Annotated in this window: 80 protein-coding genes and 2 pseudogenes (1 of these 82 cut by a window edge); 42 read left to right on the top strand and 40 right to left on the bottom strand. The window is 62.7% G+C overall.

The features are described 5' to 3' along the window. From ABIB36_RS06250 to ABIB36_RS06240, 3 genes and pseudogenes are all read right to left on the bottom strand, one after another. Positions 1 to 148: pseudogene (locus ABIB36_RS06250) on the bottom strand (NAD(P)(+) transhydrogenase (Re/Si-specific) subunit alpha); the annotation flags it as partial. Positions 149 to 608: 460 nt separating this feature from the next. Then, entirely contained in the window at positions 609 to 1,772 is a 1,164-nt protein-coding gene (locus ABIB36_RS06245) for an iron-containing alcohol dehydrogenase (protein WP_354560250.1), read from the bottom strand. Between the two features lie 59 nt (positions 1,773 to 1,831). Continuing rightward, a complete protein-coding gene (locus ABIB36_RS06240) occupies positions 1,832 to 3,325 on the bottom strand; it encodes a CoA-acylating methylmalonate-semialdehyde dehydrogenase (protein ID WP_354560252.1) in 1,494 nt (497 codons plus the stop codon). A 112-nt stretch (positions 3,326 to 3,437) separates the two neighbouring features. Between ABIB36_RS06240 and ABIB36_RS06235 the strand changes: the two genes are divergently transcribed. From ABIB36_RS06235 to ABIB36_RS06225, 3 genes are all read left to right on the top strand, one after another. Beyond that, entirely contained in the window at positions 3,438 to 4,334 is an 897-nt protein-coding gene (locus tag ABIB36_RS06235) for a LysR family transcriptional regulator (protein WP_088945961.1), read from the top strand. A 543-nt stretch (positions 4,335 to 4,877) separates the two neighbouring features. Next, positions 4,878 to 5,741 (top strand): MBL fold metallo-hydrolase, encoded by an 864-nt coding sequence (locus ABIB36_RS06230; protein ID WP_354560255.1) that lies wholly within the window; start codon positions 4,878 to 4,880, stop codon positions 5,739 to 5,741. Between the two features lie 120 nt (positions 5,742 to 5,861). Beyond that, entirely contained in the window at positions 5,862 to 6,026 is a 165-nt protein-coding gene (locus ABIB36_RS06225) for a hypothetical protein (RefSeq protein ID WP_179142195.1), read from the top strand. Positions 6,027 to 6,035: 9 nt separating this feature from the next. Here the strand turns inward: ABIB36_RS06225 and ABIB36_RS06220 are convergent, their stop codons facing one another. After that, positions 6,036 to 6,308 (bottom strand): hypothetical protein, encoded by a 273-nt coding sequence (locus ABIB36_RS06220; RefSeq protein WP_354560257.1) that lies wholly within the window; start codon positions 6,306 to 6,308, stop codon positions 6,036 to 6,038. Positions 6,309 to 6,634: 326 nt separating this feature from the next. On the opposite strand from ABIB36_RS06220, the gene ABIB36_RS06215 reads away from it, so the two are divergent. Together ABIB36_RS06215 and ABIB36_RS06210 are read left to right on the top strand one after the other, a co-directional pair. Continuing rightward, complete coding sequence (locus ABIB36_RS06215) at positions 6,635 to 7,612, top strand: NAD(P)/FAD-dependent oxidoreductase (protein ID WP_084345805.1); 978 nt, start codon at positions 6,635 to 6,637, stop codon at positions 7,610 to 7,612. 187 nt (positions 7,613 to 7,799) lie between these two features. Then, positions 7,800 to 10,076: a putative bifunctional diguanylate cyclase/phosphodiesterase gene (locus tag ABIB36_RS06210; protein ID WP_084345806.1), complete on the top strand. Its 2,277-nt coding sequence runs from the start codon at positions 7,800 to 7,802 to the stop codon at positions 10,074 to 10,076. A gap of 24 nt (positions 10,077 to 10,100) precedes the next feature. Here the strand turns inward: ABIB36_RS06210 and ABIB36_RS06205 are convergent, their stop codons facing one another. After that, positions 10,101 to 10,784, bottom strand: a complete 684-nt coding sequence (locus ABIB36_RS06205) for a response regulator (protein ID WP_354560596.1) — start codon at positions 10,782 to 10,784, stop codon at positions 10,101 to 10,103. A 367-nt stretch (positions 10,785 to 11,151) separates the two neighbouring features. On the opposite strand from ABIB36_RS06205, the gene ABIB36_RS06200 reads away from it, so the two are divergent. The 4 genes from ABIB36_RS06200 (at position 11,152) to ABIB36_RS06185 (ending at position 15,334) form a co-directional block, all read left to right on the top strand. Then, the gene (locus ABIB36_RS06200) at positions 11,152 to 11,844 is read left to right on the top strand and encodes a DUF998 domain-containing protein (protein ID WP_084345944.1); all 693 of its coding nucleotides are present in this window, start codon (positions 11,152 to 11,154) and stop codon (positions 11,842 to 11,844) included. A 105-nt stretch (positions 11,845 to 11,949) separates the two neighbouring features. Further along, a complete protein-coding gene (locus ABIB36_RS06195; protein WP_084345807.1) occupies positions 11,950 to 12,318 on the top strand; it encodes a YciI family protein in 369 nt (122 codons plus the stop codon). After that, positions 12,306 to 13,529 carry an RNA polymerase sigma factor gene (locus ABIB36_RS06190; RefSeq protein WP_373270519.1) on the top strand — a complete coding sequence of 408 codons (1,224 nt, stop codon included), beginning with the start codon at positions 12,306 to 12,308 and terminating at the stop codon, positions 13,527 to 13,529. Before ABIB36_RS06195 ends, ABIB36_RS06190 begins: the two co-directional genes overlap by 13 nt. 74 nt (positions 13,530 to 13,603) lie before the next feature. Next, a complete protein-coding gene (locus tag ABIB36_RS06185; protein WP_354560261.1) occupies positions 13,604 to 15,334 on the top strand; it encodes an L-aspartate oxidase in 1,731 nt (576 codons plus the stop codon). Between the two features lie 17 nt (positions 15,335 to 15,351). On the opposite strand, the gene ABIB36_RS06180 is transcribed toward ABIB36_RS06185, so the two are convergent. Continuing rightward, entirely contained in the window at positions 15,352 to 16,665 is a 1,314-nt protein-coding gene (locus tag ABIB36_RS06180; protein ID WP_084345808.1) for an NAD(P)/FAD-dependent oxidoreductase, read from the bottom strand. 97 nt (positions 16,666 to 16,762) lie between these two features. On the opposite strand from ABIB36_RS06180, the gene ABIB36_RS06175 reads away from it, so the two are divergent. Together ABIB36_RS06175 and ABIB36_RS06170 are read left to right on the top strand one after the other, a co-directional pair. After that, positions 16,763 to 17,668, top strand: coding sequence for a LysR family transcriptional regulator (locus ABIB36_RS06175; protein WP_256895505.1), 906 nt, complete (start codon positions 16,763 to 16,765; stop codon positions 17,666 to 17,668). 292 nt (positions 17,669 to 17,960) lie between these two features. Further along, the gene (locus tag ABIB36_RS06170) at positions 17,961 to 18,197 is read left to right on the top strand and encodes a S1 domain-containing protein (RefSeq protein ID WP_354560263.1); all 237 of its coding nucleotides are present in this window, start codon (positions 17,961 to 17,963) and stop codon (positions 18,195 to 18,197) included. On the opposite strand, the gene mqo is transcribed toward ABIB36_RS06170, so the two are convergent. Then, a complete protein-coding gene (gene mqo / locus ABIB36_RS06165; RefSeq protein WP_354560265.1) occupies positions 18,164 to 19,573 on the bottom strand; it encodes a malate dehydrogenase (quinone) in 1,410 nt (469 codons plus the stop codon). The two genes, ABIB36_RS06170 and mqo, sit on opposite strands and share 34 nt — an antisense overlap. A gap of 92 nt (positions 19,574 to 19,665) precedes the next feature. Here mqo and ABIB36_RS06160 point away from each other — a divergent pair, with 92 nt between their 5' ends. Then, the gene (locus ABIB36_RS06160) at positions 19,666 to 20,574 is read left to right on the top strand and encodes a LysR substrate-binding domain-containing protein (protein WP_354560267.1); all 909 of its coding nucleotides are present in this window, start codon (positions 19,666 to 19,668) and stop codon (positions 20,572 to 20,574) included. On the opposite strand, the gene ABIB36_RS06155 is transcribed toward ABIB36_RS06160, so the two are convergent. From ABIB36_RS06155 to ABIB36_RS06140, 4 genes are all read right to left on the bottom strand, one after another. Continuing rightward, a complete protein-coding gene (locus tag ABIB36_RS06155; RefSeq protein WP_354560269.1) occupies positions 20,522 to 21,151 on the bottom strand; it encodes a DUF6188 family protein in 630 nt (209 codons plus the stop codon). The genes ABIB36_RS06160 and ABIB36_RS06155 overlap by 53 nt on opposite strands. Before the next feature lie 28 nt (positions 21,152 to 21,179). Then, the gene (locus tag ABIB36_RS06150) at positions 21,180 to 21,332 is read right to left on the bottom strand and encodes a hypothetical protein (protein WP_179142172.1); all 153 of its coding nucleotides are present in this window, start codon (positions 21,330 to 21,332) and stop codon (positions 21,180 to 21,182) included. Positions 21,333 to 21,397: 65 nt separating this feature from the next. Beyond that, complete coding sequence (locus ABIB36_RS06145) at positions 21,398 to 22,339, bottom strand: DUF808 domain-containing protein (RefSeq protein ID WP_354560271.1); 942 nt, start codon at positions 22,337 to 22,339, stop codon at positions 21,398 to 21,400. A 175-nt stretch (positions 22,340 to 22,514) separates the two neighbouring features. Next, on the bottom strand, positions 22,515 to 22,952 hold the full coding sequence (locus ABIB36_RS06140) for a pyridoxamine 5'-phosphate oxidase family protein (protein ID WP_084345809.1): 438 nt from the start codon (positions 22,950 to 22,952) through the stop codon (positions 22,515 to 22,517). A gap of 263 nt (positions 22,953 to 23,215) precedes the next feature. Here ABIB36_RS06140 and ABIB36_RS06135 point away from each other — a divergent pair, with 263 nt between their 5' ends. The 3 genes from ABIB36_RS06135 to ABIB36_RS06125 all read left to right on the top strand — a co-directional run bounded on the left by ABIB36_RS06135 (position 23,216) and on the right by ABIB36_RS06125 (position 25,210). Further along, entirely contained in the window at positions 23,216 to 23,788 is a 573-nt protein-coding gene (locus ABIB36_RS06135; protein WP_179142196.1) for a CBS domain-containing protein, read from the top strand. A gap of 248 nt (positions 23,789 to 24,036) precedes the next feature. Continuing rightward, the gene (locus ABIB36_RS06130; protein WP_179142197.1) at positions 24,037 to 24,903 is read left to right on the top strand and encodes a patatin-like phospholipase family protein; all 867 of its coding nucleotides are present in this window, start codon (positions 24,037 to 24,039) and stop codon (positions 24,901 to 24,903) included. A gap of 55 nt (positions 24,904 to 24,958) precedes the next feature. Next, positions 24,959 to 25,210, top strand: a complete 252-nt coding sequence (locus ABIB36_RS06125) for a SulP family inorganic anion transporter (RefSeq protein ID WP_354560273.1) — start codon at positions 24,959 to 24,961, stop codon at positions 25,208 to 25,210. Positions 25,211 to 25,472: 262 nt separating this feature from the next. Here ABIB36_RS06125 and ABIB36_RS06120 read toward each other — a convergent pair whose 3' ends face one another. From ABIB36_RS06120 to rpsF, 12 genes are all read right to left on the bottom strand, one after another. Continuing rightward, positions 25,473 to 27,080, bottom strand: a complete 1,608-nt coding sequence (locus ABIB36_RS06120) for a class I adenylate-forming enzyme family protein (protein ID WP_354560275.1) — start codon at positions 27,078 to 27,080, stop codon at positions 25,473 to 25,475. After that, entirely contained in the window at positions 27,077 to 27,778 is a 702-nt protein-coding gene (locus tag ABIB36_RS06115) for an ABC transporter ATP-binding protein (RefSeq protein WP_084345814.1), read from the bottom strand. Before ABIB36_RS06115 ends, ABIB36_RS06120 begins: the two co-directional genes overlap by 4 nt. Then, the gene (locus tag ABIB36_RS06110) at positions 27,775 to 28,563 is read right to left on the bottom strand and encodes an ABC transporter ATP-binding protein (protein ID WP_084345950.1); all 789 of its coding nucleotides are present in this window, start codon (positions 28,561 to 28,563) and stop codon (positions 27,775 to 27,777) included. Before ABIB36_RS06110 ends, ABIB36_RS06115 begins: the two co-directional genes overlap by 4 nt. A gap of 5 nt (positions 28,564 to 28,568) precedes the next feature. Then, complete coding sequence (locus tag ABIB36_RS06105; protein WP_084345815.1) at positions 28,569 to 29,603, bottom strand: branched-chain amino acid ABC transporter permease; 1,035 nt, start codon at positions 29,601 to 29,603, stop codon at positions 28,569 to 28,571. Then, a complete protein-coding gene (locus ABIB36_RS06100; protein ID WP_084345816.1) occupies positions 29,603 to 30,478 on the bottom strand; it encodes a branched-chain amino acid ABC transporter permease in 876 nt (291 codons plus the stop codon). Before ABIB36_RS06100 ends, ABIB36_RS06105 begins: the two co-directional genes overlap by 1 nt. Continuing rightward, positions 30,471 to 31,679, bottom strand: a complete 1,209-nt coding sequence (locus tag ABIB36_RS06095) for an ABC transporter substrate-binding protein (protein ID WP_084345817.1) — start codon at positions 31,677 to 31,679, stop codon at positions 30,471 to 30,473. Before ABIB36_RS06095 ends, ABIB36_RS06100 begins: the two co-directional genes overlap by 8 nt. A gap of 128 nt (positions 31,680 to 31,807) precedes the next feature. Then, positions 31,808 to 32,461, bottom strand: a complete 654-nt coding sequence (locus ABIB36_RS06090; protein WP_256895519.1) for a TetR/AcrR family transcriptional regulator — start codon at positions 32,459 to 32,461, stop codon at positions 31,808 to 31,810. A gap of 145 nt (positions 32,462 to 32,606) precedes the next feature. Further along, the gene (gene dnaB / locus ABIB36_RS06085; protein WP_354560279.1) at positions 32,607 to 35,006 is read right to left on the bottom strand and encodes a replicative DNA helicase; all 2,400 of its coding nucleotides are present in this window, start codon (positions 35,004 to 35,006) and stop codon (positions 32,607 to 32,609) included. An 813-nt stretch (positions 35,007 to 35,819) separates the two neighbouring features. Next, positions 35,820 to 36,275, bottom strand: coding sequence for a 50S ribosomal protein L9 (rplI, locus tag ABIB36_RS06080; protein WP_084345821.1), 456 nt, complete (start codon positions 36,273 to 36,275; stop codon positions 35,820 to 35,822). Between the two features lie 15 nt (positions 36,276 to 36,290). Further along, a complete protein-coding gene (gene rpsR / locus ABIB36_RS06075; protein WP_084345822.1) occupies positions 36,291 to 36,533 on the bottom strand; it encodes a 30S ribosomal protein S18 in 243 nt (80 codons plus the stop codon). Between the two features lie 44 nt (positions 36,534 to 36,577). Then, on the bottom strand, positions 36,578 to 37,129 hold the full coding sequence (locus ABIB36_RS06070; protein WP_084345823.1) for a single-stranded DNA-binding protein: 552 nt from the start codon (positions 37,127 to 37,129) through the stop codon (positions 36,578 to 36,580). A gap of 58 nt (positions 37,130 to 37,187) precedes the next feature. Next, on the bottom strand, positions 37,188 to 37,475 hold the full coding sequence (rpsF, locus tag ABIB36_RS06065; RefSeq protein ID WP_084345824.1) for a 30S ribosomal protein S6: 288 nt from the start codon (positions 37,473 to 37,475) through the stop codon (positions 37,188 to 37,190). 163 nt (positions 37,476 to 37,638) lie between these two features. Here rpsF and ABIB36_RS06060 point away from each other — a divergent pair, with 163 nt between their 5' ends. The 4 genes from ABIB36_RS06060 to ABIB36_RS06045 all read left to right on the top strand — a co-directional run bounded on the left by ABIB36_RS06060 (position 37,639) and on the right by ABIB36_RS06045 (position 40,807). Further along, positions 37,639 to 39,057 (top strand): glycosyltransferase family 87 protein, encoded by a 1,419-nt coding sequence (locus ABIB36_RS06060; RefSeq protein WP_179142198.1) that lies wholly within the window; start codon positions 37,639 to 37,641, stop codon positions 39,055 to 39,057. Between the two features lie 67 nt (positions 39,058 to 39,124). After that, the gene (locus tag ABIB36_RS06055) at positions 39,125 to 39,817 is read left to right on the top strand and encodes a response regulator transcription factor (RefSeq protein WP_084345825.1); all 693 of its coding nucleotides are present in this window, start codon (positions 39,125 to 39,127) and stop codon (positions 39,815 to 39,817) included. A 138-nt stretch (positions 39,818 to 39,955) separates the two neighbouring features. Continuing rightward, positions 39,956 to 40,324 (top strand): response regulator transcription factor, encoded by a 369-nt coding sequence (locus ABIB36_RS06050; protein ID WP_084345826.1) that lies wholly within the window; start codon positions 39,956 to 39,958, stop codon positions 40,322 to 40,324. A gap of 222 nt (positions 40,325 to 40,546) precedes the next feature. Further along, positions 40,547 to 40,807, top strand: a complete 261-nt coding sequence (locus tag ABIB36_RS06045; RefSeq protein WP_256895520.1) for a helix-turn-helix transcriptional regulator — start codon at positions 40,547 to 40,549, stop codon at positions 40,805 to 40,807. 21 nt (positions 40,808 to 40,828) lie between these two features. Here the strand turns inward: ABIB36_RS06045 and ABIB36_RS06040 are convergent, their stop codons facing one another. Together ABIB36_RS06040 and ABIB36_RS06035 are read right to left on the bottom strand one after the other, a co-directional pair. Continuing rightward, entirely contained in the window at positions 40,829 to 41,926 is a 1,098-nt protein-coding gene (locus tag ABIB36_RS06040; RefSeq protein WP_084345827.1) for a DUF475 domain-containing protein, read from the bottom strand. Between the two features lie 108 nt (positions 41,927 to 42,034). After that, on the bottom strand, positions 42,035 to 42,610 hold the full coding sequence (locus ABIB36_RS06035) for a TerD family protein (RefSeq protein WP_084345828.1): 576 nt from the start codon (positions 42,608 to 42,610) through the stop codon (positions 42,035 to 42,037). A gap of 263 nt (positions 42,611 to 42,873) precedes the next feature. Here ABIB36_RS06035 and ABIB36_RS06030 point away from each other — a divergent pair, with 263 nt between their 5' ends. From ABIB36_RS06030 to ABIB36_RS06000, 7 genes are all read left to right on the top strand, one after another. Next, positions 42,874 to 43,977 (top strand): hypothetical protein, encoded by a 1,104-nt coding sequence (locus ABIB36_RS06030; protein WP_084345952.1) that lies wholly within the window; start codon positions 42,874 to 42,876, stop codon positions 43,975 to 43,977. 47 nt (positions 43,978 to 44,024) lie between these two features. Continuing rightward, positions 44,025 to 45,182, top strand: coding sequence for an HpcH/HpaI aldolase/citrate lyase family protein (locus ABIB36_RS06025; RefSeq protein ID WP_084345829.1), 1,158 nt, complete (start codon positions 44,025 to 44,027; stop codon positions 45,180 to 45,182). Further along, entirely contained in the window at positions 45,179 to 47,506 is a 2,328-nt protein-coding gene (locus tag ABIB36_RS06020) for a phosphoribosyltransferase (RefSeq protein ID WP_354560285.1), read from the top strand. Before ABIB36_RS06025 ends, ABIB36_RS06020 begins: the two co-directional genes overlap by 4 nt. Continuing rightward, positions 47,503 to 48,351, top strand: coding sequence for an HAD family hydrolase (locus ABIB36_RS06015; protein ID WP_354560287.1), 849 nt, complete (start codon positions 47,503 to 47,505; stop codon positions 48,349 to 48,351). The genes ABIB36_RS06020 and ABIB36_RS06015 overlap by 4 nt, the downstream gene beginning before the upstream one ends. Before the next feature lie 128 nt (positions 48,352 to 48,479). Beyond that, positions 48,480 to 49,955, top strand: a complete 1,476-nt coding sequence (locus tag ABIB36_RS06010; RefSeq protein ID WP_354560289.1) for a PPE domain-containing protein — start codon at positions 48,480 to 48,482, stop codon at positions 49,953 to 49,955. Further along, complete coding sequence (locus ABIB36_RS06005; protein WP_084345832.1) at positions 49,952 to 50,728, top strand: ESX secretion-associated protein EspG; 777 nt, start codon at positions 49,952 to 49,954, stop codon at positions 50,726 to 50,728. Before ABIB36_RS06010 ends, ABIB36_RS06005 begins: the two co-directional genes overlap by 4 nt. A 134-nt stretch (positions 50,729 to 50,862) precedes the next feature. Then, on the top strand, positions 50,863 to 52,068 hold the full coding sequence (locus ABIB36_RS06000; protein WP_084345954.1) for a TerD family protein: 1,206 nt from the start codon (positions 50,863 to 50,865) through the stop codon (positions 52,066 to 52,068). On the opposite strand, the gene ABIB36_RS05995 is transcribed toward ABIB36_RS06000, so the two are convergent. The 3 genes from ABIB36_RS05995 to ABIB36_RS05985 all read right to left on the bottom strand — a co-directional run bounded on the left by ABIB36_RS05995 (position 52,065) and on the right by ABIB36_RS05985 (position 56,934). Then, positions 52,065 to 53,663, bottom strand: coding sequence for a glycosyltransferase family 87 protein (locus ABIB36_RS05995; RefSeq protein ID WP_502944900.1), 1,599 nt, complete (start codon positions 53,661 to 53,663; stop codon positions 52,065 to 52,067). The genes ABIB36_RS06000 and ABIB36_RS05995 overlap by 4 nt on opposite strands. A gap of 9 nt (positions 53,664 to 53,672) precedes the next feature. Next, a complete protein-coding gene (locus ABIB36_RS05990) occupies positions 53,673 to 55,772 on the bottom strand; it encodes a transglycosylase domain-containing protein (RefSeq protein ID WP_084345833.1) in 2,100 nt (699 codons plus the stop codon). A 700-nt stretch (positions 55,773 to 56,472) separates the two neighbouring features. Further along, positions 56,473 to 56,934 (bottom strand): DUF5318 domain-containing protein, encoded by a 462-nt coding sequence (locus ABIB36_RS05985; protein WP_084345834.1) that lies wholly within the window; start codon positions 56,932 to 56,934, stop codon positions 56,473 to 56,475. 258 nt (positions 56,935 to 57,192) lie between these two features. Here ABIB36_RS05985 and ABIB36_RS05980 point away from each other — a divergent pair, with 258 nt between their 5' ends. Together ABIB36_RS05980 and ABIB36_RS05975 are read left to right on the top strand one after the other, a co-directional pair. Next, positions 57,193 to 57,780: a PadR family transcriptional regulator gene (locus ABIB36_RS05980; RefSeq protein ID WP_084345956.1), complete on the top strand. Its 588-nt coding sequence runs from the start codon at positions 57,193 to 57,195 to the stop codon at positions 57,778 to 57,780. Further along, on the top strand, positions 57,773 to 58,855 hold the full coding sequence (locus ABIB36_RS05975) for an inositol-3-phosphate synthase (protein ID WP_084345835.1): 1,083 nt from the start codon (positions 57,773 to 57,775) through the stop codon (positions 58,853 to 58,855). Before ABIB36_RS05980 ends, ABIB36_RS05975 begins: the two co-directional genes overlap by 8 nt. Before the next feature lie 124 nt (positions 58,856 to 58,979). On the opposite strand, the gene ABIB36_RS05970 is transcribed toward ABIB36_RS05975, so the two are convergent. Genes ABIB36_RS05970 through ABIB36_RS05955 form a run of 4 tightly spaced genes read right to left on the bottom strand, consistent with a single transcriptional unit; the run spans position 58,980 to position 62,346 of the window. Continuing rightward, positions 58,980 to 59,162 (bottom strand): hypothetical protein, encoded by a 183-nt coding sequence (locus ABIB36_RS05970; protein ID WP_354560292.1) that lies wholly within the window; start codon positions 59,160 to 59,162, stop codon positions 58,980 to 58,982. After that, the gene (locus tag ABIB36_RS05965; protein WP_084345837.1) at positions 59,159 to 59,980 is read right to left on the bottom strand and encodes a carbohydrate ABC transporter permease; all 822 of its coding nucleotides are present in this window, start codon (positions 59,978 to 59,980) and stop codon (positions 59,159 to 59,161) included. Before ABIB36_RS05965 ends, ABIB36_RS05970 begins: the two co-directional genes overlap by 4 nt. Further along, positions 59,977 to 61,026, bottom strand: a complete 1,050-nt coding sequence (locus ABIB36_RS05960; RefSeq protein WP_179142200.1) for a carbohydrate ABC transporter permease — start codon at positions 61,024 to 61,026, stop codon at positions 59,977 to 59,979. The genes ABIB36_RS05965 and ABIB36_RS05960 overlap by 4 nt, the downstream gene beginning before the upstream one ends. 48 nt (positions 61,027 to 61,074) lie before the next feature. Further along, on the bottom strand, positions 61,075 to 62,346 hold the full coding sequence (locus tag ABIB36_RS05955; protein WP_084345838.1) for an ABC transporter substrate-binding protein: 1,272 nt from the start codon (positions 62,344 to 62,346) through the stop codon (positions 61,075 to 61,077). A gap of 235 nt (positions 62,347 to 62,581) precedes the next feature. On the opposite strand from ABIB36_RS05955, the gene ABIB36_RS05950 reads away from it, so the two are divergent. From ABIB36_RS05950 to ABIB36_RS05915, 8 genes and pseudogenes are all read left to right on the top strand, one after another. After that, positions 62,582 to 63,400, top strand: a complete 819-nt coding sequence (locus tag ABIB36_RS05950) for a DUF2786 domain-containing protein (RefSeq protein WP_084345839.1) — start codon at positions 62,582 to 62,584, stop codon at positions 63,398 to 63,400. Positions 63,401 to 63,413: 13 nt separating this feature from the next. Continuing rightward, positions 63,414 to 63,926 carry a TIGR04338 family metallohydrolase gene (locus ABIB36_RS05945; protein WP_373270514.1) on the top strand — a complete coding sequence of 171 codons (513 nt, stop codon included), beginning with the start codon at positions 63,414 to 63,416 and terminating at the stop codon, positions 63,924 to 63,926. A gap of 36 nt (positions 63,927 to 63,962) precedes the next feature. Next, entirely contained in the window at positions 63,963 to 64,727 is a 765-nt protein-coding gene (locus ABIB36_RS05940; RefSeq protein ID WP_084345959.1) for an LLM class F420-dependent oxidoreductase, read from the top strand. Positions 64,728 to 64,854: 127 nt separating this feature from the next. Continuing rightward, positions 64,855 to 66,556, top strand: a pseudogene (locus ABIB36_RS05935) (ABC transporter substrate-binding protein/permease). Between the two features lie 3 nt (positions 66,557 to 66,559). Beyond that, a complete protein-coding gene (locus ABIB36_RS05930; protein WP_084345842.1) occupies positions 66,560 to 67,285 on the top strand; it encodes an amino acid ABC transporter ATP-binding protein in 726 nt (241 codons plus the stop codon). Positions 67,286 to 67,369: 84 nt separating this feature from the next. Further along, a complete protein-coding gene (locus ABIB36_RS05925; protein WP_354560296.1) occupies positions 67,370 to 69,415 on the top strand; it encodes a PhoX family protein in 2,046 nt (681 codons plus the stop codon). A gap of 284 nt (positions 69,416 to 69,699) precedes the next feature. Next, the gene (locus tag ABIB36_RS05920) at positions 69,700 to 84,291 is read left to right on the top strand and encodes a non-ribosomal peptide synthetase (protein ID WP_354560298.1); all 14,592 of its coding nucleotides are present in this window, start codon (positions 69,700 to 69,702) and stop codon (positions 84,289 to 84,291) included. Continuing rightward, positions 84,288 to 85,283, top strand: coding sequence for an alpha/beta hydrolase (locus ABIB36_RS05915; RefSeq protein WP_084345845.1), 996 nt, complete (start codon positions 84,288 to 84,290; stop codon positions 85,281 to 85,283). The genes ABIB36_RS05920 and ABIB36_RS05915 overlap by 4 nt, the downstream gene beginning before the upstream one ends. 14 nt (positions 85,284 to 85,297) lie before the next feature. Here the strand turns inward: ABIB36_RS05915 and ABIB36_RS05910 are convergent, their stop codons facing one another. Continuing rightward, positions 85,298 to 86,122 carry a helix-turn-helix transcriptional regulator gene (locus ABIB36_RS05910; RefSeq protein ID WP_256895507.1) on the bottom strand — a complete coding sequence of 275 codons (825 nt, stop codon included), beginning with the start codon at positions 86,120 to 86,122 and terminating at the stop codon, positions 85,298 to 85,300. Between the two features lie 51 nt (positions 86,123 to 86,173). Here ABIB36_RS05910 and ABIB36_RS05905 point away from each other — a divergent pair, with 51 nt between their 5' ends. After that, positions 86,174 to 86,557, top strand: coding sequence for a VOC family protein (locus tag ABIB36_RS05905; RefSeq protein ID WP_354560301.1), 384 nt, complete (start codon positions 86,174 to 86,176; stop codon positions 86,555 to 86,557). Here ABIB36_RS05905 and ggh read toward each other — a convergent pair. After that, positions 86,554 to 87,891: a glucosylglycerate hydrolase gene (gene ggh / locus ABIB36_RS05900; protein ID WP_084345846.1), complete on the bottom strand. Its 1,338-nt coding sequence runs from the start codon at positions 87,889 to 87,891 to the stop codon at positions 86,554 to 86,556. The two genes, ABIB36_RS05905 and ggh, sit on opposite strands and share 4 nt — an antisense overlap. A gap of 111 nt (positions 87,892 to 88,002) precedes the next feature. On the opposite strand from ggh, the gene ABIB36_RS05895 reads away from it, so the two are divergent. Both ABIB36_RS05895 and ABIB36_RS05890 read left to right on the top strand, forming a co-directional pair. Then, on the top strand, positions 88,003 to 88,527 hold the full coding sequence (locus tag ABIB36_RS05895; RefSeq protein WP_084345962.1) for a DinB family protein: 525 nt from the start codon (positions 88,003 to 88,005) through the stop codon (positions 88,525 to 88,527). A 26-nt stretch (positions 88,528 to 88,553) separates the two neighbouring features. Further along, positions 88,554 to 89,240, top strand: coding sequence for an SDR family oxidoreductase (locus tag ABIB36_RS05890; RefSeq protein WP_354560304.1), 687 nt, complete (start codon positions 88,554 to 88,556; stop codon positions 89,238 to 89,240). An 81-nt stretch (positions 89,241 to 89,321) separates the two neighbouring features. Here the strand turns inward: ABIB36_RS05890 and ABIB36_RS05885 are convergent, their stop codons facing one another. Then, positions 89,322 to 89,975, bottom strand: coding sequence for a Tat pathway signal protein (locus tag ABIB36_RS05885; protein ID WP_143542062.1), 654 nt, complete (start codon positions 89,973 to 89,975; stop codon positions 89,322 to 89,324). A 348-nt stretch (positions 89,976 to 90,323) separates the two neighbouring features. Here ABIB36_RS05885 and ABIB36_RS05880 point away from each other — a divergent pair, with 348 nt between their 5' ends. Further along, positions 90,324 to 91,052 (top strand): thioesterase domain-containing protein, encoded by a 729-nt coding sequence (locus ABIB36_RS05880; protein ID WP_354560306.1) that lies wholly within the window; start codon positions 90,324 to 90,326, stop codon positions 91,050 to 91,052. Between the two features lie 36 nt (positions 91,053 to 91,088). On the opposite strand, the gene ABIB36_RS05875 is transcribed toward ABIB36_RS05880, so the two are convergent. Both ABIB36_RS05875 and ABIB36_RS05870 read right to left on the bottom strand, forming a co-directional pair. Then, positions 91,089 to 92,426, bottom strand: coding sequence for a lipase family protein (locus ABIB36_RS05875; RefSeq protein ID WP_354560308.1), 1,338 nt, complete (start codon positions 92,424 to 92,426; stop codon positions 91,089 to 91,091). Further along, positions 92,423 to 93,631, bottom strand: a complete 1,209-nt coding sequence (locus ABIB36_RS05870) for a hypothetical protein (protein WP_354560603.1) — start codon at positions 93,629 to 93,631, stop codon at positions 92,423 to 92,425. Before ABIB36_RS05870 ends, ABIB36_RS05875 begins: the two co-directional genes overlap by 4 nt. A gap of 250 nt (positions 93,632 to 93,881) precedes the next feature. Between ABIB36_RS05870 and ABIB36_RS05865 the strand changes: the two genes are divergently transcribed. Beyond that, positions 93,882 to 94,850 carry a patatin-like phospholipase family protein gene (locus ABIB36_RS05865; RefSeq protein WP_354560310.1) on the top strand — a complete coding sequence of 323 codons (969 nt, stop codon included), beginning with the start codon at positions 93,882 to 93,884 and terminating at the stop codon, positions 94,848 to 94,850. A gap of 32 nt (positions 94,851 to 94,882) precedes the next feature. On the opposite strand, the gene ABIB36_RS05860 is transcribed toward ABIB36_RS05865, so the two are convergent. From ABIB36_RS05860 to ABIB36_RS05850, 3 genes are all read right to left on the bottom strand, one after another. Continuing rightward, complete coding sequence (locus ABIB36_RS05860; protein ID WP_354560312.1) at positions 94,883 to 96,457, bottom strand: AMP-binding protein; 1,575 nt, start codon at positions 96,455 to 96,457, stop codon at positions 94,883 to 94,885. Between the two features lie 230 nt (positions 96,458 to 96,687). Further along, on the bottom strand, positions 96,688 to 97,098 hold the full coding sequence (locus ABIB36_RS05855; protein ID WP_084345853.1) for an Rv1352/Rv1906c domain-containing protein: 411 nt from the start codon (positions 97,096 to 97,098) through the stop codon (positions 96,688 to 96,690). Positions 97,099 to 97,180: 82 nt separating this feature from the next. Beyond that, the gene (locus tag ABIB36_RS05850; RefSeq protein ID WP_354560313.1) at positions 97,181 to 98,080 is read right to left on the bottom strand and encodes a ribonuclease H family protein; all 900 of its coding nucleotides are present in this window, start codon (positions 98,078 to 98,080) and stop codon (positions 97,181 to 97,183) included. Between the two features lie 146 nt (positions 98,081 to 98,226). Between ABIB36_RS05850 and ABIB36_RS05845 the strand changes: the two genes are divergently transcribed. Continuing rightward, a protein-coding gene (locus ABIB36_RS05845) for a helix-turn-helix transcriptional regulator (protein WP_354560315.1) crosses the window boundary here: on the top strand, positions 98,227 to 100,248 show its 5' portion. The gene runs 69 nt beyond the window's last position; only the first 2,022 of its 2,091 coding nucleotides appear in the window; the start codon lies at positions 98,227 to 98,229; its stop codon lies off the right edge, out of view.

Genomic DNA, 100,248 nt, shown 5'->3' with positions numbered 1-100,248 from the left:
CGACGCCTTTGCCGATCAGCGACGCCACGATTTTCGGAACCAACGCGACGCGACGCTCGCCCTCTCCGGACTCGCGGACTACGCCCACTCGCACCCTCTCACTGTGAGCATCTTTTCGATAGTCACCACCGAATGCACTTACATTCATGCCTAATTCCCTCTTGTAGTAACTCGTGACGTCAATTGGTTTGGATCGACGAGTGCGCTCCCATTTGCGTCGAACATGAAACCCGGATCGCATGTCGATCTTCGGGAATTCTTAGATCTCGACACGGTGTCAACCTAGTGAAGCGCCAGTGGTCTCGAGTCTGTGCCGAGGCAGGCCGCATCTTGGGTAACGGCTCAATGGAAGGTGGCCGAAAAAACGGTGAGCGGGCCTGCAATCATCTGAGCAGGGCAGCGTGCCAAGAAAACACCCCCCGATCTCCACCGAATCGCCCGACAGAAGCTTTTGGATAGCAAGGTTGCTCCCCGACCTCGCCCGCTCAAAGTGATCTCGGTCAGAGCCACCCTGACGAATGGCGGTTGCGATAAAAAAGACGTCATACGAGCTTCAACGCCATGTCGACCATGAGCACGGAAGACCTACGGCCGATCACGGGAAACCTTCAGGCACCGTACACTTTTCGATACAGTTCAGCTAGTTCTTCGACCGACGGTACAACAGGGTTGTTCGAGGGCGACCCTGATGCCAGCGCTTGCTCGGACATGAGTGGTGTGAGCTCTTCCCACCGTTTCTGGTCGATACCGTAGGAGTGTGGCGTGGGAACTCGGACATCGGCGCAGAGCTTGTCGATGAACTCGATGAGCTTCGACGAAGCTGCTTCATCGGAGTCGCGACGATCGGCCGCACCCAGTTGTCGCGCACAGTCTGCATAACGGCCGACCGCCGCGGGGATCGAGAACGCAGTAACGGCAGGTAAAAGCATGGCATTCGACAGTCCATGAGCGACGTGGAAGTGCGCCCCTATGGGCCGACTCATCCCATGCACGAGGCAGACGCTTGCATTGGAAAATGCCATGCCAGCCTGGGTTGACGCATACATCATGGCCTCGCGTGCCTCACGATCGGATCCGTCAAGATATGCACGTGAGAGATATGCACCGATTGTCTTCATGGCGGACAATGCAAGGCCATCTGAAATCGGGTTGGCCTTTTTACTTACGTACGCCTCAATCGCGTGGGTAAGTGCGTCAATCCCGGTGTCAGCGGTTAGCCGAGCGGGCATGGACATTGTGAGCTCAGAATCGACGATCGAGGCAATCGGGAGAAATGACAGGCCTGGACATAGCATCTTCTCGTCTGTCGAGATATCGGTAATAATTGTGAACTGCGTTGCTTCCGAACCGCTTCCCGCCGTAGTTGGGATCGCAATGATCGGTAACGCTGGACCTGCATACACTCGCGGCGCTTTGAAATCACGCATGTTACCGCCCTGCTTGGACAACACCGCTAAAGCCTTCGCGGTATCCATAGGGCTACCACCGCCGAAGCCGATAACGGAATCAGCCTGATGTTCCTTCACCGCATCGATGCCCGCCTGCAAAGAGTCCGTCGTCGGATCCGGCACGGTTTTGGAAAACACCGCTACCGACTTGCCCGCTGCCTTGATTATCGCGGCGAGGCGATCCGCGGATCCGTTCCCAACCATGAACGAGTCGGTTACGAGAAGCGGACGTTCCAAATCCAGGTCGGTAAGAACATCGCCTAGTCCTTCCACTGCACCCGGGCCGAGTTTCACAAATCGAGGAAAAGAGATATTGGAGACCATAGCTACTCCTTTGCAGGGTATTGGTGCGTTCCCCACAGACCGCAGGAGAACGCGGAGAATTAGCTGTTTTCGGGGAACCCGAGGTTGATGCCGCCGTGACTGGGGTCGAGCCAGCGACTGGTGACTGCTTTACCTCGAGTGAAGAAGTTGACCCCCTCCATACCGTGCGCGTGAGTGTCGCCGAAGAGGCTATTCTTCCAACCTCCAAAGCTGTAGTAAGCCATCGGCACGGGGATAGGCACGTTGATGCCGACCATGCCGACTTCGACCTCATTTTGGAATCGCCGCGCCGCACCACCGTCGTTGGTGAAGATGACAGTTCCGTTGCCGTACGGATTAGCATTGATGAGCTCGAGAGCTTCGTCGTAGGTTTCGACCCGAACGACCGAGAGTACTGGTCCGAAGATTTCGTCGGTGTAGATACTCATGTCGGTCGTGACATTGTCGATGAGCGTCGGCCCCAACCAGAAACCATCGTCACCGCCGTCTGCTTTGACCTCACGTCCGTCAACGACGATGGTGGCACCTGCGGCCTCGCCGGCATCGACATAGGAGGCGACCTTGTCGCGGTGCGCCTTGGTGACAAGCGGGCCCATGTCGGCGCCCTTCGTGCCGTCACCGGTCTTGAGTGGTGTAGTTCGCTCGACTATCTTCGCTACAAGGTCGTCGGCGATGCCACCGACCGCGACGAGGGCGGAGATAGCCATGCAGCGCTCACCTGCTGAGCCGAAACCGGCGTTGACCATAGCGTCGGCTGCGAGGTCGAGGTCGGCGTCGGGGAGAACGATCGCGTGATTCTTCGCTCCGCCGAGAGCCTGCACGCGTTTTCCGTGGCTCGCCCCGGTGGAGTACACATACTTCGCGATGGGAGTAGAACCGACGAACGAAATCGACTTGATTGCCTTATTTTCGAGCAGTTCGTCGACGGCGATCTTATCGCCCTGCAGGACGTTGAAGACGCCATCTGGGAGGCCTGCTTCTTTCCACAGTTCGGCGATCCAGATGCTGGCGGTGGGATCCTTCTCACTCGGCTTGAGCACGACAGTATTGCCGGCGGCGATGGCGACGGGAAAGAACCACATCGGAACCATGGCGGGGAAGTTGAAAGGGGAGATGATGCCGACGGGACCAAGAGGTTGGCGGATGGAGTAGACATCTACCTTGGTGGAGGCATTCTCGGTGAAGCCCCCTTTGAGGAGATGCGCTATGCCGCAGGCATATTCGACAACTTCCTGGCCGCGGCTGATTTCGCCGAGGGCGTCGGAGAGAACTTTGCCGTGTTCGGCGGTGATGATCTCGGCGAGTTCCCACTTCTTCGCGTTCAGCAGTTCGCGGAAATTGAAGAGGATCTGGGTGCGCCTTGCCAACGACGTGTCACGCCACTCCGGGAAAGCGGCGGCGGCGGCACCGATGACAGAACGCGCGTCTTCGACGGTGGCTAGGGCGACCTGTCCGGTGACCTCACCGGTCGCGGGGTTGGTAACCAGGGCGGTCGCCTCTGAGATTCCGGCGAACGGCTTTCCGCCCTTCCAATGTGCAATCACAGTGCTCACAGCGCGCTCCTTCTAGTAGGTGTGCGCCCAGTCTCTGGTGCAAATATGGCCCTGTCAAAGACCAATACTGCACCCCACCGTGCAGAATTGCACGTGCTGCTACTGTGACTCGGTGTTCAGTTCAGACCACCTCAGATACTTTCTCGAATTGTCACGACACGGCCGACTCAACGAAGCATCTCGCGCACTTGGCGTCGACCACACCACGGTAGGCCGGAAAGTGACCAGTCTGGAAAGGTTGGCTGGACAGCGTCTCTTCGACCGCACGTCGTCTGGATGGCGGCTGACCGAGGCTGGGCGACGACTGGTCGGGTACGCGGAAACCGTCGAATCAACCCTTATCGCCGCGTTCGAAGATCAAACATCGCGAGTCGGGTCCCTCCGCGGTTCAGTCCGAATCGCCGCGCCAGATGGCTTCGGCGCATTCGTTCTCACACCCAACCTGGCGACATTGCGGCGACTCCACCCCGACCTGAGCGTCGAACTGGTCACAGCGACCGAACACCACACCGCGAGTGCGCGAGAATTCGATATAGCGATCACTTTAGAACAACCGGGGCCTCGCTTGGTGTCCTCTCGAAAGCTGGCAACCTACGCTTTGCGCTTATACGCGACAGCGGAATATCTTGATAACCACCCGGCCATCGCCAAGCGGGATGACTTACGGGAACACACATTGATCTGGTACGTCGGAGCTCTACTCGACGTCGCACCCCTGCGCATCCTCGACTCGATCCTGCCCCCCGAAGGTCGCGCTCAAATCCAGACCAACAACATAACCGGGCACTGGCTTGCCGCGCAGAATGGGCTTGGGATAGCTCCGTTGCCGAGCTATATCGGTGAACCCGACAAGAACCTGATCTGCGTTCTCCCAGAATCGTTTTCCATCGAGGGGACCTATTGGGTCGCGGTACCGAAAGAGCTCACAGGACTGGCGAGGGTGAAAGCGGTCGACGATCTACTGAACGACGTCGTCCACAACGCGGTCCACTTAAGCCCGGCAACCTGATCAGAAGAGTCTGAATAGCGGTTGATCCGGTCTTTGGTCGACACCTCGCGCTCGGCTTAACGCGAAGAACTGCCGATGACCGAAATACCGGCCCCTGGGAGCGGCCGAGCCTCATGACCCAAGGAGCAGGGCACGGAGTTGAACGTCCTAGAGACCGCGCTGGACGCGGAGATGACCAACCGCGCATCTCCCGACGGGGGATAGCATCGGGTGTTTCTGAAAGCCACGGAAACCGGCAGGAGGAGATTTCGCACGGCGGGAAACAGTCGTCCACCTATGAAACGGTTCGACGCCGTAGCCGGGCTCATCTCACACGAACCCCACAGCTTCATCCGCTGCCGCTGGGCCCGAATCACCGGTAGCCTCGACCGGGTTCATCGTCATCTCTACGAGAGGAAAGAACTCACATGATCACGAATTTCATCAATCTCATTCTCGGCGGCGTCAGCTCGGCCTCCGCCGGCAGCAGTGGCTTCGAACTGGCTCCGGGCGTGCTTCCTTTCGGTCTGTAACCGCGAAGACCTGTAGACCGAGAAGACAAGATTGTCTCGTTCTTTCGGTGACGACTACCCGATCTGCGTGACCTGCGGCGTTCAGTACCCGCTGAACGTCGCAGCTCCGGCCGACCCAGCGGCTGCTCACTGCTTCATCTGCGAGGACGAGCGCCAGTACGTGGGGTACGGCGGTCAGCAGTGGACAAGCCTCGGCGAACTGAGACTTCAGGGCCATACCGTCGAGATCAGGGAAGAAAGACCCGGGCTCTGGGGGATCTCGACGTCTCCGCACCTTGCCATCGGTCAACGAGCGCTTCTGGTTCCGGGAGACGACGGCAACGTGCTGTGGGATTCCACTACGTACATCGACGATGCCGCGGTCGAGCGAGTCACGGAACTGGGAGGAATTTCGGTTATCGCACTGTCGCATCCGCATTACTACAGTTCGATGGTCGAGTGGAGCCGAGCATTCGGTGATGCGCCGATCTACGTGCACGAACGCGATGCGCAGTGGATCCCGAGGAACGACAACGTCGTCCTGTGGTCCGGTGACACACTTGAGGTGCTTCCCGGACGCACTCTGATCAATGCCGGAGTTCATTTTGCCGGCGGCACGGTCATGCACTGGCGTGACGGCGTCGATGGCAGTGGCGCCCTGTTCGCCGGAGACATCTTCACCGTGGTGGCGGACCGTCGCTGGGTCGGATTCATGTACAGCTACCCCAACCTCATCCCCGAGCACCCCGACACTATTCGGAAGGCTGTCGATCTTGTTCGACCCTTCCCGTTTGCATCGCTCTACGGTGCTTGGTGGGGTCGGATCATCACCACCGACGCCCATGATGCCGTGATCCGCTCGGCGCGAAGGTACTTCGAACACATCGGAGCATCTTTGGATGGAATGCACCTCTAACTTCTGGTGGTAAGTGATGTTCGATGCCGGGACAGCCACCGCCACCGCGCGTCTGCGGGACATCGTGCAGGGCTGAGCAGCCGAGAGTTTCAACCATCCTGACGCGGGTAAGAAATCGTCATGACTGGAAAACACGCAAAGACGCCACACACCGAGACCACCGACAAGGGTGCCGAAGGCGCTCACACGGACGTGCAGTCGGATCCTGCGGCCGGCCAGGATTCAGGTGACTGGTCGGGTGAAGGCGGTGCAACCACCGACGGTCCCGCCACCGACACCGAATGAATTGACGTATCAGCCCCGGTGACGGTCGGCGCGTTGGACCAGCCGAACGTCGCCGGGCGCGACAACTTTCTCGACCTCGGTGGGTTCGGTGAACCAGCTACCGTCGACGTCGAATACCACGAGAAGGTCGGTGAGCCAGTCGACCTCGACGACCGTGCCGACCGATCCCGCAGGCACTCCGCTGCGCCAGCCTCGTATCCCCAAGTCCTGCAACGCAATAACGGTATCACCTCGCACGAATTCGCCCTGGCTGTCCTCGCTGTGGTCTACCGAACTATCCATGGCCCCCCGACCCGAATGCGCAGCCCCCGTTGACGAAGACCGACTATGCGGGTAAGTCAACAGCAACACCACACACTCTTTCAAGCAGTGAGCGCCCTGCTGAATCGGGCATTTTCTTACGGCAGGCCCAGTTGATAGATGTAAGCAAGTTCCGAGCTGCTTACTAAGGTCTTACCGTGCTTCCGGGTTGAGTTCTGCCGCCCTAACGCGCATTCTCGCTGTTTCGAGGAAGGGGAGTTCGCGACCGCATTACTCACAGCACCCAATTTTTTGCCATTTCAGCAAAGGCGCTTGCCGATCCATGCTGGGCGAGTCAGCATGAATGCATGACAACTCCACTGAAATACGACGCACTCATCATCGGCGGGGGCGCCGCAGGCCTTTCCGCAGCGGTGGCGCTAGGACGGTCACGTAGAACCGTCCTCGTCATCGATGCCGGCAATCCCCGTAATGCACCCGCCGCACACGCGCACAACTACCTCGGCCGCGAGGGCGTTCCACCACTGCAACTCCTCGAGATCGGGCGCACCGAAGCGCGGTCTTACGGCGCAGAAATCGTCTCGAGCACCGCGGTCGCGGCAGCGAAGGTAGAGGGAGGATTTACGGTCACACTCGGCGACGGCACGTCGGTCATCGGCCGCAGCGTGCTGGTGGCGACCGGGCTGACCGATACATTGCCGGACATCCCAGGCATCGCCGAACGTTGGGGCCGCGAGGTCCTGCATTGTCCCTACTGCCACGGCTGGGAAGTCCGCGACCAGGCCCTCGGGATCATCGGCGGCAAGTTCGGTGTCCACCAGGCACTGATGTGGCGTCAGTGGACCGAAGACATCGTGCTGTTCACCCAGGGTTTCGAGCCCTCCGAGGAAGATCAGGTGAAACTGGAAGCGCGCGGCGTCCGCGTGGAGACGGACGAGATCGCCGAGCTCGCCATCGAAAACGACACGCTCATCGGGGTTCGCACGATGTCGGGCAACACTGTGCCCGTTCATGCGGTGGTCGTGAAGCCGAAGTTCGAGGCAAATGCGGACATTCTCCTCCAACTGGGCCTCGAGACAACGGAACTGATGATGGGCGACGTGCCCGTCGGCGCCACATCGGTGGCAACCGACCCCACCGGAGCGACATCCGTGGCGGGAATCTGGGCGGCCGGCAACGTGACTTCGCCGATGGAGATTCTGATCGGTTCGGCCGCAGGCGGTGTGCGTGCAGCGGGCGCCTTGAACGCGTACCTCATCGACGAAGACGTGCGCAGCGCAGTCCGGGCCGCAAACGACAAAGCCGGGGCAGGAACCCAAAGCTGACGCAAAATCGCAGGGGATCCATCGCGCAAATAGGTCCCTGCCGTTTCGGGACCTCGTGACCGATGAAAACTCATCGCAGCAGGAGTGGTTCCCGCGCTGTCGGGCAATCCTGGGCTAACCTCGCAGTCGGCGGATGCCCGATTGCCTCCGCCGCGCCGGCGCTGCACACGAAAGGGGAAGCCTTCGCATGGACTCGAAGGTTCTTCCGATGCACCAACTGCTGGCCGGTATACCCAAATTGGTGGGCATTTCTTCAGCGGTCGTCGCCAGTAGTGTGCTTTTCTTCCGCGGCGACTCCTCGGTTCGTTCGATCGTCATGGCCGCGTTCGCTTTGTCGGCGATCGTCGCCATCAGCGTCGGTATTCGTCGGTACAAGCCTGCCGACGCCACGTCGTGGTGGTGCCTGTTCGGCGCATCTGCACTTTTTCTGGTCGGTGTTGGTCTCCGCGGCGACCCGACGGTCTATCCGGGTGGTGTCACCGCACTGTCCAATGCACTGACGCTGGGGGGCTACTGCCTGATCGGCACGGCGCTGGCGCGATGGGTGCTCGAACGACGGTCCAGAGACGACATCACGCCGCTCATCGATGCCGGGCTCATCTCGGTCGGCACCCTTTTCGTGTCGTGGGTGGTGCTGATATCGCCGTTGCTCGACGGCTCCGTCGGTACGGCTGCCGCGATCAGCAACGGAGTGTATCCCGCAATCGACGCAGGCATGATCACGCTCGTGACGTACCTGCTCGTCTCGTCCACGCATCGCAATCGCGCGCTTCGCCTTCTTCTCGTGGCCTTGCTCGCAATATTGGTCGGCGACCTTGCCTACGCACAGTCCCTCTCACGTACGGTTCCGTTGTCGCCGGGACTACTGGACGGCATCTACCTGTTCGCCTACGCCGCACTTGCCCTTGCGGCTCTCAATCCGCAGATGGCGACGATGTCGCATCGACAGAATTCCCCTCCTCTGCACAGTCGCCGTCGGGTGCTGTTCGTCGTCGCACTCCTGGCGGTGTGCGCAGCCACGTTGGTTCTCGGATCCTCGATCTCGACGGTCGATCTCGTGGTGCGGTCGGCGTTGCTCTCGGTACTGCTGATCGGGACGTTCTTGCGAGGCGAGCGCGCCATGAGCCTCGTCCAACGCAGCGAGGACGACGCGCGATACCGCGCGGCCCACGACGCGCTCACGGGGCTACCGAACCGAACGATGCTCGACGAGCAGTTTGCTCGATTGGCTCTCGCAAGTGGACGTGGGCGAATCTTCGTCCTGTTCGTCGATCTCGACAACTTCAAGACTGTCAACGATTCCTACGGTCACCGTGTGGGTGACGAGATGATCGCTGCAGCTGCCCATCGGATCCGCGCGACGGTGCGATCCTCGGACACCGTGGTGCGGTACGCGGGTGACGAGTTCATCGTCATCGGTCGATGCACTCGTCCCGAGATGGAGGAGGTGGCTCGTTCGGTGATCGAGCGGATCTCCGAGCCGTTCGTTCTCAGCGTTGCCACCACGTACATCACGGCGTCGGTCGGGATCGCCGCCGCCGACAACCGCCCAGGCGATCTGGACGATCTCCTCCGCGAAGCCGATATGGCGATGTATCACGCGAAATCGCTAGGGGCCTCCCGCTTCTCCTTCTTCGACGAGTCGTTGCGCGCGTCTTCGATCGCGGCGATCGAAACGGCAACTGCCCTACGAGGGGCGACCCGACGCGGTGAATTGGTCGTTCATTATCAGCCGATAGTCTCGACGTCCTCACGAAGTACCGTCGTCTACGAGGCGCTGGTGCGATGGAACCGCGACGGTTGTTTACGCTCACCCGTCGAGTTCGTGCCGATCGCGGAATCCACGAATCTGATCGGTGAGATCGGGGCCTTCGTTCTGCGCACCGCCCTGCAGGATCTGAACGCGCTTCGGGCAGCCGGACAGAACGTCACGATGTCGGTCAATATCTCCTCGGTTCAACTCCGCGACGACTCGTTGCCGAAATTGGTCTCCGACATGCTGGAAGAGTATGGCCTGTGCGGTGCGGATCTTGCTCTCGAAGTCACCGAAACTGCACTCATCGACGATGTCTTCGCTGCCAAGAAGATCCTCGATGAACTGGCAGCGATGGAAGTGTTGATCGTTCTCGACGACTTCGGCGTCGGGTACTCCTCGCTCAGCCGACTCCGCGAACTTCCCATCGCCTTGCTCAAGATCGACCGCTCCTTCGTCGCCGAGATCGGCACCAGCGAGTCCGCGGATTCGCTCGTCACGGCCATCGCAGCGATGGCGCGGGCGCTGCCTGTGTCCATCGTGGCGGAGGGCGTCGAAACCGAGGAACAAGCGCGCGCGGTGGAGGCTCTGCATTGTCGGTTCGCCCAGGGATACCTCTACGGCCGACCCGCGCCACTAGAACACTGGATACAGGCCACGCTCAACTCGGCGCACCCGGTCGGTGTCGACTTGTCGAATACCGTCGAATAGTTGACCGCTGCTCACGATGGCCCTTCAGACGAACCGGTAGCCCATCCCGGTCTCGGTCAGCAGGTGGCGCGGATGCGACGGGTCGTCCTCGAGCTTGTGCCGTAACTGACCGAGATAGATTCGGAGATAGTGCGTTTCGCGCCCATGGTGCGGACCCCACACGGTCTGCAGAATCTCCTTCTGGGAGACCAGTTTCCCCTGGTTTCGGACGAGGAGTTCGAGCACACCCCATTCGGTCCGAGTGAGATGAATGTTCACTCCGTGCCGCGTCACCGTCTTGGCGGACAAATCGACGGTGAACGAGTCGGTGACCACGACGGCCGCTTCCGCTGTATGAGGTCCGCGTCGCAGAGCTGCGCGCAGACGCGCGAGCAACTCATCCATACCGAACGGCTTGGTGACGAAATCGTCGGCACCAGCATCGAGTGCCTCGACTGTATCGACGGAATCGGTGCGAGCCGAGAGAACGACGATCGGCACATCGGTCCATCCGCGCAAGCCTCCGATGACGTCGATTCCGTCGATATCCGGCAGACCGAGATCGAGGATCACGATCTCGGGACGGAAGTTCGCGGCCACTCGGAGCGCCTCGGCGCCTGATGCCGCCGTCACTACCTCGTAGCCACGCACGTTCAGATTGATTCGGAGTGCTCGCAGAATCTGCGGTTCGTCGTCGACGATGAGAACTCTGACTCGCGGCGTCGCCATCGAGCCACCGCCGGCAGTGACCTCGACAGACACACCCTTGCGCATCCGTCGATCCCCTCGTCGCTCGTTGGGTCCAGCCGTTACGGATACACCGTACTTCGAGCCGATGCCCAGCTCCACACGCCTATGCCGGACGGCCCGAGAGCGGACGCTCTTCGATCTTCCGACGGTGGTCGATTCTGAGATCGAACTGCGACATTCGGGACACTGCTCTCAGGTTGACGCTCTACAGTCGGACCCAGAAGTCAAGTCTGTATCGACAGAGAGATCCGCCATCAGCAATCCACACCACGCCGACACATCTCACCGAAGCCACAACCTGAGCCACGCCGCTGCAGGAACTGCATGGATTCTCTCGTTCGCATATTTGTTGGCAGAGGTGTTCACGGCTGCTGCGTGGAACACGCCCTACAGCTTTGCCCAGAACTCGATCAGCTCACTCGGTGTGACGACCTGTGACGTCGATTCGTGCTCTCCGATGCACGACGTCATGAACTCGACGTTCGTAGCGCTCGGGGTATTGACCCTCATCGGCGCCCTCTTCTTGCATCGACACATCCGAAATGGCCGGTCGAAAAAGTGGATTCTCTCGCTGGCGGTTGTCATCGCCGTGAGCACTGCAGCCACCGGACTGTTCCCGGCGAACGACGGAGCGCTCATCCATTGGTCGGCGGTGATGCCGGGGTTCGTGGCAAGACATGTCGTGCTCGTCCTGATCGCATGGCATCTGTGGCACGAGAAGCGACTGGTGGCGATCTGGTCGGCACTGTGCGCGTTCGTCGGAGTGCTCGGAGCAGTCCTCATGCTGGCGAAGGCACTGCATTTCGGCCTCGGCGAGCGCCTTGCGCTCTACCCCTTGCCGACGTGGATGGCGGTCACCGGCACCGCAGTCTTGCTGGCGTTGGCACGACGCACAGTCCTGCGGAACGTCGACTTCTCGGTGCGCGCGTTCGACCCGCGGATCTGGCCACGCGTCTGGATCGCCCCCACGGTGGACTGCCGTCGTGACCCGCATCCGGTGAGCGGCAAGCTCACCGTCCTGGCACCACTTAGTCATTGAAACGTGCCTGTCGATTCCACGGCAGCTCGATCGTCATCTCTGTGCAAGACCGCGTGATGCGGTGACAATCGAAACAGACGTTGACCAGACGATCGGGAGCACACCATGAGATACGCACTTCTCCTCAGCAACGAAGAGCCCGGTGAGGGCGTCATTCCAGACGAAGCCAGAACGCAGATGCAGGAGGCGTTCGGCACCTACGGGAAAGCCCTCCAATCAGCTGGAGTTCTCGTCGCGGCCGAAGTTTTGACCAACGCGGCGGCGACAACCACGATCACCCTTCGCAGCGGTTCGCTGCAGATTCAAGACGGACCGTTCGCGGACACCAAGGAGGCACTCGCCGGGGTGTTCGTCCTCGACGTACCCGACCTGGACGCTGCGCTGATGTGGGCCGAGCGTTGTCCGGGCGCACAGTACGGAGTGATCGAAGTACGGGCAGCCGCTACGTCGTTCATCGACGGATCGTGGACCTGAAAGCTCGAAATTCTGCCGAGAACTCCGCTCGCGGTTCGTACGGGCGACTTCTCGCGCTCCTCGCGGCGGCGAGCAGGGACATCGCCGGCGCCGAGGATGCGCTGGCCGACGCCTTCGAGCGAGCGTTGACGACGTGGCCGAGGGACGGTGTCCCGTCGAACCCCGATGGATGGCTGCTGACCGTGGCGCGGAATCGGCAGCGGGACGTCTGGAAGTCCGCACCACACCGAATGAACGACCCACTGACGTCGGCGCCGGAGACCTACGACCATCTCGCCGAACTCGATCCCGACGCGATCGAAGACAAGCGGCTGGAACTGATGCTCGTCTGCGCGCACCCGGCGATCTCCCCGGCGGTACACACCCCGCTGATGCTCGACGTCGTACTCGGCTACACGGCGAAGGACATTGCTCGTGCATTCGCGTTGCCGTCGTCCACACTGGCCGCACGCCTCGGACGGGCCAAACGACGCATCCGCGAAGCCGGAATCTCCTTCGAGCTACCCGACAGATCCATATTGCCCGAGCGGGTCGACGCGGTGCAGGCAGCCGTGTACGGCGCTTTTGCCATCGACTGGCACACCAGTGGGGTCGAGATGCGCGACGGCCTTGCCAGCGAGGCCCTCCATCTCGCGGAGACACTCTGCACACTTCTGCCCGAGGATCCGGAAGCGCATGGACTTGCGGCACTCATCTTGCTGAGCACCTCGCGCCTACCAGCACGCCGGATCGACGGCGTCCTGGTCCCGATTCAGGCCCAGGACGTGCAGAGATGGGACGAGGCAACGATTGCGCGCGGTGAATCGCATCTACGTCGAGCGCATGCGATAGGTGCTCTCGGACGGTTCCAACTCGAAGCAACGATCCAGGCCGTGCACTGCGCGCGCCGACACACTGGATCCACGGACTGGGCCACGCTGCGCGCACTGCACACCACACTCGACGCACTGGCGCCGACGCTCGGCGGCAGCGTGGCATTGGCCGCCGTCACCGCCGAAACCGACGGCCCTGAATCCGGGCTCCGCATGCTCGACGAGCTCGACGGCACCGAGCGATTCCAGCCCGCATGGGCGGTACGCGCCCACCTGCTCGAGCGGTTGGGCCGCGTCGAGGAATCGGTAGTCGCCTACGAGAAGGCAATCTCACTGTCCGCGGATGTACCGACGCGACGGTACCTCCGCGGGCGGGCCGACGCGTTGCTGACGAGATGAGTATGTCCCGTCACGAAACCCACGTCTGGTCGGTCGAATAGGTACACGGAAGTTCCTTCCAGAAGGAGATGCTCATGAGTTCCACAGAACGTCGGATAGCGACCTCGGTGCTGGTCATCGGATCGGGTGGATCGGGCCTGCGGGCAGCCATCGAGTTGGCCGAACACGGGACCGACGTCCTCGTGGTCGGCAAACGGCCGAAGCTCGATGCTCATACCTCGCTCGCCGCCGGTGGAATCAATGCTGCTCTGTCGACGATGGATCCCGAGGACTCGTGGCAGCAGCATGCCGCAGACACGGTGAAGGAAAGCTACTTTCTCGCCAATCCGCACACCGTCCAGATCGTCACCGAAGGCGCCGAGCGGGGTATCGCCGACCTGGTTCGCTACGGAATGCCGTTCGCCCGTGAGGAAGACGGGCGGATATCGCAACGCTTCTTCGGTGCACATACCTACAGGCGAACCGCTTTCGCGGGCGACTACACCGGGCTCGAAATTCAACGAACACTTCTGGCACGTAGCGAGGAGCTCGATATCGAGATCCTGGACAGCGTCTACATCACCAAACTCCTCGTTCGCGACAACACGATCTTCGGCGCCTATGGATTCGACCTCACAACCGGTACGCGTTGCGTCTTCCATGCGGATGCCGTGATTCTCGCTGCCGGTGGTCACAACAGAATCTGGCGCCGATCGTCTTCACGGCGCGACGAGAACACCGGCGATTCCTTCCGCTTGGCCTACGAGGCCGGCGGCCGGATCCGCGACCCGGAACTCGTACAGTTCCACCCTTCCGGGCTGATCGAACCAGAAAATGCTGCAGGAACACTGGTTTCGGAAGCAGCACGCGGCGAGGGCGGCATATTGCGCAACACCCTCGGCGAACGCTTCATGAGCCGATACGACCCCGAGCGGATGGAACTGTCCACCCGCGACCGCGTCGCACTCGCTGCATACACCGAGATCAAGGAGGGCCGCGGAACTGCCCACGGAGGTGTCTGGCTCGACGTGTCACATCTCGATCGCGACGTCGTCATGCGCCGACTCCCTCGCGTGTACCAGACACTGATGGAACTTCAAATGCTCGACATCACAACGGATCCCATCGAGATAGCACCCACCGCGCACTATTCCATGGGTGGCGTGTGGGTACGACCGGACGACCACAGCACCGACGTCACGGGCCTGTACGCAATCGGAGAAGCATCGAGCGGGCTGCACGGCGCAAATCGCCTCGGCGGGAACTCCCTGATCGAATTACTGGTCTTCGGACGCATAGTCGGGCAAGCCGCGGCGAAGTACTCGGAGGGACTGGATGCGCAACTTCGTTCGGAGAACGCAGTTTCCGAGGCACGAGCCGAAGTCGATACGCTGCTCGTCTCAGACGGGCATGAGAACGTGCGGGTCCTGCAGCGAGCGATTCGCAACACGATGACCGAACATGCCGGCGTCGTGCGGGACGAAGTCGGGCTCACAGCGGGACTGACGGAACTCGACGAGATCGAACTTCGCATCGCCGACGTCGGTGTCCATCCGGACATCGCCGGATTCTCCGACGTAGCCCATGCTTTCGATCTGAAGTCGGCCGCACTGGCGGCGCGGGCGACCCTCGAAGCGGCGCTCGAACGCCGTGAGACGCGCGGATGCCACAACAGATCGGACTTCCCGGACCAAAGCGCATCGTTCCAGGTCAACCTGGTGTGGTCTGGCCCCGGAGAAATCACACGCGAGGCCATCCCGGCGATCCCGTCGGAGATCGGAGCTCTCATCCGCACGGTCGATTCCACCGGAAAGCTCGTCGAGTAACGCCGTGGTTGCGGGCGTCAGGCTGCCGCTCGCTCCACTTCGGGTTCGACCAGTTCGACCTGATCCACCCACTTGTCGGTGTACTGGAAGTGTGGGCGTCGATCGCCGATGTAGGAGCTGAGCCACGACACGACCGCGACGTATCGGTTCCGAAAGCCCACCATGTACATCAGATGCACTGCCAGCCATAGTACCCACGCGATCGGCCCCGCAATGTCCACCTTGCCGAACAGACGCGCGACGGCACTGAATCTACCGACGATCGACATACTGCCCTTGTCGACGTAGCGGAACGGTGTGCCTGCCTTCACCTTTCCGGTGATCATCTTGGCCGCGTGCCTACCCTGCTGCATCGCGATAGGAGATTGGCCCGGCAGGTTGTCGAGTGAGGTGACGTCGCCGATGGCGAAAATGTCCGATGCCGAGCCGACAGTCAGGTCGTCGTGAATCAGTAGTCGCCCGGCGCGATCGGTTTCGCACCCTGTTCGCTCGGCGATGGTCGCAGCCAGTGCGCTTGCCTGAACGCCTGCGGACCAGATGACGGTCTTGGCGGCGATGGTGCGTACGGCCTTGGTGTCGACGTCTTTGATCGTGACCGTGTCATCGGCGATGTCGGTGACCATGGCACCGGTCACCACGTCCACCCCCGACCGTTCCAGTTTGGCCCGCGCATACTTGCTCAACCGACCACCGTAGGCAGGCAATACATCTTTGACGCCGTCGACCAGCGTGACCGTGACGTCATCCGGCGTGATGTCGGGGAACGAACCGGCGAAATAGCGGTGTGCAAGATCGCGGATCTGGCCGGCAAGTTCGACGCCGGTCGCACCAGCGCCGACGACGACGAAGCTCAGGAGTTCTCGCTTGGCGTCGACGTCCGAGGTCAGATGCGCTTCTTCGTAGCAACTCAGGATCTGCTCGCGGAGGGCGATGGCGTCGTCCACGGTCTTGAGGGCGAAAGTGCGGTCCTTGAACTCGTCGTGACCGAAATATGCCTGCGTAGCGCCGGTAGCAACGATGAGGCGGCCGTACCGGATCGAACGCGTGGAGCCCGCTGCCGTGTAGGTGAGAACGTGCCGCTCGGGATCTACGTCGACGACGCGGCCCAGCCGGACATCTGCCGAGTCGTACTCGGCGAGGATTCGCCTGATCGGCGGGGCAATCTCTCCCGTCGAGATCATTCCGGTGGCCGCTTGGTACAGCAGCGGCTGGAACAGGTGCTCGGTGGTGCTGGAGATAAGCGAGAACTTCACGCCAGCCTTGCCCAGAGTCTTGGCGGCAGCCAAAGCTCCGAATCCTGATCCGACGATCACGACCTCGTACTCATCCACGACAAATCCTCCTACTCGAAAGCTGTTATGTACATGCAACGCTTCTATCCGGTCGCTATCAACGCGAAAGATCGCATAGCATCAATGAGCAGAACTCATGGATGGAGAAATTGTGGAACTACGACAGGTGAAATATTTCCTCGCCGTCGCCGAGGAGTTGAACTTTTCGCGGGCCGCCGAGCGCTTTTACATCTCCCAGTCCGCAGTCAGCCTGCAGATCGCAAAACTCGAACGCGAGATGGGCGAGCCCCTGTTCGAACGGACATCACGGTCCGTCCGATTGACCACTGTCGGAGCACAATTGGTGTCGATCGCCCGCCACATGATCGAACTGGAACAGTCCGCGCTCGCATTGACTGCGCGCAAACGCAACCAACTCAGACTGACCGGCAACATGACCTTCGCCGCGAACGCACTGGCCGCCATCGTGCGTGTGCGTGAGCAACACCCCGAAGCAGAAATCGACTTCGTACTCAAACGATTCGCCGAACAGATCGAAGCAGTCACGACCGGGGATTGTCAGGTCGCACTGATCCGAGGCAGCGTCGAACGATCAGGACTGCAAGCGAAAGAGCTATGGACCGAGGACCTCGTGGTGGTCCTCTCGGAGCGGCATCCATTGGCCGACCGCATCGAACCTAGCCTGGAAGACCTCGCCGCGTACCCGCTCCTGCTACCCAAGCGCAGCGAACAAATATTGCTGCACCGCGTCGTCGAAGGCGCGATGAAACGCAGCGGCCTGCGCCTGACCTTCGGTCCACCCGTAGCCGTCGACCACACCGCAAGCGCTGAACTGCTCAATCGCCCGGACTGCTGGTCGATCCTCTACGCCAGCACCGCCGCAGGCACCCCCACCAGCGGCCTCGTATTCCGGCGGGAAGCGCAGCGGCGGTTGCAACTCGCCGTATCCGCAGTCGTCGACGGCACAGTACCCGCCACCGATATTCAGCGGGATCTCGTTGCGGCACTGGCCGAAACGGCGCCCGAAACTCGGGAGAAGTGACCGGGGTGCGCCCATGCGCGAGTACCGAAAGTGAATGGCATTGATACCGTCGAGCAATGTCCCGCACGCCGTCCAGGGGAGCAGGCTTCGCCCTCGCAGCTTTGGCAGTGATGGCGGCCGGACTGACTGTCGTCGGCGCTGTGGTTCCGCCGGACAGTGACCCGAAGCGTGAGCCGACATTCACCGGTGCCCGTGCCTTCGACATCGACCCCGACGGAACCGTCACCGAGATCACCGACCTGGACGAAAACTTCAGCGAGGGGACCGCGGGAACCTTCGTCCAGGCGACACCGTGCAGACCCGAGCGATCGTGCGGGAGTTCGACGCCGAAGAGGGCTGGGGTGTCCTGGACGCGCCCGAACTGCCAGGTGGATGCTGGGTTCACTACTCCCATATCGACGGAACCGGTTTCAGAGCACTCACCGCAGGCCAGTTGGTCAACGTCGAATACGAGGATCTACTCGCCCTCTACGGGCCGGGCGCCCAGCAGGATGGCTACGCCTTCCGTGCCATACGCGTCCATTCGTGAGTAGCTGCGGCGTGGGCCGGGAAACACTTGCTCACCAACTCGATCATGATCGATGGTGCAACCGACGCACCCGGTGACGCCCCCAACAATCCGGCTATGGTTCCGCCTGCGCCGGTGATCAATTCGGTGCCGAACGTGAGCACCCCAGAGTTCGCAATGCAGGTCCCGGACGGTTGAGGCTTGATCAGCTGAGCCCGCTGACCTGCTTGTATCGGATACCACTGTGTCGGATTCGCCTCCGGCACGAACGTCTTCAAAAGCTCGAATTTCCTTCTCCGCGTTGCTAGTAGCTGACCGAACAGGTAGCGAACCAATGGCAGATTTTGAAGTCCGACAGCCAGAAGCGGCAACAGATTATGCAATCGAACTGTCGTGAACAGGTCTCTCACCGAACCTGCTTTCAACAACTTGGTACTGAACGTTGCGTACGGGCCGAACATGAGAGATCTCTGACCGTCGACGACCCGGGAATCGAGATGGGGCAGCGACATCGGTGGCGCTCCGAGCGCCGATTGCCCATACACCTTCGCATGGTGCCGAGTAACGACCTCGGGTATGTCGGTGCGTAGAAATTCTGCGCCGAAGGGGAACACACCGTATCCGCGTACTTCCGGGATTCCGGACTTCTGCAAGAGTTTCAACGCATAGCCTCCCGCACCGACAAATACGAACTTCGCCTGCACACGGAAGCGCTTTTTCGAGTGCACGTTCTTGCCCGAGACAAGCCAGGTTCCATCTGCACGACGATTCAGGTCGGTCACCTCACGTCCGAGATGGATACGCCCGCCACCTCGCACCATCGAGTCGGCCAGCGACACCGTGAGAGAACCGAAGTCGACATCGGTGCCACCGGTGTGACGAGTGGCGGCCACCGGGCCGTCCAGCACTCGTCCCGCCATGATCAGTGGCGCCCATTGCTCGATGACCTCGGCGTCCTCGGAGTACTGCATACCCGAGAACATCGGCGATGTCCGCAGAGTTTCGTAGCGCTGCCTCAAGTATTCGACATCGCGATCGCCGAACACGACGTTCAGGTGGGGCGTCTCGTTGATGAAAGTAGGTGGCAACTCGCCGTCTGCAAGCAACGAAGCCCAGAAGCTCTGTGAGATTCGAAATTGCCGAGCGATGTCCTCGGATTTGGTCGGGTCTGCCGCGTCGGGCATGTAGTTGAGCTCGCACAGTCCCGCATGGCCAGTGCCCGCGTTGTTCCATGGGTCCGAGCTTTCGCCTGCAAGTCGATCGAGACGCTCGAGCAACGCAATCGATCTGTCGGGCCACAGCTTTGCGAGAATGGCACCGAGAGTGGCCGACATGATGCCGCCGCCGATCAAGACGACATCGAGGGTCTCGATTGGTGGATGGGTGCGTGTGAACATAGGAACCTCCCCTGTATACCTGCCTTTGGACTGATCTTGAACGCCAGAAACCGATCCGTCCAATGTTGGATTCAGTGGAATACCATCCAGAAATGGATGAGTACCTGTTGCCACACGTCGAGATCGTTGCGCCGCTCCTCGCAGCCTTCGACGTAGCGGCCACCGAAGGCCACATCACGCGGGCCGCGGACAAGCTAGGGGTGCCACAATCTTCGTTGAGCCGGCGACTGAAAACGTTGGAGAAGACGCTCGGTATTGCATTGTTCCAACCCGTCGGAAGAGGGGTAACGCTCACCTCCGCGGGACGAGAACTATTCGAGCGCACTCACGACGCCATTCGAAAACTCGACGACGCCATCACCGTGGTCCGCGCCGATGCCGACCCATCGAGCGGGTTCGTCCGATTCGGCTTCCCCCTGACGCTGGGCCCAGTAGGAATTACGACGATTCTCGCCGAGTTTCATGAAACCGCGCCGCGAATCCGTGTGCACCTCGTCCAGGCCCACGGTGAAGCGCTCGCCCACATGATTCGCGACGGCAGGCTCGACATAGCCGTCGTCATACCCCCGCCCGCTGACCTGACCGTTACAGTCCTCGGAAGTCAGCACATCCGCCTTCACGTAGCGCGCACCAACGCCTTGGCCGGGCGCTCAGAGGTAGCTATTGCCGAGCTGGCGGACGAGCCCTTCATCGCAAGTCCGCCGTCGTTTCACCTTCGATCCCTACTCGACTCCTGGTGCACCGAAGCGGGTTTCACTCCTCGCGTTCCATTCGAGATCAGCGAAATCGACACCATCCGAGCTCTTGTCGGCCATGACCTCGGCGTTGCGCTGCTGCCGGGGGAATCGGAGCACTTCTCCGTCGTTGCTGTTCGACTGTCGGGGTCACGAGATCGGGACGTCGGGCTCGTTACCGGCAACCACCGTCCAACGGCCGCGGTCTCTCGTTTCACTCAGTATGTGGTCGAGAACCGGCACCGAATCGCTGCGGTACAGCAATGACCACACCCGAGGAGAGCGCTATCTGATGCTCGGAAACTTCGGCCACACTTTCACGCAACACCAGGTAAGCCTCGTCCAGCGATACCGCCGCGGGCACGCTGGTCCGGTCGGAGAACTCGACGGTCGACTTGTCTCCCATAGCAATTCGGACAACGCTGGCTCCGACGGAAGGTAGCTCGGTGACTGCAGGGATTGGTGCCGGGGGATCCGAAGGACCCGAGAGGAACTCGATATCGCCGCCTGCGAGGCAGACCACCGTGGAACCGTCGGAACCTGTGTACTCCCAGGACTCGACCTCTTCACGCGAAGCCGCTTCGACAACCGTTCCGTCGTCGAACACGATCGTCAATTCACCGGACTCCGCGTAGGCGACGCTCTCGCACAGGCGGCCGACGAGAGCAGCGGCAAGTCGCAGCCCTTCGAACTGATTGTCCTCGTCCACCAGCACGTCACCGATCACGAACTCACTGAACGCAACGGTAGCGCCGCCGGCGAACTCGATGCTCAGATCGAAGTCCAACAGAACGCGCGTGACGCGTCGGGACTGCAGTGCGAGTTCCATCGGTGCCGGTGTCATCACTGACGACTCCAATCCAGTGAGATTTTCATTCGGCCGTTCGGTAGAGCCGCCAGAACCACACTGCCGTCACCGCCAACATGACAATGCCCGACCCCAGCGCCCCCACGACGAGAAGCATCGTGCCGAGAGCAGCGAGGCCGATGATCCCTGCCAGCTGAAGTCCGTCGCCGATGTGCACACCAGAACTGTCCCTTGCCCTGGTCGGGGGCGCAACCTGTGGAAGGAGTTCGACGGCCCGACGCGCTAGTGCGCTTTGGACCGCTTGGCGAGAACGCGGGTGATCCCGAGCTGGCCGCCGACGATTATCAGACCAGCGATCAAACCGAGAATCGCGGACGCGATCGTATTGACGATCCATGCCAACACCCCTCCGATGCCGGAGATATCACCGACAGCGTCCTCGAGGTGGTGAACCAGCTGATAGATCGGATGGAAACCGAGCTCGTCGATTCCGTTGAGCAAAATATGTCCACCGACCCACAACATGGCAGCGGTTCCGACTACGGACAGTACGGACATCACGTGTGGCATCCCGCGCACCAACCCGCGCCCGAACTTTTCCAGCATCCCGGTCGAGTTCTCCGCAAACTTAAGACCGATGTCATCCATTTTGACGATGAGCCCGACGACGCCGTAAACGAGAATGGTAATCACGACTGCAACGACTGCAAGGACGACCAGGCGGTTCCAGAAGCCTTCGCTCGCAATCGTATCGAGCGCAATGACCATGATCTCCGCAGACAGGATCAGATCTGTACGGACAGCTCCAGAGACGACGCTATCCTCATCGCGCGGCTCGTCTGCCGCCGACTCGTCATGCTCACCGTGACCGAAGAGCGCGCCCCAAATCTTGTGCACTGCTTCGTAACTGAGGTAGAAACCACCGAGCATCAGAATGGGGGTCAGCAGCCACGGAAGGAACTGACTGAGCAAAAGCGCGATGGGCAGAATGATGATGAGCTTGTTGCGCAGCGAACCGATGGCGATCCGTTTGATGATGGGCAGCTCACGCTCGGCGGCGAGGCCACGAACGTACTGTGGCGTCACGGCCGCATCGTCGATGACTACACCGGCGGCCTTGGCTGTCGCTTTCGCGGTCGCCGCCCCGACGTCGTCGATCGATGCAGCGGCGAGACGAGCAAGCGCGGCGACGTCGTCGAGAAGAGCAACAAGTCCACCAGCCATCACAGACCTCCAGAAATCAGCGCGTAGAGCGTATAGACGGTCGGTTCCATGAATGCGTCTGATCTCATGAACGTCGGCGTCGGCATCGGTCGTACAGCACAATACCGGCACCGGCCCGGCCGCTACTCTCGGCGACTACCGGACTGATCGTGTATCGAGTCGAGGAAGGCCCAGATCAGGCTTCCGGTTTGTCTCCGAACATGAGCTCGCGGCCGCTGATCTCTGTAGGGACGATTTCCACGATGTTGTATTTGATGGTGGGAACCCAGGAGACAAGGTCGAGAGCTTCAGCTTCGGCGATTTCCGCGGAGGTGCTCAGGGTGCGGGCAGTGCCATGCACGACGACGCTCCAACCGGAGACGCCGGGATTGATGTGATCGACTTCGAAGACGACTCGGTTCTCGATGCTGAGTTCGACGAGTTTGGTGCCCTCCGCAGTGCGGAACAACAACCGGCCACTGTCGGCCAGGTAGTTGACGGGAACCACGTCGATGCGCCCGCCGACCGAGGTGACCAGCCGCCCCAGCCTCTCCGAACGCAGCGCATCCCAGCTCTGCTCCTCGGTGAAGACACGAACTGGCCCGGCAGGGGTGTGTGCGTGAGGTGCGGTCATGACCCGATTCTCTCACTCCGGTCCAGTTATTGTCTGGCGTATCGGTCACGCTTTCGGGGAGCGGCCGTCCGCCCCGTTCACCGAGTTCAATGATGTTGTCGGCATGGATTTTTGGGTGCCGGTTCCGTTGCTCACACACTCCCCAGGCACGTCTGTTACACGCTGTCGTGGGGCTAAGGTCAGGGTGTCCGAGGAGTACGCGGCGGGCCGTGTATCAGGGTTTTTACGAGTATCGGTACGGCAGCAAACGGAAGAGGCAAGCAATGAAGGTTCGTGATCTGATGACCCGCGAGGTCGTGACCGCCCAACGCGACACACCGGTGCGGGAGGCGATCATGCTGTTGACCAGTAAGCGATTCGCAGCGCTACCGGTCGTCGACCGGAAGGGCGCGTTGGTAGGGATCGTGTCGGAATCGGATCTGTTGGCGTTTCAGACATCGAATCCGAAAGCCGTGATCTCTCCGGCAGTGGTCAGCGAGGTCGAGACAGCGGAACCACAATGGGAAGCGTCGACCGCGGCAGCGGTGATGTTGGATCGGCATGTGCGCTCGATGCCCGTCGTCGAGTCCGGGATCCTGGTGGGCGTCATCGCTCGCAGCGACGTGTTGCGAAGTCTGATCATCGGCGACAACGAGGTCATCGCCGCGAAAGTCCGCGCACTGCTCGACGACTACTCCGGCAGCACCCGCCGATGGGTGATCGCAGTCCGCAGCGGTGGTGTCGTGGAAGTAGGAGGAGGGTTCGACGACGACACCGAACGGCACGTCGTGCACAGGTTGCTCTCCACCATCGACGGTGTCACCAAGGTGAACCTCGATACTCGTACGTCGGACTGACCTCGTGGGGCGTGTGGCGGGCCTCGTTCGATAGTTCTTCACGAGCGAGGGCCGCCGTCGTGCTCACAACATATTCGTATTGGAAGCTCCCTCGTTCCACCGTTTCAACTCGAATAAACAGGCCGCCACCTGCGCATTGACAGGGACGTTGTCGCACCGTATCGACAAAAATGTCGTCACCGCGGAGATCAGTTCTGGGCCATCGATTTTCGATCATCCGGCCACCTGAATCTGTTACGTTCGTGACCATGCGTGCGCAGTCGAGTCTCGTTGATCTGCTACCTCGACCAATCGGGTTCGTTCTCGGTGGCGGCGGGAGCCTCGGCGCGGCGCAAGTGGGAATGCTCGAGGCGCTATGTGAGGTTGCGGTGCATGCCGACCTCGTCGCTGGCACATCTGTCGGCGCGCTCAACGGTGCCGTGGTCGCCTCCGATCCGATCGGGGCGGCCCACCGGTTATCGCATATCTGGCACGGTCTGGAGACCAAGATGGTGCTGCCGGGCGGTATATGGACTCGCGTCAGAACCGTACTGCGCAGTCGCACCAACCTCTACGACAGTCCCCGCATCAGTCGACTGGTCTCGCAGGCGATCGGCGTGACCGATATCTGCGAGCTCCAACTTCCGTACCTGGCGATGGCCGTGGACGCAGACACTACCCGGACGGTACAGATTACCGATGGGCCCCTGTTGAGTGCGATGCTCGCGAGCTCCGCAATTCCGGGCGTATTTCCTGCCATCAGGCGCGATGGTCGCGACCTCTATGACGGCGGACTCAGCGTGAATACCCCGATATTGGAGGCGCTCGCGATGGGGGCAGGCTCGCTGGTGGTCCTGGATTGCAATTACCCGGATCGACAGCTCACCCGGCCCACGACGGTTCCCGAGGCAGTTTTATATGCGGCAACAATCGCGGCCCGGCAGCAGATGGAGCGCGACCTGCCGATGGCCGGTCAACAGGTGCCAGTCCTGGTGTTGCCGGGACCTGAGTACATCGCCAACCTTTCGCCCTTGGACTTCAGCGGTGCCACGCCGTTGATCGCCTCGGCGTACGACGCATCCCGCGACTTCCTGTCGACGGTTCACGTGCAGGGCCCGGGCGTGTACCGGTGTTGACTCGGGGCATTTCTGAACGGAAACCAGTCCCACAGCTTCGTGCTCAGTGCCGCCGGTGCGAAGTTCGCAGGGCGCGAACCTGGTAGTAACCGCACTGGTCGTAGTGACTCTCGACTTCCTGGCACCAGTACTCGACTACCTGCCCGTACCCACCCTGGCTGCGATAGTGATCGTGGCCGGACTCGGCCTTTTCGACGTTGTCGTGGCGATGGGGTTGTCGGTGCTGCTGATGGTGCTAGGTGCGGACGCGATGGATCGTCATGGCCGTTCGAACGAGGAAAGCATGAGGAAGAACCGCCGAGACTGACCATCGAGCCGCCGTCCTCGAGGACCCAGCAGTACCCGGTCGGTGAGATCACCTCGGCGTTGGGAGTCGACGTGGTGGTGAATGCTCTTCTTACGCAGTCTCGTTGCTTTCAAGCAAAATCGATGAGGTAGACGAATGCCTCGACCTTCGCCGCCACGTTCCACTTGGTGCCTGACTCGCGAGAAAAGGCCGACCGCACCGTACTTCAGGCCTCATCGACGATGCCCCGAGTTGTTTCCGACTCGGAGGCACCGCCGTTCAGCTATCGACTCTCGTCCTCCACCAAGGCTTTGACCTGGGCCTTCGCGATCTTGCCCCCGGGCGCCATCGGCATCTCCTCGACCACCACCATCCGCTCGGGCAAGTATTCGCGGGTGGTGCCCTGCGCACGCAGCCAATCCGTCAACTCTTCCAAGGTCAGCGCCGCGGCCTCCGGCTCGAGTGTCACCACGACGCACAGCCGCTCCCCGAAGATGGGGTCGGGCACACCGACGGCAGCGACCATGGCGACGGATGGGTGCTCACGCACATGGTCTTCTACCTCGACCGCCGAAATGTTCTTTCCTCCGCGGATGATCAGGTCTGCCAATCGTCCGACCACTCGGAGCCGGCCCAGCTCGTCCACTTCGACGATGTCGCCGAGCAGGACCCAGCCATCATCTGTGAACAGTTCCGCATTGGCGGCCTCGTCACCCCAGTAACCGGGTGAAACCAGCGGCCCGCAGACGGCCGGTTGCCCGCGTCGGGGAGCTGGCCCCGTGACCTCATCGCGGCCGTTGAAGATTCGCACGTTCATCTCGTCGATGAGGTACCCGCCGGTGGACAGGCGCGTCTCCTCGTTGTCGCGGACGGTGGTGGCGCTGGCCGCCCCCGTCTCGTTGGAACCATAGAACTGCAGCACCTTGGCACCGGTTACGTCCTCGAAGCGTTTGGCCTCGGTGGCCGGCACCGCTTCGCCTCCGGTGAACATCACCCGCAGGGTGGTGACGTCGGATAGCTGAGATCCGCGAGAGTGCAGCATCATGCGGAACTGGGTGCTCACGCCCGCCAGAGTGGTGGCGCGGGCGCTGGCCATCATAGCGATGGCCTGGTCTGCGTCGAAACGCTGCATCACCAGGGCCGGACGGCCCAGTAGCGCAGGTAGAAAGTGGGAGGTCCATAGGCCGAAGCCGAACGGTGCGGGCACAAATGCCGCGATAATTTCGTCCGGCATGAGCTCGGCGTTGCGGCAGGCGACCGCGGCGAAGGTGGTCCAGCGGCGTTGGGTTTGAGCAACCAGCTTGGGTCTACCGGTGGTACCCGAGGTGCTGTTGAGCAACGAGATCTCGTCCACGGTGAAGCCGTCGGTGTCTCCGGGGCTGGGGGCGAACTCAACGGCGGCGCCGTCGACTTCCACCGATCCGGCGTCCACCAGGATCACCTGTGTGAGGGTGACCCCGCGCTCCTTCAGCCCCTCGACAAGCTCGGCCGCGGAGAGTCCGCGGTTGTCGCGCGCCGTGATGAGGACCGTCGCACCGGATGAGGTGATGATGTGCGCCACCTCGGCGATCCCGGAGCGGGCCCCGATGGCGGCGGCGAGGACCCCTGCCCGATAGGCACCAACGAGCGTTGCGTGGAACTCGGCGGAGTCGGGGAGATAGACGGCGACCGCGCCGATCTTGCCGAGGGAGCGCAGCGCGCCACCCACAGTGTCGGCGAGGCGGTCGTATTCCGACCAGGAGGTGTGGCCGAGCGGGCTGATGTAGGCGGGCTCGTCGGCGCGGGCTGTGGCCCAGTGCCGGACGAGTTCGCTGACGGACAGGTCCGTGTAGTCCATGGGGGAGACCGTGAATTCGGCCAGATTGCGTGTCGAGCTGACCGGTGCGGTCATAGTGCTTCCTCCAATATGCCCATTGCCTCACGGTATGCGGAATCGAGGGCGGCGGCGCTGGGTTCTAACTCGGACAATGAACCGCGCATCATCACATAGCCGGAGTCGACGATGCGGGCGACGCGGTGCAGCGCGGGCTCGGCGACGACGACGGTAATGCCGGTGTCGGCGAGCTGACGCACTTGGTCCAGTAACTCGCCGGCGATCTTGGGGGCTAGCCCCGTGGTCATCTCGTCGAGCAGCAGGACGCTGGGCGTTTGTAGCAGCGCACGGGAAAGTACGAGCATTTGCTGCTCACCGCCGGAGAGAACGCCCGCCAATGCTTTGGCGCGCGTGCGCAGGATGGGGAACCGGTTGTAGGCGGTCTCGATGACATCGTTGGAGACGCCGAGCAGTCGGGCCCCGATCTCCAGATTTTCGCGGACTGTCAGGCGTGGGAAAAGCTGTCGACCCTGCGGGACGTAGGCGAGTCCGGCGCGCATGCGCTGGCGCGGAAGTTTCCCACTGATGACGTCGCCGTCCATGGTGACAGTGCCCGAGGAGGCAACGCTGCCGAACAGCGCGGTGAGAAGGCTCGACTTGCCGGCACCGTTGGGCCCAACCACCGCGGTCACGTGACCGGGTTGGGCGGTGAGCGACGCCTCGCGGACAGCCAACGCCTTCCCGTACTGCACGGAGACTTGCTGCGCAGAAATCATTTACCCTCCTCCAATTCGGCAGTACCGAAATAGACCGCCTGCATTTCCTTGCTACGCATGCACGCTTCGGGCGTGCCCTCGAAGACGAGCCGCCCCTCGGCGAGAAGCACGACAGCATCGGACATCTCGGCGATCAGATCCACGTTGTGGTCCACCAGCACCACCGAGCGGCCGGATTCTTGGACCTGGCGAATCGCCCGGGAAATCGCGGCGATGCCGTCCGGGTCGGAGCCGGCGAACGGTTCGTCCAGCAGCAGCACTCGGGGTTGTGCGGCCATGGCGCGCGCAATCTCGACGAGCCGCTGGGCACCAAGGCTCAGATCGCCCGCCGGGATGGCGTCGGTGGTCACCCCGTACTCCTCGGCCAGGGCCTTTGCCTGAGCGAGCAGTTGTACGGGCGCGCCACTGAGGCCACGGAACATCGCGACCAGCGATGCGCCATAGGAGCCGATTTTGCCGCCGATGAGCCCGGGGATGATGTTCTCCACCGGCGTGAGCTCGAGTGCAAGCTGCGGATGCTGAAAGGTGCGCGCCAGTCCGGCCTGCGCCCGGGTGGTCGGGCCGGACTCGAGCGCGCGCCCCTCCAGCGCGACCACGCCTGACGATGCTTCCTGCGTGCCGACGATACAGTCGACCAGCGTCGTCTTGCCCGCGCCGTTGGGGCCGACTAGGCCCAGAACGCTGCCCGCCGGCAACGTGAAACTGACGTCGTCCACAGCGGTAACTCCGCCATAGCGCTTGGTGATGCCATCGACCGAAAGTAGTGCGTCGGTGTGCGGTGCCATGGTCGTCACTTCCTATTCCGGATCCAATGGATGCCCTGCTGGATCCAGCCGATGACGCCGCCGGGCGCCACGAGCAAAATCAGGAGGACGACTCCGGCGAGCAGTAGCTCGCCCGAGCCTTGATAACCAGGCATATTCAGGGTCACTGCGACCACGATCAACGCGCCAAGCGGCGCCCCCCACGCCGTGCCACGGCCACCGATGATGGGCATGAAGATCGCGAGGAACACCAGTTCGAGGCCGAATGTCTCGGGCGTGACCGCCTGCACCGAGACGGTGAACAGGGCTCCGCCGGTGGAGGCGATCGCCGCGCCCACCGCGAGCGCAACGACCCTCAGATGTGCTGGGGAGATTCCAGAAGACTGCACAGCGGGAGTGCTCTCCCTCGATGCGGATAGGGACAGGCCCCAGGCGGATCGACGAATCCGCTCGAGAAGGACCGTAACCACGCAGACGAAGACGATCGCAGCGACGGCCTGCGCATAGCGCGGCGGCGTCCAGCCGAACAGCGAGGGGATCGGGATGCTGGAGATACCCGACTCGCCGCCCGTGATCGGTGTTGCGTCGCCGAGCCAATCAACGAATGCCATCGCAAACAGCAGCGTCACTGCCGCCAAGTAGAAACCGGAGAGCTTGCGCGTCGCCATCGCGATGATGAGGGCGACGATAGCCGAGACGGCCATGCCAGCGAACCAGCCGAGCCACGGGTTCAGCCCGGCCTTCACCGAGACCAGGGCTACGGCGTACGCGCCGATCGCGGCGTACGCGCTGTATGCCATCGACAGCGATCCGCCGAGCACAAACGGGAGGTACATGCCCAGCGCCACCAAGCCGTAGGTGGCGGTCAGAAAAATCAGGTCTTGCCGGTACAGGCTGGGACCCATCCACGCCAACACAGCGGCCACGACGGCGACGCAGATGAGGGTTTCACGAAGGATCGACCTCCCAGCTGCGCGTCGAGCGGGGGCCCCTACGGCACCCTCGTCTGCCTTCGTCTGGCTGGTCCTCCGGTGGGAGGGAGCAGCGGTGGGAGAGGTCATCACACACGCACCTTTCGCTGGAACAGGCCCTCCGGGCGGAAAGCGAAAAAGGTCAGCGCGATCAGGAAGATCGCGATGGAACTGCCGGTGGCACCGAAGTAGTAGCTGCCGAACACCTGCACAATGCCGAGTGCGAGACCGCCGACGAGGGGTGCCCACGGTTTGCCGGTGCCGCCGATGACGAGGGCGAGGAAGCCGGTGAGCGTCCAGGACAGGCCGTTGGTGAATTGGGCGCCCGATTTCGCAGCGAAGACGATACCGGCGATCGCGGCGATCGCACCGGAGATGCCGAATGCCCACAGCCGAACCCGGTTGACGCCGACGCCGATGATCTGAGCAGCCTCGTTGTTGTCGCCGACGGCGCGCAGTAACTGCCCGGTTGTGGTGGATCGCAGCCACATGATGGTCGCGGCGGCCGCAACTACTGTGACCAGCACGATGGTGACCGTGGTCCCCTGTACGGCGACGCCGCCGATGCTGAAGTTGGCGAAGGGAAAAAGGTTCTGCACCGGGAGCGGTGTTCTCCCGAAGATGGTGCCGGCGAGTTGTTGGATCGCAAACAACGTGGCGGTCACGGCCACGAGCGCCGGCAACTCGGCGCCCCCGGACCTGCGTTGTACGTTCCTGACCACGATGACCTCCGTGAGCAGGGAGACAGTGATGCCCACCGCGACGCCGAGCAGGGCGCTGAACACGACAGGCAGGCCCCACGCGGTGGTCGCGTAACCGGTGACCATGGCGGCGGCCATCGCATACGGCCCGGCCGCGAAGTTGAAGAACGAGGCGCCCACCACGACGAGATACATCGACAGGGCGACCAACGCGAAGAAGCACCCGATTTCGATTGCGGCCAGCCACAATTGGGGATCACTCACCGACTCGGTCCTTTCTGTTTCCGCAGTCCGGCTGGTACTCGGGCCAAGGACCGGTGGGCTGGTTGTTGGGGCCGAACTCGATCAGGACAAGCCCGCAGACGGAGTCCGGCGCGATGTGCTGTTCGGGCGAGAGCGACAGTGTCAGAGCAGATTGCCCGAACGTCGCGGGAACCTCCTGAATCTGCTGAAAGGCTGAGTTCAAAAGTTCGGGATCGGTGTGCGTGCCGGCGATCTCGATGGCCCGCTTGATCAGCATCACCGAGTCGTAGGCCTGCGCATCGTAGGCGGTGACCGAATAGTCGGGCCCCTTGATGGTGCGCAACCAATCTTGCAGTTCCGCGGTGCGCGGATTGTCCGGGGCCAGGCTCCCCATGTAGACCAGTCCGTCCAGAGATCCGGGTTGGGCCAACGCCCAGGACTTGGGCTGATTGCCGATCGAGGCCAGCGAGAATCGCTGGACGCCAGGCGCTAGCCGGTGCAGAGTGTTTTGCGCCATCAGTTCGAAGTTGCCGCCGACGCTGGCCACAAGCACAACGTCGGGTTGGTACTCGAGGAGGCGGCTGACGCTGGCGGTGAGGTCGGCGGTGTCGATGGCGGCCTTCTGGGTGCTGACAATCTCGATGCATTCGGTGAGCTTGGGGCTCAGGGTCGCAAGGATCCCGGAGATCGCGGGACTGGAGTCGGCGACGATGCCGAGCCGCGTCTTCCCCTGCTGCTCGAATGCCCCGCAGTACACCTCGGCGTACTGGGCGAGAGGGTTCGGAACCATGTATGCGTACTCATTGTCCGGTGCATTCGCGACGGCGTCGGTCAGTGCTATCGGGGCGATGGTGGGTATCCGCGTGGACCTGGAGACCTGTTTGGCCTGCAGCGCGGACCCGCTGCCGGTGGCGAGGATGATCGCGGAGGCACCCTGGTCGACGATCTTGCGAATGATCGACGGCGTGTTCGTTGGGCTGCTCTCATCATTTTCCACGACGAGCCGAACCTGTTTGCCCGCTATTCCGCCCTCGGCATTGAGCTTGTCGATGGTCGCCCGCACGGTGCTGCCGGCGATTGTCGCGTAGGAGGCACCGGGACCGGTCGAGTCCTCATCCATCCCGATGACGATGTAGTCCGCCACCGGAGTCTGCACATTCGCGCATCCGGCCAGGGCGAGTACCGAGGCCATCAGCCACGGCACCGCGCGAAATTTTCTCATGAAAGCACCACCAGACTCCTAACAAGCGATTGCTTGGCAACAACCAAGCGTTTGCTCGCTATAGTGGTCTAGAGCACAGCTGAAGTCAAAGCGCGTCCGACATGATGGGTGTTGTTCGTTCTCAGAGGTCAGCGCGATTGATCGTGCGACAGCGCGACAAGCTGCGCCTCGATGCGATCAAGCTGGTCGGCGATCCGGTATTCCGTGATTGCCACGGCCGGCGCCGGAGCCGCGTCGGGTGTGGCCGCACCCTCGACGAAGACCAAAAACAGGGTGTCGGTGATCGACTGCGCATCGGCGGCGAGGCTCTCGCGGTGGTAGCGCACCGACCACCACACGCTCTCGCGCAGCACGCGGGCGAACTCGGCGGGCTCGAGTTCGGCGCGCAGTTCTCCGGTTGCGCTCCCGGTCTGCGCGGTGTCCGACCAGAACGTATGCGCGCGGTGGACGGCCTCGGCGATCTCAGCGGGAGCGTCCGGACCGTGGAGCGACCGCTCATTTTGGTAAATCTCTGTGGCGTAGGGGTGCTTTTCCGCGACGAGGATGGACTCGTGGATCAGCGCGCGAAGGCGCGCCCGCAGGCCGTCCACATGTGGGAGGACCGACTCGTAGCGGGCATTGAGGTCGGTGAGAAAGTCGCCGAGGACCGCCGCCGCGATCGCGTCTTTGGAGGGAAAGTGGTGGTAAAGGCTGCCCGAGAGCATGCCGACCTCCAGGGCAATGTCTCGGACACTAGTTCCAGCTATACCGTGCTCAGCAAACAGCCGAGCGGCCACTCGCATGATCTGATCTCGACGGCTCTCCATTGGCCCATGGTTGCCTATTCGGTGGTGCGTTGTCGATTGAGGGGACCGAACCACACAGTGCCTCGACTCGAGGGCCTGTTCCAGAATCCCACAATGTCCGAGGTTCGGATATGGCGGCCGACTACCCCCGCGCCATATCCACGAACCTGGACAGGTGAAGCTGGTGTGCCACAGTGATTGTCGCGGTCGGGCCGTTACGGTGCTTGCCTAGAATCAGGTCGGCCTCGCCGCCGCGGGGATCGTCACGCTCGATCGCGTCGGGACGGTGCAGCAGGATGACCATGTCGGCGTCCTGCTCCAACGAGCCGGACTCACGGAGATCGGACACCATCGGCTTCTTGTCGGTTCGCTGTTCCGGGCCACGGTTGAGCTGACACACCGCAACAACGGGACACTCGAGCTCCTTGGCCAACAGCTTGAGCTGACGTGAGAAGTCCGAGACTTCCTGCTGTCTCGACTCGACCTTCTTTCCGGAAGACATCAGCTGAAGGTAGTCCACCACAATGAGTTTCAGGCCGTTGCGCTGCTTGAGACGACGCGCTTTGGCACGAATCTCCATCATTGTGAGGTTCGGTGAGTCGTCGACGAACAACGGCGCTTCACTGATCTCGCTCATACGACGCGCCAGACGAGTCCAGTCTTCGTCGGTCATCTTTCCGGAGCGCATGTCGCCGAGCTTGATACCGGCCTCGGCCGACAGCAGTCGCATCACAATCTCGGTGCGGCTCATTTCCAGCGAAAAAATGACACTTGGCATGCCGTGCTTGATGGAGCACGAACGCATGAAATCCATCGAAATTGTGGAGTTGTGCGTCGGGATCATCGACTCACTGGCCAGGTAGAGGTGATCGGCATTGTCCACCTCGACGCAACGCACTGGAACGGAGTCGACCTTGCGGACGTCGACGATGAAGCGAGATCCGGAGCGTACAGACGAGCTCGCTGCGCGACGCTCTTTGTGCAGTATCTGCTTTCGATGCAAACCGAATACCACGTCATCGGTCGCGAAGGTCAAGACATAGGCCGTCGACGACCCCTCGCTACGCCCCTTTACTCGTTTCGTCGACAGCTGCACGCGATAGCCGAGGCTGGCGACGAGTTCGCGAACACCCTGGACAAGACGCTCACTGGTCACGCAGAACTGAGCCGACCCGCCAGTGGTCACCGTTCCATCGGTATCGAGCAGGCCCGCGAGGAGTGCTCGACGTTGACTTTCGGAGCCACGCAGGTACTCGCTCGGGATGTGCTTGTCGCCGAGTACACCAACAGTCCGCAGGTAGAGATCAGCCTTCGTCACCTCTAAGCCTTCGCCCTCGATACGAGTGATGATCTCGGGATCAGCGCTCGTGATTTGAGCGCACGCAGAGGTACCGTCGCCGAGCCACGCGCCCAACGTGTAAGGCGGCACCATCAGTTTGCGCTCGGGGAGCTGCAAGGCCTCGGCATTGACCACCGAGTGGTTGATGCGAGCGTCTTTGGTGTTGCAGCGAACCGTCCGCGCAATCTCTTCGGTCGTGCGTACTTCAGCAAAAGTGCGCTGATTGCGAGTGCGGTTGTATCCGACTGCAGCGGCCTGGGCGGACTTCCGCGACGCGCGAGTATCTGTCAGCCACTGGTGCTGCGCGTCCGCAACGATCACTGTGCCGTCGGAGAACTCGAGCTCGAAGCACGGGCGGTCGACCATGACGTCGGTGGTTGCAACAACGCGGGTGGGCCTGCCGTGGGCATCGATCAATTGGTCACCCACCATCACTTCACCCATGGTGGTCCAGCCATCGGGCGTAGGCAGGGGAGTATCGAGCGCCAATGCCTTTCCCACGCCAGGACGTGCGGCGACAATAATCATCTGACCTGGGTGAAGGCCGTTGGTGATTTCGTCGAGTTCCGCGAATCCGGTGGGGACACCGAGCGAAATTCCTCCGCGGCTGGCGATCGAGTCGATCTCGTCCATGGTCGGCTGGAGGAGCTCTTCGAGGGGGATGAAGTCCTCCGAAGTGCGACGCTCGGTGACCTCGTAGACCTCGGCCTGTGCACGGTCGACCACCTCGGCCACATCCTGGCCGTCGGCGCCGGCGTAGCCGAACTGAACGATGCGTGTGCCGGCCTGCACGAGCCGCCGCAGAATCGACTTCTCCGCGACGATCTCCGCGTAGTAGCCGGCATTGGCGGCCGTCGGCACGGTCTGCGTGAGCGTGATCAGGTACGGCGGGCCGCCGATCCGCTTCAGTTCGCCGCGTCTGTCCAGTTCGGCCGAGACGGTAACGGGGTCGGCGGGCTCACCCCGGCTGTACAGGTCGAGAACTGCGTCGTAGATGTTCTGGTGAGCCGGACGGTAGAAGTCGCCGGGACGAAGCACCTCAAGGACGTCAGCAATGGCGTCCTTGCTCAGCAGCATGCCGCCCAGTACCGACTGCTCTGCCGCCATGTCCTGTGGCGGCTGCCGACCGAAGTCCTCGCCTGGGGCCTCTCGTGGTGCCTCGGAGGAGTAATTCGATTGACCTCGATCATCTACAACAGCCACCGAATTCGACCGTCCTTCCTGTCGGAAATCACCATCGTCGTTTCAGCCCGGCGACGTACTGCAATAAGACGTACTGCAACAAGTTGTACCCCTCGACTACGACACCCCCGGGTACCGAGCGCCGTCTCCACCGAACACACCCATCTGTGCGGTGGAGAGACGCTCGAGGGACGTTAGGTGTTCTCGTCGTCAGTCACAACACGGCCTGTGGATGAATCTGTGGAGTAATTGTGGATAGTTCCTACGAACCGTGTTGACCACCTGGGGATAACCTGGGTATAACTTTTCCAATTTTGGCCAAATCGCCAGCTCAAAGCATGTATATAAAGTTTCTTTCCTGTGTATGGATTAATTCGCGGCGTGTCGTCCGAGTTGACAACTCGGGCGTGTTGAGTAAACAGCAGATGAATTTAGTAGTGAATTAGATCACAGTGTCTGGGAACACTCACAAAAGCGGGTAATAGGATTGGTCTGCGGCAGATTTACCGATTTCACACACGGATCCGGGCCGGGACTTCTATCGACTCGACTCTCCGAAGCGACGATCTCGGTCTCGACATTCGGCAAGATCCGCCGATTCGACGCCAGGGGTCGTCAGATTCCGACCGTCGTGCTGCCCGCCCAGTCGGGACCTCACGACACCAACCCGGCCACGGTGGTGAACCGGCCACGTCCGGCGGCACAACGGCTCATGCGCGACCCCAGCGCTTCCGCTTCAAACGCTCCGCTACTGCAGACCGTCGAGACAAGAAAGGCCCCACGAACATAGAGTTCGTGGGGCCTTTCTCAGCCGATATGGCCGAAAGCTACAAATCAGCTTCCGACGACGTCCAGCTTGAACTTTGCGGTCACATCGGGGTGCAGGTTGACGACGATGTCGTGGCCACCCGTGCTCTTGATGTGAGCCTTCGGCAAATCGATGCTGCGCTTGTCGACGATGGGGCCGCCCGCTGCCTTGAGAGCAGAAGCGACGTCCGCAGCCGTAACCGAGCCGAACAGCTTGCCCGAATCGCCTGCAGTCTTCACTGCCAGCTTCACGGACTCGAGTCCTTCGATTGCCTGCTTGAGCTCGTTGGCGTGCTCGAGGCCGCGGACGGCACGAGCTTCCTGAGCGCGGCGAATGCCCTCCACCTGCTTCTCAGCTCCGCGAGTGGCCTGGATGGCCAACTTGCGGGGCAGCAGGAAGTTGCGGCCGTATCCGTCCTTGACCTCGACGGTGTCACCCGGCGTACCGAGGTTGTCAACATCAGCGGTGAGGATCAGCTTCATGAGTGATCTCCCTTTCTATCGTGCCGTCGCGGCGTAAGGAAGCAATGCAACCTCACGCGAATTCTTCACGGCAACGGCCACGTCGCGCTGATGCTGGACGCAGTTGCCGGTGACTCGACGCGCGCGGATCTTGCCGCGGTCGCTGACGTACTTACGCAGCAGCGTCGTGTCCTTGTAATCGATCGACGCGTCCTTTTCCTTGCAGAAGGAACACGCTTTCTTCTTGAGCACCTTGTCGCGCAATGGCGGTTTTGGCATGGTCTTTCTCCGTTACATCTGGGTGTTCTCGATCTTTCAAGGATCTAGAACGGGGGTTCGTCGTCTCCGCCGCGAGCTCCACCGAACGAACCCGACGCCTGAGGCGCACTGCCCCAAGGGTCGTCTCCGCCGCTGGGTGCCGAGTTGGCGTTGGACGACGGGCGTCCGCCGCCTGATCCACCTGAGGAACCGGAGCCGCCGCCGAAGCCGCCGCCTGCTCCACCACCACCGCGATTGGCCTTGTTGACCTTGGCGGTGGCGTAGCGCAGGGATGGGCCGATCTCATCGACCTCGAGCTCTACGACAGTCCGCTTTTCGCCCTCACGCGTTTCATATGAACGCTGCCTGAGCCGTCCGGTCACGACTACTCGCGCACCGCGGGTCAAGCTCTCGGCCACATTCTCCGCAGCTTCACGCCAGATGTTGCAGCGCATGAAGAGTGCGTCTCCGTCTTTCCATTCGTTGGACTGACGATCGAACGTGCGGGGAGTGGACGCAACGGTGAAGTTGGCCACGGCCGCGCCGGCCGGGGTGAAACGAAGCTCTGGATCTGCCGTCAAGTTCCCGACGACGGTGATGACGGTCTCGCCTGCCATGGTTCCTCTTTCAGTAGAAAGTCATTGTTGATGCCAGCCTAGAGGCGAGCAACGACAATTACTTGCCCTGTCGCAGGACCTTCGTGCGCAGCACGGACTCGTTGAGTCCGAGCTGGCGGTCGAGTTCCTTGACAGTCGCAGGCTCGGCGTTGATGTTCACAACGGCGTAGATGCCCTCGGCGTGCTTCAGGATCTCGTAGGCCAGACGACGCTTGCCCCAGACATCGACCTTGTCGACGGTGCCGCCGTCCTTGCGAACGACGTTGAGGAACGTATCGAGAGACGGAGCAACAGTGCGCTCGTCAAGGTTGGGGTCGAGAATGACCATCAATTCGTAATGACGCATAAGACCTCATCACCTCCTGTGGACTAGTGAAAACGGCCACGGACTATCCGTGGCAGGAGGGTCGTTGCGTCAGCAACCCTTGGAGGGTACACGGCTATACCCTGACCTGCGAAATCAAACGACGGTGCCAGAGCACACTCGGCGGCAACATAGGCTTGTCTTCATGCGATCAGGGCAACGCACGTCGATGGCGACCATGATCGCCGTGGTGTCCCTCTGTGCCGTGACCCTGACTCTCGGCTACTTCAACAAGGCCCGCTGCGCCGTCGCTCCGTTCCTCGACAACGGTCGCAGTACCGCCTTCGACACGGTCAAGGACAGCTGGGTCTGCTATTCCGATATCCAATTCTTGTGGCTCGGACGCGATATCGACAATCACGTCTTTCCCTACCTCAGCGGTGCCATCACGCCCAACGGAATTCTCACCGGCGGAACCGTCGAATATCCGGTATTGAGTGGTCTGTTGATGTGGCTCGGTGCGATCCCATCACATACCGATGCAGAATTTCTGCTCTATTCGAGTGCGCTGCTTGCACCGTTCGGCCTGTTGACAGCGTGGATGCTCGGGCGTCTGGCGGGCAAGCCTGCGCTGTTGTGGTCGGTGGGTCCTCCGCTGGTGCTGTACGCATTCCACAACTGGGAACTACCGGTGGTGGCAACGGCCGTCGGCGCCGTATTCGTCATGGCCCTCCGAATTTCGTTGCGCACCAGAGGGATACTGGCCGCAATTCTGCTCGCGATCGGATTCTGCCTCAAGCTGTATCCGGGTGCATTCGTGTTGCCACTACTGCTCTATGTCGCCTACGGCGGGAACGGCGGTCGCGAACGACCCCACACGGTTCGAGGTCGGTTCGATATTCAGGGCGCGCTCGGCGTTGCATTGGCAGCGATCGGAACCGTCGTCGCAATCAACCTTCCCTTTGCCGTACTGGGCTACGAGGGTTGGCGGGCCTCGTTCGCCTTCCAAACTCTCCGCCAAGCCGATATCACCACCAACTCCATTTGGTATTGGGGAGTGCGTCACCTCTACATCGCCGATTCGATGACGCCGGAGGATTATCTGCGCGCCGAAGCGTCGTTCCAGGACACCGTCGATGTGTTGTCACCGCTGCTTGTTTTCATGGCATTCGGGTTGGCACTGTGGCTCGGCCTGCGGAGGATGAAAGTCGAACACACCTACCCCTGGATCGCTGTCAGTGGCTCGATGCTGTGCGGATTCCTACTCCTGCACAAGGTGCACTCACCGCAGTACACCCTGTGGCTTGTTCCGTTCTTCGTTCTTCTCCGCGTGCCATGGGCCCTGGTCGGTGCGTACTTGGTGGCAGACCTGTCGATGGGCATCGGGGTGTTCAAGTACTTCGGAGCACTGGCCGAGGGTTCGGATAGCACTACCGAGAAATTTTTCGTCGAGGTGGGCGTATGGGGACGTGCAGTGTTGCTCGTCGTCTTCTTCTTGGTCTTCCTCCGTGTCGGGCTACGAAACCCCGGGCTGACACAGCCGGCGGACGCCGACGACCTCGGCGGTGGATCCGACACGGGGACGTCGAGGGCCGACACGCGGAGCAACGCGCCGACCCAGTAACAAACCGACCCCTTGTTCCGACTAGTCGGTAGGCAGCCGAAGTAGTTGTCGTGAGCGGAGGCGGAGCATGACGCAAGGCTCAGGGGGATCGATACCGACCGAAGGCAATGTTCGACGCAGGATCGGTTTGGTCGAGGATCACGAGTCGGTTGCGCTGGGCCTTCGATCCATTCTCGCCGACCAATCGGATCTGGATCTGATAGCTGTCGCTGCCACTGTCGACGAACTTCTGGCGTCGGGTCGAACGCTGGACCTCGTCGTCCTCGATCTTCGGCTCGGTGATGGGTCTTCACCGCGGTCGAATGTCGAGAAGTTGCACGCCGCAGGTGCTCAGGTCCTGGTCTACACCGGTGCGGAAAATCCATTTCTCGTTCGGTCCGCCGCGAGGGCAGGAGTTCTCGGCGTAGTCCGCAAGTCCGAGCCGGCCGCAGCCATCGTCTCGGCTATCCGCCGCGCCGCCGCGGGAGGCCAGGTCGTCACCACCGATTGGGCTGCGGCTATCGACGGCGACCCGCAACTGCCCGATGTCGGCTTGAGTCCACGTCAGCGCGAAGTACTGGCGTTGTATGCGTCGGGAGAGAAGGCCGGACGCGTCGCGCGTCTGGCAGGGCTCTCGGAGCAGACCGTCAACGACTACCTGGTTCGGATCAGAAACAAATATGCCCAGGCGGGGCGCCCCGCGCCGACCAAAACCGACCTCTACAAGCGAGCTGTCGAAGACGGATGGCTTCCGATGCCGGAAGTTCCGCCGGTGAGTTGAGGACCTACGGAGTCAATTACCCAGGTCGTCAAGGATTCAATGCCCCTAGTTTTGAGGGCAGACAACCCGCCCGCCACCTGTGAAACTCGAGTCAACGGTTTGTAAAGGCCACAACCGCACCAGTACGGGGAGAACGCCATGTCAACAGGTTTCGATGCCACAGCTATCTGCTTGTCCGGGCTTTCGGCACCGATCGCCGAGCGTCCTTCACGCCCACAGTTCAGCCTCGCATCGCCGGTCCAAGATCGTCCCGTCGCCGGAATGGCGGGCTCGTTCCTGCCTAAACCGATCTTGACTGGACGCGAGATCCAGGTGCTGACCGGCTGGATACGCTGCGACTCCAAAACTGATGTGGCCAAGTCACTGTTTCTGTCGTTGGGCACCGTCAACACTCACCTGACGCGCATTCGGGCGAAATACGCGGCCGTGGGCCGCCCGGCCTCGACCAAAGCATCACTGGTGGCACGGGCGCTACAGGACGGAATGATCGATATCGCGGAGCTGTAGGTACTCCGGCGCCGACCGACGTATTGATTGTGTACAGATTTCGCTGCGCCCCTTCTCAGATGCCGGGTTGCGCGCGCAGTATCGACGAGGGCGGTCGGGCGCTCGGCATGGGGAGAACGTCTCTGGTGCTGGATTTCTTACTGCAGGAGGTACACGTTGTCGAGTTCGCCACGTCCACCCACGATTGCGCGGGACATCGGAGCGAAGTCTGCACGCTATTCGGTGTCGACGAGCGAACTCGATGGGTACCTGTATCGCAGACCCGCCCTCAGCGCCCGCGAAGTCGAAGTCATGCTCGCTTGGTTCTCATCGGATTCGAAAGCCGATGCCGCATCCGCGGTCCGCATTTCTGTCGGCACCGTCAACACGCATCTCACTCGCATTCGTCACAAGTACGCGGTAGTGGGTAGGCCTGCACCGACGAAGGCCGCCCTGTTCGCTCGCGCGTTACAGGACGGCCACACCAAGCTCAACCATTGGTGACGCAGGGATTTCGTCTACGAGTTACACCTTGAGTTCAGTGTCCTCACCTTGTTCGACCAGCTTCTTGTTCCGCCTGATACTGCTGATCAGTGCAGCGCCGATGAACAGAATGCCGACGAAGCCGGTGATCAGCTCGCTGATATGCACCCCGATCGACACGAGCAGAATGATCGCCAGTGCGCCGATGGCCCAGTGCGCACCGTGCTCGAGGTACACGTAATCGGACAACGTGCCCTTGCGGACCAGGAACACAGTGATGGATCGAACGAACATCGCACCGATGAATCCGAGGCCGAGCGCGATGATGATCGGATCTGCGGTGATTGCGAAAGCGCCGATGACACCGTCGAACGAGAACGACGCGTCGAGGACCTCGAGGTAGAGGAACAGGAAGAACCCTGCCTTGCCGGTCGCTTTGGCCAGCTCGCTCGGACCGCCCGATGCCCCTTCACCCTCTTCGTCGGTATTGAACAACTCGCCGAGGCCGTTGACGGCGATGTAGGTGATCATGCCGAGCACGCCGGCGACCATGACCGTAGAAATCTTGTCGTCGTCAGCGAGGAACTCTGCGCTGAGCACCAGCAGTAGACCTGCCACTACGACCGAAAGCTGGTCGAGCTTGCCGATCCTCGCCAGCGGCTTCTCGAGCCAGCTCAGCCAGGTGATCTCGCGGTCTTCGAAGACGAATCCGAGAAACAGCATCAGCAGGAACATTCCACCGAACGCAGCAATCTGAGGATGCGCGTCGGTGAGGAGAGTCTCGTAGCTGGGACTGCCGTCGGGGAAATATGCGCCATCGTTTTCCGGCGGATTGAGTGCAAGTTGAATCGCTGCGACGGGTCCGAGACCGGATGCGGCCCAGACGATGACGAGCGGAAAGAGCAACCGCATACCGAATACGGCGATGACGATTCCGATTGTCAAGAATATCTTCTGCCAGAATTCGCTCATCCGGCGGAGAACGGTCGCGTTGATGACCGCGTTGTCGAACGACAACGACACTTCGAGCACGCCGAGAATCAAGACGAGAATCGCAGCCTCAAGGCCGCCGTAGAGGAAGGCGACTATCACCGAAACAATCGTGACTCCGATGGACCATCCGAATATCCGTAGAACCACTGTCGGTGGCCTTTCTCTTCCAGAGCAATAACGAAAAATAGGGGAGAACCCCGATACATCATGAATGATGAGACGGGATTTTCCCCTATTTCAAGTGCGAAGAATGAACTAGACGTTCACGCCGAAGTCACGAGCGATTCCGGCGAGGCCGGAGGCGTAGCCCTGGCCCACGGCACGGAACTTCCACTCGGCACCGTTGCGGTAGAGCTCACCGAAAACCATGGCGGTCTCGGTGGAGGCGTCCTCGCTGAGGTCGTAGCGAGCGAGTTCGGAGTTGTCGGCCTGGTTCAGTACGCGAATGAACGCGTTGCGCACCTGACCGAACGACTGCGAACGCGCGTCGGCGTCGTAGATCGAGACGGGGAAGGTGATCGTTTCGATCTCCGGCGGGACAGCGGCAAGATCGACCTTGATCTGCTCGTCGTCGCCCTCGCCCTCACCTGTGGTGTTGTCGCCGGTGTGCTCGATCGAGCCGTCGGGGGACTTGAGGTTGTTGAAGAACACGAAGTGTCCGTCGCTCAGTGCCTTCTTCGTCGAGTTCAGCGCTATGGCGCTGGCGTCGAGGTCGAAGTCCGTTCCGGTCGTCGTTCGAATGTCCCAACCGAGTCCGACCGTGACCGCGGTCAGGTTCGGAGCTGCCTTGGTGAGTGAAACATTGCCGCCCTTGCTGAGACTGACGCCCATGTCTGTCCTTTCGTGTGGATTCCGCTACTTACTTTCCACCGTAGTGGTCATCTGTCCGATTTGTGAGGAGCTCGCGGTCACACCGCGGGCCTGATCCTGTTTGTCACAGTTGCACTACGGCAACGTGCACACCACGGTGGGAAGTTCCCGTCAGTACTATCGAGCGGGTGACAAGTCGCTGGCCTGGGGCCTTCCGCCGCGGAGGTGGATCGGAGTCTGCTGCGCGCGCAGCACAGGAGAGCGCCGTCGCTGCCTTCCTCGACATGGACAAACGACAGTCGATCGCATCCACGGGTGTCGATGCAATCCGGGCATTGACTCCCGAACGCGACATCACGTCGTTATGGCACGAGACCGAGAAGAAGTGTTTCGAAGCCGGCGCTGCCTACTTGGCAGCGGTGGATCAGTTCGACGGCATCACCACTCCGGCAGCACAGAACGCATTCGACGCCGCGGCGCGTGCGCTGGGCGAGGCATGCCACGCTGTCGACGAGTTCTACCAAGCGCACCGAATCGACATCGAACAAGCACGTTCCACGCTCGCCGCTACCCCGCGCCTGGCTCAGGATGCCAAGGCCCTTGCCGAGAAGGCCCAGTTGGCCGTCGCGGCCGCCGATGACAGCTTCACCGACTACCCGTCGATACGAGCGGCATGGCAGACGCTCGACGCCAGCGTTGCCGCCCTCGACGGCGCCACCGCGTCGAACGACGCTCTGGGCGTCCGAAATGCCGCCGCCGCAGTTCGTGACGCCGCAGCAGCGCTGGAGGCTGCAGTCGAAGCAGCTCCGGCTCGGGCCAAGGAAGCACGCTCGGCTCTCTCGTCGGTCCGCACCCGCCTCGAGGCTGTCCGCACGCGCTTCGAACGACTCGCACCTGCCTTCTCGACGTTGCTCCGCGAGTTCAATGTCGCCAGCTCGGCCGACCTCTCGGCCAACGAGCACATGAGCGCCCGATACATCGAGCAGGCCTCGGAAGACCTCGCCGCCGCGCGGGCGGCCGCCGACGCCGGGAACCCCGAACAGGCTCTCGACTACATCGCGCAGGCTCGCGCGCGCCTTGCCGACGCCGAGGCTCTCGTCGACGCCGTCACCGATCGGGTCGAACTGCTGCGTGCGGTGAAGGCGAACCCACGGGAGAAGGAACGGGCGGTACGTTTCACGTTACGAGACGCACAACAGTTGGCTGTGAACCGTGGTCTGGTTGCCGAGTGGGGATCGGTGTTGGATGCTCAGCTGGCTCGAATCGAGAGAGCGAGCACTGCGTTGTCCGGCACTCACCCCGATTACTGGTCCTATCTGCAAGATCTGAATACCATTTCCGGCTTCATCTCCGGGGTTGTCGACAGGATGCGAGGCTCGGCTCGCTGATCGCCGAACTCCACAATTCATTTGCTCACGAACGCTAAGGACGCCCGGTGCAACACTTTCGACATCTCGATCCCGCAGTGCACGACGCACTGTTCTTCCGGCCACCCAAGAATATTGCCGTAGACGCGGACATCGTCAGTGTCGCAACGGCACTCGGGGCAACGCTGTACATGCCGGCGACACGGACCGACCTGACCGCGACGTTGATCAAACGCAGCCGCATGGGTGTCTGCTCATTGGTCATCGACCTCGAAGATGCCGTCGCCGATCACCGTCTCGAAGAGGCTCTCGCCAACACCGTGCGGACACTCGACGAGCTGGCCGCGGACGAGGATCTCACCGCGCTGGTGTTCGTCCGGGCCCGTACTCCGGAGCACATTCGCAGAATTTGTTCCGAGATCGCTCACGGTGCCGCCGGCCTCGCCGGTTTCGTGGTGCCCAAGTTCACGGCGGCAAACGGCGCCTCCTTCCTCGACGCCATCGCCGCGGGTTCGAGTGAGCACGGCAAGCGACTGTTCGCGATGCCAGTTCTCGAATCCACCGAGGTCGTATTCCGAGAGACTCGCGACACCGAACTCGTCGCGGTACGCGAACTGCTTCTGGCACACAGTGAACGAGTACTCGCGGTGCGCATCGGCGCCACCGACATGTGCGGCATGTTCGGTATCCGGCGCGACCGAGATCTGACCATCTACGACGTCCGCGTCATCGCCGACGTCATCAGCGCCATCGTCAACCACCTCGGGCGCAACAACGGAACCGGATTCGTCATCACCGGACCGGTATGGGAGTACTTCGCCGATCACGAACGCATGTTCCGTCCCATGCTCAGACAGACTCCGTTCGTCGAACCCGGGGCAGTTCGATTTCGGCAGCAGCTCGTCAGCAGTGACCTCGACGCTCTCCTTCGTGAAGTCGCATTGGACCGCGCCAACGGGATTCAAGGAAAAACGGTGATTCATCCGTCTCACGTTCCTGCTGTACATGCACTGTCCGCAGTGACACACGAGGAGTACCACGATGCGCTCGACATCTTGGAATCCGACGCGGGAGGCGTCCGGGCCTCGGGCTACGGTAACAAGATGAACGAGCTTGGACCGCATCGCAACTGGGCGAGCCAAACATTACTGCGTGCCGATGCTTTCGGCGTCACCAACGAAAAGGTCACATTCGTGGACGTACTCACCGCCCTGGCGGACCGATGAACAACCCGACCGACGGAATCAGAGTCACCGGCACCGGTACGTCCTCCGAGTGGTCGGTAGAGCAACTCGTCCGCCCGGGATTACGTCGAAACCCCAGGCGTGCACATCTTTTGGTGTCAGAGGTACTCGGCAAGCACATACCGGTCGACCCCCAGTTAGTGACCGCTGCAGCGGACCAACTGGGAACCCTCGTACTCGACGCGGTCGGTGGATCGGACGTCGTCGTGCTCGGGTTTGCCGAAACTGCAACAGGTTTGGGACATGGCGTCGCAGCACGACTCAACGCATACTCCTACCTGCATTCGACGCGTCGCGATGTGCCCGGCCTCGAGGTGTACGGCGAGTTCCAAGAAGGCCATTCGCACGCGACGGATCACAAACTGCTGCCGACGTCCGCGGACGTCCTGTCCGTTCCGCTTCCCCTCGTGTTGGTCGACGACGAGATATCCACCGGTAAAACGGCACTCGAAGCAATCCGCTCCGTCCACGCCGTCACTCCGCGGGCACATTACGTGATTGCCTCGCTCGTCGACATGCGAAGCGGGGAGCACATCCTCGAGACCGAAGCCGTCGCGACCGAACTCGGCGTCACCATCGTCAGCGTGAGCCTCGCGCAGGGCAGCGTCGAGCTGGCCGACGGGCTCGTCGGTGACGTGACCGGACTACCGGACCCGACATTCAATCCTGCCGCGGAGACCGCGGGCACCGTAACCCGCCTCGATGTGAATTGGCCCGCAACCGTTCCCGACGGCGGCCGTCACGGCTTCCTTTCCTTCGACACTCCGGCCTTCGAGAACGCTATCGCTCACGTTGCCACGCGCGTCGAGACCGTCGTGCCCGCCGGTAGACCCGTAGTGGTCCTCGGCCACGAGGAATTGATGTACCTGCCACTTCGCCTCGCGTTGATCCTCCGCGCGGGTGGTCATCCGGCTTTGTTTCAAACCACCACTCGCTCACCGGCTTACGTACTCGACACACCGAACTATCCGCTGCGTCGTGGCTTCCAGTTTCTGGCGCCGGAGAACGGCGAACCCGAGGCTCGGTACGTCTACAACGCCGACGGCCCGGAGAATGCGTTGCTGATTCTCGTGGTCGACGAGCCTGCGGACACCGACCGTCTGTTCGGCGAAGGTGGTGCCGCTCGCACTCTCGCCGCGTCCGGCGCCGATGTCCTCGTCGTCGTCATCACCGGTGCCGATCCGGTGGCCCTCGCAGTATCGCGCCGCGCAGTGCCCCTGACCGGGCCCGCCTTCGGTTCCTACGCCCCAGGTGAAGTGACATGGCTACTCAAGGACCTCTCCGGCGTAGAGCTCGAAGCCGATGTCGGTGAGCGAGAGAAGCGAATTCAGGCCGGCACAGCGCATTACGCCGAATCGCTGCCCGTAGAGTTTCAGCCCGATCTCGCGTACCGTGAATTGTTCGAAGAGGTCCTGCAGGACAGTGCTTCTCGCCTAGCAGTCGCAGTCGGCACCGTCACCGAACTCGTTCTGGCCGAGCGCGGGCACGACATAGTCCTCGCCTCCTTGGCGCGGGCCGGCACACCGATCGGGATCCTGATGCGCCGCTGGGCGCACCATGCGCACGGACTCGAACTGCCACACTATGCCCTCTCGATCGTCCGCGACCGTGGAATCGATACTGTCGCACTGAAATACCTCGCAGACAATCATGATCCCCGGTCGGTCGTCTTCGTGGACGGCTGGACGGGCAAAGGTGCCATCGCCCGCGAATTGACCGCTGCGCTGGCGGCATTCGAGGGCGCAGAGTTCAACAGCGACCTCGCAGTTCTGGCCGACCCCGGCCATTGCGCGCGGACCTACGGCACGCGCGATGATTTCCTCATCGCATCTGCCTGCCTCAATTCGACGGTCTCCGGTCTCGTCTCCCGGACGGTCCTCAACCGCGACCTGATCGACGACGGCGAATTCCACGGCGCCAAGTACTACGCCGACCTAGCACCGGACGACGTGTCCAACCATCTGCTCGACACCGTGTCAGCACAATTCGACGCGGTACGCGAGGACGTTGCCCGATCGGTCACCGCGGTATCGAGCTCCGATCGCACCCCGACCTGGACCGGATGGGCTTCGGTGGAGAAGGTCCGCGAAGAGTTCGGGATCTCGCATGTCAATTTCGTCAAACCCGGTGTAGGAGAAACCACGCGAGTGCTTCTCCGTCGAATTCCATGGCGGATTCTCGTGCGCGACCTCGGTGCCCCCGAGCACCGGCATATTCGAATGTTGGCTGCCGCCAGAGATGTTCCGGTGCTCGAGGTACCGGATCTGGCATATTCGTGCATGGGCCTGATCAAGGATGTCACGTGAACACCCTCGTAGCGGTCGACCTGGACCGAACGATGATCTTCTCCGCGGCCGCGTTGGGGTTCGAGGTCGACGACACCGTGGTCTGCGTCGAAATGTTCGAGAGAGCGCCACTGTCCTACATGACCACCGCTGCCGCGGAGTCGCTGCGCACCCTCACTGCCGATGCCGTCGTGGTGCCGACGACGACACGCACGATCGAGCAATTCCAGCGAGTCTCACTGCCCGGCGCGCCGTGGCGGTTCTCGATCACGAGCAACGGCGGCAACATCCTCGTCGACGGTGAACCCGACCGTGCATGGCGCGCAGGTTTCTCGGACATCGATCTCGGCGGGGTCCGCGAGGAGTTGACGCGTCGAACGGGCGGCGACTGGGTTCTCAAGCGTCGGACAGCGGACGATCTTTTCTGCTACCTCGTCGTCGAACCCGCAGCGGTTCCGCCCGGATTTCTCGCGGACTGGTCTTCGTGGTGTGCCGCACGTGGATGGAACGTCTCGCAACAGGGGCGCAAGATCTACACCATGCCCGACGTCGTCTGCAAGAATCGCGCCGTCGCCGAAGTTCTCACGCGCTGCATCGACGACGGCATTCTCGACGACCGGGCCCTCACGCTTGCTGCGGGAGACGGCGCCCTCGACGCAGACATGCTCATCGCCGCCGACCGGTCCATCAGGCCGCGGCACGGCGAGCTGGAGGCGAAGAACTTCCGCCACGACGGGTTGGTGGTCACGACGTCGGCGGGTGCGCTCGCGAGCGAGGAGATCCTCACCTGGCTGCATGCCGAGACGGCTCGAGAAGTCGATGGAACCATCCGTGCGTCCGCTGCGTCGAACAAGGCAAGGGGTTGACGCACACACGGGGGTACAGGCATGGGCTGGGGAAGAACAGGCTCGAAAGGTAGGCCCTGGACGGGTGCGGATCGTGTTGGATCCGCGGAACGGGGTTCTACGCCGACGCATGATCCGGAGCATCAGGCATGAGCGGTGATCCTTCGGAAGAACTGCAGCAGACCCTGCGCACACTCGAGAGCATCAGCGGGTTCGGTGACATGTCGGCGCAGGAGTTCGGCGATCTGACGCGTGCCGTCGTCTACCAAGAACGAGACAGTTACGCGTACAGCGGGGGCTACGAGCCCAAGGCAGTGTTCGACGACGACCCGTTCGAGGCAATGTCGCATGGAGAGATCTTCGGGAAAGTCGAGCAGTTCCAACCTGAACGGGCCGAGGAGTCCTCCAACAACTGGCGAGCGATCGGAGCCCACGCAGCCGAGGGCGCCGATCAGTTCGCTCAGGCAATGGCCGCGGTGAACAGCACCAGCTGGCAGGGCCCATCAGCCACCGCCGCAGTCGACGGTGTGCAGGCGTACACGAAGTCGACCGCAGAGTTGAAAACAACTGCACATCTCGTGGCGAACAAGCTGCTCGAGGCCTACACGGGGCTTCAGCAAACCAAGGCGAGCGTTCCGCCTCCGCTGGCTACCGGCCCGTTCGAGAAAGTGCTCGATGCCGTTCCGGGCTTTATCGTGCCCGGTGCGTTGAAGCAGGCCCAACACGCACGTGAAGAGGCAGAAGAAGCTGCGCGCCAGGTCATGCGCAGTGTGTACATGCCGGTCGTACATCAATCCGACGACCAGGTCCCGATTCTGCCGACCGCGCTCGATCCGGTCACCGACGGCGGTTCCGGCGACGCCGCCAGGCACCAACCGGGAACCAAGGGCCCCGGCTTCGACGCGCAACCTTTTTCTCGAGCAGACACTGCGGCCACCGGGCCCGAATCCGGCAATGGTGCTTCGGGGCAGGCCGGTTCACCTGCCTCCGACGGCGGAGCTCTTCGATCTCCCGCATCGGACACTCGGGACACCGGGACAGAGGCGTCGAGTTGGGCGCCCGGTGATGCGACACAGTCGCCGCAGCCGCCCACCGGTCCGGCCGGGGCGCAGCAAGGGGCGAATGCCCCCTCCTTATCATCACCGACGGGGTCCTCACCCGGTGGCTCGGTACTGGGCAGCCCACTCGGTGGTCCCCGAGGTTCTGGTCCAGGCGGTTCAGGTCTCGGCGGTTCAGGTCTCGGCGGCTCAGGTTCTCGGGGCGGCAGTTCCGGCGGTGCCGGTTCTCGGTTCGGCGGGGGCTCCGGCGGTTCGGGCTCGGGTGGTTCGGGCTCGGGATCGGGAACCGGGGGGTTGAGTCGTCCAGGAGTCGGCGGCTCGGTTCTCGGGGCTCCTGGCCAGGGCAGTACCGCGGCCGGGGGCCAGGGATCGGCCGGAGGATCCGGTACGGCCGCAGGCCGTGCCGGTGCACCTGGGATGGGCGGAATGTCGCCTGGCGCAGGTCGCGGTGGGCCGGGGGGCGCAGACGACGTCCACAAGACGCCCGGTTATCTGGTCGATGCCGTCAATGGAGACGAATTGATCGGCACGCTGCCACTTGTCGTTCCACCGGTGCTCGGCGGGTGAACGAGCGCGAGTGGACCATGACCGGCCTCGAATTTCGGGTCATGATGGAACAGTTCGGGCGCGATCGATTGCCGTTCCCACTGCAAATTCGTGCGACCGCAAGCTCGGCAGCCGAATATCACCGTCGATGCCACGAGGCGTCGATAGGCATCGCGACGAAGATGGACGAAGACCTGCGCGAGGCCGGACGGATCCTTCTCGACCCGCGGCTTCGAATCGAAGTCGTCGGCCATACGCGGAGCACGAGCGCAGCCGACGGCTCCGGCGACATCAAAATACGTGGCCATGCCGCGATCCGACACGACAGTGCAGCGGTGCTGATCCAACAACCCGGACTCGATGATTCCTCCGGCGGCCCGGTGACGGTTCGCCTGGTCGCTTCGCATCGCGCCGTGAATCGAGTACTGGGAGCACTGCCCGAATCCCCGAAGGGCACACACCCTCGCATCGACATCCCGCGGCCTTCTCCGATCGGACGATCGACCGCGAACTCAGTCGTGTTCGACAGCGCCACAGGATCGACCTCCAGGGAGCACTTCGACCGACTTCTGGGCCGACGTCGAACCAGCGCAGGCGAAATCCTCGTCTGCCCTGGCAAAACCACCGACAATCGAGTGGAAAAGAACTTGGCTGGTTTTCACTGGGTGGACAACGCCGACGACGGTCGATACCTGGTCCGGTCCGGCTCTACTGTCAGCGTCATTCCTGCCTCCGATTCCGACGTGGCCGCGGAAGTCCGAAGGCTCGCCACAGAGTTGGCAGCCGAGACCTGAAGCCGACGACGGGCACGGGTTGCGGAACTTCGTCCACAGCATTCGGACATTTCGACCCAGTACATTGGTGTGCGCACTTCACGACCCGCTCTCATCGAAAAGGACACACATTGTCTGCTCCAGCCGGTCAGCCCTTGGCGAAGGGACAAAACGGTCCGATCACCGTGAACAACGTGGTCGTATCCGTGCAGCTCAGCGCTCCTGCCGACCTGTCGGCACTTCTGGTAACCGGGGACGGCAAAGTTCGCACCGACGCGGACTTCGTCTTCTTCAATCAGCCGACCGGGCCAGGTGTCCGCCTGGCGCCCGGTGCCGCTGGGCAACCCGGACAGTTGTCGATTGCGCTGACCGAGATCCCCGCCGATATCGAACAGATCCGCGCGGTCATCACCCTCGACGACGCGTCGAGCAGCTTCGGCCGAGCCGCCCCACCGACCGCTCGCATCGCCGACGCGCAGGGCAATGTGTTGTACGAGTATGTCGTCGACGGTCTGAGCAGCGAATCCATCGTGATCGCTGTCGAGGTGTACCGACGCTCGGGCACGTGGAAAGTTCGGGCCGTAGGACAGGGCTACTCCGGTGGTTTCGCCGCATTGGTCACCGACCACGGTGTGTCCGTCGACGACGCTCCCGCCGCGCAACCGGCAGCCCCGGCTCCTCCCGCAGCCCCGGCTCCTCCCGCACCCGCACCGACACCACCCGCACCGACACCACCGCCGTCCGGCCCATCCGAGGTCAGTTTGACGAAAGCCCGGCCGGTCAGTCTGACCAAGGGTCAAAAGGTCACACTGCGCAAGGACGGTGGAGTCGCGCTGACGAAGATCCGGATGGGTCTGGGATGGGACCCGGTGGCGGCGCCCAAGAAGACCGGCTTCTTCGGCGGTGGCGGACGCAGCGGAGCCATCGATCTGGACGCGTCGGCGATCATGTTCGCCGGGCGCAACGTGGCAGACGTCGTGTATTACGGCCAGCTGAAGGCCAAGGACGGGTCGATCCTGCATCAGGGCGACAACCTGACCGGCGCCGGCGAGGGCGACGACGAGGTAGTGAACGTCGACCTCACTCGTGTTCCCGCGAATGTGACCGCGATCGTGTTCACGGTGACCTCGTACCGAGGACAAACTTTCGAGCAGGTCGAGAACGCATTCTGCCGCCTCGTCGACGACACCAACAACGCCGAGCTCGCCCGCTTCACGCTCCAGGGCGGGATGCCGTTCACCGGCCTCGTCATGGCAAAGGTCTACCGCGAGGGTGGTAACTGGAAACTTCAGGCAATCGGTGACGGCATCGCCGCCAAGCACGCAGGCGAAGCCGTTCCGCATCTCGGCAAGTACATCTAGTCCACTCGCATGGGCACGGAAACCGCCTGCGGTGCAGCGGTTTTCGTGACTCGATGCGTATCCGGCGCACGGTCGAGCACTCCGCCCACCGGATCGTCCACCCCGCCCAGTCGCACCAGATCCTCGTCAGGATGATAGATCTGTCGAACTATCAACGCGCACAGTGCGATCACGGCAATGTCACGCACGACGACGGTAGCAGTGAACCACTGCTCCGGGACACCCTTGTCAGCGACACCGAGGTAGTAGTACATCCGGGGGAACCAGACGAAGGCGTCGATCGCCATCCAGGCCAACAGCACTCTTCGATGCGGTAGCGCGAGCACAGCCAGCGGCACGAGCCACAGTGAGTACTGCGGACTCCACACTTTGTTGGTCAGCAGGAACCCGGCGACGACGAGGAAGCCAAGCTGTGCCAATCGCGGACGCATCGGAGCATTCATCGCGATGTAGGCGATACCGGCGCACACGGCAACGAACAGCACCATTGTGACGGTGTTGAGAAACAGCGGTTTGTCACCCGGATACAAGGTTCCGTCGAATCCACTCCATCCGGTGAACGACGAGATGACGTTGTAGATCGAATCCGGGTCGGCAGCGCGCATGGAGTTGAGCCGAAAGAACTCCGACCATCCGTTCGGAAACAGAAGTGCGATAGGAAGATTGACAGCCAGCCACGCTCCGAGTGCGGCACCGGCGGTCAGAGACCATTCGCGCATTTTCCCAGCGCGCCAACACAATACGAGCAGCGGGCCGAGGAGAAGCAGGGGATACAACTTGGTCGCACCGCCGAGACCGAGCAGGACTCCGGCCAGCACGGGTCGCTTCTTACCCCAAGCCAAGATTCCTACGGCAGCGAAAGCTGTTGCCAGCGCATCGAAATTGGTGAAACCGTGCACGATGACCAGCGGTGAACCTGCCACGAGGGCCGCATCCCAGATGCGCCGTCCGGCCGACATCGCTGTCGCCCAGACGGTGACCAACCATGCAAGGGCCAACCCGATCGCGACGACGTTGAAGTAGATCACCACCGAGAGTGCCTGCGGCAGCCAGGAGATCGAACTCCACGCCTTGGCCACGACCATCGAGCCGTACTGATACATCCCCGACAGGACCGGATACTCCATGTAGCGAATCTGAGTGGTCCCGTCCGCGGCCACTTCTTCCCAGGACTTCTTGTACGGGAAGGCACCCTGATCCAAGCGCTCTGCGCCGTACAACGGAACCGTGTCGGAATAGCACATTGCAACGTACTGACGGCTGCCACTCCAGTCGAGACCGAACGATCCCTCTGGTCCGTTGGGCGCCTGCTGAATACAGCCGGCCTTGGCGAACCAACCGAAGCTCAGGAACACCACGGCGAGGAGCAACACCACCCGAAGCGGCGTCAGAAATCGCTGGCGGCCGATCAGTGCGTGCTTGCCCGCCGACCCACCGATGACCGCAGCGAACTCTGCGGTCATCGGGTCGTTCGCGCCCGGGAGATCTCGGGCCACGTTCGATGAGCGGTCTGGTGCCAACGGCCCAGGGCTCGCAACGACTTTCCTCGCCCCGGGTTCGGTGACTCCGGATTCGATGGCTCTGTCGTCGCTCACCCCGTCACGCTACCGAGCCGGAGCAGGTTCGAGCTCTTCTTCGGGCGTCTGTGGTGTGGCGGGTTCGGGCGTCGGCGACTGCGCCGGCGCCGGTGCGAGGCCGGGTAGCGGAATCGTCACCCCTGGAAGGATCTCGACCTGGCGCGGTGTGATCACGACGGGCGGCGAAATCTCCGTCGGGATCGGCAACGTGATCGCCGGTGGCGGCGTCACCACTGCTGCGCTGGGTGTCGTGGACGGGGCTGCGGGAGCCGAGTACTGCGGCACACCAGCCTGACCGGCGATCGGCTCCGGCGTCGGGAAGGACTCGTTGGACGTTCCTTCCAACGAGCCGTCCATCGTGTCCTTCCAGATGTCCGACGGGAGTCCGGAACCGTAGATCGATCCGCCGTAGCTGTTCTGCAGCGGAAGTCCCTGTTCGGTTCCCACCCACACTGCCGTCGACAGTGACGGGGTGTACCCGACCATCCAAGCATCCTTGTTCTCGCCGGTGTCGCCGAGCTGTGCAGTGCCCGTCTTCGCGGCGGATTGACGGCCACCGTCCAGATTGTGGCCCTTGGAGTATCCGGCAATCGGCCGCATCGCAGCCGTGACGTTGTCCGCAACAGCAGCAGAGGTGACCTGCTCGCCTGCCTCTGCGCCCCGATCCAACAGGACCGTTCCGTCGGCCGTGACGACGCGCTGCACGAAGTGCGGTGCGTGGTAGACGCCCGACGCAGCGAGTGTCGCATAGGCGGAGGCCATGTCGATCACGCGAGACTGGTACTGGCCGAGCACGATTCCGTTGTTCGGTCCGGCACCGTTCGGCTCGGTCAACGTGGGACCGACGCCCGGGATTTCCTCGGGAATTCCAAGCTTGTGTGCCATATCGGCGATCGCCTGCGAACCGTTGTCCATCGACAACTGCAAGCGGTAGAAGCTCGTGTTGAGAGAGCGTTTGAGCGCCTCTGCAATGGTGCACGTTCCGCAGGATTCGCCCTCGACATTGCTGATGGGGATGCCATTGACGGTAAGCGGTGAGCTGTCGAACATCTGCGAAAGCGGAATGCCCTGATCCAGTGCCGCCGCAAGGCCGAAGACCTTGAACGAGGATCCCGTCTGCAGGCCGGACTGGGCGAAGTCGAATCCGCCGCCGTCCGAGCCGCCGTAGTAGGACTTGACCGCACCCGTGCGTGGGTCGACCGAAACCGACGCCGTGCGCAGCTCGGAGGGCTCCCCCTCCATGTTCGAATCGACCGCATCGATCACTGCAGCCTGCGCCACGGGATCGATCGTCGTAGTGATCTGCAATCCCTCGGTGTTGAGGTCCTGTTCACTGACACCCGCCGCCGACAATTCACGCAGGACCTGGGACTTGATCAGCCCGTTGGGTCCGGAGTCACTGTCACCGGTGTCGGCCTGTGCACCTGGAATCCACCGTGGAAACTGCATCGCCGCACGCTCCGCCTGCTCCAGGTTGCCCTGTGCGACCATGCCGTCGAGCACGTAGTTCCACCGGGTCTGAGCACCGGTCGGATTGAACTCGGGGTCGAGGCCGGACGGCTGCTGAATGGTGGCCGCCAGCATGGCACCTTCTTCGACGGTCAACTGATCGACCGGCTTGCCGAAATACGCCGTCGACGCGGCCGCGATGCCGTACGCACCTCGGCCGAAGTAGATCGTGTTCAGGTATGCCGCCAGGATGTCGTCCTTGGACCACTGACGAGCCATCTTCGAGGAGATGACGAGCTCGCGCATCTTTCGCGTCAAGGTGCGTTCGGATCCGACAAGGGCATTCTTGACGTACTGCTGGGTGATGGTCGAGCCACCACCGGCACTGTCGCGTCCGAGAACGTTGTCACGCAATGCGCGTCCGAAGCCGGTGACCGAGAAGCCGGGATTGGAATAGAAGTCCCTGTCCTCCGCTGACAGCACTGCGTTACGCACGTGCACCGGCACCTGCTCGATCGAGACATCGGTGCGATTGCCCTCGGGGGGCACGACCCTACCGAGCACACTCGAACCATCGGACGCCAGAATGGTGGCGACCTGGTTGGTCTTGATGTCACCCGGGCGTGGGACGTCCTCGACCGTGTAGGCGACCATGAACGTCAGAATCGGGATGATCATCCCCAACGCGATCAGCGCATACAGCGTTCGACGGGCGACCCGCCACTTGGACTTCTTCTTCGTGTTCGCGGCTGAACCTCTCTCGGGCGGTTCGGGCGGTTCATTGCCCGAAGAACGTGGGGGCGGGTTGTCCGGCGGCCCGGTCGGCGGAAGCCCACCGGCACCGCGTGCAATGGGCGGGCCCGTTTCAGGGCCGCGATTGGGCAGCGGAGGGCGCCCGGGCGGTGGACCAGCCGGGCCATTGCCGGTAGCTGGACGGCCTGCGGGTGGACGGCCCGCGGGTGGACGGCCTGCTTGCGCTGGCCCGCCCGGTACGGGTCGACCGGCCTGCGGCGGGGGCCCCTGTGGTCGGAGCGGCGGACCCTGTTGGCCTCCCAGAGGTGGACCCTGCGGCCGACCCGGAGGTGGACCCTGCGGCCGACCTGGAGGCGGACCCAGTGGCCGACCCTGCGCATCGCGTCGAACACCGGGGGGTGGGCCCAGTGGCCGACCCTGCGCATCACGTCGAACACCGGGAGGTGGGCCCATGGGAGGACGGCCGGGAGGCGGGCCGCCGGCGCCGTGTGTCTTGTCGCTGCCGCCAGGTGTGTTGTCGCTGCCACCAGGCGTGTTGTCGTAGGGGGAACTCACGTACAGGTCTCCAGTGGTTGCGGCTGGCACATCCGTATGCCGACCGGGGTTGTCAGCGACGCGATGTGTGTCACTCGCTCGCTGTTCGACGGTTCGGTTCGCGAGATCCCGATCGGGGCCGTCGCGGTTGCTTCGGGGTGGGAACTGCACCTAGTACATAGGACTGAACCAGGTGATTCCAACTGCAGGAACGACAGACTTCGACGACGTGAACCGAGAACTCCTCCTGCGTCGCCGCGAGGCGAACGAGTTCGTCCGCCGTGCGCGCCGAGCCCGAGAGTGTCCCCAGCTTCTCACCGAACACCCACGAGACGAGGGTGAGCTGCTCCTTGCGGCAGATCGGGCATGCGATTTCGCTACCGCGGCCGTGGAACTTGGCCGCACGCAGTAGATAAGGATCGGCATCACACACTGCGGTCACGCCGGTCCTGCCCGAATACACCTCGGCGAGCAGTGACCGTCGCTGAAGGGCGTAGTCCACCACCTGTCGCTGAAGTCGCACGAGGACCAGAGTACGTGCGGCGCCAGACATGCGGATCGGGCATCCCGACTCTTACGTGACAACGACGCGCCCACTCTCGCTGATATCGACCCCGCCCACGACGCTTCACCTGTGCCGAAGCGTTTACCAGTGGCGATGCGCACATGTCTCGCGGCCGACCTTCGAACTGAATTTCGGCGAACCGGAGGCACGGATATGTCCACACATATATCGAGTCGATACATCTTGTGTATATGCTTGGGAGTCGCATCAACAATTGCGGTACAGACAACAGAGGAGGAGGGTCGCATGCTCGAGCTCGCAATCCTCGGTTTGCTCCTCGAAGCACCGATGCACGGATACGAACTCCGCAAGCGTCTGACCGGACTCCTCGGTGCATTTCGGGCCTTTTCGTACGGCTCGTTGTATCCAGCCTTACGCCGCCTACAAGCGGATGGGCTGATTGCCGAGGATGCGGGGCCGGACACCCTCGTGAAGCGTCGAGCACGGCGTGTGTACGAGCTCACTCCGCAAGGTAAGAAGCGCTTTGCCGAGTTGGTTGCCGACACCGGACCACAGAATTACACCGACGACGGATTCGGCGTTCACCTCGCCTTCTTCAGTCGCACTCCGGCAGAAGCCCGGGTGCGCATCCTCGAAGGCAGGCGACGTCAGGTCGAGGAGCGCCGTGAAGGACTCCGCGACGCCGTGGGGCGAGCCAACGGGACGCTCGACCGGTACACCAGTCAGCTTCACCAACTCGGCCTCGAATCGAGCGATCGCGAAGTGCGGTGGCTCAACGAAGTAATCGCAGCCGAGCAGGCGGGCCCGTCCGTCACCTCCACCACGAATCCGAACAATGTTTCCAAGACAGAAGGAGAACCCGACCATGGGTGAGAACAGCAACGCCATCCGCGTGGCCATTGTGGGTGTGGGCAACTGCGCCTCATCCCTGGTCCAGGGCGTGGAGTACTACAGGAATGCCGACGAGAACGCCACCGTTCCCGGCCTCATGCACGTCAAGTTCGGCAAGTACCACGTCCGCGACGTCGAGTTCGTCGCCGCGTTCGACGTAGACGCCAAGAAGGTCGGCTTCGATCTCTCCGAAGCAATCTTCTCCAGCGAGAACAACACGATCAAGATCGCCGACGTACCGCCGAAGAACGTTCAGGTGCTGCGCGGACCGACCCTCGACGGACTCGGCAAGTACTACCGCGAGACCATCACCGAGGCCGACGCCGACGCAGTCGACGTTGCCCAGGCCCTCCGCGATGCGAAGGTCGACGTCCTCGTCTCCTACCTGCCCGTCGGATCGGAAGAAGCCGACAAGTTCTACGCGCAGGCATCGATCGACGCAGGCGTCGCATTCGTCAACGCACTGCCCGTCTTCATCGCCAGTGACCCCGTCTGGGCCAAGAAGTTCGAGGACGCAGGCGTCCCCATCGTCGGCGACGACATCAAGAGCCAGGTCGGCGCCACCATCACGCACCGCGTCATGGCGAAGCTGTTCGAAGATCGCGGCGTCCAGCTGGACCGGACCATGCAGCTCAACGTCGGTGGCAACATGGACTTCCTCAACATGCTCGAGCGCACCCGCCTCGAGTCGAAGAAGATCTCCAAGACCCAGGCCGTGACGTCGAACCTCCAGAAAGAGTTCAACGCCAAGGACGTTCACATCGGACCTTCCGATCACGTCGGCTGGCTCGACGACCGCAAGTGGGCCTACGTCCGCCTCGAAGGCCGCGCCTTCGGTGACGTGCCACTGAGCCTGGAATACAAGCTCGAGGTCTGGGACTCGCCCAACTCGGCCGGCGTCATCATCGATGCGGTTCGCGCAGCGAAGATCGCTCTCGATCGTGGCATCGGTGGACCGGTCATCCCGGCCTCTGCTTACCTGATGAAGAGCCCACCCAAGCAGCTCGCCGACGACGTCGCGCGCACGCAGCTCGAAGCGTTCATCATCGACGCGTAAATCAGCTTCACTTTCCTGCCCGGGTGGGCGTGGTCGGTCTCCACCGACGACCATGCGCACCCGGGCAGAATGCTGTGTACAGCAGATTTCACCGCCCGTGGCCCTGGGCAGGAGCGAGAAATTATTAGTGTTTGACCCTCAGCTTGCGGACGACGAAGGCAAGGGCGACAAGCAGTCCGAGTAGGACGACCGACGCCCATACGCTCGGATCGCCACCGACGATGCCTGCCACTGCAGCTACGAACGCCATCAGCGCGAAGAACCCCAGAATGCCCGCCAGCATCTGGAGATGATCACCCGCTGTCACGACTTGACTCCGCCTGCAGTCAGGCCGGAGATGATGCGACGTTGGAACAGCAGGACCATGATCACCAGCGGGATCGCGACGATGGTGCCTGCCGCCATGATCGCCGCGTACGGAACCACATGCGGGTCGTTGCCGGAGAACCGGGCAATGGCCACCGTCACTGGTTCGGTCTTGTCGCTGGAGAGCTGACTTGCCAGGAGATATTCGTTGACTGCCGCGATGAAGGCGAGGATAGCGGTGGTGAACAACGCTGGTGCTGCGAGCGGCAACATGACCAGTCGGAACGCCTGAAAGCGTCCGGCGCCGTCGATACGGGCGGCTTCTTCTAGCTCCCAAGGCAATTCGGCGAAGAATGCGGCCAGAGTGTAAATGGTCAGCGGCAGCACGAACGAAATGTTCGGGATGATCATCGCCTGGTAGGTACCGATCCAACCGATGTCGGTGAAGAATTGGAACAGCGGCGTCACCAATGCCACGACCGGGAACATCGAGGCGCCGAGCACGATACCGACAACGATGTACTTGAACCGAAAGTCGATCCGCGAGAGGGCATACGCGGAGAAGATACCGATGACGAGCGCAACGAGAGTGGTTGCGCCGCCGATGATCAGGCTGTTGATCACCGCTCGAATGAAGTTGTTGCCGTTGCTCGTGGACAAGGCGTTGGAAAAGTTCTCCATCGTCACATGCGTCGGCCACGGCGTCGTGTCGAATGTGTAGCGCGGATCTCGTAGCGCGGTCACGACCATCCAGTAGAACGGTGCCAGGCCCCAGATCAGGATGATCGCGACGCCGAGATAGATGCGAGCGGTTTTCATCGGACCACGCCCTTACGCTGATTCTCTTGCGTGGCAACCGCATTGGCCCCGAGGAACTTCACCAGAATGAACGCGACGATGAAGATCATGATGAACGAGATGGTCGAGAGCGACGCGGCACTGTTGAATCCCTGCCGTATCTGCTCCACCACCAGAATGGAAATGGTGCGGGTGGCCGGGTTGCCCTCGGTGAGAATGGCAGGTAGGTCGTACATTCTGAGCGCATCCATCGTGCGGAACAGGATCGCCACCATCAGGGCCGGTTTCACCAGCGGCAACGTGATCTTGGTCAGCCGCTGCCACGCCGACGCACCGTCCACGCGCGCAGCTTCGTAGACGTCGGCTGGAATCATCTGCAGCCCAGCAAGAATGAGCAGCGCCATGAACGGCGTCGTCTTCCAGACGTCGGCGATGATGACCGCGAAGCGCGCGGGCCAGGCATCACCCGTCCACAGAATGTTGGTGCCGAGAAGTTTGTTGGCGATACCGTCGTAGGCGAAGATGAAGTACCAGAGCTTCGCTGTCACAGCCGTCGGGATAGCCCACGGAATCAGGATCGCGGCGCGCAGCAGTGCGCGTCCGGCGAACGTCTTGCCCATGATGACAGCCATTCCGAAGCCGATGACGACCTCGATGGACACCGTCACCACCGTGAAGAAGGCGGTGTTGCCTACCGCTCCCCAGAACTGGGAGCCGAGTGTGCCGGGCGGACACGGAACCAGCGTCCCCGACGCGGAAGTGCACTGCTGCAGAATCCAATGCGTGTAGTTGGAGAACCCTGCGCTGCCCCCCTTGACGAACATGCCGGTCGCCGGGTCGAGACCCGCATCCTTCTGAAAGGACATGATGACCGCACGTACGACGGGGTAAGCGATGACTATGGCCAGGATGATCAGCGTCGGCGCTATCAGCAGCCACGCTCGCCCACTGGAGAGCCCGAACTTTGCCTTCTTCTCGGTGCGTGTATGCCGACCGCGGCCGGGGGGTTGCCCCCCGGCCGCGGTCGTGTCTACAGCCCCACTGGCTTGACCAGTAGGTACAGCCATCGTGTGTTCTCCTGTAATGCTTCGAAAGAACGGCGGTGAACGGACGAGCTAGTTGGAACCGGCGGACTCGATGCCGGCCTGCATGTCCGTGATGGCCTGATCGACCGACTTCTCACCCTTGATTGCTGCAAACGTGTTGTCCTGCACGGCCTTCGAGACGGCCGGGTAGAACGGGCTGACGGGACGAGGAACAGCGTTCTCGATCGACAACTTCAGCGCCGGCAGGTACGGCATCTCGGCGATGAGAGCCGGGTCGTCGTAGAGCGAGCTGAGCACGGGCGGAAGTGCACCCTCGGCGATGATGCGCTGGGCCTGCTCACCCTGAAGGAATCGCAAGAAGTCGGCGGAAGTTGCCTTGTTCTCGGAGAATTCGCTGATGGCAGCGTTGTAGCCGCCGAGCGTCGAGGTTCCGACGCCGGTTGCGCCGGGCAGCGGTGCTACGGCGTACTTGCCTGCAACGGCGGAGCCTTCCTTGGCTGCGGTGCCGTAGACGTACGGCCAGTTACGCAGGAACAGGGCCTTTCCGTCCTCGAATGCCTGCTGGCTCTCGGGCTCCTTGAACGTGGTGTCCTGCGCCGGGATGACTCCGGTCTCGAAAGCGGTGACGAGAGCCTGCAGCCCCGCCTTTGCTTCCGGGCTGTCGACGGTCGGGGTTTTGCCGTCTTCGCCGACGAACGATCCGCCGTATGCGTTGATGATCTCGGACGTGTTGACCGTCAGACCCTCGTACGACGCGAACTGACCTGCGTAGCAATCGATGTTGTTGGTCTTGGCGACCGCACAGTCGTTGGTCAGCTCGGCCCACGTGGTGGGCGCCTTCGGGAGCAGGTCGCTACGGTAGAACAGCAGACCGCCGTTGGTGTTCTTCGGGGCGGCGTACTGCGTGCCGTTGTAGGTAGCGCTCTTGACGGTCGAGGGCAGGATGCCCGCGTTGTCGAGCGCGAACTCGCCTTCGAGCGGAACGAGCCATCCCTTCGCTGCGAACTCTGCGGTCCAGATGACGTCGAGCGCCATCACGTCGTAGTCGCTCTGCTCTGCCTGAAGATGCTGGACCAAGTCGTCGTGGGCCTGGTCGGCGTCGTTGGACTGCTCCTTGAACGTGACCTGCTCGTCCGGATGGGTCGAGTTCCACTCGTCGATGATCTGCTTGACGACACCGGTTTCGGTGGTGTCCTTGCCTTCGACGTATGTGATGGGGCCGCGGCCGTCGGTGTTTTCCGACGCGGAATCGCTGGAACCGCTGTCACTGGAACACGCGGTCAGCGTCAGCAGCGTTGCCGCTGTCGCCAGCACCGCTACCTTCGAGATCAAAGACGCCATTGTTTATCTCTCCACTAACTTCGTACACGTTGGTATGCGCGGGGACGATCACGGTGATCTCGACCCGCAGTGAGTTCGACCCACAGTGACGTTGACCACAGCGAAGTACCAACTGTGCTGCCCCCGACGCACATGTCGATACGCACTCTGGCACACAACTCACCCGATAGGTGTGATTTCACCCCACCTGAATCGGTCAACCGAGTTGTCGGTGGGGCGTTGTAGCGTCCTACCGGTGAGTTCGGAGAAGATGTTGACCCGCATCGGCGGACTGCTGCGCCAAGCCGAGTCCACCGACAATCCGCACGAGGCCGAGGCGTTCATGGAGGCCGCGCAGCGCTTGGCCACGGCGACGTCGATCGACCTTGCCGTTGCACGTTCGCACAACGCTTCCCGCGAGAAGCAGGTGGCACCGGCCCAACGCGTCATCAGGATCGGCGAAGCCGGCAAGAAGGGGCTTCGCACGTTCGTGAAGTTGTTCCTCGTCATCGCGTTCGCGAACGACGTGAAGTGTGACATCTCGCAATCGTCGACTCAGGTCTTCGCGTACGGCTTCGACTCCGACATCGACACCTGCGAGGCACTGTATTCGAGCCTGCTGATCCAGATGGTCCGAGCCTCGGATGCGTACATCAAGTCGGGCGCATACCGGAACGAAACGGCCGTACGCACCGTCACGGAAACCATCGGTCGGAAAAAGTACAAACGCCAAGAAGTAGTCGTCGTTGCCGGCGTCACCGCCCGACTCAACTTCCAGACGGCTTTTGCCGAGCGCATCGGAAAGCGGCTCGAGAGCGTCAAGAAAGAGGCCGAGACAAAGGCAATCGAAGAGGAGAGCCGCGACGCCGGGACCGCAGTGGTGTTGCGTAACAAAGCAATCGAACTGAAGGACTTCTACACCTCGACGTCGAAGGCGCGAGGATCGTGGCGCAGCCAGTCCGCCAATGCCGGATACTCCCGCGGTGCACGCGCCGCCGGAGACAGGGCAGGACGCGCGGCGCGTCTGGGCGGTGAGCCCGAGCTGGGGCGCGGTTCGACACAACTCGGCAGGTGAAGTGAGGCTGACGGTGAACAACAGGGACTCCCAACGATCGAAGGTCTACGATGCCGAGGCGATGGTTCGTGTCATGTTCGATCGTGCGGACGAGCGCGGACTACGCACCGTCGAGATGTTCGGTTCGACCATCACGCTGCCGATCGAACGGAAGTTCGCGTCGATCGAGTCGGTGCAGAGCTATGTCGACGCGATCTTGGCGCTGAACTGGGTTCGTGAAACCTGGCCGCATGCCGGATCGGTCGTGCAGGTCCGTGAACGTTCGGGCACGGGTGCTTCGCACTACGAGCGGGATACCCACACCATTGCGGTGCCTCTACACCGCAACAACGAGGCGTGGGCGCTGCGTGAACTGGTGCTGCTGCACGAGCTTGCGCACCACTTCGAACCCGCTGAACTCGATGCTGCCTCTCACGGCGGGGAGTTCGTCGATCGGTTCGTCACGCTTGTCGGGGAAATCATCGGTCAGGAAGCTGGTTTCGTGCTGCGCGCCACCATGGCCGAGAACGGTGTGAAGATCGGTTGATGCGGGTGCGCGGCGAGGAGGCGCATCATGGAAATCATGACTATCAAAATCGGCGTTCAACTCCAGCCCCAGCACGCACCCGACTACCAGATCATTCGCGATGCGGTTCTGCGCGCGGAGGACGCGGGCGTCGATATCGTCTTCAACTGGGATCACTTCTATCCGCTGTACGGCGACCTCGACGGTGCCCACTTCGAATGTTGGACGATGCTGGGCGCTTGGGCGGAGCAGACGTCGAACGTGGAGATCGGGGCCCTGGTCACCGGTGGTGGCTACCGCAACCCGGATCTCCTCGCCGATATGGCCCGCACGGTCGACCACATCAGTGGCGGCCGGTTGATCCTCGGCATCGGCGGCGGATGGAACCAGAAGGACTACGACAACTTCGGCTACGACTTCGGTACCGCAGGGTCGCGCCTGAAGTTGTTGAACGAGAACCTCGCTCGCATCAGCAATCGCCTGGCGGTAGGTAATCCCGCTCCGACCCGCGAGATCCCCATTCTCATCGGTGGCGGCGGGGAGAAGAAGACGCTCAAGATGGTCGCCGAGTATGCGCACATCTGGCACAGCTTCGCCGACCTCGACGAGCTGAAACGCAAGTCCGGGATTCTCGCCGAGCACGGAGTCACCGTCGGGCGCGATACCTCGGTGATCACGAAGTCGGTCCCGTGGCCCGGTACCGACAAAGCCCCGGCGTTTCTCGATGCCGGAGCCACCTTGTTCACCGTCGGAATCGGCGGCCCGGAGTACGACATGACGGAGCTGCACGACGCCATCGGGTGGCGCAACAGCCAGCAGTGAGGACCGTTCGGGAATGGACTGCGGTGAGTACTGGTTGAGCTTGGCGGCAATCTGATTTCCGGGTGGTCGCGGCTTCGCGATAGCCTCGGACGTCATTTCACTTGTTTCCGCACCGAGGAGTTCACTCTTGACCAGTCGACGTTTACGCGGCCGCGCCCTGGCCGCAGTAGCTGCCACGCTCGCTCTCACGCTCGGCGCCGTCGCATGTTCGAGTGACAACAGCTCGGGCGGAACGGGCGAGAACGCCCTTGCCGGCTCCGACCAGACTTCGCTCGACAAGTACACGACGGACGATGTCACCCCGCTCGATCAGATCGATACCTCGAACATCGGTCTGATCGAGCCGGGCAAGCTCTACGTCGGCACGTTGTCCGACGCCCCGCCGAACATCTTCATCGACCCGTCGGGCAAGTTCACCGGCTTCGACAACGAGCTGCTCCGCGCCGTCGCCGCCAAGTTGAACCTGACCGTCGAGTTCTCGGCCACCGAGTTCTCCAGCTTGCTCGCCGCGGTCAACAACAAGGTTTACGACGCCGGTTCCTCGTCGATCTCCACCACCGATGCGCGTCGTCAGACCGTCGGGTTCACCAACGGTTACGACTTCGGTGAGATGGCGCTCGTCGCCAAGAACGACTACGCGATCAAGACCATCGCCGATCTGGACACCGAGCAGCGCATCGGCGTGGTTCAGGGCACGGTCCAGGACGATTACGTCACCAACACTCTCGGTATCGAGCCCGTACGTTTCCCGGATTACAACACCGCGTACGCGAATGTGAAGTCCGGCCAGATCGACGCATGGGTCGCGCCGTCGCAGCAGGCTTCCGGCCAGGTCAAGGCCGAGGACGGCGTCGCCATCCTCGAGAAGACGATCAACACCACCAACTTCACGGCCTACGCGGTGAACAAGGACAATCAGCCGTTGATCGACGCTCTCAACTCCGGTCTCGACGCCGTCGTCGCCGACGGAACGTGGAACACCCTCGAGAGCGAGTGGTACCCCGAGCGCCAGGTTCCCGCCGACTGGAAGCCGGGCAGCAAGGCTTCCGTCCTGCCTGCAAGCTGATATGAGCACACTGTCGAATCTGTACGACACGTTCTTCGATTGGGACCTCATCTGGGACACCGTTCCCAAGCTGATCACCGTCGGATTGCCGAACACCCTGATTCTCGCTGCTTCGTCCGGGGTGATCGGCACGGTGATCGGGATCGGGTTGGCGGTAGCGGGCATCTCCCGCTCCCGCTGGCTCCGATGGCCGGCCCGGGTGTACACAGATATCTTTCGTGGACTTCCCGCGGCGGTCGTCATTCTTCTCATCGGCCTCGGTTTCGGTCCGACGCTGACCCAATTGACCGGCAGCCGTAGCCCTTTCCCGCTGGGCATCGCGGCATTGGCACTGATGTCGGCCGCGTACTTCGGTGAAATCTTCCGTTCCGGCATTCAAAGTGTCGATCCGGGTCAGATGGAGGCCTCACGCGCACTGGGCTTCAGCTACCGCCGTTCGATGGCCCTGGTAGTCATGCCTCAGGGCATCCGACGCGTCCTGCCTGCCACGGTCAATCAGTTCATCTCGCTGATCAAAGACAGCTCACTGATCTACTTCCTCGGCTTACTCGCTTCGCAACGCGAGTTGTTTCGAGTCGGGCAGGACACCGCCGCACAGACCGGTAACCTCTCACCGCTGCTGGCGGCGGGCGTGTTCTATCTGATCTTGACCATCCCGCTGACGCACCTCGTCAACTTCATCGACAAGCGCATGCGCTCCGGTAAGGCCGATACTTCGGGCACGCTCGATCCCTTGGAAGTATCAATCGTGGTGGAGAGGTAAGTAATGGCTGTCTCATTGACCGGCACCGACATTCATCTCGCTTTCGGTGCCAACAAGGTGCTCAGGGGTGTGAACATTCACGTCGACGCGGGCCGCACCACCACGGTGATCGGGCCTTCGGGATCAGGCAAGTCGACGTTGCTCCGTGCGCTCAACCGCCTCCATGAACCCGACCAGGGCGACGTTCTGCTCGACGGAAAATCGGTGTTGAAGGACAACCCGGACGAGTTGCGTCAGCGCATCGGCATGGTGTTCCAACAGTTCAACCTGTTCCCACACAAGACAGTGGCGGACAACGTCTCGCTCGGCCTACGCAAGCTGAAAGGTCAGTCGAAGGACGAGGCGCGCGCTGCGGCGATGGAGCAACTCGAGCTCGTCGGTCTGTCGAACAAGGCAGATTCGCGCCCGGGCAACCTCTCCGGTGGTCAGCAGCAACGCGTCGCCATCGCTCGGGCACTCGCCATGAAGCCCGAGGTGATGTTCTTCGACGAGGCAACATCGGCGCTGGACCCCGAGTTGGTCAAGGGTGTGCTCGCGCTGATGGCCGATCTCGCCTCCGGTGGTATGACGATGGTCGTCGTCACGCACGAAATGGGTTTCGCGCGTTCGGTGTCGAACAAGGTGTTGTTCATGGATCACGGGAGTGCCATCGAAACCGGTACCCCGGAACAACTTTTCGACGACCCGCATACCGATCGACTGAAGCAGTTTCTCTCGCAGGTCCTGTAGGCAACTGCGCCGCACGTTTCGATATCGCCTGCCGTTCACCTCGGCGTTCCCCCGCTTTCGTTTCGACCTGTCACCGTTCGCGGCATGAAGCTTCTTCCGATCCTTTCGGCCCACGACGGCAGCTCCGCGCGTTCTTCCTTGACGTGCAAGTACAAGTGCGGTGACGCCTGCTTCCACGAGATCCCGAACACCTCGAAGGGCCAATACTTCGGCGACATCGTCAAGACTGCGATGACGCGCCGCGGGGTACTACGCGGCGGCGCGATGGCTGTGGTGGCGGTCGGCGCCGGAAGCGTGCTTGCTGCGTGCAGTACGGACGAGGCAAGCTCTACGGGTTCGAGCAGCGAGATGAGCACACCACCGGTCGACGGTGTCGACTTCGTCGCAGTCGAGCCCAACACCGAAGATGCCGTCGTGGTTCCTCAGGGCTACGAGCAGGGCGTCATCATTCGCTGGGGTGATCCGGTCCTCGCGGGCGCCCCGACCTTCGATTTCGACAATCAGACCGCCGCCGCGCAGAACATGCAGTTCGGGTACAACAACGATTTCGCCGGACTGTTGCCGATCGAAGGGACTCCGAACGGCTACCTTCTCGTGGTCAATCACGAGTACACGACCGAGCCGTTCCTGTTCAAGGGATACGACGCGGAGAATCCGACGAGTGCGCAGTTCGATATCGCCCTTGCCGCACATGGCCTTTCCGTGGTCCAGGTGACGGGTCGGTCCGGTTCCGGCGCACTGACGCCGGGGCTCGGGAAGTACAACCGTCGCATCACCGGCACGACGGAGTTTCTGCTGACAGGTCCCGCAGCAGGCAGTGATTTTCTCAGGACGAGCGTCGATTCGACCGGCACCAAGGTCTTCGGAACGTTCAACAACTGTTCCGGGGGCCTCACCCCGTGGGGCACCGTGCTGTCCGGTGAAGAGAACATCAACCAGTACTTCGGGAACGCCGAATCCGTCACCGATCCTGTTGCCGCGCAGCGACTTGCCCGCTATGGCATCGAGGGCGCGGCCAGTGATCGCAAGTGGGAGCGTTTCGACAAGCGTTTCGATCTGGCCCAGGAACCCAACGAGGTCAACCGGTTCGGCTATGTCGTCGAGGTCGACCCGTGGAATCCGACCGGGGTTCCGATCAAGCACACGGCACTGGGTCGTTTCAAGCACGAGGCCGCAACCATCTACGTCACCGATGACGGCACCGTCGTCGCATACAGCGGTGACGACGAGCGGTTCGACTACATGTACAAGTTCGTATCGAGTCGAAAGATGATGCCCGGCAACGGTCAAGCAGCGATGCGTCACAATCTGACGATTCTCGATGCGGGCACGTTGCATGTCGCCGTACTCACCGGTGACGCCCCCGACGCGATCGACGGCACCGGCACGCTGCCGGAGGCCGGTAAGTTCGCCGGGAAAGGCGAGTGGATTCCGCTCCTTCGTACCGGCGACGACGGCCGTGGCGAATCGCTGGTCGACGGGATGTCCGCCGAAGAGGTGGCGGTGTTCACCCGGCAGGCCGGAGACAAGGTCGGCGCGACGAAGATGGACCGACCAGAGGATTTCGAGCCGAACCCGGTGACCGGCAAGGTGTATGTGGCACTGACCAACAACACCAAGCGCGGCACCGATGGAAAAGCGGCCGCCGACGAGGCCAACCCACGCGAGAAGAACAAGAACGGCCAGATCCTCGAGATCGACGACGACCACGCAGGTACCACGTTCGTGTGGAATCTACTCATCGTCGCGGGTGATCCGAACGAGGCCGACACCTATTTCGGTGGCTTCGACAAAACTCAGGTCAGTCCCATCTCATGCCCGGACAATCTGGCTTTCGACTCCAAGGGCAACCTGTGGATCTCTACGGACGGCAACGCTCTGGAGTCGAACGACGGCTTGTTCGCGGTGGTTCTCGACGGCGAACGACGCGGAGAGACGCGTCAGTTCCTGACTGTCCCTGCCGGGGGCGAGACGTGTGGTCCGATCATCTCGGACGAGCGCGTCGTCGTCGCAGTCCAGCATCCGGGTGAGTTCGACGAGGCATCTGCCGACAACCCGATGTCGCACTGGCCCGATGGCGGCGATTCTCAACCGCGTCCGGCCATGGTTGCGGTCTGGAAAACCCAGTAGCCGGTACCCATGAGGCCCGCATAGCTGCTGGATGGCGGCTGTGCGGGCCTTCTTCGCTAGTAGTCGTCCTTTAAACCGTCGACGCACCCTGTGACTTCTCTCGAGGGGCGGCGGTGTGTTCCCGTTTCCGGTTGACCCCTGGTAACGGTTGTGTAAACCTCGGTAGGACAGACCGGCAGTTGGGTTTCACATCACGAATGCAAACGGCGTATCGGGCAACGTCCAGTTTGCGATAACCCAGCGCCTCACTCCGGTACCGATGCTCCCGACTGAGAGAGCACACTGTGGATTCGGTTGAATCACTGGAAGTACGTTCGGACGAGAGTGACCGTGCATCCGCCGCTGACGCCGCGCCCTTCCCGCTCACCGCGGCACAGAAGGGATTGTGGTTCGCGCAGCACCTGATGCCCGAAGTTCCCATCACGATTGCGAACTATCTCGACATTCGCGGAACCGTCGACATCGAGATGATGCTGTACGCAGTTCGACGCACCGTTCGCGAGCTCGGGGCGGGATCGCTTCGCCTGGTCGAGATCGACGGAGAGCCACAACAATACGTCGACGCCGCACAGAGCGAGGACACGGTCAGGCTCGACTTCAGTGACTCCGCCGATCCTGAGCAGTCCGCACTGGACTGGATGCAGGCCGCGTACTGCGAGCCGATCGATCTCGTCGGTGGCCCACTCACCCGCCTCGCGATCATCCGGATCTCTCCGGACCGCATTTTCTGGTATTCCCACAGCCACCACATTGCACTCGATGGCTTCGGGGCAGTCCAGCTGATCAATCGCGCTGCCGAGATCTACTCTGCCGTCGTCGAGGGCCAGGATCCTTCCCCGTCGAAGGCAGGGGCCCTCGTGGACATCTACGGGGCGGAGGCGGCGTACCGGGCTTCGCCGCGGTTCGGCAAGGATCGCCAGTACTGGATGGACAAGACCCGCGATATGCCGGCGCCGGCCAGCCCGGCAGGGATGGCCGCTCCACCGTCGTCGCGGTCGCGAATTTGCGGGGAACCGCTGCCGGAGATGCTCGAGGTGGCACTGGCACGTACCGCGGACCGGCTCGATTCTGCTTTCGCGCCGATAGCCGTCGCCGCTGTCGCGGCATTTTTATCCGCGCTCACTGGGTCCGAGGACATCGTGTTGAGCCTGCCGGTTGCGGGCCGCACCACTGCGTTGCTCCGTCGCTCGGGCGGCATGGTCTCCAACGTGCTGCCGATCCGTGTTCGCATCGGCTCGGATACCACCGTCGCGGGCCTGGTCGCGGAGGTTCAACTCGAGCTGACGGGCGCACTGCGTCACCAGCGGTACCGCGCCGAAGACATCCGCCGCGACGCCGATATGCCGCGCGAGCAACGCGGCTTCTTCGGGCCCGCGATCAACATCATGGCGTACGACGAAAAAGTGCAGCTGGGTACTGTGACCGGGTTGTTCAACGTGCTGTCCACCGGACCGGTCGAGGATTTGTCGGTCAACCTCTACCCGGCCGTCGGGGGTGGAAGATCTCGCATCGACTTCGAGGCGAACCCGAACGTCTACAGCGAACAGGCTTTTCGCGACCTTCACAATCGATTCCTCGGGCTGCTGGCGCAGTTCCTCGGCAGCGAGCCGTCGGCGCCCGTCATCGGGTTCGACATCCTCGACGTCGAAGAAGTACGAGCACTCGTGCCTGCGCGCGGACCCGCCGCCGCGGCACCTTCCTCGATGCCGGACATCCTCGCCGCGGGTACGGCCCGCAATCGCGACGGTATCGCGCTGATCGCCGGGGCGCAGACACTCACGTACCGCGAACTGGACCTCTCCAGCAACGCTCTCGCGCGCGCTCTCATCGCTCGAGGCGCCGGGCCGGACACCGTCGTCGCGGTGTCGTTCCCACGGTCGATCGACTCGGTTCTCGCATTCTGGGCGGTCGCCAAGTCGGGCGCATCTTTCGTCCCGATCGATCCGACGTATCCGCGAGAACGCATCGCGCACATGGTCGGTGAGTCCGGGGTGCTGATCGGTCTCAGTGCCCGTTCACTGGCCGCGTCACTCCCCGACAGCGTCCACTGGTTGACCCTCGACGACAAGACACTGACCGAAGAACTCGCCGAACGAAGCTCGGCTCCGATCACCGACGCCGATCGCCGGTGCGCTCTCGATCTCGACCACGCCGCCTACACGATCTACACCTCGGGTTCGACGGGGACACCGAAGGGTGTCCTGGTCACCCATCGCGGATTGAGTGCATTCACCACCGCGGAGCGGCCCGAGCTCGGGCTGACTCCCGCCTCCAGAGTTCTGCGCTTCTCCTCCTCCAGCTTCGACGCGTCGATCTTCGAAATGATCGCTGCATTCAGCGCTGGTGCCACCATGGTCATCGCGCCGCCCGAGGTGTACGGCGGGCGTGATCTGACCCAACTGATGACCGAGCACGCCGTCACCCATATCATCACCGCTCCCGCACTTCTGTCGACCGTTGCCGTCGAAGAGGTCGCCTCGCTCGAGTCCGTCGTCGTCGGTGGTGACGTCTGCCCACCGGATCTGGTCGAGCGCCTGGCGGGCGTTGCCGATCTTCGAAACAGCTACGGCCCCACCGAGTCCACCATCGTCATCACGATGACCGAGCCGCAGCACGACCCGCACTCGATCACCATCGGCCGTCCACTCCAAGGCGCATCGGCAGTCGTCCTCGACCGTTGGTTACGTCCCGTTCCGTCCGGAGCGTCGGGTGAGTTGTACGTCGGCGGGCCTGGCCTGGCGCGTGGTTACCACCGCCGCTTCGATCTGACGGCCGAGCGATTCGTTGCCGATCCGTTCGGGTCCGGAACCCGGCTGTACCGGACCGGCGACGTCGTACGGTGGCGCGGCGACGACGTCGCCGGGGCCGAACTCGAGTTCGTGGGCCGCAGCGACTTCCAGGTTCAATTGCACGGGCTGCGCATCGAGTTGGGCGAAGTGGACGCAGTGCTGGCGTGGCATGCCTCGACGGACTTCGTCGTCTCCACCATCTTCCGTCACGGCGGTCAGTCCCAACTCGTCTCCTATGTCAAGATCAAGCCGGATCACACTTTCGATCGCGAGTCCCTACTTGCTCTGGCTTCGGATTTCCTTCCGACACAGATGATTCCGGTACACCTGATCGAGCTCGAGGCGGTGCCACTGACGGCCACGGGTAAGGTGGACCGCTCGGCGCTGCCCGATCCCATCGACACCGGGACCACTACTGCCTTCCGTGCGGCAAGCGGTCCCGTCGAACTGGCCATCGCCGAATCGATGGCTTCCGTCCTCGGTCTCGACTCCATCGGCGTCGACGATTCGTTCTTCGCCCTCGGTGGCGACAGTATCGTCGCCATTCAACTCGTCTCTCGGGCAAAAGAATCCGGCGTCATCTTCACCCCACGCGATGTTTTCGAGCGCCGTACCGTCGCGGCCCTCGCCGAGGTTGCGGCGAATACGGCCGATCGAGTCCAGCTCGCGGAGCTCGACGGCGGCGGCGTCGGCCCGATGCCGCTGCTTCCGATCGCGCGCAGCGTGTGCGCTCGCGCCGCCGAACCCGCGGACCTCGACAGCTTCTACCAGGCACTTGTCCTGACCTCGCCGCCCGACCTCGACCCGACACGGCTCCGTCGTACTGTCGCCGCCATCCTCGATCAGCACGACATGCTGCGGGCACGCTGGGTGGGGGAGAACCTGGTCGTCGGCGCGCCGGGTACCGTTTCCCCGGAGTCGGTGATCTCGCACGAAACAGTAGGTGCCGAAACACAATTAGCGTCGGCGATAGAGGATTCCGCCAGACGCGCGGCCCGTCGTCTCCGTCCACGGGACGGTGTCATGCTCCAACTGGTCTCCGTCGTGGGCGACGGCTGGGCGCGGCTCGTCATCGTCGCTCACCACCTGGTGATCGACGGCGTGTCCTGGCGCATTCTCGTGCCGGACCTGGCGTCGGCATGGTCGCAGAGCGGCGACGCGATCACGCTCGCGCCGACGGGAACCTCGATGCGGCGATGGACGCACGGTCTCGCCGACCTCGACTTCACGGAAGAACGCGACGGATGGATATCGATCCTCGACGGTGAAAGCACACCGATCGGCTCCCGACCTCTCGATCCGAAGCGCGACACCGGCGCAAGCACACGAACCGTCCAACTCGACATCGACGCCGACGTCACCGCCGCCGTGTTGGGTCCGCTCACCGCCGCGTACCGAATGGGCCCCGAGGATGCTCTCCTGACGGCATTGGCGCTGGCTCTTCACCGGTGGCGCGGCACGTCACAGTTGGTGTCGATCGAGAGTCACGGCCGCGACGAAGAGCTACTTCCCGGCGCCGATCTGACTCGGACAGTCGGGTGGTTCACCACCGTGCACCCCGTCAGGCTGTCGGTGCCCGACGCGGCCGATCCTGCTGCGACGGTGAAGGCGGTCAAGGAACAGCTCCGCTCGATACCCGCCCGCGGGACCGGATACGGGGTGCTTCGCGCAGCCGGGGCTCTGGACGGACTCCCCGCCCCGCAGATCAGCTTCAACTACCTCGGACGGGTAGCGGAGACTCCAGAGGAACTCCTCGGCGTCGGATGGATTCCCGATATGACGGCCGAGGTGCATGGCGGAAGTGGCGTCGATCTTGCAACCGACGTGGTGATCGACATCAACGTCGTGCTTGCGGGGAAGAGGCTTTCGACTCGAATCGGCTACCCGGACGGGGTGCTGACCGATGCCGAGGTCCGTGAGTTCGCATCGCTGTGGGCCGTTGCGATCGGTGAACTCTCCGCGCACGCCAAGGACCCGTCGGCCGGCGGTCTGACTCCCGCCGACGTGGCATTGGTCCAGGTCGATCAGCATCGAATCGAATTGTGGGAGTACAGCTTCGGCCGGATCGATGACGTATGGCCACTGGCACCGTTGCAACGCGGGCTGATGTTCCATGCCGATCTGACCCGTGACGGCGTGGACGTCTACGCCGCCCAGATCGTGTTCGAGCTCGACGGGGATATCGACGGCCCGCGGTTGCGTCGCGCCGCGCAGCGCCTGCTCGATCGCCATGACAACCTTCGCGCTTGTTTCGTTCACGACGCGCGTGGCCTGCCGGTGCAGGTGATTCTCGCTGACGTCGACGCGCCGTGGCGTGAGGACACCGTCACCGATCCGGAGCGGATCATCGCCGAGGAACGACTGCGAAGATTCGACATGGCAACTGCCCCGCTGGTCCGCTTCGCGTTGCTGCACAGCGCCGGCCGGACACAACTGGTCGTCACCAATCACCACATCCTGTTCGACGGCTGGTCGATGCCGATCTTCATCAAGGATCTGCTGGTGCTGTACGGCACCGACGCCCCGATCCCGACCCCGGCCAGGGCGTACCGTGACTACCTCGAATGGCTCTCCCGACGCGACCACGATGCTGCCCGCGAGCGTTGGGTCACTGCGCTGGAGGGCCTCGACGAACCGACTCTCCTCGCGCCCGCAATTGGCTCCGCGGACGGCACGTCGGTGTTGCCGCGCGAGGTGCCCCTTCGCGTCCACCGCGACGCCATTGCAGCGCTGGCGAAGGATGCATCGGTGACGGTCAATACCGTCGTCCAGGTCGCGTGGTCGATCGTGTTGTCTTCCTTGCTCACTCGCAGCGACGTCGTGTTCGGCGCGACGGTGTCGGGCAGGCCTGCCGAGGTGCCCGGCGCGACGGACACTCTCGGACTGTTCATCAACACCCTGCCCGTGCGGGTGCGATCGAGCGCCACCGATTCGGTTCGGACGGTGATGGCTCGGTTGCAGAGCGAGCAGGTAGAACTGCTCGACGTCCATCACGTCGGACTTGCCGATATTCAGGGTGCGGCAGGCCCTGGGGCGATGTTCGATACGTTGACGGTCTTCGAGTCCTACCCGATCGATCGCAGTGCCTTGCGGTCCGATACCGATATAGACGGGATGCGGGTGCTCGACATCGCGGTCGAGGACGCAACGCACTATCCGTTGACGCTCGTCACGGTGTTGGAACCGGATCTGACCATGACGTTGAGGTACTCACCGGACGCGTTCTCGCCCGGGCAGGTCACGACGATGACCGAGCGTCTGCAACGTGTACTGACGGCGATGACCAACCGTCCCGACGGCGCCCTCATCGATATCGACGTGTTGGGGGAGCTCGAACGCGAAGCGCTGACCCTGGACTGGAATGCCACCGACCGCGAGATCGAACCACCGACGCTCACGGACCTGCTGAGCGCGGCATCGAGCACGTACGCGTCCGAGACGTGCGTGGTGTTCGAAGAGCATTCGTTGACCTACGGCAGTTTCGCCGCGAGGGTTCACTGCCTGGCGCGTTTCCTTCTCTCCCGCGGTGTCGGTCCGGAGTCGGTGGTCGCCGTCGCACTGCCGCGATCCATCGATCAACTCGTCGCCATCCACGCCGTCGTGCACGCAGGTGCTGCGTACTTGCCTCTGGACCCGACTCTTCCCGGCACACGAATCGCCTACATGGTCGATACCTGTTCTCCTGCTTTGATATTGGGTTCTCACATCGAAGCGACTGCACCGGTCATCGACCCGCGCACCCTCGACCTGTCACGGTTCGGTACCGGGCCCATCGCACCGTGGGAGCGAAAGTCTGGCCCCCGCGGAGGGAATACGGCATACGTCATCTTCACCTCGGGGTCCACCGGTATGCCCAAAGGTGTTGCAGTATCGCATGCCTCGATCGTCAACCGACTGCTCTGGATGCAGGACACCTATCCGTTGGACGAGTCCGACGTCGTACTGCACAAGACGCCGACCACATTCGACGTCTCGGTGTGGGAACTGTTCTGGCCCCATCTCACCGGCGCCCGAACCGTCATCGCCGAGCCCGAAGGCCACCGCGATCCCAAGTACCTCTCGGGCCTCGTCCAGGAGCAGGGGATCACCACCGCGCACTTCGTCCCGTCGATGCTGGATCTGTTCCTCGAGTACGGTGACACCGCAGCGTGCACGTCGTTGCGGCACGTCTTCGCGAGCGGTGAAGCACTTCAGCGATCGACCGTTCGACGGTTCCATGCCGCGCTGGATACCTCGCTGCACAATCTCTACGGACCTACCGAGGCCGCTGTCGACGTCACGTTCCACGACACCGAACCCGGCGGCGACTCGCTGGTTCCGATCGGCGTCCCGGTGTGGAACACCCAGCTGCGAGTTCTCGATCCGGTTCTACGTCTCGTCCCCATCGGCGCCGTCGGCGAGTTGTACCTCGCCGGCGCACAACTCGCACGCGGTTATCTCCGGCGGGCCCCGCTGACCTCGGAACGATTCGTCCCCGACCCGTTCGGTAGCGGCACCCGACTCTACCGAACCGGCGACCTCGTTCGATGGACCCTCGATGGTGAACTGGAATATCTGGGCCGCAACGACTTTCAGGTCAAGCTCCGTGGACAGCGTCTCGAACTCGGTGACATAGAGGCATCCATTTTACGCACACCCGGCGTCGCGTCGACCGTCGTCACCGTCCACGGATCGGGCGCCGACCACGTGAGTCATTCCGCAGGCTCCACTCCGAACGAGACACTCGTCGCCTACGTATCCGGAACGGCGTCGATCGAGGAGATCCGCAGCCGAGCCGAAGCCGAACTTCCGGCCTACATGGTTCCGACCGTCTACGTGCCGCTGACGCGAATGCCTCTCGGCCGCAACGGCAAACTCGATCGGTCCGCGTTGCCGGAGCCGGTCGGTGATTCGGCCGAGGTCATCGCCCCGGCCGACGACACCGAAGCAGCCGTGGCCGCGATCTTCGCCGACGTACTCGGTCGATCCGACGTAGGAGTGACCATCGGCTGGTTCGAACTCGGCGGGAATTCGCTGACGGCTACCCAGGTCGTCGCGCGGGTCAATTCCGAGCTCGGCAGCAACATCGGTGTGCGAGCCCTCTTCGATCACCCCACCGTCCGGTCATTGTCGGCGCAACTCGCACACGGGCAGAGCGGTCTCGCACTCGGCGCCGCAGTGCGCCCCGAGTCGATTCCGCTCGCACCCAACCAACACCGCATGTGGCTGCTCAACCGCTTCGACCCGGCTTCGGGGGCGTACAACATCGCGGGCGCCATTCGCCTGACCGGAGACCTCGACACCGACGCGCTTCGTCAGGCAGTGTTCGACGTCGTCGAACGGCACGAAGCACTGCGGACCGTCTACCCCGATTCTCCGGACGGCCCACGACAGGTCGTGCTGGAGTCCGCCGCACTGGAGGTGCCGACGACCGACACCACCGAGGGCGATCTCGCCGGGGCGCTGGCGATCATGGCCGCGCGCGGCTTCGACGTCACCGCGCAACCGCCGATCCGGGCCGCCGTTCTCCGGCTCGGCCCCACCGAACACGTACTGATGGTGATCACCCATCACATCGCCGCGGACGGTTGGTCGATGCGTCCACTGGCTCGGGATGTCATGGCGGCCTACACCTCCCGGACCCACGGGACTGCGCCGACGTGGACGCCGCTGGCGATCCAGTACGCCGATTACGCGATGTGGAAGATCGAAGTACTGGGATCGGAGTCCGATAAGGACTCGATGATCTCCCAGCAACTCGCCTTCTGGAAGAACGAACTCCGCGGGGTACCCGAACGACTGCCGCTGCCGACGGACCGTCCGCACCCCGCCGCCGCGTCGCACCGCGGTGCTACCGCCGAATTCACCGTCACCGACGACACCCGCCGCGGCGTCACTGCACTCGCGCAACGCACGGGGACGACGCCGTTCATGGTCCTGCATGCCGCGCTGGCAGTGCTGTTGGCGAGAGTGTCGGGAGAACGTGACATCACCGTCGGCACGCCCGTCGCAGGTCGCGGCGAAGAGGCGCTCGACGAGATGGTCGGCATGTTCGTGGGCACCCTCACTCTGCGGACCGAGATCGATCTCGCGGCGAGCTTCACCGAGCTGCTGCACCGGGTTCGTGACCGCGACCTCGCTGCCTACAGCAATGCCGACGTCCCGTTCGATCGACTCGTCGAGGTCCTGGCGCCCACCCGGTCCACGGCACATCACCCTCTGTTCCAGGTCATGTTGTCCGTGGACGACTCGGCGCCGACGGTAGAACTGCCCGGTCTCGTGGTCGCTCCGGTCACCGGTGTCGCGGCCGTCGCGAAGTTCGATCTGCAACTCGAAATCGATCCCGTCGATTTCCACGGAACATTCACCTACGCAACAGATTTGTTCGACGCCTCGACGATCGCCTCCTTCGCCCGGCACTTCGTGAACATTCTCGCCACGGCCACCGCCGACCCCGACGCAGTGGTCGGCGACATCGATCTCGCTGATCCCACAGTGCTGCAGGGCAGCCCCGCACTGCGCCGACGCACTCTGCCGCAGCTGTTGGCATCGGCTGTGGTCAACTCGACCGGCGCCGCGGCACTCGAGGACGGCGATATCGTCTGGACCTACCCGGAACTCGACGATACATCCACCCGCATCGCTCGACAACTGATCGCACGCGGCGCAGGGCCTGAGTCTTCGGTCGCAATCATGATGGGACGCAGTGCAACTGCCGTTCTGATGCTGTGGGCGGTAGCCAAGACCGGGGCCGCGTTCGTCCCGATCGATCCGCGCTATCCGGCAGGCAGAATCGAACATATGCTGACCGATTCCGGTGCACAACTGGGCATCGGGGAGCCCGGAGTCGGATCCGTGCACTGGATTCGCCCCAGCGAGCTGGACCCGTCGGTTGGATCGGCGGCCCCGATCACCGACGCCGACCGGATTCTCACGCTGCGCCCGGAGCACCGCGCGTACATCATCTACACCTCCGGCTCGACTGGAACACCGAAGGGTGTGGCGGTCACGCACAACGGCCTCGCCAACTTCAGCGCCGAGTTGTGCGAACGATTGCGGCTGGACAACGGCAGTCGCACATTCCATTTCGCGTCGGCCAGTTTCGACGCCTCGATACTGGAAATGCTGCTCCCTCTCGGCACCGGTTGCACTATGGTCATCGCCGGACCCGACATCTACGGCGGCGCCGAACTGACGCGGGCCCTGCGCGGAGTCACCCACGCCTTCGTGACCCCAGCCGCACTCGCCACGGTGGATCCCGACGCCTTACCCGAGCTGAGCACCGTCGTCGTCGGGGGAGAAGCCAGCGGGACCGAGCTGGTCCGGACCTGGGCAGGCCGGGTCGCGATGTTCAATGCGTACGGCCCCACCGAGGCCACCATCGCCGCGACCATCGACGGGCCACTGGCCCCCGAGCTACGGTTCGGAATCGGCGGACCGATACGCGGAGTCAGCGCGTACGTGCTCGATTCTCGACTCCATCCGGTACCCAGCGGGGTGATCGGCGAGCTCTACGTCGGCGGCGACTCCCTCGCTCGTGGCTACCACGGCAAGGTCGGTACGACAGCGGCCAGCTTCGTGGCCGATCCCTTCTCGCGACGCGGAACCCGCCTCTACCGCACGGGCGACCGTGTCCGCAGTCTCGGTGGTTCGTTCGAGTTCCTGGGCCGCGCCGACGCACAGGTCAAGGTCCGCGGTTTTCGTATCGAACTGGGCGAGATCGATGCAGTCCTCACCCGGCATCCCGACGTCGACAACGCAGTCTCCGATGTAGATTCCGATGCCGTCGTCAGCTATGTCGTTCCGGCAGTGGGCCGTTCACCGGTTCCGGCCGACCTTCTCGAGCATGCCCGTCGCACTCTGCCGTCGCACATGGTTCCTCGATCGGTGACGATCATCGAATCGATTCCGGTAACAGCGGCAGGCAAGCTCGATCGGTCGGCGCTGCCCGCACCGGTGAAGGTGGAACGGGAGTTCCTCGCACCGAGAACCGACAGCGAGATACTCGTCGCCGAGGTGTTCGCCACCGTCTTCGATCTGGACCGTGTGGGGGCCGACGAGGACTTCTTCGACCTCGGCGGTAATTCGCTCGTCGCCACGCGCGTGGTCGGACGCATCAACGAACGTGCCGGAACCTCACTGCCGGTGCGGTCTCTGTTCGATTCCCCCACAGTCGCAGGCATTGCCGTCGCTCTCGATACCGCCGATCGTTCGCAGCTTCCCGTCCTGACGGCAGGCCCACGACCGCGGCGCATTCCGTTGTCCGCGGCGCAGAGCAGGATGTGGCTACTCAACCGAGCCGATCCCGACTCCGCCGCATACAACATCGCGTTGGCCGTCAGGTTGACCGGCACGCTCGATGCGGCGGCGCTCACCCTTGCCGTGCAGGACGTGCTCGGTCGGCACGAGTCCCTGCGCACGACGTACCCGGGCGGCTACGAACCCGAGCAGGTGATCCTCGAAGCCGATGCCGTCGGGCTGAACCTGACGCCCGTCGACGTCGAAGAACATGCCGTGCTCGCCGAGACCGCGAAGGTGCTGGGGCGAGGGTTCGATGTCACGGCTGGGGTCCCGCTGCGCGGATCGCTTCTGCGCACACGAGCCGACGAGTACGTACTCCTGCTGGTCGTGCATCATATTGCGGCCGACGGGGTCTCGATGATTCCATTGACTCGCGACATCCTCACGGCGTACACGGCACGACTACACGGTGCTCCTGCGCCCTGGAGTCCCCTGCCCGCGCAGTACGCCGACTACGCCCTGTGGCAGCACAGCGTCCTGGGGTCCACCGAGGATCCGGATTCGGTGGCCTCCCGCCAACTCGACTATTGGCGAACAACGTTGGACGGTTTGCCGGACCTGCTCGACCTCCCATCCGACCGTCGCCGACCTGCGGTCGCATCGCAGCGCGGCGACCAGGTCACCTTCGAGCTGGACGATCGCACGTTCGCCGCCGCACGCTCCCTCGCCCATCGTCACGGCGCGTCGACCTTCATGGTCATGAACGCGGCGTACGCGATACTGCTCGCACGGTTGTCGGGTACCAGCGACATCGCCGTCGGGACGACGGTGTCCGGCCGAGGGGCCGGTATGCTCGACGACGTCGTCGGCATGTTCGTCGGAACTCTCGTGCTACGCAACGAGGTACGGCCCTCGGCGAGCTTCACCGAGTTGCTCGCCGAGGTCCGAGAGCGCAATCTCGACGCATTCGCCAACGCCGACATACCGTTCGAGAAAGTCGTCGAGGCGTTGCGGCCCACCAGGTCGACTTCGCACTCGCCGCTGTTCCAAGCGCTTCTCGCATACGAGCACGAGCGCCCGAGCACTATCGATCTACCGGGTCTGACCGTTTCGAAGTTCCCTTACGAACCGGGGGTCACGCGTTTCGATCTGGCGCTGACACTTTCCGAGACCGACCAGGGACTTTCTGGCGCTTTGCGCTACAGCACCGACCTGTTCGACGCCGACACCGTCGCCGGATTCGCCGCGAGGTTCGAGATGATCCTCGGCGCCGCTGTTGCCGAGCCTTCGCGTCCCGTCGGCGACATCGACATCCTCGACGCCGCCGAACGCAGTGCGCTGGCACCGGTACACGGCGCCGATGCACCGACGCCGTGTACGTTCTCGGAGCTGATCGCGTCGGCGGTATCGCAGAATCCCGACGGCGTGGCCGTGCGCTGGCGCGGTCGTGATTACACCTATGCCGACGCCGATGCCGCATCGACACAGCTTGCCCGGGTGCTTCTCGGCTACGGTATCGGCCCGGAAACGGTGGTGGCGCTCGGCCTTCCACGTTCGGTGGAATCCGTCCTCGCGGTGTGGGCGGTCACCAAGACCGGTGCCGCGTACGTTCCCGTCGATCCCGCGTACCCGGCCGACCGCCTCGAGCACATGGTCACCGATTCCGGTGCCGTCATGGGAATCACCCTTGCCGAGCATGTATCGGCACTGCCGACCGGGATCACCTGGCTCGAACTCGACTCGGAAGAGCAAGTAGCCGAACAGGAAAGCGCACCGAAGACTTCGATAGGCGCCACCGAATCGAACGGCTATGTCGACCTCGACACGGCTGCTTACATGATCTACACCTCGGGATCCACCGGTATGCCCAAGGGAGTGGTGGTGAGCCATCGCGGTATCGCCAATCTCGCGGCGTCGCGGCGCGAACTGCACCGAGTGCAGTCCTCCTCGCGCTTCTTGCACAACACTTCACCGAGCTTCGACATGGCCGTCGGCGAGATGGTGTCGGCGCTGTCCGCCGCTGCCACACTCGTCATCTCACCACCGGAGATCCTCGGCGGCGACGAACTGACGGACTTCCTGCGAGCGGAGCGCGTCACGCACGCGTTGATGACGCCTTCGGCCTTGTCGACCCTCGATCCCGAGAACCTGACAGACCTCGAAGTCGTCTGTGTCGGCGGAGAAGCCTGCAGCCCGGAACTGGTGTCTCGGTGGGCACCCGGGCGGCTCATGCTCAACGGCTACGGCCCCACGGAAGCTACGGACATCTCGACGCTCGGCCCAGTCGAGAACGGGTCACCGATCGACATAGGCGCGCCGATCACCGGGTTCGAAGCCGTTGTTCTCGACACCCGCCTGCACCCCGTACCGGTCGGCGTCCCCGGTGAGCTCTACGTCGCCGGCCCCGCACTCGCCCGCGGCTATCACGGCCGGCCGGGTCTGAGCAGCGAACGGTTTGTCGCACATCCATTCGGGCACGGCCGGATGTATCGAACCGGCGACATCGTTCGGTGGACGGCGGCCGGCACACTCCGCTACAGCGGTCGGCTCGATCACCAGGTGAAAGTTCGCGGCTTCCGCGTCGAACTCGGTGAAATCGATGCAGCGCTGTCGACGCATCCCGGTGTCGACTTCGCCGTCACGCTCGGCCGTCCGGGCCCATCGGGGGATACTGCGCTCGTCTCGTACGTTCTCGTCACCCAGGACGGGCTCGCCGATCACGATGTCCTGCGCAGCCACGTGCGGGCGCTACTGCCCGGCTACATGATTCCCGCAGCCGTCATGGTTCTGACCACCATCCCGAGGACCCCCACCGGGAAACTCGATGTCGACGCGTTGCCGGAACCGGACTTCTCCGGCCTCCGCAGCGCATACCGACCCCCGGCAACCGCCACGGAAGCTACTGTCGTCCGATCGTTCTCGGAGGTTCTGAAAGTGGACGATGTGTCGGTCACCGACAACTTCTTCGAACTGGGAGGGACTTCACTGAGCGCGATGCGCATGCTCACCGTTCTACGCGAGTCGACGGGCACCACGCTCTCACTCCAGTCGCTCTTGGCCGACCCGGTTCCCGAATCTCTTGCATCACTACTGGATTCGGGAGCCGACGTCGGTAGCTCCTTCGACGTGGTGTTCCCGATCCGCGAAGGTGGGCCCAAGGCGGTACTGTTCTGCATTCACCCGATCATCGGATTGTCCTGGTGTTACGCAGGTTTGGACAAGTACACGGACGGACCCATCTACGGCATTCAGACACCCGGGCTCACCGACCTTCCCGGATCACTCGACGATCTGGCTCAGCGGTACATCGAGGAGATCGAACGGATCGCACCCGACGGCCCATACCACCTGCTCGGCTGGTCGCTCGGCGGCACGATCGCGCACGCGATTGCCGTCGGCCTGCGGGCTTCCGGCAAGGAAGTGCATTCGCTCATCATGTTGGACGCTCACGCCGTTGCACCCGAAGATGTCTGGGACACCGACATGGCCGCGTCGGATCTGATGCACGCAGTAGGAGTTGCTTTGCCCGGCATCGACGATCAGCGGATATCGCTGGACTCGCTGCCGGATCTCGTCTCGGGCTCCGGTGTACTCAGCCGTGACGAGGTCGAACGACTCCTCGGGTCCGCACGCCACAACCACGACATCTCCACCCGACACCATCCCGGCGTGTACGACGGCGAAGTACTGTACGTCGCTGCCGGCCACGAAGAACGGCAAGGACTCTCAACATGGCACCCCTACATTCGAGGCGAAATCACCACAGTGTCCATACCGAACACCCACTGGCAGATGACATCGGAGGCTGCACTGAAATCCATCGGATCGCTGATCGATCACTACATCCGACGCGGGGTGCAGCGATGAAAACTGTGCGACGGCTGATCCTGGCGATCACTGCGGTACTTCTCCTCGCTCCGACGACCGTGGCAGTCGCCGAACCCGCCACTGCGGCAATGGGAACGCTCGACCGAATCGAGCAGGTGGACGACACCCGCTGGAACGTCCACGTCTACTCACCTTCCATGGACCGCGTCATCCAACTCCAAGTGCTCCGGCCCGTGGACACGTCGGTACCGCGTCCGACGCTGTACATGCTCAACGGCGCAGGCGGCGGCGAAGACGGCGCGAACTGGCTGAAGCAGACCGATATGGCCGCCTTCTTCGCCGACAAGAACGTCAACGTCGTCATTCCCGTCGGCGGATACCTGAGCTACTACACCGACTGGGAACGCGACGACCCCGCACTCGGACGCAACAAGTGGCAGACCTTCCTCACCCAGGAACTACCGCCCGTCCTCGACGAAGCACTGAACGCCAACGGCATCAACGCCATCGGCGGATTGTCGATGTCCGCCGGTTCGGTCCTCGATCTGGCGATCCAAGCACCGGGCCTCTACCGCGGAGTGGCGTCGTACAGCGGTTGTGCGCAAACTTCGGACCCCCTGGGACGCAACTTCATTCGCCTGGTGGTGGAAGCTCGCGGTAAGGGCGATGTCGACAACATGTGGGGACCGGACAGTGATCCACGCTGGGTCGAGCACGACCCCTACGTCAATGCCGAGAAGCTACGTGGATTGGAACTGTTCGTCTCCAATTCCACCGGACTGCCCGGACGATACGACATGCCAGGCGTCGTCCGGCCCGTCGGCGCGCCTCCACTGCCCGACCAGGTCGTCATCGGCGGTCTCATCGAAGCAGTCACCAACGGATGTTCCGAGCGGCTCGAGCAACGACTCGACGAACTGGGTATCCCTGCACAGTTCGATCTCGGTTCCCCCGGGACCCATTCGTGGATGTACTGGCAGGACGCGTTGCGTGCCTCGTGGCCGACGTTGGAGCGTGCGCTGACGGGTTAGAGGAGATAGCCGGGTCAGCGGAGGTAGGCGCTCGGCGGTACCCCGATCAGCTCGGTGAACTCACGAGTGAAATGCGCCTGGTCGAACCAGCCGTACCGAGCCGCCAAATCGGCCAACGAACCGGTGAACCCGCCGTCCAGGTCACTGACGGCGTCATGGATGCGGTACCGCCCGAGGACCCACTTCGGGGTCACCCCGACGTAGCGTTCGAACAATCGCTGCAGACGTCGGGCACCGATACCGCACCGTTGCTCGATGTCGCCCACACGCACCAGTGATCGGTCGTGGAGCATCACCGAAACGATGTCCAGAACTTCCAGGTAGTCGGAGTCGGCCGGCCGTTCGTAGGGCGCCAGAACTGTATCGACGACGGTTCGGCAGTGGTCCAGATCGTGGCGCGGTCCCAGCTCGGCGAGTGCGGTGACCGTCTCCTGCCGAAACGCGGTCGGTGAGGCGACCGGCACGTCGCGCAGTGTTCGAGCGTGGGTGTCGGTCAGGCTCGCGTATCCACCGGGCCGAAACTTGATGCCGAAGACCCAACCCCGTTCCGCGAGTGTGACATCGAAGCGCTTGGTGAGTACTCCAGTCACGACCACGGGATCGGTGACACCGGCGCGTCGATGACCGTGCTCGATGCTCAACGTGCAGGCCGGGTGTGGCAGCGTCGAGCTGCTGTATATCCTGCCGGACGGCAATTCCCACCGCAGCAGCCAGTAGTTCTCGACCCACGGGTCCAGTGATGGTGCGCAGGGCACACGCGTGAGATCGACGTGCTGCGCCAACTCTTCGGGTCGCAGCACACCCGCATGTGTTGCTGTCGCGTTTTTCCTATCCACCACAAGTCGAGTCTAGGAGTCTGGACCTACACACCGTTGGCAGGAGAAAAGCAGATGACGGACACACCTATCGCAACACTGAAGATGGTCACCCTGGACTGCCCCGACCCGCCGACCAGCGCGAGGTTCTGGTCGGAACTGCTCGGATGGAGCGTCGTCCATTCCGAGAAGGACTACGCGATGCTCGAAGGCCCGAGCAGTGCGCTCGGGTTCGGCCGCGTCGAAGACTACGTTGCGCCGACGTGGCCCAATGCGCACGGCAGCAAGCAATATCACTTCGATCTCGCGGTGACGGACCTCGACGACGCTGCGAAGAAAGCCGTCGAACTCGGCGCGAAACTCCCCGAGGACCAACCGGGCGAAACGTGGCGGGTGCTGCTGGACCCGGCCGGTCATCCCTTCTGTCTGACGAAGGCCGAGAACTGGGGCAGTAGCTAGCCGAGCCAGTCCAGTACCGCTGCCGCCGTCCACGACTGCTGCATGCTGCCGAGCGGTTCACCGGTGAAGGGCTCGTAGTACTCCGCGAAACTCCCGTCGCTGGCCTGCCGCAGTCCTTCCTCGCGCAGTGTCAACGACCGCTCCGCCCACCCGCGCCTCGAGAACGCCCACGAGAACAACCACGTCATGACCGGCCACACCGGACCTCGCCAATACTCCCGTGCGCGAAAGTCTTTCGAGACCGGCGACGTCGAAGGCGGAACAGCGAACAGCAGATCCGGATGTCCGCAGAATCGGGTGCCTTCGAACATGCGCAGTAGCGTGCGTTCCTGTTCGCGTGGCAACCCGCCGCACAGCAGGGGAGCGAACATCGCGATCGTGTCGGTGGAGATCCAGCGCCCCGCCCGGACGTCGTAGTCGCGGGCCGCCCCGGAACGGGGATCGGTCGTCGCGACCACTCCCTTGCGGAACTTATCGGCCCACTCGCGCAGGTCTCGGACGTCGGAGTTCGGTTTGGAGTGTTCCTCACCGATGGTCGCAAGCACATCGCACGCCATCGAGAAGATGGCGCTGACGAAAACGTCCTCCACGGCGAAGCTCATCTTTTCCGCCAGAGCCGCGTCGTCGTAGCCGACTTGTTTCATCTCTTCGACCAACCAGATGTAGCGGTCGTATTCACTGTTGCTCGGGCGCATCGACAGGTCGGTGATCACCGCGTGGTCCTCGCGGATGTAAGCGGGCATCTGCCCGGCGACGACATTGGCATAGGAGCCATCCCAGCGCGGGGAGTTGTCCATGCCCGACTCCCAACCGTGGAACAGCGTGATGCGGCCGCTGCCCTGGATGTCGCGTGCGGTGGCGAGCCACCGATGCCATCGGACGAGGTTCTCCCACCGACGGTCGAGGAACTCCTCGGCGACGGCCCGAGTGGTCCGGCCGTGTCGCCTCGAGTGATCGAGGATGCGCTGCACCGCAATGGCGTGCACCGGCGGCTGCGTGATTCCCGACGTCTGCGGCCCGACGGGCGCGTGCACGGCCAGCTCCCGTGTTTCCCATCGCGCGGGTCCGGGGAAGTAGCCGTCGACGCCGTTGGCGAAGACGATGTGCGGGATCATGCCGTTCTTCCACTGCGCCGACAGCAGAGTGTCCAGCTCCACCACGGCTCGTTCGACGCTGAGCGGTGCGAGTCCGACCGCCACGAAGGCCGCGTCCCAGCTCCACATATGCGGATACAACCGCGGTGCGGCGCTAGTCATGGTGCCCAAGTCGTTGCCGCGCAGAAGATAGGCAGCTCGAGCGGCCAGTTGTGTCGAAGTGAATCCACGGTCGCCCATGGTCCTAGTTTGCGTCTGTTTCTTCTTTCGCGCGCATCGGACACGCTCGAGGACCGAACATGTCCGCAATTGGTCGTACCGTTGCCTTCACCAGCAACGAAGGGAATATTCATGACACTCACCGGTGAGAAGGCCGACATTGCAAGAATGCTCGCCGACCAGCGCAAGAACTTCCTCTACACGGTTCGGGGGATCACCGACGAGCAGGCCAGGCAACGAACAACCGTCAGCGACCTCACCCTCGGAGGACTGCTCAACCACGTCGTCAACAACGAGCGTTACTGGATGGAAATCCTCGATGCCATGGATGAGAGCGCCGAGTTCGATACGTCACGGATGGGGACCGAATACGTGATGAGTCCAGGCCAGAGCGTCGCCGGGCTCGTCGAGGAGTACGCCCTGACCGCCGCCGCGACCGAAGCTGCCATCGCCGATCTCGACCTCGACGCCCAGGTGCCGCTACCGACTGCGCCGTGGGCCCCCGAGCGTCAATGGCAATCAGCGCGCTACACCCTGCTGCACATCCTGCGCGAAGTTGCCCAGCACGCCGGCCACGCCGACATCATCAGGGAATCCCTCGACGGCAGCAGCACGACGATGTCGATGGGGGCCGAAGCAGGCATGACGTTCGGCTAGGTGAGCGCAATGACTAGTTTGGACTCATGACTGCAGCAGCATTGACTCGTACAGCTTTGGTGACGGGTGCGAGCCGAGGCCTCGGTGCGGCGATTGCGCGGCAACTCGCACCCGATCATCATGTGTACCTCGGCGGACGGTCTACCGAATCACTCGCCTCGATCGCCAACGAACTCGGCACCGGCACACCCTGGCCGGTGGATCTCACCGATCACGACGCCGTCGCCGCTGCAGTCGAGCCGGTCGAGTCGCTCGAGGTTCTGGTCCACAACGCCGGCATCGCGGCACTCGGCACGATCGAGGAGTCCTCGATCGACGACTGGCGTCGCCAGTACGAGAGCAATGTCCTGTCGGTGGTTGCCCTGACTCAGCTCTTGCTGCCTGCACTGCGGCGCGCGGGCGGACATGTGGTCCTGATCAATTCGGGTGCCGGCATCCGGGCCAATCCTGGGTGGGGCGGGTACGCGGCGTCGAAATTCGCGTTGCGGGCCTTCGCCGATGCGCTGCGTCTAGAGGAGCCGACCCTGCGTGTGACGTCGGTGCACCCCGGGAGGATCGACACCGATATGCAGCGAGCAATCGTCGACCACGAGGGCGGGGAATACGACGGGTCGAAGTTTCTGCAGGCCGGGTCGGTCGCGCTCGCCGTTCGGAACGCTGTCGATACCCCCACCGATACCCATCCGACCGAGATCGTGCTCAGGACGAGATAACCCACCGGCCGGTGGAGACCGAAGCCGAGTACGGCACGCAGTTCGTTGCCGTACTCGACTTCGTTGTCTCACCGAGTTCGGTCAGGCCAGAACTGCACCCAACGACGGGAACCAGATGTTCGACGTCTGGTAATGCCAATCACCCTTGCCGTCGAGTGCGGCCGGATCCCACCAGCGGTGCAGGATGCTGCCGTAGATGCCGGCAACTACCATCCCACCCTTGGCCTCCGGGATGGGCTTGGTGGAAATGACTGTCGGACCGGCGATATCGCGGACATCGAGGACATTCGTGCCGCTCTTGCCCGTCGCCGCGTTGACCCACAGGACGTTCAATTTCGCCGCGCCTTGATTCGGTGCGATTTCTCCTGGGCCACCGAAGAATCCGAAACGGAACTCACTGTTCAGGTTGGTCGCGATGCCGGAACCGTGAACTTGGCCGGTGACCGGGTTGCCCGCGCCCGTATCCGAATAGGCCGGGATGGGGAAAATCTGGGCCGGAACCCGTGGGCCTTCGGCGACATCGGTGCGCGGAACTGCCGCGTTCGGATCCGCCAATACCCGCTCGAGCGCCGCCTGCGCGTCAGGATTTCCTTCCGCAACCGAGAGAAGTTGTTCCGCTGCCGTCACCGGATTCACCGGCGCGGCTACGGGTTCCGCAGTTGCACTGCCTGCAAAAACAAGAGCACTGGCTGCTGCAATCGCAATCGCAGAACCCAGCTTCCGACTCGTACGCATGAATGCCCCCTTGTGCATGGTGTGTTTACCTTCCGCGGAGACGGTAACGAATCGGGCGGGCCGCCGCATCTCCTACTCGAGAATCAGATCCGACCCGCGAATCATGAATTACCACTATGTAATTCGATGGCGTAACGTCGGCGAACCCGGGCGGCCTGAGCAGGGATTTCGCCCGAAAAGATCTTCGGATCCGGCTTTTATACACCCCGATCATGGAATAATCGACGAGATGCAGGTAACACCTGCGCCTCCTCCGGCGACATACTCGTCGATCGGCGCATACGAACTTCACAGGTTGTTCGCACACGCGGCCGAATGACCGAAGACTTTTGATCCCGGAGGCTCAGCATGACCGTCGTCAACGATCTCTCGCACCCCTCCATCACGGGTATCGTCGACCGGTCGCCCACCGCATACTCGAGGCCGACGATTCTGCCGATCCGCGCCACCGGCACTCGAGCACCCGTCTTCTGCATCCATCCGATCGACGGCCTCGCCTCCTGCTACGCCTCATTGGCAGCCCACGTGGATGAGGAGCACCCCATCTATGGTGTCCAGGCGCCCACGCCCGGGGAGGATTCGAAGTCCCTGACCGCTCTCGCGGCCTACTACGCCGACGAGATTCTCGCCGGCGACACTGTCGGACCGATCCACACCGCCGGACCGATCCACCTCCTCGGACTCTCCTTCGGCGGCATCCTCGCCCACGCAGTAGCCATCGACATGCAGGCACGCGGCGTCGCAGTGGACAGCCTCACGCTGCTCGGTAGCGATCCGCTGCGCTCCCGCACCGATGGCACACCCGCTGAGCTTGCGCACGCACTGTTGGCCGGCATGAGCGACGACATCGATCGAAGCCACGCCGAGGAACTTCTCGCCGTCGCCACCCACAACCAAGCCCTGGCGAACCGACACTTCCCCGGCGTCTACGTCGGCGACGCCCTGGTCGTGTCCTCGGATGGATCCGACGCCGGGCCGGCGTGGCACACCTTTGTCAGTGGGACGGTCGTCAAGTATCTGGTGCCCGACGCCTCGGAGTTCGGCCTCGTCGGACCGCTGGTGAACAGCTTCATCTGAGCCTGTGGGATCGAAGTGCCGGCACCGCGGTTCAGGTCACTGCAGCGTGGAGTCGAGCCAGTCGATGGTCTGCATACCGAACAGATCGGTGCCCCACCCGTACGGGTCGGTGAGGGTCTTGGTCACAGAGCAGTCGCTGGGCGCATAAGTCACATCGGTGCCCCCGGCCCGGTATCTCTCGACGAGGTCTCGCGAGTCCTGCGCAGGCACCAGTGACATCGGCGAGTCATCGGCGCCGCACGAGGTGACGAGGACTTTGGCCTGCGGCGCCCGTTTGCCGAGCTTGTTGTCCTCGAAAGCCGGCTGGAAATCAGGGATGTCGGCGGGGCTCTGACCGTCCGTGAACAGCGTCTGCAGCGGCACGAACGGCATGGTGAAGTAGGCGGGCATCTGGCACTGAGTGCGGTAGAAGGCCGCGATCTCCTTGCCGACCGGAGTGAGCTTCTCGTCGATCTTCATCTCCGGGTACCAGGGCTCGAGGCCCAGGAGGTTCGCGAACGCGAAGCCGGAGCCGACCGAACCGTCTGCGGTGCGCATGAAGTTCTTCTGGTCGATGACCATGCCCTCGAGCACGGCGGACTTGACGTTGAGCTCGGGCGCGTACTCCTGCTGGATCTCCGCTGCCACCGCGGCGCCGACGCCGCCTCCCGCGGTGCCGAAAATGCCGATCGGCGCCTCCTTGCTCAGACCCGCCTCCTGCACCTGCAGCGCGGCGCGAAGCCCGTCGAGATTGGACTGTCCGCCGAACTTGCCTGCAAACACGCCGTGCGGGTCCGGGTCGCCGGCATTGCCGACGTCGCTGATCATGACTGCGTAGCCCTTGTCGAACATCAATGCCAGTGGCCCCAGAGCAGACCACGATGCGCCATCGAGGGGATCCGCCCCGGTCCACTGGTTGCTCGGGTGGCAGTAGGCCCCGAGGCTGTCATTGGCCTCCTGGTAACCGATGATGGGTCGGTTCGCGTTGTCTCGGCCGTCGACCGGGATCATCAGGATGCCGGTGCTGATCGCCGGCATGTCGTCGACGCCCCGGGTCACATACATGACCTTGTAGGCGTCGAGGTTGCCCGGCTCGAAACCGGCGAACATCACCTGCACGGGTTGCGATTTGATCAGCGTTCCGGGTGCCTCGCCGCCGTTCAGCTCGGGGTCGTCGTAGAAGGGGTCGTTGGGCGCCAGCGCTTCAGCAATCTCGTCGACCGTGGCGAACTGGCCGTCTTCGAAGGTGCTCTGCATGTATCCGGTGAAAATTTCGTCGAGTCCGGGGGTGTCCACCGGTTCTGCCTGTGCCACCTGCTGCGAACCGAAGAGTACGGCGATGGAAGCAGCCGTAGCAGTGACTGTGGCTGTGAAAACTGTGGCTGCGCGTTTCATGCGAACGTCACCGTGGTTCCCTCTAGTGCGGATTGGAGCATCTGCGGAATGTTCCGCAGCGGGCGTGCGCCTTCGAGCTTCTGATCGTATGGCTCGCGCAGCTCCGACTCGAGCTGTGGCCACTTGTTCTCCACCATCGCCTTGTACTTGGGTAGAAGCTCGGTGGAGATGTAGTCCCACCGCTGATCGAATACCGACCAGTTCCAGCTGGGGAGCGGCGTGGTCAGGGTAGCGACGCGTCCGTCGGCCAGCGTGGTGCTGATGGTGACCGGCTTGTACGAGCGCGGCGCGACTACCCCGGCCACCGACGGCGAGGCGGCGATGGTGGACGCGTAGGTGATGGCCTCGCCGACGTCGCCCTTGTAGTTGCGGACGTCGTCCCATTGCGACCTGATCACCACGCCTTGCTCGCGCTGCAGCAGCACGCGGTTGCCTGCGGCGATGCGGTCAGTCTCGCCCGAGGCGACATCGATCCAGGCGTTCATGACGGTGGCGTCGAACAACCCGGCGCGGTGCATCTGTTCCAGCGCGGGGAGACCTTCGGTCACATACGCCTGATGCATGGGCATCAGGTCGGAGAAGATGTTCTTCTGCATCACCAAGATCTCGCCGAGGATCTGCTGCAGGTCCTGCGGTGTGATGGTGGCACCCGACCGGGCGAGCGCCTGCAGCCCCTCGGGCAGCAGAGCCACCGCGTCGGGGCCGAGCACCTCGAGGGTCTGCTCGACGATGGCGTTGGCTGTCTGCGCCATCCCGGGGAAATCGTAGATCCCCGACATCAGCTCGAAGTCGATAAGGCCGCCACCGAAATCCGCGCCCACGAGTCCGCCCATACCAGCCCACTGCAACTCGCGGTGGTTCAACTGCAGACCCACGTAGTAGCTGTAGGAGTCGACCAGGTTCTGCCGGTTGGCCTCGACGCCAGCACGCGGATCCCAGGTCAAAAGGTCGATGCCGGCAGCCTCGGTGACGTCGACCAGGCGGTACTGCAACAGCAGCGCCGCGTAACGGGGCGGATCGACGCCCTCGCGATCCGCTTTTTCCAACAGATTCTCGAGCTGCGCCTTGTCATAGGGCAACGCCGGATTCACACCGCCCGGGCCATGTGCCGCATCGCGGTTGACGAGCGGCAGATCCAGAAATGGCTCGAGTTCCGCGGAGATGGCAGGGTTCGCATTCGCGAAGCCGACGCCCAGCGGCATCATGAGTACGACGGCCGTGGCCGTGGCGATCGCTCGGCCCCATCTCGAACGTGCGGCGCGGACGGGGGTACGAGTCGACAACTTTCACTCCTGCAACGGGACGATCCGGGGGTCCAGTGGTTGCAGGCGATTCTGCAACCATCCGGCGAGCAACGGAACACTTTACACAGACAGCGCGCAGGTACCTGGGGTTCGTGATCTGCAGGTGCAGATACACCGTTCACCACTGTTCTTCGCGCGTACGGTTGGTGTGGTGACGACAGCGTTCCGCCAGGCAGATCTGGTCTGTGAGGGCGGCGGGGTCAAAGGCATCGGCCTCGTCGGAGCTGTTCATGCGCTCGCCGAGGCGGACTATGGGTTTCCCCGCGTAGCCGGGTCCAGCGCCGGCGCCGTCGTCGCGGCCTTGGTGGCTGCGCTGCAGCACGCCGAGGAGCCCTTGACGCGATTGCCGGAGATTGCGCAGCGCGTCGACTACCGCAGACTGACCGACCCGTCACTGCTCGGGCGTGTGCCGCTGATCGGCGGAGTCCTCTCGTTGCTCACCTCGAGCGGTCTCTATCAGGGTGCCTACCTCGAAGACCTCCTCACCGACACTCTCGCCGAATTCGGGGTCCACACTTTCGGTGATCTGCGCACAGGCGAGGAACCACTGAGCTACGCATATTCGCTGGTGGTGACCGCCAGCGACCTCTCCCGGAAGCGTCTGGTCCGGATCCCGTGGGACCTACCGCTGTACGACATCGACCCCGACACCTTCCCGGTCGCAAAGGCGGTGCGAGCCTCGGCGGCAATCCCGTTCCTGTTCCGACCCGTCCAAGTGTCGGGCGCAACCTGGGTCGACGGCGGACTGCTCTCCGACTTTCCCGTCGGATTGTTCGACCGGACCGACACCGCAGAGCCACGCTGGCCGACATTCGGGGTGCGGCTCACCGCACGACCGGGAACACCCCCGGCGACCCATCACATACGCGGGCCGCTCGCCCTCGGTATAGCCGCGATCGACACCCTGTTCACCAACCAGGACGCCGCCTACGTCGATTCCCCCTGCACGGTGCGGCGCACGGTGTTCGTCCCCACCGAGTCGATCAGCGCCGTCGATTTCGACATCACCGACGCCCAAAGACGCACCCTGTTCGACAACGGCGTCCGCGCTGCGGAGAAATTCCTGAGCACCTGGGACTTCGACGACTACCTCACCGCCTGCCGCACACCGCCCGTCTGAAATCCGGGACTGCACGATGGGAAAATTCACTCCTACACAGCGCGGTCGCTGGTCACCCAGTACCGCGCGCGCAGCGCCTTCTTGTAGAGTTTACCGAGCGGTGTCAGCGGCAGACTGTCCACGAAATCAATGCTCTTGGGTGCGTGCACCGACCCCTTGGCTGCTTTCACCCGCGCGACCAACTCTTCCGCGGCGACAGTCAGCCCGCCGCGCAGAACCACGCACGCCTTGACCGCTTCACCCCACTTGTCGTCCGGTACACCCACAACCGCCACGGAGGCGACGGACGGGTGCGCGGAGATCACGTCCTCGATCTCGCGCGGGAACACGTTGAAGCCGCCGGTCACGATCATGTCCTTCTTGCGATCGACGATGGACAGAAAGCCGTCGACGTCCTTGCGCGCGATGTCGCCGGTGTGCAGCCAGCCGCCCCGGAAGGCTTCTGCGGTCTCGGCCGGTTTCTTCCAGTACCCCTTCATGACCAACGGACCTCGGACGCAGATCTCGCCCAGTTCGCCCTGCGGCACTTCGTTCAGGTCGTCGTCGAGCAGTCGAACGTCGAGCCACGGCACTGGACGGCCACACGTGGCAAGTCGGGCGGGGTCGTCGGCGAGGTGCTCTTCCTTACGAAGCACTGAGATGGTCATGCCGCACTCGGTCTGACCGTAGAACTGGAAGAAGATCTGACCGAACTTCTCGATGCCTTCCTGCAAACGTGCCGGCGACATCGCGGATGCCCCGTAGAAAAGCGTCTGCAAACTGGAGACGTCCCGCTTCTCGAGGTCCGGATGATCCATGAGCATGTAGATCATGGTGGGCACCAACATGGTTGCGGTGATCTTGTACTTTTCGATCGCCTCGAGAACTGCTCTGGGTTCGAAGGCAGGCAGTACGATCAGCGCGCCACCGCGCAGCAGCGTCGGCGTGAAGAACGCGGCACCGGCATGCGATAGCGGCGTGCAGATGAGGAAACGGTTCTCCTCGGGCCATTGCCATTCCGACATCTGGATCTGGTTGAGCGCCGCGCCCGAACGGAACGATCCGACAACACCTTTGGGCTTTCCTGTGGTGCCACCGGTGTACACCATGCTGCTGGCGTCCTCGGCATCGACGTGCGCGGCTGTGAGAGCTGCAGGCTCGAATGTGGCCGCGAGAGCCAGAATGTCGATGCCCACCTCGGAGGGCCCCATCGACAGGATCGTGGTCAACGAAGGCGACGACGCCTTCAACTCTGCGGCGCGGTCCTCGAAAGCGTCGGGGTCGAAGATGAGGGTGTCGATCTCGGCGTCGTCGACGATGTACTTGTGGTCGTCGAATGAACCCATCGGATTGAGGGCGCTGGCGCGACAACCGGTGATCATGGTTGCGCCCATGCTGACGAGCACTTCGGGACGATTCTTGGACAGCATCGCCGTGCTGGTGCCCTGGGTGATTCCGAGCGACGCGAGTGCTTGGGCGAAGCAGCTGATCTGATCGCGCATCTGTCCGCCGGTGAGAACAACGTCGCCGATGTACAGCGCCGGCTTGTCGTGATTCCGTTCGAGGGCGGTGATGAGCAGGTCCGGAGCGTAAATCGGCCGGTGGAGGTCAGCGAACTCGTCTGGCATCTGGTCTTCCTTCTGCTCGCGCTGCCCGGTTCCGAGACGAATACCACAACCCGAACAGTGAGACGGGCAGGTACCCACGGTCCGGTGACGACTTCGAGGGTAAGCGAAGTCACACCTGGTTCGAGGCTCGGGTCCAGGTAACAGCAGCGGTACCGAAAGCTGGCAGACAGTCGCTCGATATCGCCGGACGGAACGCCCCGAACCAGGGGCGTCCCGTCAAGCAGTAACTACTAGAAGCCGGCCGAACCTGTCCACGGCAGCGGCACCGGCGCGGGAGCCGGAGCCGGAGCAGGCTTCGGAGCGGGAGCAGGCACAGCCTTCAGCGTCCACGTTCCGCAGTCCTCGGAGTTGAATGCGACGTCGCTCGCTTTGATCGTCACCACTGCCTGCCCGGAATCAGGGCTGATGAAGTCGTTGGCGATGATCGAGTCGAAGTCGCCTTCGAAACTCGAGGCCCTCTCCCAGTAGCAGCCGTACTCGTCGCTGGCCCCGTCGGAGACGTACGTTCCGGGCACGATATCGGTTCCGACGGCCCAGGTGCCGTTGCCGAAGGAGGTTGCGGGATCTGCTGATGCAACGCCCGTACCGATGAATGCGGTACCGGCGAGGAATGCCGCAGCAATCAGGGACTTCTTGAACATGGAGAGCCTTTCGAGGTGATGTGAAGCGGAACCGATCGAGGCAGATCGGATCCGGTGGAACCAGAAATCTCGGACGAGATTTCTAGGCAGCCTGGGCAGCAAGACTCATCTGCTCCAGGATGTTTCGGTTGATCTCTTTCCTGATGCTCGGGTCGACGCGTGCCTCCTCATGGCGACGGGCGGCGACGGCGAGCCGGTCGGCGATCTCGTTCAGTTCATGACCGGAATGGCCGCGAACCCAGCTGTATCGAATTTCTCGATGCGCGGCCCTCTTACGAATGACGTCGACGATGGCGATGGTGTTGCCTGAATGTTTGTCCAGCAACCTCGGTCGCGTCATCGCCAGGCAGGAGAGCGCCACCTTGCTGTCGGTCAGGATGTGTAAGCGGCGGTCAGGAAAAGCCCTGAACGCGAGCGCAATAGCGAGGAGTTCACCGACAAGCACGGTGTCGGTCTGCGGATAGGACTTGCTCGAGTAACCGCCCTCTCCGCTCACACACGCCACTCCCACACCGCGCCTGCCGCTTCCCTTGGAGGCGTCGGTTGCCACGACCAGTTCGGGTAGGGCGGCGCGGCAGTCCAGTTCGGCCCGCCACGCTCGTTGATGGGCGAACCGGTTGTACTCGTCGAGTGCGGCTACTGCCTTTCCGATGAGGTCCAGAAGCGAACCTCGTGCCACGTCGACGACGGTAAGGCCGGGAAACGACGCGGCAACGGCTTGGATCTCGTGCCGAAAGGTACGGTCGGAGATGTACAAGACTGCCGACGGATGGGCCAACGTCACGAAGTGCTCGAGTGCTTCGAGCGCTGCCGAATACATGAACGGGGCGGCGTCCCCCGTGAAAACCTCTGAGTGCGAGTCGCTTCCATCGAGCGACCAAACGAGTGCGACTTCGACACTGCCTTGATCTCCGAAACCAATCTGGCGCATGTGCAGTGCGGCGAGCATCGAGTCCTCCTCGGTCGGCTGTGGGGTGAACACAGCTTGACGGCAGGAGGTCAAACGTGGAACTGACCTCTTGATAACTAGGGTTATCAAGAGCTTGCACTGAAGAGCGCGCGCCGTAAGGTAACTTCGGGAACGGTCCGAGCGGTCCGAAGAGAACCCTACCCAGGAGGTACGACAGCGTGAAGCATCGTGCCACCACCCTCCTGACGATGTCGGAGATCGCCGCGTTGGCGCAGGTCCAGCGGCCGGTAGTGACGATGTGGGCCAACCGCTACCGGGGAACCGATCGCCCGTTCCCGTCGCCCACCGAGGTACGGGGCAAACAACGACGGTATGACGGTGACGAGATTGTCCACTGGATCCAAGCTCGGGAGCTAGGCAACAACGACGCTCTCGAAGAGAACCTTTACCTGTACGCAGCGCTCGATACCGGCATCGATCTCAGCGAAGACACCGTGCTCGAAGGGATCAGTGCTCTTTTTTGCCTCAAATGGCTTCTGGGAGATCAATTGAGCGAACTCTCCCCGGCTGATCTTCTCGACGAAGCGGACGACGCCGATCCCGACGACGCATTTCTCTACGCAGAACTTGCGGCACTAGGGGACCGCCTCGGGATGTTCGCGGAATACGTCGATCGGATGGTCGATTCTGCATACGGCCCGAAGCAGGCATTCGAAGCGCTACTGGCCCAACGGTTTCGATTGCTCCGCACGGACTTGTCGGACAGCGCCATGAGCCCCAAGGCTCTGGATTTGTGTGCCGCGATCACACTTGCCATCACCGACCACGACCGTCATGTCTTCGTCGATCCGTCGGAGGGCAGCAGTGACCTGCTCGTTGCTCTCCGCAACAGTCTTCCCGAATACGCCGAGCCTCTGTCCATGCGCAACGAGGCATCCTCGTCTGCTGCGCGGCTGGCACGCCGGCGACTCACTGTGCACGGGTGGGCGCGACAGAGCCCGCCGGTATCGGGGTTCGGAAACGGTTTCGCACTCTCGGGTCCGTCTGCGTTCGTCGTCCAGTATCCGTCGCCGTCGTCCCTCGCCTATACCGACTCTCAGATCTTGTCCGAGATCGACGACATTGCCGTGCAAATGGCCGAGGATCATGTTGCCGTCGTAATGGCGCCCGCATCGGCGTTGCTCGATGCCCAACGCGACCCCTCGGCTGCTCGGCTACGGACGGACATTCTCCGATCCGACCGTGTGCGTGCAGCGGTGCGCCTACCGGAGGGTTTGCTCCCCGCCAAGCCTGGAACATCGCTCGCATTGTGGGTACTGGGTCCGGCATCCGAGGCAGTCAAGCCGGCCGATCGGTGGTCAGTTGTGATCGACGTCGGTTCTCGGGAACTCGATACAACAACTACCGAAGGCCTTGTCTCCGATGTCATTGCAGCAATGGGTGATTGGGACACCATCAAGGCCCACGCCTTTCAGTTCGGTGTATTGACCAGGACATCGGTTCTTTTGGCGGAAGACAAGCGTGGACTCACACCGGCCCGGATCAGACATCCGCGAGCGAGACGCGTGGGTGCCGATTTGGCAGCCAAAGTACTCGCCCATTCCGACGAGATCAGACGAACTCAGCTCGAGCTGCGGCGAGAATTTCGCATACCCGTCGAGTATCGGGACAGCGACCGGTCGTTGATGCCCACCATTGGACAACTCCTCGACTCGCGAGAGCTCCGGCAGCTGAGCGGAAACAGAATCGATTCCGAGGACCTGCTCGTCGGGGGCGCTGTCCGAGTTATCGGGGCAGACGAGGTGACCGGCATCCGACCTGTCGGAGGCCGAGGTATCGACCGCTTGGTGTTCACCACCGCTTACCCGAACGGTCGGTACACCGAGCCTGGTGACATCGTCTTCTGCTCGGGTTCACGTTTCGGAGCGATTGTCGATCATGACGGTTCCGCGGTCGTCGTCTATCCGGCCAGGGTCATCCGAGTTGCCGACCCAGCCACCTCAGGGCTGATTCCCGACGTCATCGCCGGTCACCTCAACGCATCTCGCCTCGATACCCGCCCGCCGGGGGCCATAAGATCCAGTGCGACGTGGAAGCGGTGGGAAGTGCCGAGGGTTCCTACGGATCGCGCGGCGGCGACGATCGACGCCGTTCGAACGCTGCGCGACCGACGCTCGGCGGCCCTGCAATTACTGACCGAAATCGAACAATTAACAAGCACTCTCGTCGACGGGCTTGCA

Origin of the sequence: Rhodococcus sp. UYP9 (assembly GCF_040547235.1) — a bacterium.
Lineage (GTDB): Bacteria > Actinomycetota > Actinomycetes > Mycobacteriales > Mycobacteriaceae > Rhodococcoides.
The sequence above is the reverse complement of the archived record's forward strand: the minus strand, read 5'-3'. Positions and strand labels throughout refer to the sequence as shown.

Bases quoted from the DNA above. Each gene is read 5' to 3' on its own strand.
- ABIB36_RS06215 (WP_084345805.1), top strand. From the start codon at position 6,635: ATGACAACTCCACTGAAATACGACGCACTCATCATCGGCGGGGGCGCC.
- ABIB36_RS05980 (WP_084345956.1), top strand. From the start codon at position 57,193: ATGCTCGAGCTCGCAATCCTCGGTTTGCTCCTCGAAGCACCGATGCAC.
- ABIB36_RS05940 (WP_084345959.1), top strand. From the start codon at position 63,963: ATGACTATCAAAATCGGCGTTCAACTCCAGCCCCAGCACGCACCCGAC.
- ABIB36_RS06055 (WP_084345825.1), top strand. From the start codon at position 39,125: ATGACGCAAGGCTCAGGGGGATCGATACCGACCGAAGGCAATGTTCGA.
- ABIB36_RS06050 (WP_084345826.1), top strand. From the start codon at position 39,956: ATGTCAACAGGTTTCGATGCCACAGCTATCTGCTTGTCCGGGCTTTCG.
- ggh (WP_084345846.1), bottom strand. From the start codon at position 87,891: ATGGGCGACCGTGGATTCACTTCGACACAACTGGCCGCTCGAGCTGCC.
- rpsF (WP_084345824.1), bottom strand. From the start codon at position 37,475: ATGCGTCATTACGAATTGATGGTCATTCTCGACCCCAACCTTGACGAG.
- ABIB36_RS05915 (WP_084345845.1), top strand. From the start codon at position 84,288: ATGAAAACTGTGCGACGGCTGATCCTGGCGATCACTGCGGTACTTCTC.
- ABIB36_RS05975 (WP_084345835.1), top strand. From the start codon at position 57,773: ATGGGTGAGAACAGCAACGCCATCCGCGTGGCCATTGTGGGTGTGGGC.
- ABIB36_RS06120 (WP_354560275.1), bottom strand. From the start codon at position 27,080: ATGACCGCACCGGTCAGCTCGACACGCAATCTGGCCGAATTCACGGTC.
- ABIB36_RS06130 (WP_179142197.1), top strand. From the start codon at position 24,037: ATGCGTGCGCAGTCGAGTCTCGTTGATCTGCTACCTCGACCAATCGGG.
- ABIB36_RS06090 (WP_256895519.1), bottom strand. From the start codon at position 32,461: ATGCGAGTGGCCGCTCGGCTGTTTGCTGAGCACGGTATAGCTGGAACT.
- ABIB36_RS06225 (WP_179142195.1), top strand. From the start codon at position 5,862: ATGACTGGAAAACACGCAAAGACGCCACACACCGAGACCACCGACAAG.
- ABIB36_RS06035 (WP_084345828.1), bottom strand. From the start codon at position 42,610: ATGGGCGTCAGTCTCAGCAAGGGCGGCAATGTTTCACTCACCAAGGCA.
- ABIB36_RS06115 (WP_084345814.1), bottom strand. From the start codon at position 27,778: ATGATTTCTGCGCAGCAAGTCTCCGTGCAGTACGGGAAGGCGTTGGCT.
- ABIB36_RS05880 (WP_354560306.1), top strand. From the start codon at position 90,324: ATGACCGTCGTCAACGATCTCTCGCACCCCTCCATCACGGGTATCGTC.
- ABIB36_RS06105 (WP_084345815.1), bottom strand. From the start codon at position 29,603: ATGACCTCTCCCACCGCTGCTCCCTCCCACCGGAGGACCAGCCAGACG.
- ABIB36_RS06060 (WP_179142198.1), top strand. From the start codon at position 37,639: ATGCGATCAGGGCAACGCACGTCGATGGCGACCATGATCGCCGTGGTG.
- ABIB36_RS05875 (WP_354560308.1), bottom strand. From the start codon at position 92,426: ATGAAACGCGCAGCCACAGTTTTCACAGCCACAGTCACTGCTACGGCT.
- ABIB36_RS06135 (WP_179142196.1), top strand. From the start codon at position 23,216: ATGAAGGTTCGTGATCTGATGACCCGCGAGGTCGTGACCGCCCAACGC.
- ABIB36_RS05965 (WP_084345837.1), bottom strand. From the start codon at position 59,980: ATGAAAACCGCTCGCATCTATCTCGGCGTCGCGATCATCCTGATCTGG.
- mqo (WP_354560265.1), bottom strand. From the start codon at position 19,573: ATGTTCACACGCACCCATCCACCAATCGAGACCCTCGATGTCGTCTTG.
- ABIB36_RS06010 (WP_354560289.1), top strand. From the start codon at position 48,480: ATGAGCGGTGATCCTTCGGAAGAACTGCAGCAGACCCTGCGCACACTC.
- ABIB36_RS06030 (WP_084345952.1), top strand. From the start codon at position 42,874: ATGGACAAACGACAGTCGATCGCATCCACGGGTGTCGATGCAATCCGG.
- ABIB36_RS06205 (WP_354560596.1), bottom strand. From the start codon at position 10,784: ATGGCGACGCCGCGAGTCAGAGTTCTCATCGTCGACGACGAACCGCAG.
- ABIB36_RS06020 (WP_354560285.1), top strand. From the start codon at position 45,179: ATGAACAACCCGACCGACGGAATCAGAGTCACCGGCACCGGTACGTCC.
- ABIB36_RS05925 (WP_354560296.1), top strand. From the start codon at position 67,370: ATGAAGCTTCTTCCGATCCTTTCGGCCCACGACGGCAGCTCCGCGCGT.
- ABIB36_RS06110 (WP_084345950.1), bottom strand. From the start codon at position 28,563: ATGGCACCGCACACCGACGCACTACTTTCGGTCGATGGCATCACCAAG.
- ABIB36_RS05885 (WP_143542062.1), bottom strand. From the start codon at position 89,975: ATGCGTACGAGTCGGAAGCTGGGTTCTGCGATTGCGATTGCAGCAGCC.
- ABIB36_RS06140 (WP_084345809.1), bottom strand. From the start codon at position 22,952: ATGACCGCACCTCACGCACACACCCCTGCCGGGCCAGTTCGTGTCTTC.
- ABIB36_RS05860 (WP_354560312.1), bottom strand. From the start codon at position 96,457: ATGCCAGACGAGTTCGCTGACCTCCACCGGCCGATTTACGCTCCGGAC.
- ABIB36_RS05905 (WP_354560301.1), top strand. From the start codon at position 86,174: ATGACGGACACACCTATCGCAACACTGAAGATGGTCACCCTGGACTGC.
- ABIB36_RS06185 (WP_354560261.1), top strand. From the start codon at position 13,604: ATGAGTTCCACAGAACGTCGGATAGCGACCTCGGTGCTGGTCATCGGA.
- ABIB36_RS05895 (WP_084345962.1), top strand. From the start codon at position 88,003: ATGACACTCACCGGTGAGAAGGCCGACATTGCAAGAATGCTCGCCGAC.
- ABIB36_RS06155 (WP_354560269.1), bottom strand. From the start codon at position 21,151: ATGACACCGGCACCGATGGAACTCGCACTGCAGTCCCGACGCGTCACG.
- ABIB36_RS05955 (WP_084345838.1), bottom strand. From the start codon at position 62,346: ATGGCGTCTTTGATCTCGAAGGTAGCGGTGCTGGCGACAGCGGCAACG.
- ABIB36_RS05870 (WP_354560603.1), bottom strand. From the start codon at position 93,631: ATGATGCCGCTGGGCGTCGGCTTCGCGAATGCGAACCCTGCCATCTCC.
- ABIB36_RS06245 (WP_354560250.1), bottom strand. From the start codon at position 1,772: ATGGTCTCCAATATCTCTTTTCCTCGATTTGTGAAACTCGGCCCGGGT.
- ABIB36_RS06160 (WP_354560267.1), top strand. From the start codon at position 19,666: ATGGATGAGTACCTGTTGCCACACGTCGAGATCGTTGCGCCGCTCCTC.
- ABIB36_RS06095 (WP_084345817.1), bottom strand. From the start codon at position 31,679: ATGAGAAAATTTCGCGCGGTGCCGTGGCTGATGGCCTCGGTACTCGCC.
- ABIB36_RS05855 (WP_084345853.1), bottom strand. From the start codon at position 97,098: ATGTTCAAGAAGTCCCTGATTGCTGCGGCATTCCTCGCCGGTACCGCA.
- ABIB36_RS06210 (WP_084345806.1), top strand. From the start codon at position 7,800: ATGGACTCGAAGGTTCTTCCGATGCACCAACTGCTGGCCGGTATACCC.
- ABIB36_RS05985 (WP_084345834.1), bottom strand. From the start codon at position 56,934: ATGTCTGGCGCCGCACGTACTCTGGTCCTCGTGCGACTTCAGCGACAG.
- ABIB36_RS05960 (WP_179142200.1), bottom strand. From the start codon at position 61,026: ATGGCTGTACCTACTGGTCAAGCCAGTGGGGCTGTAGACACGACCGCG.
- ABIB36_RS05930 (WP_084345842.1), top strand. From the start codon at position 66,560: ATGGCTGTCTCATTGACCGGCACCGACATTCATCTCGCTTTCGGTGCC.
- rplI (WP_084345821.1), bottom strand. From the start codon at position 36,275: ATGAAGCTGATCCTCACCGCTGATGTTGACAACCTCGGTACGCCGGGT.
- ABIB36_RS06070 (WP_084345823.1), bottom strand. From the start codon at position 37,129: ATGGCAGGCGAGACCGTCATCACCGTCGTCGGGAACTTGACGGCAGAT.
- ABIB36_RS06145 (WP_354560271.1), bottom strand. From the start codon at position 22,339: ATGGCTGGTGGACTTGTTGCTCTTCTCGACGACGTCGCCGCGCTTGCT.
- ABIB36_RS06195 (WP_084345807.1), top strand. From the start codon at position 11,950: ATGAGATACGCACTTCTCCTCAGCAACGAAGAGCCCGGTGAGGGCGTC.
- ABIB36_RS05890 (WP_354560304.1), top strand. From the start codon at position 88,554: ATGACTGCAGCAGCATTGACTCGTACAGCTTTGGTGACGGGTGCGAGC.
- ABIB36_RS06175 (WP_256895505.1), top strand. From the start codon at position 16,763: ATGGATGGAGAAATTGTGGAACTACGACAGGTGAAATATTTCCTCGCC.
- ABIB36_RS06220 (WP_354560257.1), bottom strand. From the start codon at position 6,308: ATGGATAGTTCGGTAGACCACAGCGAGGACAGCCAGGGCGAATTCGTG.
- rpsR (WP_084345822.1), bottom strand. From the start codon at position 36,533: ATGCCAAAACCGCCATTGCGCGACAAGGTGCTCAAGAAGAAAGCGTGT.
- ABIB36_RS05990 (WP_084345833.1), bottom strand. From the start codon at position 55,772: ATGATCATCCCGATTCTGACGTTCATGGTCGCCTACACGGTCGAGGAC.